This is a genomic window from Paenibacillus sp. 2003, from assembly GCF_031455635.1.
GTDB lineage: Bacteria > Bacillota > Bacilli > Paenibacillales > Paenibacillaceae > Paenibacillus > Paenibacillus amylolyticus_B.
In genome coordinates this window covers 1-115,343 of the sequence record NZ_JAVDTB010000006.1, presented here as the reverse complement: position 1 = coordinate 115,343, position 115,343 = coordinate 1, and the positions used below count along the sequence as shown (strand labels likewise).

97 protein-coding genes and 1 riboswitch (1 of these 98 running past the window's edge) are annotated in these 115,343 nt (G+C 48.0%); of the genes, 69 read left to right on the top strand and 28 right to left on the bottom strand.

The features are described from left to right. Nucleotides 1-1,354, top strand: the 3' portion of a protein-coding gene (locus tag J2X75_RS22205; protein WP_310340119.1) for a glycosyltransferase family 2 protein. 89 nt of this gene lie to the left of the window's left edge; only the last 1,354 of its 1,443 coding nucleotides appear in the window; its start codon lies off the left edge, out of view; its stop codon occupies nt 1,352-1,354. 53 nt (nt 1,355-1,407) lie between these two features. Next, entirely contained in the window at nt 1,408-2,538 is a 1,131-nt protein-coding gene (locus J2X75_RS22200) for a hypothetical protein (RefSeq protein ID WP_310340117.1), read from the top strand. 375 nt (nt 2,539-2,913) lie between these two features. Here the strand turns inward: J2X75_RS22200 and J2X75_RS22195 are convergent, their stop codons facing one another. Beyond that, nucleotides 2,914-3,486 carry a TetR/AcrR family transcriptional regulator gene (locus J2X75_RS22195; RefSeq protein ID WP_310340115.1) on the bottom strand — a complete coding sequence of 191 codons (573 nt, stop codon included), beginning with the start codon at nt 3,484-3,486 and terminating at the stop codon, nt 2,914-2,916. Next, nucleotides 3,483-4,214, bottom strand: a complete 732-nt coding sequence (locus tag J2X75_RS22190) for an MBL fold metallo-hydrolase (RefSeq protein ID WP_307540258.1) — start codon at nt 4,212-4,214, stop codon at nt 3,483-3,485. The genes J2X75_RS22195 and J2X75_RS22190 overlap by 4 nt, the downstream gene beginning before the upstream one ends. A gap of 431 nt (nt 4,215-4,645) precedes the next feature. On the opposite strand from J2X75_RS22190, the gene J2X75_RS22185 reads away from it, so the two are divergent. Both J2X75_RS22185 and J2X75_RS22180 read left to right on the top strand, forming a co-directional pair. Then, the gene (locus J2X75_RS22185; RefSeq protein ID WP_047840338.1) at nt 4,646-5,110 is read left to right on the top strand and encodes an RrF2 family transcriptional regulator; all 465 of its coding nucleotides are present in this window, start codon (nt 4,646-4,648) and stop codon (nt 5,108-5,110) included. A gap of 262 nt (nt 5,111-5,372) precedes the next feature. After that, nucleotides 5,373-5,999 (top strand): nitroreductase family protein, encoded by a 627-nt coding sequence (locus J2X75_RS22180; RefSeq protein WP_076215923.1) that lies wholly within the window; start codon nt 5,373-5,375, stop codon nt 5,997-5,999. 185 nt (nt 6,000-6,184) lie between these two features. Here J2X75_RS22180 and J2X75_RS22175 read toward each other — a convergent pair whose 3' ends face one another. Both J2X75_RS22175 and J2X75_RS22170 read right to left on the bottom strand, forming a co-directional pair. After that, complete coding sequence (locus J2X75_RS22175; protein ID WP_310340108.1) at nt 6,185-6,868, bottom strand: S-layer homology domain-containing protein; 684 nt, start codon at nt 6,866-6,868, stop codon at nt 6,185-6,187. A gap of 145 nt (nt 6,869-7,013) precedes the next feature. Then, nucleotides 7,014-7,874: an AraC family transcriptional regulator gene (locus J2X75_RS22170; protein WP_181155567.1), complete on the bottom strand. Its 861-nt coding sequence runs from the start codon at nt 7,872-7,874 to the stop codon at nt 7,014-7,016. Nucleotides 7,875-8,108: 234 nt separating this feature from the next. Between J2X75_RS22170 and J2X75_RS22165 the strand changes: the two genes are divergently transcribed. From J2X75_RS22165 to J2X75_RS22135, 7 genes are all read left to right on the top strand, one after another. After that, the gene (locus J2X75_RS22165) at nt 8,109-9,164 is read left to right on the top strand and encodes a lactonase family protein (protein ID WP_310340106.1); all 1,056 of its coding nucleotides are present in this window, start codon (nt 8,109-8,111) and stop codon (nt 9,162-9,164) included. 237 nt (nt 9,165-9,401) lie between these two features. Next, on the top strand, nt 9,402-10,799 hold the full coding sequence (locus J2X75_RS22160) for a helix-turn-helix domain-containing protein (RefSeq protein ID WP_310340104.1): 1,398 nt from the start codon (nt 9,402-9,404) through the stop codon (nt 10,797-10,799). Between the two features lie 264 nt (nt 10,800-11,063). After that, on the top strand, nt 11,064-12,941 hold the full coding sequence (locus J2X75_RS22155) for a rhamnogalacturonan lyase (protein ID WP_397384099.1): 1,878 nt from the start codon (nt 11,064-11,066) through the stop codon (nt 12,939-12,941). Nucleotides 12,942-13,371: 430 nt separating this feature from the next. After that, the gene (locus J2X75_RS22150; RefSeq protein WP_310340101.1) at nt 13,372-14,451 is read left to right on the top strand and encodes a sulfate ABC transporter substrate-binding protein; all 1,080 of its coding nucleotides are present in this window, start codon (nt 13,372-13,374) and stop codon (nt 14,449-14,451) included. Between the two features lie 87 nt (nt 14,452-14,538). Next, complete coding sequence (gene cysT, locus J2X75_RS22145; protein ID WP_145325621.1) at nt 14,539-15,375, top strand: sulfate ABC transporter permease subunit CysT; 837 nt, start codon at nt 14,539-14,541, stop codon at nt 15,373-15,375. A gap of 67 nt (nt 15,376-15,442) precedes the next feature. Beyond that, nucleotides 15,443-16,318, top strand: coding sequence for a sulfate ABC transporter permease subunit CysW (gene cysW, locus J2X75_RS22140; RefSeq protein ID WP_310340098.1), 876 nt, complete (start codon nt 15,443-15,445; stop codon nt 16,316-16,318). Between the two features lie 156 nt (nt 16,319-16,474). Further along, nucleotides 16,475-16,714, top strand: coding sequence for a YezD family protein (locus J2X75_RS22135; protein WP_036607453.1), 240 nt, complete (start codon nt 16,475-16,477; stop codon nt 16,712-16,714). A 99-nt stretch (nt 16,715-16,813) separates the two neighbouring features. Here J2X75_RS22135 and J2X75_RS22130 read toward each other — a convergent pair whose 3' ends face one another. Together J2X75_RS22130 and J2X75_RS22125 are read right to left on the bottom strand one after the other, a co-directional pair. Further along, nucleotides 16,814-18,352, bottom strand: coding sequence for an extracellular solute-binding protein (locus J2X75_RS22130; RefSeq protein ID WP_310340093.1), 1,539 nt, complete (start codon nt 18,350-18,352; stop codon nt 16,814-16,816). Between the two features lie 191 nt (nt 18,353-18,543). Further along, nucleotides 18,544-20,865 (bottom strand): AraC family transcriptional regulator, encoded by a 2,322-nt coding sequence (locus J2X75_RS22125; RefSeq protein ID WP_310340091.1) that lies wholly within the window; start codon nt 20,863-20,865, stop codon nt 18,544-18,546. A gap of 363 nt (nt 20,866-21,228) precedes the next feature. Between J2X75_RS22125 and J2X75_RS22120 the strand changes: the two genes are divergently transcribed. Next, on the top strand, nt 21,229-23,940 hold the full coding sequence (locus J2X75_RS22120) for an S-layer homology domain-containing protein (RefSeq protein ID WP_310340450.1): 2,712 nt from the start codon (nt 21,229-21,231) through the stop codon (nt 23,938-23,940). A 215-nt stretch (nt 23,941-24,155) separates the two neighbouring features. Here J2X75_RS22120 and J2X75_RS22115 read toward each other — a convergent pair whose 3' ends face one another. Next, the gene (locus J2X75_RS22115; RefSeq protein ID WP_310340089.1) at nt 24,156-25,043 is read right to left on the bottom strand and encodes a hypothetical protein; all 888 of its coding nucleotides are present in this window, start codon (nt 25,041-25,043) and stop codon (nt 24,156-24,158) included. A 111-nt stretch (nt 25,044-25,154) separates the two neighbouring features. Here J2X75_RS22115 and J2X75_RS22110 point away from each other — a divergent pair, with 111 nt between their 5' ends. The 10 genes from J2X75_RS22110 (at nt 25,155) to J2X75_RS22065 (ending at nt 37,308) form a co-directional block, all read left to right on the top strand. After that, nucleotides 25,155-25,568 carry a GNAT family N-acetyltransferase gene (locus tag J2X75_RS22110; RefSeq protein ID WP_150365358.1) on the top strand — a complete coding sequence of 138 codons (414 nt, stop codon included), beginning with the start codon at nt 25,155-25,157 and terminating at the stop codon, nt 25,566-25,568. A 158-nt stretch (nt 25,569-25,726) separates the two neighbouring features. After that, nucleotides 25,727-26,104, top strand: coding sequence for a ribbon-helix-helix domain-containing protein (locus J2X75_RS22105; RefSeq protein ID WP_047840324.1), 378 nt, complete (start codon nt 25,727-25,729; stop codon nt 26,102-26,104). Beyond that, nucleotides 26,094-27,365, top strand: a complete 1,272-nt coding sequence (locus J2X75_RS22100; protein ID WP_310340447.1) for an MFS transporter — start codon at nt 26,094-26,096, stop codon at nt 27,363-27,365. Before J2X75_RS22105 ends, J2X75_RS22100 begins: the two co-directional genes overlap by 11 nt. 186 nt (nt 27,366-27,551) lie before the next feature. After that, entirely contained in the window at nt 27,552-27,689 is a 138-nt protein-coding gene (locus tag J2X75_RS22095; protein WP_161799395.1) for a hypothetical protein, read from the top strand. 118 nt (nt 27,690-27,807) lie between these two features. Continuing rightward, the gene (locus tag J2X75_RS22090; RefSeq protein ID WP_310340084.1) at nt 27,808-30,552 is read left to right on the top strand and encodes a lanthionine synthetase LanC family protein; all 2,745 of its coding nucleotides are present in this window, start codon (nt 27,808-27,810) and stop codon (nt 30,550-30,552) included. After that, nucleotides 30,530-31,330, top strand: a complete 801-nt coding sequence (locus J2X75_RS22085) for a hypothetical protein (protein ID WP_310340082.1) — start codon at nt 30,530-30,532, stop codon at nt 31,328-31,330. The genes J2X75_RS22090 and J2X75_RS22085 overlap by 23 nt, the downstream gene beginning before the upstream one ends. After that, on the top strand, nt 31,327-32,793 hold the full coding sequence (locus J2X75_RS22080; protein WP_310340080.1) for a tetratricopeptide repeat protein: 1,467 nt from the start codon (nt 31,327-31,329) through the stop codon (nt 32,791-32,793). Before J2X75_RS22085 ends, J2X75_RS22080 begins: the two co-directional genes overlap by 4 nt. Continuing rightward, nucleotides 32,775-34,532, top strand: coding sequence for an alpha/beta hydrolase family protein (locus tag J2X75_RS22075; protein WP_310340078.1), 1,758 nt, complete (start codon nt 32,775-32,777; stop codon nt 34,530-34,532). Before J2X75_RS22080 ends, J2X75_RS22075 begins: the two co-directional genes overlap by 19 nt. Nucleotides 34,533-34,795: 263 nt before the next feature. Next, nucleotides 34,796-35,428 (top strand): NAD(P)-dependent oxidoreductase, encoded by a 633-nt coding sequence (locus J2X75_RS22070; protein WP_310340076.1) that lies wholly within the window; start codon nt 34,796-34,798, stop codon nt 35,426-35,428. A gap of 200 nt (nt 35,429-35,628) precedes the next feature. Continuing rightward, nucleotides 35,629-37,308, top strand: a complete 1,680-nt coding sequence (locus J2X75_RS22065) for an NAD(P)H-hydrate dehydratase (RefSeq protein ID WP_310340073.1) — start codon at nt 35,629-35,631, stop codon at nt 37,306-37,308. A 946-nt stretch (nt 37,309-38,254) separates the two neighbouring features. Here J2X75_RS22065 and J2X75_RS22060 read toward each other — a convergent pair. The 4 genes from J2X75_RS22060 to J2X75_RS22045 form a co-directional block, all read right to left on the bottom strand. Next, nucleotides 38,255-39,907: a methyl-accepting chemotaxis protein gene (locus J2X75_RS22060; protein WP_310340071.1), complete on the bottom strand. Its 1,653-nt coding sequence runs from the start codon at nt 39,905-39,907 to the stop codon at nt 38,255-38,257. Nucleotides 39,908-39,933: 26 nt separating this feature from the next. Beyond that, nucleotides 39,934-40,941: a BMP family lipoprotein gene (locus tag J2X75_RS22055; RefSeq protein ID WP_310340069.1), complete on the bottom strand. Its 1,008-nt coding sequence runs from the start codon at nt 40,939-40,941 to the stop codon at nt 39,934-39,936. Nucleotides 40,942-41,305: 364 nt separating this feature from the next. After that, complete coding sequence (locus J2X75_RS22050) at nt 41,306-42,916, bottom strand: gamma-glutamyltransferase family protein (RefSeq protein WP_310340067.1); 1,611 nt, start codon at nt 42,914-42,916, stop codon at nt 41,306-41,308. Nucleotides 42,917-43,041: 125 nt separating this feature from the next. Next, entirely contained in the window at nt 43,042-43,941 is a 900-nt protein-coding gene (locus tag J2X75_RS22045; RefSeq protein ID WP_150365377.1) for a glucose 1-dehydrogenase, read from the bottom strand. Nucleotides 43,942-44,096: 155 nt separating this feature from the next. On the opposite strand from J2X75_RS22045, the gene fosB reads away from it, so the two are divergent. Then, complete coding sequence (fosB, locus tag J2X75_RS22040; RefSeq protein WP_124117873.1) at nt 44,097-44,516, top strand: metallothiol transferase FosB; 420 nt, start codon at nt 44,097-44,099, stop codon at nt 44,514-44,516. A gap of 141 nt (nt 44,517-44,657) precedes the next feature. Further along, nucleotides 44,658-46,469: a S9 family peptidase gene (locus J2X75_RS22035; RefSeq protein ID WP_310340061.1), complete on the top strand. Its 1,812-nt coding sequence runs from the start codon at nt 44,658-44,660 to the stop codon at nt 46,467-46,469. Nucleotides 46,470-46,599: 130 nt separating this feature from the next. Here the strand turns inward: J2X75_RS22035 and J2X75_RS22030 are convergent, their stop codons facing one another. The 4 genes from J2X75_RS22030 to J2X75_RS22015 form a co-directional block, all read right to left on the bottom strand. After that, nucleotides 46,600-47,634 carry a phosphotransferase family protein gene (locus J2X75_RS22030; RefSeq protein ID WP_310340059.1) on the bottom strand — a complete coding sequence of 345 codons (1,035 nt, stop codon included), beginning with the start codon at nt 47,632-47,634 and terminating at the stop codon, nt 46,600-46,602. Nucleotides 47,635-47,655: 21 nt separating this feature from the next. Continuing rightward, nucleotides 47,656-48,630, bottom strand: coding sequence for an SMI1/KNR4 family protein (locus J2X75_RS22025; RefSeq protein ID WP_310340057.1), 975 nt, complete (start codon nt 48,628-48,630; stop codon nt 47,656-47,658). A 178-nt stretch (nt 48,631-48,808) separates the two neighbouring features. Continuing rightward, entirely contained in the window at nt 48,809-49,840 is a 1,032-nt protein-coding gene (locus J2X75_RS22020) for a ribonucleotide-diphosphate reductase subunit beta (RefSeq protein WP_062837278.1), read from the bottom strand. A 192-nt stretch (nt 49,841-50,032) separates the two neighbouring features. Further along, nucleotides 50,033-52,366, bottom strand: a complete 2,334-nt coding sequence (locus J2X75_RS22015) for a ribonucleoside-diphosphate reductase subunit alpha (RefSeq protein ID WP_124117865.1) — start codon at nt 52,364-52,366, stop codon at nt 50,033-50,035. Nucleotides 52,367-53,140: 774 nt separating this feature from the next. Between J2X75_RS22015 and J2X75_RS22010 the strand changes: the two genes are divergently transcribed. Next, nucleotides 53,141-53,467, top strand: coding sequence for an MTH1187 family thiamine-binding protein (locus J2X75_RS22010; RefSeq protein ID WP_124117863.1), 327 nt, complete (start codon nt 53,141-53,143; stop codon nt 53,465-53,467). A 95-nt stretch (nt 53,468-53,562) separates the two neighbouring features. Here J2X75_RS22010 and J2X75_RS22005 read toward each other — a convergent pair whose 3' ends face one another. Continuing rightward, the gene (locus J2X75_RS22005; RefSeq protein WP_310340053.1) at nt 53,563-54,687 is read right to left on the bottom strand and encodes a PsbP-related protein; all 1,125 of its coding nucleotides are present in this window, start codon (nt 54,685-54,687) and stop codon (nt 53,563-53,565) included. Between the two features lie 442 nt (nt 54,688-55,129). Here J2X75_RS22005 and J2X75_RS22000 point away from each other — a divergent pair, with 442 nt between their 5' ends. The 6 genes from J2X75_RS22000 (at nt 55,130) to J2X75_RS21975 (ending at nt 60,358) form a co-directional block, all read left to right on the top strand. Further along, the gene (locus J2X75_RS22000) at nt 55,130-55,234 is read left to right on the top strand and encodes a hypothetical protein (RefSeq protein ID WP_017690880.1); all 105 of its coding nucleotides are present in this window, start codon (nt 55,130-55,132) and stop codon (nt 55,232-55,234) included. 44 nt (nt 55,235-55,278) lie between these two features. Further along, complete coding sequence (locus tag J2X75_RS21995; protein ID WP_190945226.1) at nt 55,279-55,386, top strand: sporulation protein YjcZ; 108 nt, start codon at nt 55,279-55,281, stop codon at nt 55,384-55,386. A 262-nt stretch (nt 55,387-55,648) separates the two neighbouring features. Next, a complete protein-coding gene (locus J2X75_RS21990; protein WP_017690878.1) occupies nt 55,649-55,960 on the top strand; it encodes a hypothetical protein in 312 nt (103 codons plus the stop codon). A gap of 1,118 nt (nt 55,961-57,078) precedes the next feature. Further along, nucleotides 57,079-57,675, top strand: a complete 597-nt coding sequence (locus tag J2X75_RS21985) for an RNA polymerase sigma factor (RefSeq protein WP_307540185.1) — start codon at nt 57,079-57,081, stop codon at nt 57,673-57,675. Beyond that, nucleotides 57,672-58,655: an anti-sigma factor gene (locus tag J2X75_RS21980; RefSeq protein ID WP_310340048.1), complete on the top strand. Its 984-nt coding sequence runs from the start codon at nt 57,672-57,674 to the stop codon at nt 58,653-58,655. Before J2X75_RS21985 ends, J2X75_RS21980 begins: the two co-directional genes overlap by 4 nt. A 191-nt stretch (nt 58,656-58,846) precedes the next feature. Beyond that, a complete protein-coding gene (locus tag J2X75_RS21975) occupies nt 58,847-60,358 on the top strand; it encodes an HD domain-containing phosphohydrolase (protein WP_091038281.1) in 1,512 nt (503 codons plus the stop codon). A 4-nt stretch (nt 60,359-60,362) separates the two neighbouring features. On the opposite strand, the gene J2X75_RS21970 is transcribed toward J2X75_RS21975, so the two are convergent. Further along, nucleotides 60,363-61,016 carry a phosphatase PAP2 family protein gene (locus J2X75_RS21970; protein WP_310340044.1) on the bottom strand — a complete coding sequence of 218 codons (654 nt, stop codon included), beginning with the start codon at nt 61,014-61,016 and terminating at the stop codon, nt 60,363-60,365. 240 nt (nt 61,017-61,256) lie between these two features. Between J2X75_RS21970 and J2X75_RS21965 the strand changes: the two genes are divergently transcribed. From J2X75_RS21965 to J2X75_RS21950, 4 genes are all read left to right on the top strand, one after another. Next, nucleotides 61,257-62,672 (top strand): sensor histidine kinase, encoded by a 1,416-nt coding sequence (locus J2X75_RS21965; protein ID WP_310340042.1) that lies wholly within the window; start codon nt 61,257-61,259, stop codon nt 62,670-62,672. Nucleotides 62,673-62,880: 208 nt separating this feature from the next. Further along, the gene (locus J2X75_RS21960; RefSeq protein WP_310340040.1) at nt 62,881-64,038 is read left to right on the top strand and encodes an MFS transporter; all 1,158 of its coding nucleotides are present in this window, start codon (nt 62,881-62,883) and stop codon (nt 64,036-64,038) included. Between the two features lie 74 nt (nt 64,039-64,112). Then, complete coding sequence (locus J2X75_RS21955) at nt 64,113-64,769, top strand: oxidoreductase (protein ID WP_397384145.1); 657 nt, start codon at nt 64,113-64,115, stop codon at nt 64,767-64,769. Between the two features lie 148 nt (nt 64,770-64,917). Then, a complete protein-coding gene (locus tag J2X75_RS21950; RefSeq protein ID WP_310340037.1) occupies nt 64,918-65,292 on the top strand; it encodes a RidA family protein in 375 nt (124 codons plus the stop codon). A 101-nt stretch (nt 65,293-65,393) separates the two neighbouring features. On the opposite strand, the gene J2X75_RS21945 is transcribed toward J2X75_RS21950, so the two are convergent. Continuing rightward, nucleotides 65,394-66,152 (bottom strand): tryptophan-rich sensory protein, encoded by a 759-nt coding sequence (locus J2X75_RS21945; RefSeq protein ID WP_192135469.1) that lies wholly within the window; start codon nt 66,150-66,152, stop codon nt 65,394-65,396. A gap of 225 nt (nt 66,153-66,377) precedes the next feature. On the opposite strand from J2X75_RS21945, the gene J2X75_RS21940 reads away from it, so the two are divergent. Next, complete coding sequence (locus J2X75_RS21940; RefSeq protein WP_310340033.1) at nt 66,378-67,343, top strand: arsenic resistance protein; 966 nt, start codon at nt 66,378-66,380, stop codon at nt 67,341-67,343. Nucleotides 67,344-67,549: 206 nt separating this feature from the next. Here J2X75_RS21940 and J2X75_RS21935 read toward each other — a convergent pair whose 3' ends face one another. Both J2X75_RS21935 and J2X75_RS21930 read right to left on the bottom strand, forming a co-directional pair. Further along, nucleotides 67,550-69,178 (bottom strand): response regulator transcription factor, encoded by a 1,629-nt coding sequence (locus tag J2X75_RS21935; protein ID WP_310340031.1) that lies wholly within the window; start codon nt 69,176-69,178, stop codon nt 67,550-67,552. Nucleotides 69,179-69,183: 5 nt separating this feature from the next. After that, the gene (locus tag J2X75_RS21930) at nt 69,184-71,013 is read right to left on the bottom strand and encodes a cache domain-containing sensor histidine kinase (protein ID WP_310340029.1); all 1,830 of its coding nucleotides are present in this window, start codon (nt 71,011-71,013) and stop codon (nt 69,184-69,186) included. A gap of 143 nt (nt 71,014-71,156) precedes the next feature. On the opposite strand from J2X75_RS21930, the gene J2X75_RS21925 reads away from it, so the two are divergent. The 11 genes from J2X75_RS21925 to J2X75_RS21875 all read left to right on the top strand — a co-directional run bounded on the left by J2X75_RS21925 (nt 71,157) and on the right by J2X75_RS21875 (nt 86,299). After that, nucleotides 71,157-72,038 carry a carbohydrate ABC transporter permease gene (locus tag J2X75_RS21925; RefSeq protein WP_036607341.1) on the top strand — a complete coding sequence of 294 codons (882 nt, stop codon included), beginning with the start codon at nt 71,157-71,159 and terminating at the stop codon, nt 72,036-72,038. Beyond that, complete coding sequence (locus tag J2X75_RS21920) at nt 72,038-72,874, top strand: carbohydrate ABC transporter permease (protein WP_047840283.1); 837 nt, start codon at nt 72,038-72,040, stop codon at nt 72,872-72,874. Before J2X75_RS21925 ends, J2X75_RS21920 begins: the two co-directional genes overlap by 1 nt. Nucleotides 72,875-73,430: 556 nt before the next feature. Then, a complete protein-coding gene (locus tag J2X75_RS21915; RefSeq protein WP_310340024.1) occupies nt 73,431-74,729 on the top strand; it encodes an ABC transporter substrate-binding protein in 1,299 nt (432 codons plus the stop codon). Nucleotides 74,730-75,160: 431 nt separating this feature from the next. After that, on the top strand, nt 75,161-75,727 hold the full coding sequence (locus tag J2X75_RS21910; RefSeq protein ID WP_036607516.1) for a TetR/AcrR family transcriptional regulator: 567 nt from the start codon (nt 75,161-75,163) through the stop codon (nt 75,725-75,727). 60 nt (nt 75,728-75,787) lie between these two features. Further along, a complete protein-coding gene (locus tag J2X75_RS21905) occupies nt 75,788-77,779 on the top strand; it encodes an alpha/beta fold hydrolase (protein WP_310340022.1) in 1,992 nt (663 codons plus the stop codon). A gap of 95 nt (nt 77,780-77,874) precedes the next feature. Then, nucleotides 77,875-78,822 carry an aminopeptidase gene (locus J2X75_RS21900; RefSeq protein WP_307540159.1) on the top strand — a complete coding sequence of 316 codons (948 nt, stop codon included), beginning with the start codon at nt 77,875-77,877 and terminating at the stop codon, nt 78,820-78,822. Nucleotides 78,823-79,434: 612 nt separating this feature from the next. Beyond that, complete coding sequence (locus tag J2X75_RS21895) at nt 79,435-79,866, top strand: chemotaxis protein CheW (RefSeq protein WP_017690859.1); 432 nt, start codon at nt 79,435-79,437, stop codon at nt 79,864-79,866. A 366-nt stretch (nt 79,867-80,232) separates the two neighbouring features. Then, nucleotides 80,233-83,436, top strand: coding sequence for a DEAD/DEAH box helicase (locus J2X75_RS21890; RefSeq protein WP_310340018.1), 3,204 nt, complete (start codon nt 80,233-80,235; stop codon nt 83,434-83,436). Nucleotides 83,437-83,482: 46 nt separating this feature from the next. Next, the gene (locus J2X75_RS21885) at nt 83,483-84,295 is read left to right on the top strand and encodes a hypothetical protein (protein ID WP_310340014.1); all 813 of its coding nucleotides are present in this window, start codon (nt 83,483-83,485) and stop codon (nt 84,293-84,295) included. Nucleotides 84,296-84,695: 400 nt separating this feature from the next. After that, on the top strand, nt 84,696-85,664 hold the full coding sequence (locus tag J2X75_RS21880) for a M15 family metallopeptidase (protein ID WP_310340012.1): 969 nt from the start codon (nt 84,696-84,698) through the stop codon (nt 85,662-85,664). A 233-nt stretch (nt 85,665-85,897) separates the two neighbouring features. Then, nucleotides 85,898-86,299 (top strand): RidA family protein, encoded by a 402-nt coding sequence (locus J2X75_RS21875; protein ID WP_307540152.1) that lies wholly within the window; start codon nt 85,898-85,900, stop codon nt 86,297-86,299. A gap of 467 nt (nt 86,300-86,766) precedes the next feature. Here J2X75_RS21875 and J2X75_RS21870 read toward each other — a convergent pair whose 3' ends face one another. After that, nucleotides 86,767-87,837 carry a copper amine oxidase N-terminal domain-containing protein gene (locus J2X75_RS21870; RefSeq protein WP_310340007.1) on the bottom strand — a complete coding sequence of 357 codons (1,071 nt, stop codon included), beginning with the start codon at nt 87,835-87,837 and terminating at the stop codon, nt 86,767-86,769. 249 nt (nt 87,838-88,086) lie between these two features. Between J2X75_RS21870 and J2X75_RS21865 the strand changes: the two genes are divergently transcribed. Both J2X75_RS21865 and J2X75_RS21860 read left to right on the top strand, forming a co-directional pair. Continuing rightward, on the top strand, nt 88,087-88,563 hold the full coding sequence (locus J2X75_RS21865) for a GNAT family N-acetyltransferase (protein ID WP_310340005.1): 477 nt from the start codon (nt 88,087-88,089) through the stop codon (nt 88,561-88,563). A gap of 47 nt (nt 88,564-88,610) precedes the next feature. Further along, nucleotides 88,611-89,681, top strand: coding sequence for a Gfo/Idh/MocA family protein (locus tag J2X75_RS21860; protein ID WP_310340445.1), 1,071 nt, complete (start codon nt 88,611-88,613; stop codon nt 89,679-89,681). An 88-nt stretch (nt 89,682-89,769) separates the two neighbouring features. On the opposite strand, the gene J2X75_RS21855 is transcribed toward J2X75_RS21860, so the two are convergent. Both J2X75_RS21855 and J2X75_RS21850 read right to left on the bottom strand, forming a co-directional pair. After that, nucleotides 89,770-90,138 carry a hypothetical protein gene (locus J2X75_RS21855; RefSeq protein ID WP_124117824.1) on the bottom strand — a complete coding sequence of 123 codons (369 nt, stop codon included), beginning with the start codon at nt 90,136-90,138 and terminating at the stop codon, nt 89,770-89,772. A gap of 97 nt (nt 90,139-90,235) precedes the next feature. Continuing rightward, entirely contained in the window at nt 90,236-92,815 is a 2,580-nt protein-coding gene (locus J2X75_RS21850) for a UvrD-helicase domain-containing protein (protein ID WP_310340003.1), read from the bottom strand. A 349-nt stretch (nt 92,816-93,164) separates the two neighbouring features. Here J2X75_RS21850 and J2X75_RS21845 point away from each other — a divergent pair, with 349 nt between their 5' ends. Next, nucleotides 93,165-93,980 carry a zinc ribbon domain-containing protein gene (locus tag J2X75_RS21845; protein ID WP_076329699.1) on the top strand — a complete coding sequence of 272 codons (816 nt, stop codon included), beginning with the start codon at nt 93,165-93,167 and terminating at the stop codon, nt 93,978-93,980. Between the two features lie 73 nt (nt 93,981-94,053). Next, nucleotides 94,054-94,860, top strand: coding sequence for a TrmB family transcriptional regulator (locus J2X75_RS21840; protein ID WP_101315035.1), 807 nt, complete (start codon nt 94,054-94,056; stop codon nt 94,858-94,860). 269 nt (nt 94,861-95,129) lie between these two features. On the opposite strand, the gene J2X75_RS21835 is transcribed toward J2X75_RS21840, so the two are convergent. Then, nucleotides 95,130-95,783: an NUDIX hydrolase gene (locus tag J2X75_RS21835; protein ID WP_310339998.1), complete on the bottom strand. Its 654-nt coding sequence runs from the start codon at nt 95,781-95,783 to the stop codon at nt 95,130-95,132. A gap of 79 nt (nt 95,784-95,862) precedes the next feature. On the opposite strand from J2X75_RS21835, the gene J2X75_RS21830 reads away from it, so the two are divergent. Then, nucleotides 95,863-96,165 carry a hypothetical protein gene (locus J2X75_RS21830; RefSeq protein WP_017690846.1) on the top strand — a complete coding sequence of 101 codons (303 nt, stop codon included), beginning with the start codon at nt 95,863-95,865 and terminating at the stop codon, nt 96,163-96,165. Nucleotides 96,166-96,405: 240 nt separating this feature from the next. Here J2X75_RS21830 and mscL read toward each other — a convergent pair whose 3' ends face one another. Beyond that, nucleotides 96,406-96,900 (bottom strand): large conductance mechanosensitive channel protein MscL, encoded by a 495-nt coding sequence (gene mscL, locus J2X75_RS21825; protein ID WP_310339995.1) that lies wholly within the window; start codon nt 96,898-96,900, stop codon nt 96,406-96,408. Between the two features lie 272 nt (nt 96,901-97,172). Further along, nucleotides 97,173-97,272, top strand: a riboswitch (purine riboswitch). 298 nt (nt 97,273-97,570) lie between these two features. On the opposite strand from mscL, the gene J2X75_RS21820 reads away from it, so the two are divergent. Next, nucleotides 97,571-98,158 carry a xanthine phosphoribosyltransferase gene (locus tag J2X75_RS21820; RefSeq protein ID WP_036613196.1) on the top strand — a complete coding sequence of 196 codons (588 nt, stop codon included), beginning with the start codon at nt 97,571-97,573 and terminating at the stop codon, nt 98,156-98,158. 1 nt (nt 98,159) lies between these two features. Further along, the gene (locus J2X75_RS21815; protein ID WP_310339992.1) at nt 98,160-99,521 is read left to right on the top strand and encodes a nucleobase:cation symporter-2 family protein; all 1,362 of its coding nucleotides are present in this window, start codon (nt 98,160-98,162) and stop codon (nt 99,519-99,521) included. 281 nt (nt 99,522-99,802) lie between these two features. Here the strand turns inward: J2X75_RS21815 and J2X75_RS21810 are convergent, their stop codons facing one another. Both J2X75_RS21810 and J2X75_RS21805 read right to left on the bottom strand, forming a co-directional pair. Further along, entirely contained in the window at nt 99,803-100,141 is a 339-nt protein-coding gene (locus tag J2X75_RS21810) for a DUF4870 domain-containing protein (protein WP_062837331.1), read from the bottom strand. Between the two features lie 93 nt (nt 100,142-100,234). Then, a complete protein-coding gene (locus J2X75_RS21805) occupies nt 100,235-100,513 on the bottom strand; it encodes a transposase (protein WP_150364055.1) in 279 nt (92 codons plus the stop codon). A 399-nt stretch (nt 100,514-100,912) separates the two neighbouring features. Between J2X75_RS21805 and J2X75_RS21800 the strand changes: the two genes are divergently transcribed. From J2X75_RS21800 to J2X75_RS21760, 9 genes are all read left to right on the top strand, one after another. Further along, nucleotides 100,913-101,101, top strand: a complete 189-nt coding sequence (locus J2X75_RS21800; protein WP_017690840.1) for a hypothetical protein — start codon at nt 100,913-100,915, stop codon at nt 101,099-101,101. 133 nt (nt 101,102-101,234) lie between these two features. Continuing rightward, complete coding sequence (gene map / locus J2X75_RS21795; RefSeq protein WP_310339988.1) at nt 101,235-101,996, top strand: type I methionyl aminopeptidase; 762 nt, start codon at nt 101,235-101,237, stop codon at nt 101,994-101,996. Between the two features lie 565 nt (nt 101,997-102,561). Then, entirely contained in the window at nt 102,562-103,614 is a 1,053-nt protein-coding gene (gene coxB / locus J2X75_RS21790) for a cytochrome c oxidase subunit II (RefSeq protein WP_047840266.1), read from the top strand. Between the two features lie 71 nt (nt 103,615-103,685). After that, nucleotides 103,686-105,536 carry a cytochrome c oxidase subunit I gene (gene ctaD / locus J2X75_RS21785; RefSeq protein ID WP_371129104.1) on the top strand — a complete coding sequence of 617 codons (1,851 nt, stop codon included), beginning with the start codon at nt 103,686-103,688 and terminating at the stop codon, nt 105,534-105,536. Then, entirely contained in the window at nt 105,533-106,159 is a 627-nt protein-coding gene (locus J2X75_RS21780; RefSeq protein ID WP_047840264.1) for a cytochrome c oxidase subunit 3, read from the top strand. Before ctaD ends, J2X75_RS21780 begins: the two co-directional genes overlap by 4 nt. A gap of 3 nt (nt 106,160-106,162) precedes the next feature. Further along, nucleotides 106,163-106,483, top strand: coding sequence for a cytochrome C oxidase subunit IV family protein (locus J2X75_RS21775; RefSeq protein ID WP_036613178.1), 321 nt, complete (start codon nt 106,163-106,165; stop codon nt 106,481-106,483). Nucleotides 106,484-106,591: 108 nt separating this feature from the next. Next, nucleotides 106,592-107,515 (top strand): cytochrome c oxidase assembly factor CtaG, encoded by a 924-nt coding sequence (ctaG, locus tag J2X75_RS21770; protein WP_310339982.1) that lies wholly within the window; start codon nt 106,592-106,594, stop codon nt 107,513-107,515. Nucleotides 107,516-107,549: 34 nt separating this feature from the next. Continuing rightward, entirely contained in the window at nt 107,550-108,014 is a 465-nt protein-coding gene (locus tag J2X75_RS21765; protein WP_036613174.1) for a DUF420 domain-containing protein, read from the top strand. 141 nt (nt 108,015-108,155) lie between these two features. Next, nucleotides 108,156-108,527, top strand: coding sequence for a hypothetical protein (locus tag J2X75_RS21760; RefSeq protein ID WP_036613171.1), 372 nt, complete (start codon nt 108,156-108,158; stop codon nt 108,525-108,527). A gap of 110 nt (nt 108,528-108,637) precedes the next feature. Here the strand turns inward: J2X75_RS21760 and J2X75_RS21755 are convergent, their stop codons facing one another. Beyond that, entirely contained in the window at nt 108,638-108,805 is a 168-nt protein-coding gene (locus J2X75_RS21755) for a hypothetical protein (protein ID WP_310339977.1), read from the bottom strand. 291 nt (nt 108,806-109,096) lie between these two features. On the opposite strand from J2X75_RS21755, the gene J2X75_RS21750 reads away from it, so the two are divergent. The 6 genes from J2X75_RS21750 to J2X75_RS21725 all read left to right on the top strand — a co-directional run bounded on the left by J2X75_RS21750 (nt 109,097) and on the right by J2X75_RS21725 (nt 114,791). Then, a complete protein-coding gene (locus tag J2X75_RS21750; protein WP_310339974.1) occupies nt 109,097-109,810 on the top strand; it encodes a hypothetical protein in 714 nt (237 codons plus the stop codon). 89 nt (nt 109,811-109,899) lie between these two features. Further along, entirely contained in the window at nt 109,900-110,289 is a 390-nt protein-coding gene (locus J2X75_RS21745) for a GntR family transcriptional regulator (RefSeq protein ID WP_310340442.1), read from the top strand. Nucleotides 110,290-110,304: 15 nt separating this feature from the next. Next, nucleotides 110,305-111,201, top strand: a complete 897-nt coding sequence (locus J2X75_RS21740; RefSeq protein ID WP_310339972.1) for an ATP-binding cassette domain-containing protein — start codon at nt 110,305-110,307, stop codon at nt 111,199-111,201. Between the two features lie 20 nt (nt 111,202-111,221). Beyond that, entirely contained in the window at nt 111,222-112,124 is a 903-nt protein-coding gene (locus J2X75_RS21735) for an ABC transporter ATP-binding protein (protein WP_310340439.1), read from the top strand. After that, complete coding sequence (locus J2X75_RS21730; RefSeq protein ID WP_310339971.1) at nt 112,117-113,412, top strand: ABC transporter permease; 1,296 nt, start codon at nt 112,117-112,119, stop codon at nt 113,410-113,412. The genes J2X75_RS21735 and J2X75_RS21730 overlap by 8 nt, the downstream gene beginning before the upstream one ends. A 158-nt stretch (nt 113,413-113,570) precedes the next feature. After that, nucleotides 113,571-114,791 carry a TraB/GumN family protein gene (locus J2X75_RS21725; RefSeq protein WP_310339969.1) on the top strand — a complete coding sequence of 407 codons (1,221 nt, stop codon included), beginning with the start codon at nt 113,571-113,573 and terminating at the stop codon, nt 114,789-114,791. Nucleotides 114,792-115,343: the final 552 nt, after the last annotated feature.

Sequence of the window (115,343 nt, the reverse complement as noted above, 5' to 3'; positions counted from 1 at the left end):
GTGCAGTGTTCTGGTAGTTGCTGCCGCTCGCACATTGATTCGCCAGAGGGATCTGGACCCGCTGCAATATCATGAGATGTTGGACGAAGAACTGGCTCCGGCGGTATCCCTGCTTGTCCCGATGCGTAATAGCGAGGATACGATCGTACAGCGAATTAACTGTCTATTGGATATTCAATATGCACGCTATGAAGTTATTATCATTAATGATGGATCAGAGGATGCAACAATGCCGCGGTTAATGGAAACCTATGATCTGATGCCCATTCGGAGTAAAGTTCATTATTCGGGACTCGGCCAGGAGACGGCTCGGATTAAATGTGTCTACCAATCCAGGTTGCATCATCGTCTGATTGTGATCGACAAGGAATATGGAGGACGAATGGACTCCCTGAATGCAGGCCTGAATATCTCGCAATATCCTTATATCGCCTCTGTTGGACCCTGGACAGTTCTGGAACCGGATGCATTGGTGAAGATTATGAAACCCGTTATGGATGCTCTCCCAGGAGAAGAGGTCGTTGCTTGTAGTGGACGATTAGATCTCATGGCCCCCAGAAATACGGATCATACAGATTTAACGGAAAACAGCACAAGACTTACGGACAGTACGTTGTATGTAATGCAGACCATTGAATACGTGCGTGCTTTTTTGATTGGTGGTGTGGGACTTGTTCGTTACAATATTAATGTGCTTTTATTTACAGCCCAAGTATTCGGTGTATTCAAAAAGAACCGGGTGTTGGAAGTTGGGGGTTACAAGCGCGACGACCAGGTCGCTCACATGGAACTGGTGATGCGGTTACAGAAACATATGAAGCAGATCAAGGAACGTGGCCGTATTATATATATTCCCGATCCGATCTGCAGGGTAGAAGTACCCGGTACATGGCGTCAGCTGTGCAGACAGCGTATCGGTTGGCACATGCAGCTTGCAAGCAGTCTATGGACTCAGCGGAGCATGATCTTCAATCCAGCCTATGGCTGGATGGGGATGGTATCCATCCCGTATTTTATTCTGATCGAATTGTTGGGGCCTGTGATGGAACTGGGAGCGATTTTGCTGTTCATTGCAGGCATAGGGCTACAGTTGGTGGATATCAACCTATGCATCATTCTCGTTCTGCTGCTGACGCTCTATGGTTCACTGTTGTCCGCAGGTATGGTAATGTTCGAAGTATGGTGTTCACGCAAAGCGTACACGTCCAGAGCAGTGACGCGTCTGTTATTGTATGCTTGTTCGGAGACGTTCTGGTTCAGACCGCTGAACAATATATTCCGTATGTTTGGCATTTTGCAGGCTATGGGATTGAGGAAGGAAAAGGAGAAGGAGATCAGGAATGGATTGGGGTAATCTATCGGCAATCCTGGTAATACCTTGGAACAGAGCAAGGAGGAAGACGCTTCATGAAAAAAAATTACAGGCCAGCCACGATGTGGACGCTGGCTTGTTTTACAGTGGTATCGGTGGTGCTGGTTGTCCCCTGGATTATGTGGCAATCCCAGGCCCCTATTCCACTGAACATCATGATTATTGACAAGAGCAGACCGGACTTGTCCTATCAGGGGCACAAGGGGTTGGTCTGGCTTTTGAATCAACAGAAGATTGTACAGCACACAGGGGAATACTACTCGTATGAAGAGGATTATTACGGCTATGATCTTCAGGACGGGCTTCCACGAATGAAACAACTGCTGCCTGATGAGGTGACAGACACGGATCTGATCTATCTGACGGCGAATCGCAGTAGTCTGTCTGCACAGAAGAGTGAAGGGAAACAAGGCGGAATCTATGAAGGACTAACGATATATGATGTGCAGAAGATCCGCGAGGCTGCGTATAAAGGGGTAACGATTGTCGCCGAATACAGTGCATTGGCAAATACGGCTTCGAAGATGACCAAGGAGCAGCTGTATCCCATCTTGGGAGTGAACAGCAGTGGATGGCAAGGGAAATCGGTATCTAATCTGCAAAGTATAGAAGAAGTCCCCCGGTGGGTTCGGGCGAATTATGAGCAGCGGGAGAAGAAGAAATGGTCATATTCCGGAGCGGGTATGCTGCTGATACATATGGATGGACAAGTCATGGTACTGGAGAAAGGTCCGGATGTGAAGACAGGAAATGTACAAGTTGCATTCACACAGGAGGGCAGGGATTGGAGCGGTATAACCCAGGATATACATTACAATGGCTGGTTCGATATCATTTTGCCGCAACAGCAGGATTCCATATTGGCCTGGTATAAGACGGATTTGACGAAGGCAGGCGAGCAGAAGCTGGTGGGTGCAGGAATTCCCGCGGAATTTGCTGCACTTGTCCGATATGACGACTATAATCGGTCCTATTACATGGCAGGGTCCTTCGGAGAGATGAAGCATTATTCTTTCTGGCGCCGAATCAAAGGATGGGAGGTCGTCCGGTCCAAGCTTACGCCCGATCAGAAAGATATTCCGGACATGTTCTACTGGAAGGTGTACGTGCCCGTGATGAAGCATATTTTGAATGAAGTGCAGGATGGACGGCAGCAATGGCCATAGATAGGCTATCGAGAACCTTTCGATGGAAAGAGGGAAGCCTAAAGTCCATTCCACCTTTCGAGAGGAACGGGAGATGTACATAATAGAGAAGTGCGTCGTTGTGAGCGGTAAAAGTGTGATTGAGAGACAGGGTACCCGCATAATCAATGCAATTTGGAGCATGATTGCTCCGTATTTAGACTCCATAACACAATGTGTGTCTCGACGTGTACCGATATTGAATCATGATCTGAAGCAACGTACGTAGCACATTCTAACGAACTCAGCGCATCATATTTGGCCTAATTTGGTACGTGTTGGTCCAATGTAACGAATCACCGTAAAAAGGACTGCAGATCCTCTGCAGTCCTTTTTCATGATGCAATGTGTGCCTTACTAGTCCTGGTGAAGATGTCGGAGTCCGTGCAGGAAGGCGGATACGGTCAGACGCAGACTTTCGTCCGGATCAAAGTTCATGCCGAAGCCGCCTTGTGCCTCAATGGAGGCAAATCCATGGCAGAGGCTCCGCAAACCACGAACAGCGTGCAAGGCTTCTGCTTCGGTTAGCGGATAGGGCTGCAAGCTGTGCAGCAGTAACTCCAGGGTGGCTGTGCTGGCCGCGGCGAGCTGTGGCTCCTCGCGATCCGGGGCATGAAATGAGGCTTCGTACAGCCCGGGGTGCTCGCGGACGAAGCCAATGTATGCCGCAGCGATGGCCTGGATGGCATCGTCGCCTGTGCGGTCAGCCGTAGCCGCGGTTAATGCGCGGCTAAGCTGTTGTATGGACATCAGCGCCATTTCCTGGCGAAGCCCGGGAAGTCCGCTGATGTGGTTGTAGAGCGACGGCGAGCGCACATCCAGGCGCTGTGCCAACGCGGCCAGTGTCAGCGCCTGAAAGCCGTCGCTGTCAGCAAGCTGGGCGGCGGCGCTGAGCAGAGCGCCGCGATCCAGCCCTTGCCGGGGGCTCATAGTTGCCCCCCGGCAAGGCAGAACCGCTGCTGAGCATCAACGGTTGCCGCGCGCATGGCGGCCGCGGGCTGGCGCAGCATCCGTCCGTGGCCTACAGCCAGCACGGACGGTTCCAGCTCCGCCAGGCGCTTCGCGCTGGCCAGAGCCGCTTCGCGGTTCCACGTCGCCAGCGCGGGGAACGGGAAGAGCGGGCGCACGCGGCCGGATACGGCAAGGCCGCCTTGCAGCTGGTACGCGTCGCCAGCGATGAGCACGCGGCTGCGCGTATCCATGAAGGACATATGCCCCGGCGTATGTCCTGGTGAGGCAATGGCGACCAGTGAACCAATCTGGTCACCGTCATCCAGCAAGTGGTTTGGCTGGGTGTGCACCGCTTTGGGCTTGGGCACGCCGCCGCGTACCGGGGTTTGAGGCTCACCGGGAAGAAGGGAAGTATCACCCGCCAATAGCCGGGCATCCCGTCTGGAGATGAAGACTTCGGCTTGGGGCAGTGCCTCTTTGAGACCATCCAATGCACCAATATGGTCGCTATGAGCGTGAGTCAGAATGATCTTGGTAATGGGCTTTCCAAGGGACTGGGCAGTTGCCAAAATCCCCTTAAGACTGAACGGTATTCCGGCATCAATCAGGGTTAATCCATCTTCCTCTTCAACCAGGTATACGTTCACAGGGAAGAGTCTTGGAAAAAACGTAACTTGAACGACATCAAATTCTCGGGTAATACGCATCGTGAAACCCTCCTTAAAACTAATGGTATTAGTATAATAACTAATGGTATTAGTTTTAGCAATACCTGTTATTCATTTTATTCAAATAAAAAAAATTTTAAATAATGATGCACTTTACAAAAAAAGCGTTTTCAAATTGAAGATTACCGATTATAATAATCACGTAAGCCCTTTCATATGTCTATCTTATTGGAGCCCTTCGCGTAGCGAAAGGCTCACTTTTTTTGTTCTTTTTGGATTAAATTGAAGAGGGAATGTTAATCCTGGCTTAATTGTGTTGATGAGCTGTAAGTATTGGTATAACAGGAAAAATCACGTTTGATCTCCATGCTGGGTGAAAGTTGACAAACATAACTGTTATTCATATAATGACAGTTATACTTACCTTGGGTTGGAGTTCATCGGTGTTGTAAGCCGGGAAGGAGTAAGTTATGAACAGCGAATTTACCATAGCGGTGCATTGTCTTGTTTTTCTGTCGATGAGAGATGAGTGTATGGCCAATAGTGAAGATTTGTCCCAGAGTGTGGGTACACACCCGGCCAGAGTCCGTAAGGTACTTAGTGTTCTGCGCAAGCATGGTTACCTGACGACCAAGGAAGGTGCTCATGGTGGGTACTTGCTTAGCCGTCCAAGTGAAGAGATCAAGCTGGGAGAATTGTACAGACTGGTAGCTGGTGGTTCACTCGGTCCCAACTGGTGCTCAGGGGAGTCCGGTTCATCGTGCGTGGTATCTTCCAATATGCAGGATGTGATGGGGAACATTTATAACGGAGGCGAAGAGGCGCTCAGCGCTTATTTTGATCGTATATCCATTCAGGATGTGAAAGAACGCATAGGTCATGGGGAAACGTTGAACTTATCGCTGAAGGGATTATCTGCAAAGGAGAAGTCCTGACGGAGTCCACAGCGAATGTTCCTCCATGAATATGGTCTTGGTTTAGTCAGGCACGGTGGACAAGTTATGGCATTGGCGTGTGCTCCGGTGAAAGATCCATTGATGTTCTCAGGCGATTCCGGGCATAACGTGAACACAGATGGGGAGAGACCGTCTGCGCTGATGTTATTTTCGGAAGGCAAATCCTTGATAGAGTATAATTCAAGATCACCTTGCGAAAGTAAAGAAGTATAAACAATTTAGATTCTGGGGAGTGGAACACATGTCAGGCATTGAAAAAAATGAAACACTTCGCGTTATTAGCGAACGCCATGCTGTCAAAAAGTACGAAAAAGGGTTTGAATTGCCTGAAGCTGATCTCAATGCGATTCTGACAGCAGCTGCGGAAGCACCATCTTCATGGAACCTGCAACACTGGAGATTCCTCGTGATTGAATCCGAAGCAGACAAAGCGAAATTGCTGCCAGTTGCTTATGGTCAAAGTCAGATCGTGGAAAGTTCAGTTACGATTGCTGTTCTTGGAGATTTGGAAGCAAACCGTAACACCGTAATCTACGATCAAGCTGTTGAAGCAGGCGCACTGACTGCTGAGGTTCGTGACGCATTGGTTGGACAGATCAACGGTGCTTACCAAAGTCCGCAAATCGCTCGCGATGAAGCGATCCGCAATGCATCTTTTGCTTCCCAAAATATTATGCTTGCTGCACGCTCCCTGGGTTACGATACATGTCCAATCGGTGGATATAATCCACAAAAACTGATCGAAACATTCAACATTCCTGCACGATTTGTGCCAACGTTGTTGATTACTGTAGGTAAAGCTGCACAGCCAGCTCGCCCTTCAGGACGTTTGCCGTTGTCTGAGGTTGTTGTTAAAGGTTCTTTCTAAGTTAGAAAGTTAAATCTGATGATTTTGCATCAGTGATATAAGTATAATTCAAACAGCCGAACTTTCCTGTTGAGGGAAGGTGCGGCTGTTTGGCATATTGAGGTTGTATGGAAAAGTCCACTAACGATGACTCCAATCGAGCGGATTCACCACTCAAGTGAGTTCTTACTTCCACCATGAAAAGATTACTTCTCAGGTGTCTCGGGGATTTGTGGTGCATGGAACGATTCCATGTACTCGATTGCGTTATACATCATCACTGCTGCTTCGGCACGAGTAATCGTTTGTTTGGGATTGAAGTTGCCGTCGGCATCCAGTTCATTGATTTTGAGAACGAGTGAACGCTGAATGGCACCTTGATACGCAGGGGTAAGTTCCTGTTCGTCGGTAATGTCCACAGGTTTGATATTAATCATCGGCAGACCGCCTTTGGCCTCAATGCCTTGCATCAGGAACAGTGTGAATTGTTCACGAGTAAGCGGTTTGGAGGGATCGATATCCTGTGACATCTGAATGCCATTATATTGTGCGCGGATAAATGCATCACTGTACCATACGCCATCTTTTACTTGAGAGAAGTGGTCACTTGGTAGCGGCTGTTTGATAAAACGAATCGTGTCCAGATTCAGATTTAGTCCGTCCGCAATCAGTTGAATGCCCTGAGCGGTATTTAACTCCAGTTCGGGTTTGAACAAGCTGTCGCTCACGCCTTTGATGAATCCATCCTTATGGAGAGATTCGATTTTGTCTGCTCCTGCGATACCTTGAATATCCGTGAATTGGGCCTGCGCAGCGTTGATCGGGCCTGCACTTAGAGACAGCGTGAGCAGAGCTCCTGCAGTTAATGTAGCAAGTATATTTTTTTTCATGATAGGTTCGCCTCACTTTTCCAGGGATGATCCCTTTATATAAAAGTTATTTGCTCCTATAGACGACCCTTCTGTTCAAAAGGTTGCTGCAATTTTCCAACTGAATTCATAATCATTTAGAAAGGGCTAAGTGAAGGCACTGCCTCTAACCTTTGGATTTATTTCGATAATCTGTGGGTGAACGTCCCATCATTTTGCTGAACAGACGGGAGAAGTAGTACGGGTCTTTGAATCCAAGCTCGGAACTGATCTGCTTCACGGTCCAATCGGTAAAATCGAGATAGCGGCAGGAATGCTGGATCTTGAGCCGCAGGAAATAATCGATAGGCGAATGCCCGGTCGCTTGCTTGAACAACTGTGAGTAATGAGGGACAGACAGCCGGGCATGTGCCGCCAGTTCCTTGAGGGTGATTCCGTTCTCCAGGTGCTCCAGCATATATTGAACGGATTGTTCAGCCGCACGTTTGCTGCTCACGATCCCACCATCTGTTCCTGTCGTCTCGGGTCCATAAGCGAGCATACCAAGCATATAACCGATAATCTGGGATGCATATGTCATTGTCTGCATGGAGTAACCCGTCTCAAGTGCGCCGTAACATTCATGAAAAAGCTCAAGCCATTTTTGAGCCTTTGCCGGTGGCATGGTAGTAATATGATGAGTTAACAAGGGTTCTATGTAGGATAAAGCGTGTTCCCCGCGCAGATGAATCCAGAAGATGCTCCATGGTTCAGCTGCGTTGGCACCATACACATGAGGGACATATGCAGGTAATATAACGAGGTTTCCCGGGCTGACATCATATGTCTTGCTGCCATCCATCGTATACCAGCCTGTGCCTTGGACACAGTACATCAGAATGTGTGATTCACAACCATCGGGACGATCACGGTAATGATGCTCCGCTTCGTGAAAGTAACCGATATCGGTAACATATAATCCGGACGTGACCGGATAAGCTGCGGTTTCTTGCAGCAGGGAGTCCGGAAGAACAATGAGTTTTTGCATACGAAATCCGTCAGATTTACGCTGTAGGGGTGGTCTGTTGTTAGGTCTCATACTTTGTATTATGGTGAGAGGCGATAAGGGAGTCAATGACAGATATGAGGGCGCACACCGGGGTTGTTATCGATTTAGAAAGCCACGTTACAGGAAGTGAAGCAGTTGCCCGTGAATTGGGTAAGTACATATCAGTGGGAAAAATCAGAACAGTGAATATACAGGATAAGGGAGAGATTAGATATGGAACCAGTCACAACTCAGGAAACACTTTTCTATACAGGTACGTATGCGTCAGCGGATGAACCAGGAATATACCTATGTGCGTTGAATGCGGATACAGGAGAGATGCGAATCGTCAATCACATGGATGGTGTGGATAATCCGTCTTATCTGGCGCTATGCCCGGATGGAAATTGTCTGTATGTGGCGAGTGAGACGGACGAGGGAGAGGTGTTGGTCTATCGGAGAGATGCGGCAACGAGTGAGCTGCACCTGATGGATCGAAAACAGACCAGAGGGGCTTCTCCATGTTATGTGTCTGTCTCCACAGATGGTCAGTGGGTGTTCTCATCCAACTATAGCAGCGGCAGTGTCAATGTATTCCCGGTTGGCGATCAGGGGACGCTTGGTGAGATGAGTGCATGGGTAGAGCACACGGGAAGTGGAATCAACGAAGAACGCCAGGAAGGGCCGCATGCACACTCCATTCAGCCAGATCCGTCCGGACAGTATGCTGTCGTATGTGACCTCGGTCTGGATCAGATCATTGTGTATCGGTTGGAAGAGGGACGTTTGGTTACCCATCGTGAGATGGATCAGCCACCAGGCGCAGGGCCAAGGCATCTTGTGTTTCATCCCAACTCAAAGTGGGCATATGTAATTAACGAATTGAACAACACGGTTACGGCATTCCTATACGATGAGCGCAGAGGTGAGTTCACTACAGTGCAGCACATTTCCACACTTCCAGAAGGGCATAAAGGAGAGGGTACGGCTGCAGACATCCGTGTATCTCCATGTGGACGTTTCCTGTATGCATCCAATCGGGGAGATGACAGCATCGTACTCTATCATATTGACCAGGAGAGCGGTGAGTTGGAAGCCGTAGAGTGGACGTCCACGATTGGGCAGACACCACGTAACTTTAATATTTTGCCGGGTGGAATTCTAGTCCTGGCGAATCAGGACAGTAATAACCTCGTAGGTTTTCAGATCAGCGAAGAAGACGGACGTCTGACGCATAATGGATTCAAGCTGGAACTGCCTCGTCCGGTATGTATTGCTCCTGTGGTATAAAAGTTGTAATACGGTGAAGTGAACGTGGAATATTACATCTAAAAAGTGGTCTATAAGCTGTGAAATCATGGAGAAACACATGGTTTTACAGCTTTTTTTAGTCTTTTATGCGATTAACTTGAAAATAGTGGCAATTATCACATTTTTTTATTGACCATTGTTCGAACGTTCATTATGATCAGAATATATAGTGATTAAACCTAAAATCTGGATGTTGCACGAAGGGTGGTGCTTTCCTTGGAACCTGCAAATTCAATTCGGGAGCAATTAACCCAGTTTATCGATAAGAACAGCATGACGCTCTCCCGATTCTCGGAAGTATCGGGCATTAATACAGGCACAATTAGTCGTATTTTACATGGGAATCGTCCCATATCTGTGAGTCAGTTGATTGCGATATCATCAGGAATGGGCGTGGCAGCGGATCATTTTTTTGCCGACTATGTGGAAGAATGTTTTGCTTATTCCGTATCCATGCGGCGGATCAGACCGTTTATTCTCCGAAGTGCGGAGTTGAATCGGCTGGACTGCATTGAACAGATTCTTTATCGGCTACTGGACGACCTGGATTATGCGACAGAACTATTTGAGATGGCTGAACAATTATTTGAACAAAATCAGCAGTCTGCGGCGGCACTGTTATATAAGAGTGTGAGTGAGGTTGAGAAATATCAGCATTCCGAACGGCTTGCGATGTGTCAGTATCGATTGTTTCTAATTGGACAAGGAGAGAACCTGGAGGAAAATCTAAGGACAGCTATCTTGTTCGAGCCTTATGTTGACCGGCTGGATGAGGGATACCAACTGGACGCGCTGAAACATTTAATTCATGTGTTTATGGCAGTTCATAAATGGGATAAAGTAGATGGTTTAGCGCAAGAGATGTTCAAATTAGCGAAGATTTTCTATGAGTCTAAACACCTTTCTAAACGAAGGGAGCACTACCATGAGAATCACACCGAACGCCCACTCTATACTTATATTTTATATGCTTGGTTGATTCGATCCACAGTTTATGAGGAGTATGGAGATTATAACAAAGCTTTGGAGTTTGTATCGTTGTATGCATACGGACAGGACTGGTTACAGGAACAGGATGAAGAATCAGAGCGCATACAGCAACAATTTGGGGAATGGGCAACAGCTAATACCTATCTCTACCGAATGTTATCCGGAGAAAGGGAGATTGTTCACGAATACGCCGACTACATCTCGAAGTATCCTGATGAGATTTTTTTAGCTTTACGTTACATGATACAGGCAGCCAATCGGTTTGACTGGAACATTGATGACATTTTGGATCGCTTCTCCGAACATACGCCTTTACGTACCTACAAGACTGAGTTTGGAGATTATAATAAACGTATTATTAATGAAAGTTATGCGCGGTTTTTAAGTGATCTAGGGATGTACCAACTTAAGAGAAATCGTAATGATGCAATGAATCTTATTCTTGAAGGATTGCAAATGTCAGTTAAAATAAATAGTGATCGAAATATTATTACATGTATGACATTATTTGAGCAGTACAGAGATCAAGCTGATTCAGAAGCAAAACAGAAGTTCAAATCTTTATCAAGTGAGGTGCAACGGCTCAATGCGAAAAAAAACGTCTTTGTTGCTAACCATTTTTAGTGTTACAGTTACAATCTGTCCAATCATTCATGCCTTAATGGGCCACGGAGCAGGCGGAGTGTAAATTTATGAATTCATTCAAAAAAGTACGAAGTCGAAGGAGAAATCCTTCGGCTTTTTTAAGTATGAACCATTCAATTACTAAATTAGACCTATAGATGGAATTATATGTTTAATTTAAAATAAATGTATTAAAGCGCTTACACAAAAGATGGCGCTACAAGGGCAGCGGGCTTACCACTACAATTGGGGAGGCAATTGTTTATGGGGAATCGATCATCATTATGGAAGCGTACATTACGTACAGCGGGAGTATCACTACTGAGTTCCGCATTACTGGTCACTTCGCTTGGCTTTGGCAACACGCAAGTAACACATGCAGCGGGAGCAAGGCAGATGGAATATCTGGATCGCGGTGTGGTGGCTGTGAAGACCGGGACAGGTGTGTTTGTCAGTTGGCGGCTTCTGGGAATGGAAGGATCGAATGTATCGTTTAACGTATATCGAGATGGAACCAAGGTGAACGCTACGCCCATAACAAACAGCACCAACCTTCAGGATGCAAGCGGGACAAGCAGTTCCAAATATACGGTTCGCGCTGTAGTCAGTGGAACGGAGCAGGCTGCTTCAGCGGCAGCAAGCGTATGGGGCAATAACTATCTATCTGTACCGCTCAGTGTACCCGCAGGTGGGACAACGCCCGATGGAGTAGCCTACACCTACAGTGCCAACGATGCCAGTGCAGGTGACCTGGATGGTGATGGTGAGTATGAATTGATTGTGAAGTGGGACCCTTCCAACTCCAAGGATAACTCTCAGAGTGGTTATACCGGGGAAGTGTTTATCGATGCCTACAAATTAAACGGAACACGCCTCTGGCGAATTAGTCTGGGCAAAAATATCCGTGCCGGCGCTCACTATACCCAATTCATGGTGTACGATCTCGACGGTGATGGCAAAGCCGAAGTTGCGATGAAAACAGCCGATGGCACCAAGGATGGCACTGGCGTGATCATCGGGGATGCAAGCAAGGATTACCGCAATTCCAGTGGTTATGTGTTGTCTGGCCCCGAATTCCTGACGGTCTTCAATGGGCAGACTGGCAAAGCGCTCTCCACGGTGAACTACGAGCCGGCGCGCGGCAATGTGTCCGACTGGGGAGATAACTACGGCAATCGGGTGGACCGATTCCTTGCCGCCATTGCTTATCTCGATGGCGAGCGGCCAAGTCTGGTCATGGCTCGCGGGTATTATACGCGCAGTGTGCTCGTGGCGTATAACTGGCGGAATGGACAGCTGACCAAACAGTGGACGTTTGATTCCAATACCTCGGGCAATTCGGGTTATGCCGGGCAGGGCAATCATAATCTGAGTGTGGCGGACGTAGACGGAGATGGGAAGGATGAGATCGTTTATGGTGCCATGGCGGTGGATGACAACGGCAAAGGATTGTACACGACAGGACTTCATCATGGTGATGCCATGCATCTGAGTGATCTGGACCCGGACCGCCCTGGACTTGAGGTATTTCAGGTTCATGAGACACCGTCCAATGCCGGAGTGGAATTTCGTGATGCAGGTACAGGCCAGCTAATTTGGGGAGTCAAAACAACGAAGGATATTGGACGTGGCATGGCGGCAGATATCGATCCTAGATATAAAGGCGCCGAAGTATGGGCAGACGGCAGTCTGTACACAGCCAAAGGGCAGAAACTCGGGACAACCCTGCCTTCCTCCACGAATTTTGGAATCTGGTGGGATGGTGATTTGCTCCGTGAACTGCTGGACAGCAACCGAATCGACAAGTGGAATTATGCCAATAGCACAACGGTGAACCTGCTCACCGCATCCGGCGTTTCTTCCAACAACGGCACCAAGTCTACGCCGAATCTGCAGGCTGATCTGTTCGGGGACTGGAGAGAGGAAGTCGTGTGGCGGACCAATGACAGCTCAGCACTGCGGATCTATACCACAACAGCAGTTACGGACAAACGCATCTATACGCTGATGCATGACCCGGTGTACCGTCTTGGTGTCGCTTGGCAAAATGTAGCCTACAATCAGCCGCCCCACACCGGATTTTATCTGGGCGAAGGCATGAACCCACCACCGGTACCGAATATCCGGTATGCGGGCAGATGAGGAATGGACAAGGTGTGGCTGTCCAATTCCGTACATGTTTATCGTAGCCAGCGAAGCATAGGATTCGCTGAAGGGAACAACGGACGCTGGTTCGTTGTTCCTCTTTTTTTGCCAATAGCCCAGAAATACGGTAAAAATCGGAAAAAACGTTTGACAGGTATATAGACTGCCTTTATTATACGTATATAACTTACTAAACAGGTAGGAATAATAAAAATGACAACCTGAACAGAATAACGTTCTCACCGTATAGACGGAGGAACACCACAGCGCATCCTTTCCAGATGGAGCATGCACGGCCTTAAGCCGGCATGACTTTATGGGGAGAAGTGCGCGGGGGTTCCTCCGTCTTCTTGTTTTTACGGGGCGTTCGATCCTGTTCAGCCGGCCTGAGGTAGTCATGAAGATTGATATCGGGGGAGTGTTATTCATGAAAAAGAGAATTCATAAGGGTATCTTGGTTGGTCTGGCACTTGTGTTAACAGGAGTTCTGGCAGCATGCGGATCAGATAGCGGCGGGTCCAATACGGCAGGAACATCAGGGGGAGCAGAAGGCGGCACAGAAGGGGCTAAGGCCATTGAACTGCTGAATGTTTCCTACGATCCAACGCGGGAACTCTACGAGCAATATAACGAAGCGTTTGCGGCGCATTGGTTGAAAGAGAAAGGCCAGGAAGTAACCATCAAGCAATCCCATGGGGGATCGGGCAAACAGAGTCGTTCTGTTATTGACGGACTGGATGCAGACGTGGTGACACTGGCATTGGGATACGATATTGATGCGATTGAAGATAAAGGCTTGATTAACGAAGGTTGGCAGGACAAATACGAGCATAACAGCGCTCCGTATACCTCTACGATTGTATTCCTTGTACGTAAAGGCAATCCAAAAGGCATCAAGGACTGGGATGATCTGATCAAAGGCGATACCCAAGTCATTACCCCGAATCCCAAAACGTCCGGCGGGGCGCGCTGGAACTATCTGGCGGCATGGGGATATGCCCTTAAGCATAATAACAATGATGAAGAGAAGGCGAAGGAATTTGTTGGCGAATTGTTCAAACATGCGCCTGTACTGGATTCGGGTGCTCGTGGGTCTACGACAACGTTTGTTGAACGTGGCATTGGTGATGTGTTGCTTGCCTGGGAAAATGAAGCTTTCCTATCGGTAAAGGAGTTGGGTCCGGACAAATTCGATATTGTCGTGCCATCGGTTAGTATCTTGGCCGAACCACCGGTTGCAATTGTGGACAAAAATGCAGACAAAAAAGGAAGCCGCGACGTGGCGGATGCCTATCTGAAATATTTGTACAGTGAAGAAGGACAGACGATTGCCGCTGAAAATTATTACCGCCCAACGCTGGACAGCGTGGAGGAAAAATTCAAGGATCAGTTCCCGGCGCTTGAACTGTTCACGTTGAAAGATGTATTCGGCACATGGCGGGATACTCAGGCCAAACATTTTAATGACGGTGGTATATTCGACCAGATCTATGTTCCAGGCAGCTAAGGTTGCTCTGTTTAATGAACACCCGATCAATCGCGCTGTGAGCGGCCAACCAGCCCTACCGGCTGAAGGCAGAGAGGATGAACGTGCATGAGCAAGGTGATGGTGGCGCGGAGACGCACATTGCCGGGATTCGGATTAACGATGGGTTACAGTGTGCTCTACCTGAGCCTGGTTGTACTTATTCCACTGGCAGCGCTGTTGTTTAACTCAACAGGGCTGACATGGGCAACCATGATTGAGGTTGCGACCAATCCCAGGGTGCTCGCTTCCTTCCAGGTCAGCTTTCTGACCGCAGGTGCAGCGGCGCTGATTGATCTCGTGCTGGGGTTACTCCTGGCATGGGTGCTTGTTCGGTATGAATTCCCGGGCAAAAGGCTGTTTGATGCGGTCATTGATCTGCCATTTGCCTTGCCGACAGCGGTAGCGGGGGTTGCCCTTACGGCGATCTATGCCGGCAATGGCTGGATTGGGCAGTTTGTAGAGCCTTTGGGCATCAAGCTCGCCTATTCACAGGCCGGGATTACACTGGCGCTGATGTTTATCGGAATTCCGTTCGTGGTTCGTACGGTGCAACCGGTGTTGGAGGAGCTGGAGGCAGAGGTGGAAGAAGCGGCTGCCACACTGGGAGCAGGAAGATGGCGGATATTCCGCACGATTCTGCTGCCGGATCTGATCCCCCCGTTGTTAACGGGATTTGCTCTGGCTTTTGCCCGGGGTATTGGCGAATATGGTTCGGTTGTATTTATCTCAGGTAATATGCCGATGAAAACGGAGATTGCCCCCTTGTTGATCATGGCCAAGCTGGAGCAGTTCGATTATGCAGGCGCTACAGCTGTAGCTTTGCTGTTGCTTCTCGTTTCTTTCATCCTGCTGTTGATCATTAATTCCTTGCAGCGTTGGAGCCGGAAGGCGGGAAGGGCATGACAATGAAGCATGGTGGAATAAGGATATTAAACGAAGTCACTCACCCAAACCAAAGGAGGTGCAGCATATGGCGGGTTCTGTCCCACTAAGCTCTGTTCCACCCGTACGAGCTGGCCGTGGAACAAACCGTGCAACAACGGAAGCTCCATGGGTCAAATGGTTGTTGATTGGACTGGCAAGCCTGGTACTCATATGGCTGCTTATTTTACCACTGGCCATTGTGCTCATGGAGGCGTTGAAGCAGGGCTGGGGTGTGTACATCGCGGCTCTTACCGAGCCGGATGCCATGTCTGCACTGAAACTCACGTTATTGGTTGCGGCGATTACAGTGCCGCTGAATACGATATTTGGTGTGGTCGCTGCATGGGTCATTACCAAGTTCCAGTTCAAGGGCAAGGGACTCATGATCACCCTGATTGATCTTCCCTTTTCCATCTCGCCTGTGGTGGGCGGGTTGATTTTTGTATTGGTCTTTGGTTCGAATGGGTGGTTTGGGCCGTGGCTGTCCGAACATGATATCAAAATCATTTTTGCGCTGCCAGGCATTGTGATTGCAACGCTGTTTATTACCTTCCCGTTTGTAGCGAGGGAGTTGATTCCACTAATGGAGGACCAGGGAACCCGGGAAGAGGAAGCAGCGGTTACGCTAGGTGCTTCCGGGTGGCGAATCTTCTGGAGTGTAACCTTGCCCAACATCAAATGGGGGCTGCTATACGGCATTATTCTGTGTAATGCCCGTGCCATGGGCGAGTTCGGAGCCGTATCTGTGGTGTCCGGGCATATCCGCGGGGAGACCAATACGTTACCACTTCATGTCGAGATTTTGTATAACGAATATCAATTCTCGGCTTCGTTTGCCGTAGCGTCACTGCTCCTGATTCTGGCTCTCGCCACGTTGTTGCTCAAGAGCTGGCTTGGTCACAAAGCTGTTTCAGAAAAGTGACTATGAGAAGAAGAAAATACAGATTGACAGCTACTGGAAGCCCTGCTAATGTATAAACCAAGTATATAGGTTGGATAAGAATGATTTATAAATCCGTTGGATGACAGCGTACTTAGGAATATGGCGGGCAGTAGCCCGAGAAGAGGAGGCGGCTCTATGGCTAAGCCGTTAAAAGTGGATGAGGTATGGTTGGACCGAATTGCCGGACAGCTGAATGACATGGAGTTTGGTTCTTTGCATATCGTAGTGCACGAAGGTCAGATTGTGCAGATGGAGCGGACCGAACGCAAGCGTTTTGAAAACACGCCCTCAGGCAGCGCCTCCAAATCCGGAAGCACGGCACGAAGCAGTTCAGCCCGTTCACTACGTGGATCAAATGCGAGTGCGAAGGGATAGAGAGTGACGTGGCATGAGGGAATCAAGGATGGGTGCATAGGAACACAAATGTATACTTTTCAGAAACTCATGGGAAATGCATGTTCCAGATCTTCCTACCTATTGTGCACGACTTGTCTCCATATGCTCCTTATACCAATGATTCGCTTCAAGCAGCACCTGTTGCCCACCTGCATCCATGAATTCTTCCACAAAGGTATCGAAATACCCCACAGGCTGATCGCCAGTGATGATGGAGATGTACGCTCTGTCTCTCATGCGAATCAATTCAGATGAATATTGAATCAGGGCAGGGGTTGCAACCTCCAGGCGATTATAGATACCATTCTCCGTCAACCCTGCAGATGCAGCCCACTGTTCACGTTTATCCGAGGGTGTACCTGGAACCGTCATGCCGATACTTGAGCCGATCATATTAATATAATTCTCCATTCTGTTGTATGGGTAAAGTAAATAAAACGAATTTGAATCTTCAGCGCTCCAATTCCAGTGTTTTCCTGGAAGGCCATACTCCATTTTGATCTGCTCCACCGGATCGGGGTTGGCACTTACATAATCGAGTATCTCCAAAATTTTCTCCAGTTTTCCTGGCTCCTTCGCAGCCTCAGCGCCTATAGCAATAAAATTCATCAGCAGATTATTCCCTTTTGAACCGCTATGTCCATCAGGACCAATAACAGGAGAACCAAATACAACCTCTGCAGTTGCATTCTTCTGTAGCAACTCATTAACATTGAACGAGGCTCCCACTGGAGTTTCTTGGCCATTTTCATTAAGGACACTGTAGTCTCCCTCTTGATTCCAATGATAGTAGTTGCCCATCGAGGTCATCCCAATTTTTCCATTAATAAAAGCATGGGACAGATGTTTATATCCACCTTTATTCTCACCGGTTATAAACTCGGGGTCGATAACCCCGTCCCGATACCACTTTTGCATATAAACCAATGCTTTTTTCATCTCCGGCTCCAAAGCACCGATCACAAGTTGGTTGTTTTTTTCATTAAAATACAGTTGCTCGGTGAAAACGGACTGTCCAAAAGCGCCAAACACGACATTTAAGCCCTCTCTGGATAGGCCATACGTATCTTGTTTACCATTTCCGTCCGGATCATCTTTGGCAAAAGCATACATGACCGTTTCAAATTCATCTAATGTCTTGGGCACCTCCAGACCGAGCTGCTTAAGCCAGTCCTCTCGGTATACAACAGGGGTTCGATAGATGTTGGTCTGATTAATGGCCGGAATTCCATATAAGGAGCCGTTTATTTTTCCATACTCTAGGTAACGTGAATCATAATCGCGAATTCGCTGCACGATATTTGGCGCATATTGTTCAAGGACTTCCGGGGAGATTTCCGCTAAGACCCCTTGCATTTGATACTTAAGCAGATCATGCGGTTGTCTGATCCGGAACAGATCAGGTATTTTCCCTTGAGCAAGCTCCAGATCCAGCAGTTCCTCGTACCGCCTGTTCTCAAGGTTCCACACCTCCAGATCGACATCAAACCGATCTTCAATATATGCAATCATCTCTGCGTCTTCAGGAACAGGGATATTCTGATGCATGGTCCAGGATATCGTATACTGCGGTGCTGTCTCCTTCTCAGCGCTTGCTAGATGGTCCTGCTGTTGCACTTGTGCTATTTCTCTCCCTAAAAAGGTACATCCACTTGTGAATATGAGAAGGAGGAACATTGCGGAATATAGACATAGCTTTCTTGACAGGTTGAGGTTCATAGCAGCTCCTTTACTAATTTTAAATTCCATATAGTGATCGGAAGGTTGTTCTGTCATGGGAGTGTCCGTGTAAATATGCTTAATTGAACCTATATAGATCCCTGTTCGATTAGACTGCGCATGAAATTTTTCGGTGTACATCCATGAATCTCTTTGAACTTCTTAATGAAATAGGCAGGGGTACGGTAACCGACCGTACTTGCGATCTGCTCAACCGTAATTTCACGCTGTGTCATGAGTTCCCGTGCGCGTTCCATTCGCTGATTCGTAACATATTCGGAATAAACAATCCCGGTTTCTTCCTTGAAAAGTTTACTGAGATATTTAGGGCTGATGAATACTTGCTCTGAGACATGATCCAGCGTGAGATCGCCCGATAAGTGCTCGTGAATATAGGCTTTGACCGCCGAGATGGTATCCACACTTCGTACCTCACTTCGCTTCTCCATATGCATCACAAATTCGGTCACGAGATGAATCATCCATTCCGAATAGCGGTTGATATTGTAGAACAATGAAAATTGCTTGTACAGATTCAATGAACTCGCCTCGGCGGGTTGCAGGCGCACCTGATGAATACACTCAGCGTAAATAGATACCGTTTTTAATAATATGATCCGACTGTATTCGGCGGAATAGGGGCCTTCCTTTATTGTCGCGACCAATTCCTGAATGGCCTCAACTGTACCTTGCACATCCCGAGTCTGCAATTTCTTTTCAAAGTTTACGAGGTATGACTCCGGAATTTCCAAACTGCTGGCTTCCCTGTTCAGAAGATCAAGATTCTGAATGGCAGACTGCTCGGGAAAGAAGTAGCTGTATCGAATCAGGGTATTCGCCTGATGATAGCTTGTGTGAATCTTCGTAAAGTGTTCTACCCATCCGCCTAACGATAGTACAAATTCCAGACCAAATCTGCTGCTCGCCTCAGCGTGAATAAAGTCTACAATGTGATCAGAGAGAGGTTCTTCGGGTTGGTTGGTACAGATGATTACTGCTATTTTGTGATCCTGCAATTCCTCTGCCAGCAGTTGAGTTCCATCCATTTCTGCAATCTCCAGCTGCTGGATCATCGTATACAACGTATGCTGCAACTGTCGTGGCTGCAGATCCTTCCACTTCTCATTAACGGGGTCAATGACGATGCAGCAGAAGCGAGTGTAGGCCATCGAAATATGAATAGATTGCAGTTGCTCCGTAAGCTCCTCCGGTGTAAATCGATTATTTAACATATTAAGCATGATACTATGCTTAATCATCTTGTGATTGGCTTGGAGTGTTTCTTCAAGACTATCAACTTTATTGGACAGACTGTTAAACGTTGTATCGATGAACCGGTATTCATCCTGCTTTAAGCTGGCTGGGCTATCCATCCGGCTCTTGATGTTATTCATGATTCGTTTAAGAGGACTATAGTTGGCCCTGGTAAAGATGGACGACATCGCTATCCCAACCGCGACAGCCAACAAGCCGAGAAGAACCGAAATTTCTTTTAAGCTATCCAATTTATAATAGAAGCTTTCATTCGGTGTGGTTGTGTAGATTCTCCAAGCATTTCCTTTAAATTGATCTTGGGTAACGACATGAGAGTCATAGTTAAATACAGGTGTGAAGCTCTCATCTGAAGAATGAAAGGTGAGCAGCGACTGCGTCAGATTCTCCTCCGTGGAGCTGCCTATCAACGTTTTGTCCGCGGCAGATATGACGGTTCCGTCCTGATCGATGATTAATGTATTCGCATAGTCAGCAGGGAGCATATTTTTAATGATCTGACTGATCGCTGATTCTTTGATATCAATCGCAATCATGGCTTTGCTCTCTTGTCCAGACGATTGAAACGGGTAACTATGGACATAGGAAATTAGAGGACTCATGTTGCCCTGTTCTCGTGATTCGATATAAGCATCCTGAGGCACCATGCGAGTCTTCATCCATAAGGAGCTTTCTGGAGTCTCTTTCATCGCAGCAATCCAATCCGTCGTATGATCCATACTCGAAGGCGTGTCCTCATAGAGCAATAGCCCATATACAGATGAGACGATGAAGTGGTTCTTCGTATCGTACACATGAATAGCTTCAATGAGATCGGAATAATTTTGCACCATATTTTTGAGGGACTGTTCGATGTCCAGGATTTTGCTATGGTTTCCTTTTAAGCTATCTAAGTCGATACTTGCGGCGTTACCGAGTGCCAGGGACAGATAGACCTGATTCACCTTCTGGATCACAGAGCTCTCAATATAATTGACAGTGCTTTTCAGCGACAGCTGATTATTGATTCGAATTTCTTTGCTGTATTGATGGGAAAAGAAGAGGTATAGAATGGAGCCGAAAAGAAGCGCAATGACAAGAACGACAGCAAGGTAGGAAAGAACCATCTTGGATCTCACAGACTGAAATGGCTTATGCATTCTTTTTCCCCCTTCGTTTCTCGTGTCTAAACAACTTCATCATTATATAGCAGGCCGAGGACTAGAAATCATGTTGATCGAAATTTAACAAACTTCTTCTCCACATTTTACACTAATTTAATAAAGCGTTTACATAAAAGGATATTATAATTAACGAAAGTAGTATCTCCTCTGTTTTTTGAGGGCAGAAATCATCGGAACGTACGATTTTGATATAAAACGGAATTTGTTCTATAGATGCGAAACGCTCCCTAATGCTACAGTAACGGCAGATCAGACATCTGTATAGAGACTTTCTTACTTATTTGCAGATGCAGAAGCAAAAAAATAATTTACCATAATGGGAGCGTGTATTTGCAAGCCATGAGAAAACCACTTAAAAAGTCACTGGCATTACTTCTAATGTTGTCTATGGTAGGTCCGACATTTACAGAGAAGAGTTTTGCAGCCGATCAGAAGATTCAGTTCTCTGATATTAAGGGACACTGGGCGGAAGCAAATATTCAAGCATGGGGTGATGAAGGATTAATTCGAGGTTACCTGGATCGTTCATTCAAACCGAACACGTATATTACCAGAGCAGAATTTATGAATTTGGTAAACGGTGCTTTTGGATATTCCGGACAAGCTAAAATTACCTTTAACGATGTGTCTGAGAGTGCATGGTATTACGAAGCAATTTCTATTGCAAATGCAAATGGATATATAGATGGATACACCGATGGCACAATGAAGCCGCAAGATCCGATCACCCGTCAAGAAGCAGCTAAAGTGATTGCCGGTATTCTAAATTTGGAATTGAATGAAACAGCAGCAAATGTCTTTAGCGATTCATCGTCTATTGCAGCGTGGAGCAAGGGAGCTGTAGGTGGAGCGGCAGCAGCGAAAATTATCGCTGGTTATGCAGATGGAAGCTTCAAGCCGCTTAATTCCATTACTCGTGCCGAAGCCGTGTCAGCACTCGTTAAGGCGGTAGAAGCAGATGCGACTACGGCTGCCAAACCAGCTAAGCCAAAAGGAACGGCAGCCGTACTGAATGTTAATCCTCCAGCAGATGAAGCTCGGTTGTCCGCCGTGAAGGACGGGGCCAATGCTGGAGACGACACCTTGAAAAATATTGCGGAAACCAATCCGTTTATTGATATTTTGGACGGTTTTGATCAAGTATGGTCCATGAACCAAGCGGACTGGAGAGATGGAACGGCGGCAACCAAAATTGGAGCTGACGGAAAGAATGCAAAGTATGGAGATGGACCGTCCCCATATTATGACGGCTTTAAGAATGATCCAACCGTAGCCGTCGCTGATCAGAAAACATATGCAAATGAAGAGATCCGAAACAAAGCGACTTGGGAAGCCAATATCAGATATGTAGAAAAGGTCACGCAAAACCGCACGGGTGAAGAGGCTTTGGCAGCCTACTATGATGACCAAAGGGATAAGATTTACAGCGTGATGGAGGGCTTTGGTCCGTTGGCTAACACGTATGTAGATATCATCAAGCCAAAGACAAATGTTGAACGAACGGTGGACGAGATGAATGTGGTATTGACCGAAGAAACAGTGGAAGATGAAAGCCAAGGCATTGGAGATTGGGAAGCAAAGACGGAACTTTCAGACTTGGTCCATTTGGTTGATCTGGTTCGATTCAAAATTCCTGCCTCATCTAATCCCTCTAAATATTTCTACTCTTCCCCAAGACCGTGGAGAATGAATTCCAATGGAGAAGTGAAAGAAGTGGTTGACAGCAAAGGACTGCCTGTATGGGAAACCATGGGTGAAGGTGAGAAAAAAGAAGTACCTCTGGCTTCAGGCGGCACCAAATCAACCGGAGAAAAACATTACCAGCAATACGAAACCAACGTTAAGCTTATTCCTGCCTTAACTTATGTCAAACGAATCGCTGAGGATGGAAGAGGAAAAGATGGCGGATTTCCGAGCGGACATACAAGCGCAGCCTACTTATCCGTATTTCCTTTGGCATACGCTACGCCAGAACGATTCGCTGAATTGTTAACGAGAGCAGCTCAGCTGGGTGAGAATCGCATCGTAGCAGGGATGCACTCACCACTTGATGTTATAGGAGGAAGAATACAATCCACAGCCATGGCTGCATATGCACTTAATCAGGCTGATAACAGAGAAGTGTTAGAGAAAGGCTATGAGAATGTAGGAGAAGTATTTGGAGCTGCAGCCAAGGATAAAAATATGAGTCTGTATGAATATGCACACACCGTAACAGAGGATTACACGTTTAAGAGTGCTTACGATGAACACAAATGGGAAGATCATGATGCCAATAAAGCCTTCTATAGAGAAAAGATGACTTACGGTCTACCACAAACCGGAACCAAAGGTTTGGCTCCAGTTGTACCGCAAGGAGCAGAAGCCCTGTTAGAAACACGTCAACCGTATTTAACAGATGAGCAGCGCAGACAAGTATTGTACACAACATCCATTGACTCTGGGTATCCTGTACTGGATGAATCCAAGGGCTGGGGTAGAATTGATCTGGTCACGGCTGCGGATGGATACGGTGCATTCTTGAACAATGTAACCGTGGATATGGACGCTTCCAAAGGGCGCTTCAATGCACAAGACTGGTGGAGAAATGATATCACCGGTAGTGGAATGCTTACGAAAAAGGGAACAGGAACCCTTACATTGACAGGGAAAAATAGCTACACTGGCGGAACATTGCTGCAAGCAGGAACGCTGGTAGCCGAATCTGCAACTGCTTTTGGTACGGGTGATCTGTATGTAGAAAATGGAACAGTTGTCGTGGATGTCGACGGAGCACTCAACTTAAATAGAAACTTTACCATGGATAACGGTACGTTGGAATTGGTAGTGGCTGACAACAACAGTCAGTTGAATGTCGGCAGAAAGCTCTATATTGATGGAGGAAGCCTGAATCTGGACTTGTCCAATTATAAGATCGAAGGTTCCAAAGATATTACGTTAATCACGGCGAATGGAATTACAGGTGAATTCGACAGTGTAACGGCAGATGGTTATAACGTTACGGTCACATACGAAAAAGGTCGTATCATTGCACATGTTGTAGCCAAATAAGCGAAGTAATTATCCATGATATAAATTGAACTAAAAAATATTACACATGCCACTTCGATGACAGAATAAGCTTCCGATAATTCTTTGCAAGAAAAGATCATAAAAAAGGGCTGAAACTACAATGTAGTTTCAGCCCCTTTTTTACGTGGTAAGAGACATGCAGAATCTAGATGTTGAAAATTCACTCGAAGATGGTGATGGGCTGAATGCGTTAGTTATTCGTCGGTGTTGGTACCAGATGTACGACGTGTATTCTCTTCCAGCTCCGCAGAGACTTGCTTTGTTGGTTCCAAATCCGTATGCCCTGCATAAGGGCGATCACTGCGAGAGCGTGTTCCGGTCAGACTGAAGCCTGAAGTGAACAGGATTAATTGTAATCCCAGTGCGTAGGGCGCAGCAACAGGCCCAATCAGATGGAGCAAGGAGCAAAGCGCGATCAGCAAGGAGAGCAATTTGGTTACTGTACGTGGCCTATCCCGGCGTGGGCTGGCCCAGAGCAAATAGCCATATATTATGGTGATCATTAGGGAAATTGCGCGAATCCATGGCAAGATGTTGTCCCATGAGTCCACAGGGACGTCAAACATTTGCTGACGAAATACCAGATCTGTAACCAGAAACCCTGTGGCCGCCAGTGCGGCTGGTTCGGCTACGGGCCGAAGGATGGTCCAGACCGCTGTGCCCCAATGATCTGCATGAGTATCCCGGCTGAGTTCATCCGATAATACGGTGCATTCCCGTTCCAGTGCTCTGTGCATCAGTCCGATTCTGGCAGGATCATGATCCTTAGTACAGTCACGGATCTGGTCCTGTAGCTGAGGGGATAGGTAAGATGCGGCTTTGCAGGCTAACATTGCTGTGATCAGATCATTATGTTCGTGTTCCGATCGTTCATAATTCCGATTTTCCCGGATGGTAAGTTGTCCCAAGAGGGCTGTACTTATGTATAATGTATCTCGTATCCTTTGCATTCGCCTTTCGTGGCTGCGGCGAACTTCAGTGGCAGACCATATGTATATCCCCAGAAGCAAAGCCATGACTCCAAACAGCACAGCCACAGTGCCTGAGCGCGATGTTAGATCTTCAATCCAACGTTGAAACACACTTGTTCCTCCTTTGCACCAACTTCACGTATCATGAAACACGCTTCACGTAAGCTTTCTCTCACTATTACACAGGAAGTAGATGAATTCAAGCAGAAAGGGGCACAAATCATGGATCATGTGAGTATTGAACACACACCACCTGCAGCGGTGGAGTATCTTGCTTTACGGCAGATTTCGGGTCTTAGCCCGATGAGCAGAGAAGGGGCGGAGATTGGATTACCGAATAGCCTGTTTGCCGTATGTCTGCGTGAAGAGGATATGCTGATAGGCATGGGGCGAGTGATTGGAGATGGAGGTTGTTTCTTTCAGGTCGTCGATATTGCTGTACACCCGGATGTTCAGGGAATGGGGTATGGAAAACTGATCATGAGCGAGATTATGAATTATCTGCGTAAAGCAGTACCTGCCCGTGGTTTGGTCAGTCTGCTGGCGGATGTTCCGGCTGATCAACTTTATGCTCAATTTGGATTTGAATACACCAGCCCAAAATCGGAGGGTATGTGGTGGAGACAGGGAGACTAGTGAACTAGTTAAATAACCTATTCGGCGAACCTTTGGATAAATCCAAAGGTTTTTTGCTTTACAACCATTTATTTACAGGTATAATGTAAATTAAAACCAGTTTACGATTTACAAATTACGATATACGAGCGCGATCGTGAAGAATGGAGGAATTGAATATGTACAATGATCAGAAAGCTCAGTTTAACCAGATGGTGGAACGATCTGTGGAGCAGGCGAACAAAAACCTTTCAGGAGCCAAGGGAGTTGTTTCCGTCCGATTAAGTCAGGAAGAGATTGATATCATAGATCAGCTTGTATTTCTTGAATTAGCCAAAAACCGTTCTGATGCGACTGCAATGTTGATTAGGGAAGGCATACGAACCCATCAGACCTTATTGAACGAGATACGCGAGTATACGGCTGAACTGGAACGGGTAAAAGCCAAGATACAACAGACCATTCGAGATTCAGGTTTGGTTACGCGTCTGCATCGTATTAGTGATGATGAATCTGTTACGTACGAGGGAGAGGTGCGTGAAAAAGATGAAAAATGAAATTCGTGGCGACAGCTATCGGGCGGTTTTGCGCCTTCCTTCTTTTGTTGTGCTTCTTGTTGGTAGATTGATTTCTGGCGCAGGTCAGATTTTATTTTCTATGGCGACGATGTGGTATATCCTCCAATTAACGGAGTCGGCACTTGCTGCTGCGCTGATTCCGATGCTGCCGTACTTGATCTATGCATTTTTGGGCATTCCCTTGGCTACGATCAGTGATCGCCTGCCGAAAAAGCAGCTTTTGATCTGGACAGATATATTGCGTGCAGGCATAGCTTGCATATTGGCACTTTTGTTCATGACAGGAGCCATGCTTCCGTGGCATATTTACGCAGCCAATCTGCTCATTGCCATCCTTGGTTTTTTGTTCAATCCCGCAACCCAGACAGTCATCCCCGCTATTTTGCCAGAACCTACAAAACAATTAGCTCCAGCCAATGCACTACTGAACTCTTCCTCCAAAACGATTGAATTGCTTGGATACGCCTTGGGGGGAATATTGATCGCGCTCATCTCCGTTCAGTCCATCCTGTTCATCTATGCCGTTACATTTCTGCTATCCGCCATATCCATTTTCTTTATCCGCATCCCTGTAACCAAAGTCGTGAAACAAAAAGGAGTCTCCGGTTTTGTTAAAGATAGCATGCAGGGAATTACATTCCTGTTTTCCCGTAAAATTTTGGCGTGCTGCATTATCTTTGGAGCCATTATCAATTTTGCGGGGGCGCCACTGCACATTTTCACGCCGATTTTTGCCAATATGGTGCTGCAAGCCGGACCACAAGGCTACGGTCTGCTTCAGTCAGCCTTTGCCGCTGGCAGTATTGCAGGTTCTCTGCTCAGTGGTAAATATGCCAAACGACTCTCACTCGCTCACTGGTTTCTGATCAGTTATCTCATCTCAGGTACAAGTTTGCTGCTCATGCCGATGTTTCCTAACCTGTATATCGCGATTGCATGTTCATTTTTGTTGATGATGGGACTTGCTCTTGTGAATGTACCATTGGTTACTTCCATTCTTTTATCCACCCCGGAAGAAAAGAGAGGACGTGTCATGAACAGCATGGGTGTCTTGATGAGTGGCATTAGTAATCCGCTTGGTTTGTTACTGGGAGGGTGGTTCATTGAAACGTACAACCCTTCATGGGTGTACATGGGGATTGGTACATTTGTTATTTGTATGGGTATGGCAAGCCTGTTTGTCCGACCTTTCCGTGAAGAACGGAGCAAGCGTACCCGGCAACAAACGACCTCGATGTAGTCTGGATTCTGATGTCATATTGCGCCTCTTTTTAGTCCGAGGAAACAAGTAATTTGACATGATCAGGCGAAATAAATGGATTAAGTAAATAATTTATGTAAAATAATTCAATTAAAAAGAAGGAATATCAAATTTTATGTAGAATTTGGTTTATAAGAGGGGGAGACAAATGGGAGGTAATATATCATGGAAAACAAGGAAATTTTATCTGTACAGGATTTGATGGCACTAGAGGTTGAAGAGGATAACAACATGTTTGAGGAAACAAGCTTGTGTACAGTTTGCAGCTGGACTAGCTCACAAACAATCGTTGTTGAGAGCTAGGAACTTCTTTACACGCTCTATTCACTGAATCATTTGAAAGATAAGTCTTTGATTTTCGCGCATTACTAAAATAATTGTACCTCCCCCTCTTACTTTATTCAAAAAGGAGTGATTCTCATTGAAATTCGCAAGCGTAACGCCCAAGAAGGACGCCTTTGAGAACGCTTTGGAACATATAATTCGGGAACTTCCCCAATCCATCCAATGGTCGAATGACGGCCATTGGATTTGTTTTAGACCGGAAGAATTAAGGCTTCCCGCACAGGGCTGGAAAATTCATCTGTCTGTTATCCCTGTGGAAGGGGCTGAATTGCTGCGACGCACTGCACCTGTTCTCACAGAAAATGATGTGCAATGGAAAGTAGTGAGCAGCGGGCTGAAACTGATTGAAACATCTAACGGTTCCATACCTCTCCCTCAGACTGGGAAGTGTGTCACCATTTACGCACGAGACGAAGAGCAGTTCTTGAAATTACTTGAGCTCATGCATTCATGTACAAGCGATCTGAAAGGACCAGCTATTCCGACAGATCGGGCATACCTCGGTAGCCAGTGTGTATTTTATCGATATGGTGCATTCACTGATCGTTTCTACTATGACCGTTACTCGGGTGCAAAAGTGTATGCGATCCAGAATCCGGAAGGTAAGCTGGAGGAGGATCGAAGAACACCCGGCAGATATAAACCGGAGTGGGTGAATGAACCTGAGGAGTTACTGCGGATTCAAGCCACTGGGAAGGATCAGGCTGCTTCTCGTCACTCCGATTCCAATAACAATGAGTTTGGTATACGAAATATTCGTGTGAGACGTGTACTCAAGAAGTCCGGCAAGGGAGGAGTATTTCTCATCTCTGGCACATCGTACGAACAGGCTGTCATGAAAGAAGCGGTCCACCGCATGCGTGTAGACGGTAATGGGCGCTCTGCTCATGACTATCTGGATAATGAATATCACGTGCTTGATCTGATGAAAGATACGGGGGTTACCCCACGACCGCTTGATCTGTTCAGCACTGAAAATAACCGCTATCTGATCCTGGAGTATTTTGAAAGCATCAGCTTGCGTGAATATATCCATCGCAGACATGTAGCCGCAGATTACAACCGGGCGGATATGCATCGGATGGGTATACATATTCTCAATATGGTGCAGCAATGTCACGATAAAGGAATTGTGATCAATGATCTGACGCCCAACAATATTGTTGTGCTGACTGACGGAAGTGTACGCCTAATTGATCTTGAACTGGCTTATGTCAGAAGTGATGAGAGTAAGGCCGATCCATTGACCGGTCATACTCCGGGCTATGTGCCACGGGGACGTGAACACAGCAGGCGATCCAGTTATGCGGATGATCTGTATGCACTGGGAGGCGTCTTCTATTACATGGCTTCATCCATCGACCCCTATCTGAAATATCGGCAATCCCATCTGGAAGCTGCACAGGCTTATCTGGATCATCAGAGTAATACACAGCTTCGTGGCTTGGGAAGTCTGGGCATCGAGATCATGTCTGGCGGATATGTGGAGTTATCAGAAATTCGTGAAACACTGGTTGCATTGCTGGAGCAGCAAGAGGTCAATTCAGGAGGAAGCATGGATGTAATAGAGAAGGATGAATGCAATATGGAGCCAGAAGAAGTACTCCGTCAGGCAGAGCGTATGGTAAACACGCTGTACACTTCTCTTGATTTTAATAACCCCTTGCAACTGTTCCCGGAAAACAGCATGAGCAAGATGTTCCATCCGGCGAATTTCAACTTTGGCTGGACAGGGATGATCTTTGGTTTTAATCAGCTTGGACAGATTACACAAAACAGACAATACCATCAATATGCACGTGAAGTATTGGAATGGATTTTGACGAATCACCCTTACGTTCCAGATGAGACACCTGTAGCACTATACTTTGGATATGGCGCTGTTCCCTGGGCACTTGCAGAGACAGCTGAACGAATAAATGATCCATCGTTGCTTCGACGTGCTGAGGATCTGGCATTGGAAATCACCCGGCATGAGCCAGTGCAGACCAATATTAGTCATGGAGCGGCGGGGTTGGGATTGATGCTGCTTGAAATATACCGTATTGGCGGCCGCCCTGAACTACTGGTAAGAGCAGAGGAACTGGGAGTTTATATTTTGGAACAAGAAGAGCAGACAGATGAATCATTGAGTTTGTGGAAAGTGAAAGATAAATCGGACAAAAAAGGCCATTATTCCCTTGGATTCTCTCATGGCATCGCAGGCATCGGATATTATCTGCTTGCCTTGGCGGAGCGTACAGGAAAGGAAGTGTACTATTCTGCTGTGAAGCGAATTGTAGATACACTTGAACGTACGAGTCATGGAGGACAGAATGGCGTGAGCCTGTGGCCTGCATCCCCGGAAAAACCGGATACACTCTGGGTACATTGGTGTAATGGATCGGTGGGTATTGGTCGATTTTTGATGGCAGCGGCTGATATTTTACAAGATCCCCTCTGTACCAGACTTGGACTTCAAGCAGCGGATGCAGTGGCACAGGCAACGGTATTTGCTTCTTTTGGGCAGTGTCACGGAATTGCAGGCAATGGCGATTTTCTACTCTTGGCTAACCGCAAGTTCCCAGGCAGATATGAAACAAAACTAGCAGAGTATACACAGAGCTTGTATGTATTGCGAAGTGATCCACAGGAAGACATATGGATGTGGCCTCTGGAGGACATGGAGTCCTTCTCCCCGGATTATATGACCGGTTATATGGGGATCTATACGTTCCTGCTACGCCGTTTTTATCCGTCTGTTGCATCCGAACCGCTGGTTTATTCAGGTTTCGATTATAACAGGGAGGGGAAAGCGTATGATGCTAACATCCATATCTGATATCCTGCCACAATGCCAGCACGAATCGGGGAAGACGGGTGCTCGCTATTATGCAGTTGAACCTGGAAACGACGAAACCCTATCTTCGTTCATGATGATTGATCAGGGTGAGGGGCAGTATACATTGGATTTATGGAGTGAAGCACATTCCAATCTTTATTGGGAAGATCGAATGTCATCCATTTTGGATAAAATCACATGGTCCTCTCTATATGCAACTGCTCCTGCCTCATTTCCGTGGGAGAAGCTTGGATACCGGGCGGATATTCTTGCCCATCGGTATCGATTTTTCGGCAAGTTGAAGGACGTTCCCGTGCCGGCTATGCCTAATGAAGACGCAGTTTGGATGTCTGCGGAGGGGCAGGCGGATTCCCTTGCACACTTGCTCCAGGCCAGTGATCCTACCTGTCCAAGTTGGGAAGCTGCTCGTCAAGCTATCGGAGATATTTATCAGGGTGTATATGGCAAGTTGCTGAAAGGTTCCGGGCTTGTGGAACTGGGAGGAAGGAAGATCGGGGGCTGCCTGTTAAGCGATGAGTTTGGGAGTGTACTCCTTGCTCATATATTCACAATACCAGAAGCGAAACGTCAAGGTTGGGCCCGATGGCTTGCTGCATATGGTCTCCATCGGTGCAGTTCAGATCCGGATCAGTGGATTAAAGCTTCACTTGATGCAAACAACCGGGGCAGTTATCAATTGATGACGGCGCTGAATTTACAACAGGTGCCTGAGCTTATACACGTATGCCGAATCACGAAAGAGAGTGAACTTTCATGATGCCTGTCTCACTGGAAAGTACGGATTATCATGATCTGAGAAGTAAATGGTTTCGTGTGAGTCATGAACCTGGATTGTTTGTCGTTGAAGGGACATCAGATGCGGTGAAGCATGAAATTCACAAACTGAGAACGCATTGGCAGGATAAGGCTATACAAATTGCGGTTGGTGATCCGTATGCTACTCTCCCGCTGATCTATCAACTAAATCCATTTCAGCCAATAGATGATCTTGTGGCATGTAAAAATGCGTTATTGAGATTCCAAAGATCAGGGTGGACGCCTGGTAATCGAAAATGGGTTCTGGTTGAAGTATCTTCCTACCTTCACCCTGCAGATCTGGGAGCCATCCACTATATCCTGTATCGACAGAAATTAAGGGGAGTAAGTGTAGTGCTTTTTTTTCATCGATATCCAACCATGGCGAGTAATCCTGAGGACATCCCCAAACTTCCGGTATCTATTGTCAGGGATACGCCCGATCAGACCCGACGTTTGTTGGAAGAACAGCTACAAATGGTAAGCAAGGATAATGGAAAGGAAAAAGAGGCAGCGTTGGCGCTCTACAATAGGCTGGCCTGGGTTTTGTTGTCCAAATCGGCTGATCCGGCCCGCTACAGGTCCTGTTTTCATTTTTTCGACCATAATTCGTTATTTCAACGTTTGTCGGCGACACAGCAGGCAGTACTCTGGTTTGAGTTGGGTCAGCTGTTGACCAAAAACGGGAAGCAGTATACCGAAGCACGACACTGTTATTCGAAAGCTCGGGAAATCATTGTCCATGAAGAACTAACTGAAACGTATCGTACTGGGAAATGGGCTGCGCTTGATAATGGTGAAGCATTAATTGAGATGCAGGAGGGCAATGTAGAACGTGCAATTACGTTGGAGCAACAGGCGGGCCAGCGTATACGCCAGCTTCCTGATGGACCCGATCAGCGAGTTTTTCAGATTCAGACGTTACTAAACATTGCGGGCTTGCAGCTCCGAGCCGGTCACTATGCAGAGGCAGGTAAGACGTTGCTGGCTGCGGAGAAGTTATGTGTTGATGCGTACGCAGATTGGCTGGGGCATGTACTGCAATTAAAAATGGTATTACATCAACAGCTTGGTGAGCAGGAGCAGGAATATGAACTGTTGATTCAGTTGTTACGGATGAAGACAAACACGATCCATTCCAAACTGCTTGGTCGTGCGGTGGAAATCGCTGGTGCGCTGATTACTCAAGGGTTAGAGGAACGGGCATCCCGGGTGTACCGTCTATTGATGATGGGGCTGCCGGTTGCCAGTCTGCCACAGATCAGGTTGATTCGGGAAACATTAGGCAGACTGGGGACCGTTACGCCCCTAGATGCATACACGCAGGACCAGTATATTGATAAACTGGAATCGCGATTGGAGGGATGGGAGCAGTTAAAGTGCTGGAATGAAAGGAGGAAATCCGGTTGGGCTATCCATTCCTGACACGAATGAGTGTGAACAAGGAACGAACGAGTATGCTCTTGGGCTATGATGACAATACATGCGAATGGTGCAGTCTTGATGATACAGGCCGCATGGATAGCCGTCAGAGCCTTTCTGAACATGGGACAGGGTCAGATCAGCACACGCAGCATATTCAGTTTATGGGCAGGAACCGTGTTCTGGTGATTACACAGGAAAAGTCGGGGAAATGGCTTCATATATATGAGAATGAGAAGCAATTAATTCTGGTCCAGAGCCTATTAGTGAAGTTTCCATTTCCTGTGATGCAGGCCGCTTGGCAAGGGGAGCAATTAATTCTGCTATTTTCCATTAGACATCGTTCAGGAGCTGTCCGTATAGGTCTTTATGATCCAGAAAAGGATGAAGCGAGATGGGTTACTCCTGATCTGGATAATCCGCAATTTGTATTCTGGTCTGCGTCAACACGAGAGGTTGGTGTAAACGTTGGTGGATTGGGAAGAGTGTATTCATATTCCGAAGATATCCATCCATCATCCGAAATACCCTATACGGAGTATGCCTACCCTGTGATGGATAAGCAGGGGGATCTGATAGCCGTTTCTATTCCTGTGGAAGATGGCTTCCAGCCGGGATGGATTAGGCAGGGAGAAGATCGGGTGCATGAATGTTCAAGGGATAGACAACCCTTCTCTGAACTGATTAGAATGCAAATCGATCCACATCAACAGCTCGTCCTCTGTGAAGGGATAACCTCCGGCAGGTGGCAATATGTTCAATATACATTGGACAGAGAGAAGATGTTTGAGCTGTATGATTATCCGGGAATCTTGACACAGGCTGTCCTGAGCAAGGACAGACAGGGCTTGATCGGAAAATATGAATCTATCATACGTCCTCCGGTGCCGGGGATATACCGGTTTTCGGAGCAAACGCGTACGATTACCCGTTTCCCGGTTGAGCGAGATGAGAGAATTGGTAACCATCCTGAAGAGGAACCCGATGTAATCTATGGATGGGTTCGTTATGGGCATGACATGATTCCGTACATGGACATGCACCCAAAGGGCGCAGAACAGGTGGTCATCTATCTTCATGGTGGGCCTCATAATTGCCTGTTTGACAGCTTTAGTCCGGTCATCAGCGGATTATATCAAGCAGGAGTGCGGGTCATAGGGCTGAACTATCCCGGCAGTTCAGGGTTCGGCACGGATTACAGGATGCGCATTCAGAACGATTGGGGCGGCGTGGATGCAGATGTCATCCAGTTTATGCGGGAGCAGATGTTATCTTCCTATTCACACGTATCTCTCTATGGAGTGAGCTATGGGGCTTATCTTGCATTGCTGGTAGCAGGTAAAAGTCCGGCGTTATGGAGTACTGTGGTTGCCTGTGCACCGTTTACGGATCTGGAAGGACTGTACGCAGGCGGAGGAGCAAAGCTGAGATCATTCTTGGAAACTGAAATCGGTGAGCTTTTGCATGATCAATCTGCCCTGCGGGATCGAAGCCCAACAGCTTATGTATCCGGACTCAGTGAGGTGGATATTCAACTCATTCACGGTCAGGCTGATCAACTGTGTCCCGTAGAACAAACGGAGAGGTTATATCTGGACATCATGGAAAACAAGCAACTGTCTGGAGCTGTAGGCAGGATTGAGCTTCATATTGTACAGGATATGGCGCATGAGGCTTATTCGGAGCGAATCTGGGCGCAGAAGGCTGTTGACTTTCTAACATTCAGTAGAGTATCCACGTAAGATAAATACGTGATGTTGAAGCCGCAAATGCGGCTTTTTTGGCGATGTCTATGGTAATGATATGGAAAGGAAAAGCGGTTGGGGAAGTGTTGTTCGTGGTCTGGTGCATAGTTGGAGAGGTTAAGCGAATGAACATTAACGTTTACAAGATGTCACATCCGGTTTAAGATGGCGTGAGCCGTTTAAGGTATATAACAATAGGATTAAGTATTAAAATAACGGTAAGTTGATAAGATGATATCTACAGAAAAGAGGGAATTCATATGAAAGTAGCCATTTTTGGAGCAACCGGAGTGATTGGCAAGATGATACTGTGGGAGCTGATGGATCGTGGGCATGAAGTGACAGCGGTGGTACGTGACCCTTCGAAGATTGAGATGGTTCATGAGCGTTTGCGTGTAGAACAGGGAGATCTGCTTAACCCGGATCAGGTGGCTGATTTTGCAGCGGGTCAAGAAGTGGTTGTGAGTGCATATGGACCGAAGTTCGGTGGAGAAGAAGAGATGCTGGAAGTGACACGTTCGTTGATCGAGGGTGTGCGTCGGGCAAAAGCAGGACGTCTGGTTGTAGTTGGTGGAGCGGGAAGCTTGCTAACCGATTCCGGTGATATGCTGATGGATACGCCGGGATTCCCGGAAGAAGTCAAACCACTGGCGAAAGCACATGCAGATGCATATGAACTGATTGAAGCATCGGGCATTCACTGGACCTACATGAGCCCTGCTGCGACAATCACAACAGGACGTCGGACAGGCCAGTTCCGAGTTGGGATGAACCGTGTGATTACGGATGATATCGGGGAAAGCTCAATTTCTGTTGGTGATTTTGCAGCGGCTTTGGTGGACGAACTGGATGATCCGCAGTTTATTCAAGCGCGGTTTACGGTAGGTTATTAAGCGTAGACAGGCTTTGGAATGGATTTAATCTGAAGGTCTCGTACACGGGATCGATAGAGTTTTCGATGATGTATCGAGTGGATCGTGGTAACTGGATGAGGTAAGAGGAAAGATAGCGATACACATATAAGATGCAGAGTTTAGGTGCGAAGTTGTTGCTTTTAGGTATGAGATGAGCTTGTCACGGGGAGGGATGAACGTTGTTTATCGTAACCGCTGAACAGATGAGAGCTGTGGACGAGCATACCATTCATCAGCTCGGTATTCCGGCAGCAAGTCTAATGGAGAATGCAGGCCGCGCCATAGCCGAGGAAGTCATCAAGATGTGCCGGGAAGGGCAGGAAGCAGGCCGGCTTGTGGATTCAGGGCAGCTTGGTTATCACAGTAAGGCAGGTGCGAGGCGGGCACACACCGGGCCCGGCGATCGGCAGGGTTATGGTGGCGACATTCTCGCCGATCCGGCGCTGGTGATGGAGCGTCCGGGAGATCAGCAGTGGTACATGCTGATCGGCAAGGGCAATAATGGCGGCGATGGGCTGGTGGCCGCACGCCATTTGGTTGAAGCGGGGCTTGGCGTAACATTGGTCTACGCCGATGCCCCTGATGCACTGCGGGGCGAAGCCGCAGTGCAACGGGATGCCGCCGCGAAGCTTGGCATCCCTGCTCTTGTCCACGGGCGCGAAGCCGTGGACTTCAGCCGGTGCACAGGCATCGTGGATGCGTTGCTGGGCACCGGGTCGCGGGGGGCGCCGTGGGGAGCTTACGCGGCGCTGATTAAGGCGGCGAACGACAGCGGCAAGCCGGTCGTGTCCGCCGATGTGCCAAGCGGGCTGGACGCCGACACCGGAGAGGTGTACGAGCCCTGCATTCAAGCCCGGGTGACCGTATGTCTCGCGCTGCTTAAGCGCGGGCTGGTGCAGTACCCGGGCGCTTCTGCCGCGGGGCGCATTGTGGTGCGGGCCATCGGCATTCCCGCGCGGTTTGCGCCAGAGCATGGCCCCTCGGTCCGTCTGCTGACGGACGAGGTGCTGCGCAGTGCGCTGCGCGTGGATACAGGCCGCCTCCGGGCACCGGACGGCCACAAGGGCACCTACGGCCACGTATTGCTGGCCGCAGGAAGTCTGCCGATGAGCGGCGCTGGCCTGCTCTCGGCCAAGGCCGCGCTGCGCGCAGGCTGCGGGCTCGTCACATGGGCGCTGCCCGCGGCATTGCTGCCGCATGTCATCGGCACCGTGCCCGAGCTCATGCTCGCTGCCGCCGCCGATGGCGACAGCGGCGAATGGAACGCGGCTTCCGCGGGCGTCGTGCTGCGTCTCGCGGAAAGCCGCGACGTGCTCGCGACCGGCCCGGGCCTCGGCCGCTTCAAGGGCGACACAGACTGGCTGCGCCGTCTGTGGCAACAATCGGATCGTCCGCTCGTCATTGACGCGGACGCCCTCAACATGCTGGCAGACGCTGGCCCACATGGGCCTCGCGACTGGGGCCAGCGAAGTGCGGCCACAATCCTGACGCCGCACCCTGGCGAGATGGGCCGACTGCTGGGCATGTCGACCCAGGAAGTGCAGCGTGACCGCATTGGACACGCTGCAAAATACGCCCGCGAGCAGGGCGTGACCCTTGTGCTCAAAGGAGCACGAACGGTCATCGCAACGCCATCCGGCGAGGCGTACATCAACACCACCGGGCACGCCGGCATGGCGACTGGCGGTGCCGGAGACGTATTGACCGGCATCATCGCCGGTCTGCTTGCCCAAGGGCTCAGCGCGGAGCAAGCTGCCGCGTTCGGCGTATATCTCCACGGACAGGCCGCCGAACGAGCAGCATTGCTGCGCGGTGACCCGTCGTCCCTGCTGGCGGGAGACATCATCGACGCACTGTGAGGATGGGACAGGTATGGGACAAGCTCGCGGTTTTGGGTTACTGCCTATGACGATACATTTTCAAACTGCAAGTAATCCAACGAACCAGCGCACCAGCGCATCAAAAGTAGATGAGTGCACGTTGATCATTGTCCATTATTCAATGATCAGTACTCAATGCTCAATGCCCTAACGAACCTGATACACCCTATGCCACGGATTACATCGAGGAGCAAAAGTTAACGAATCTCACCCACGTTATTTCTGTGTATTTCAGAGAAAACACCTGAAAAACCGGACTAAATTAGGAAATAGAGTGCCTAAGATTCGTTAAATTTTATAATCTGCAATTAATGGCCCAATAAGGTCCACACGGTTCGTTAAACGTTTGGATCTGAATCGCTGATGCCTTGTTATCTATATAAGTTGAACTAAAGAATATTTACACTGGACACTCCGGTGACAGAACAACCTTCCGATCGCTGTTATCCCCAGTTTTTTATTCCTTTTATAAAGTGGGAAATCCGGGATAGCGTATGCTTCCGAAGCGGCTTTTTTTCAAAAAGCTTTTAGGTGATAGCGTATGCTTCCGAAGCGGCTTTTTTTCAAAAAGCTTTTAGGTGATAGCGTATGCTTCCGAACCAGCTTTCTTTCAAGAAGCTTTTAGGCGAAGCGTATGCTTCCGAACCAGCTTTCTTTCAGATAGCTTTTAGTTCCGCTTCTTCAGGTTCTTTCTGTCCTCTGTGTTTCGTGTAAATGTTTAGTTAGATGAAACAACGATTAGTTACTGAAAAGGGGAGCCCTGTCATGATTCATGACGGAGGCTCCCCTTTATTTATTTGTTTATTTGTTTGTATGTTCACGCTACCTGATCCTGGCTCGCCTATAACCTGCCCATAATCTGCATCTAACCTGCATCTAAACTAAATCTGAACTACGCCCAGCCCAAAATTTTCTGGCATCCTGCTTACAGCCGGAATCGCAGCAGTTCCTGATGCATCTCTGCACTGATATCACGTAATGACTTCACCTTGATACTTGCATCAGCGAAGGAACGTTGTTGTTCCGACGTGGAGGCGGTGATTTCTTCACTGCTGGCTGCCGACTGCTCGGTGATGGCACTGATATTTTCAATGGCTTGTTGCACCTGTGTACTGAGTTCATTGGAGTGTTGCATGTCCTCAGCAAGCTGGTGGATACCCGTACTAATGCGCTCCACACTTTCACGAATGGCAGAGAAGGATTCACGAGTCTGGCCAGTGGCTTGTTCCTGTTCGCCGAATAGCTGCATGCTCTGTGCTACAGAGTTCTTCACCTTGTCCATGGAGGTTGTGATCTCGCCCACAGCCGCATAGATATGTTTGACCGATTGCGCAGATTGTTCGGCGAGTTTGTTCACCTCGCCCGCAACAACAGCGAAGCCGCGTCCGGCTTCTCCAGCGCGAGCAGCCTCTATGGAGGCATTTAACGAGAGCATGGTCGTTTGTTTGGCAATCTCCGATACATACGCAGTCATCGTAGTGATTCGAACCGCGCTTTCTTCCAGTTCCCGCACCGTTTGTTCTACCTCTGACATCGCCATACGATTCACTTCGGCCAGCCGGAGTTGCTCCGCTACAGCCTTATTACCTTCCTCAACGGTAGTTAATACTTCACGACCATCGATCACCGATTGGGAGGTAGCCTCCAGATTACTATTGAAGGTAGACTGCATTTTGTCCACAACCATCACCGTTTCACTCAGATCCTCGGCAATCTTTTGACTACCAATCGAGAGTTCCTCCGTGGTGCGGGATACTTGCTGCACGATCGCTTGGGCTGTATCGTTGCCACGGTCAATATCTTGCGCCATCAGATCGACACGATGACCAGCTGCACCGATCGATTGAATAATGCCGCGAATATTATGGGTCATGATACCGAAGGAGCGACTCAGATCATCGAGTTCATCTTTGCCCCGAGCTTCCGGCAATTGTCCTGTCAGGTCACCGTCTGCAATTTGTCCCGCGGCGTTTTTGAGCGTACGAATACGCCGGGCGATCTGCCGTGAAGTATACATATTGAACAACATTACGGCGACGAGCAATATGATGGCTCCACCGAGAGCGACTTGCCACGTTTGCTGAATGTCATGTTCCAAATCGACGGTATGTTGATCATAACGATCCCGAGTCATCTCATCTAACGAATAGATATCATTCTGTATACCCCGAACCCGAGTGCTGTAACGTTTCGCTTCCGCACTGTTCATCGCGCTCATCGCTTCGGTGGCTCCCTGGTTTAGAGCTTGTAATTTGGTCTCGATGGACTGTATAAGTTGTAGCTGCTGATCCGTTTCCAGCAATCCGTCCGTAAGTTCTTGAATCATCGTTTGGCCTTCATCCAGCAAGCGGAGCACAGCGTCCTGATTCCCAGCTGTCATGGAGAACGAATAGACATCCAGCGCCTGCTGGGTCTGAATCTGATTGGCATTCAGTTCACTAACCTTGAGCATGGCTGGTACCAGATTTTGATTTTTGGCATTCATACCGAGTAATTGCATGATGATATAAGCAACCAGCGCAAGGCATAGGAGCAGCGAGATTAGAGCATTAAGTATCAGTTTTCCCTGTAGTTTCATGTGCGTACCTCCTTGTATCCGATGGGTTATTGATCAAGCGTAATTTTGATTTGACCGGAAGAGATCTTTGCCTTCAGATCTTCGAAGGTTTGCTGTTGTTCATCACTGAGCGTGATATTATGTAGTGCGGTCAGACCTACGGCGTTCTCCGCCAGCCCCTCCACGATTTCCTTTTGAGGGAAGGTATGATTGTTTTGAACAAACGTGTTAACGGCATTATAGATAGAGACATCCACATTTTTCAGCATGGACGTAAGAATGGCTTTCTCCGCCAAAAAGAATTGATCGGTATCTACACCGATGGCATATTTCCCTAATTTCTGAATCTCCGTCAGTGCGCCAACGCCTGTGAGACCGGCAGCAACGTAGATCACGTCAGCGCCCTTTTCCTGAATCATCTGTGCAGCCAGTTGTTCACCCAGATCGGCATCACCGAAGTCCCCTGCGTAGACAGCATCAACGGTTGCATCCGGCTTGACAGCCAGAACACCTTGTTTAAAACCCTGCTCGAAATTACGAAGGACCGGTATCTCTATTCCACCAAGGAAGCCAACATGATTTTCCGTTGAAGCCATAGCGGCAATAACACCTGCCAGATAACTTCCTTCTTCCGCCCGGAATGAAATGGAGGCGATGTTAGGCAGTTCGGACTGACTGTCAATCATGAGGAACTGTTGGTCAGGATATTTGGCTGCAACTTTCTCCATATCCGCTTGGACAGCATCACTCAGGCCGATAACCAGATCGAATTTGGCTTCCGCAAACTCTTCAAATGCAGCTTCGGCATTGTCGCCCGGTTCACGATAGTCAAAGACAATGCTTTTCTCATTTCTGGCCTGAACCAGTCCATCAAAAGCAGCATCATTAAAAGAACGGTCACCCAGACCCACTTCCGTAAGCACGATCCCAACCTTTGTTCTTGTGTCTGTTGCCGTTGTTGTATTATTGGCCGAACATGCCCCCAGGATCAGTACCGTCAGGATCATCATTAGGGTGAGACCTAGACCTGCGCGTCTGTTCTTGTTTGTTTTCATATGTGGTACCCTCATTTCTGTAGTCGCATTTTTCTGTTTTGCATGGTTCCTTAGCTCCAGGGAATGACGTGTAATGATGACACGTATGGTGAGGATTTCCCTTTATCTATATCGGTCAGAAAGACACTGTGATTTATGGTATGTAGTGAAAAGTTACGAAAAAATAAATACTTTTCATGAATTATACATTATTTTTACATTTCTCTGGTTGAAAGGGAGTATCAATAACTACAGTATGTTGTTTACTGACGTTAAAAGTCGGAAAAAGGCACAAGAGAGATGACATGAATCATCTCTCTTGTGCCAAAATCTCACCCTACACGAATGATAAGGTGATCATCCTATTATAAAAATTACGCGAGTTTTACCAAGCCGCAATCGAGCCATCCGCTCGGGTTTCCGTACCCCCGCATAATACGCCATTGTCCGGGTTGCGCCAGATGATCTGACCGCGTCCAAATTGGGATGGATCGAGTGCCACTTGAATATCATGTCCTTTGCGGGCGAGTGCCTGTGCAATGTGCTGCGGGAAACCCGGTTCCACGAGAATTGTTTTGCCCTTTGTCCACTGCCAGCGTGGAGAATCCAAGGCGGCCTGTGGGTTCAGGTGATAATCGATCGTATTCATGACCACCTGCACATGACCTTGCGGTTGCATGAAACCACCCATGACACCGAATGGCCCCACCGCTTCGCTGCCACGGGTGAGGAAGCCCGGAATGATCGTGTGATACGTTCGTTTGCCCGGCTCCAGGGCATTTGCATGATTCGGGTCCAGTGAGAAGTTGTGTCCACGATTCTGCAATGCAATGCCTGTCCCCGGAACAACGAGTCCGGACCCAAAGCCCATGTAGTTACTCTGGATAAAGGAAACCATATTGCCTTCACCATCGGCCGTAGCCAGATAGACTGTTCCGCTTGCACATGGATCACCTGCCTCAGGTGCTCGTGCGGTATCACCAATGAGTTTGCGCCGTTCTTTCGCGTAGGCCTCGGACAGCAGTTCCTCTACGGTCACACCCATTTTGCGTTCTTCAGTAATATATTTCTCCCCATCGGCAAACGCCAGCTTCATGGCTTCGAGCTGCTGATGATATGCCAGAACGGATTCTTTCTCGTCAAAATCATATCCCTTCAGCAGATTAAGCGCCGCGAGAGCAATCAGTCCTTGTCCATTCGGCGGGATCTCCCATACATCGTATCCGCGGTAGGAGACAGAGATGGGATCAACCCACTCGGGCTGGAATGCCGCCAGATCATCTTTGGTCAGATAACCACCATGCTCTGTCATAAAGGAATGAATGCGCTCTGCCAGTTCTCCTTCGTAAAAGTCTCGCGCTTCGCTCTCGCCAATCTGGCGTAAAGTCGCCGCATGATCCGGCGAGCGCCACATCTCTCCAACTGCGGGAACACGCCCGCCTGGAGCAAATGTCTCAAACCACGCACGCCCTGCCTCCGCATCACCCTGGCGTGCATAGATCTCGGCCGCCCTTGCCCAGTGGCGGGCCAGCCCAGGCGCAAGCGGGTAACCTTCCTCCGCGTAGCGGATGGCCGGTTCCAGCGCTTCCGCCAGCGTGAGCCGCCCGAAACGGCGGCTCAGCTCAGCCCAACCCGCCGGTGCGCCAGGCACCGTCACCGGAACAACCCCAAGCTTCGGCATCTCCGTGTAGCCTGCCGCTTGAAGCGCCTCAATGGATATGCCCTGAGGCGCAGGGCCGCTGGCATTCAGGCCATGCAGTTTGCCCTCGGTCCAGACGAGGGCAAAAGCATCGCCTCCAATGCCATTGGACGTTGGCTCCAGCACCGTGAGTGCTGCCGCAGTTGCAATGGCGGCATCGATGGCGTTGCCGCCTTTTTTCAATACATCCAGACCGGCTTGTGCAGCCAGTGGCTGTGACGTGGCGACCATGCCTTGTTTCGCATACACAGGTACGCGGTACGAGGGGTACGGTTGGTAGAGTGGATCGAAGTTCATCAGGTTGTTCAGCTCCTTGTCACAAGATGTCAGGTTCCGGTCTTCACCGGATCATACTCCTAACCCTCTTCGCAACCGGACAACCGATATCCTGCCACACCTGCCAAATCCAACCTGACACCAGCCTATGTCGTCACCATATCACCGCCATTGACATGAATGCATTCACCTGTGACGTAGGATGAATCACGGGAGGCGAGATAGACGTAAGCTGCCGCCAGTTCATATGGCTGACCAGCCCGACCCATAGGCGTCTCCGTTCCAAATACCTGTACATCCTCAGCGGAGAAACTGGCAGGGATGAGCGGTGTCCAGATAGGTCCCGGGGCGACGGAATTCACACGGATTCCCTGTGCAGCGAGCGATTGTGCGAGTACACGAGTCAGCGATACGACGGCTCCTTTGGTAGAAGAGTAGTCGATCAGTTGGGTATTGCCTTTATATGCTGTAATGGAAGCCGTATTGATAATGGAGGCACCTCTGCACAGATGCGGGAGAGCGGCCTGAATCAGAAAGAAATAGGCGAACACATTGGTCTGAAAGGTGTGATACAGTTGTTCTTCCGTAATATCAACGATGCTTGGCTGCACATACTGTACGCCGTGATTGTTGACCAGAATATCGATCTTCCCGTAGGTTTCCATGGTTGTGCGAATGACGGCTTCACAGTTTTTCTTTAAGCGGAGGTCAATCTCGATTAACAGACAGCGCTGCCCCAGTTCTTCGATCCGTTCACGAGTCCTTTCGGCATCTGTCCGTTCATATAGATAAGCAATGACGATATCCGCACCTTCCTTGGCAAAAGCGATGGCGGCCGCCCGGCCGATTCCACTGTCACCACCCGTAATAATGGCAACTTTACCTTGGAGTTTGCAGCTACCGATATAGGCAGGATCTTCACTGATCGGTTCAGGCACCATCAGAGTTTCCAGACCGGGTTGCTGGTCCTGATGCTGGGGTGGAAATGCCAGCTTTTGCTCCTTGCACACCGTTTTCTCACCATAAAAAGGATAAACAGGATTCATTCGCTTTACATCCTCCTCGAACGTTCATTGATACGGATAACCTATGCATTCGCCCAGAAGAATGTGCGAGAGGAGGAGGCGCAGCGGTTGTTTTTTGCGCAAAATATACCATAATAAGGATAGATCCTTAAATCGATGGAGGTGTCAGGAGCCACATGAATATTCAAGGAATTAATCATTTGTGCTTTTCCGTTTCCAATCTGGAGCGGTCCATTACCTTTTATGAGCAGGCTCTCGGTGCCCGAATTCAGGTGAAAGGACGCAAACTGGCTTATTTCGAGTTGGCCGGTCTGTGGATCGCCCTGAATCAGGAGGATGTTATTCGCAATTATACGGAACGAACCTATACTCATATTGCTTTTACTGTCAAAGAAGAAGAGTTCGACGAATCTGTGCAGCAACTTCGAGCAGCCGGAGCGGACATTCTTCCCGGAAGACCAAGAGATCCGCGGGATGCAGCTTCTGTATATTTCACCGATCCGGATGGACATCTGTTCGAACTGCATACAGGTACGATGAAGCAAAGGTTGGATTATTACCGTGAAGACAAAGCTCATATGACCTTTTATCCATGAGTCTGATGTGCAAATGGAGAAAATTCGAAAGTATTACTCACATATCTATTGTCTAAACAATGGCATTACCTATAATATGGACAAATGGTACCTTAATTTACCAATGTTAAATTGATTGGTTCAATTCCAAGGAGGTTTGTCATGATTCAGTTCCCCAAACCGGATGTTGAGCAATATTTCCAGACGTACCGTATTTCGCATTTTGCCGTATCGGCAGATGAGAAACGTTTGTTCATGGACAGCAATCTGAACGGTCAGCCGAATATTTGGGCAATGGATTTGCCTGGTGGATACCCGTATCCTTTAACGTACTTGAATCAGAGCAGTCAATTTATTAAAGCAGACCCACAAGGACGTCATCTTCTTACCGCGTTTGATCGGGATGGAGATGAGAACTATCATCTGTATGCACTTCCACCTGAGGGTGGTGTCCCACTGCCTGTGGTTCCGGCGGAACCAAATGATCGCTGTTATTACTCTGAGTTGTCCGAGGATGGACAACGTCTCTATTATGTTACCAGCGCGGGTAATCCAAATTATCTGAATTCACGCCGCATCGATTTGGAGACAGGGGAAGATGAACTGTTATACAGTGGAGAAGAGGTTACGAGCAGCCTGTTTGCAGTAAGTCCTGACGAGAAGAGTTATGTTATTTTAAAAATGTACTCCAATACGTATCAGACGGCGCATCTGTATCGTAACAATGAAGAAATGGTGATTCTGCCAGCTTCAGAACGTCATAGTCAGGTTTCCGATCTGATTTTTGCAGATGACAATCGTCTACTGTTCATTACCAATGATGACTCCGCATACGCCTATGTGGCTGAGTACCGTATCGATACCCGCAAATTCCGTTTATTGTGCAGAATCGAAGGGGAAGATGTGGAGTTCATCCGCTGGCATCAGGCTTCCGAGACCTTATATTTCTGGACACTTACAGGGCCGGAGAATCGTATGTACGTATTGGGCAAAAATGCCGATGAGCCTCGGCGCATAGAGATGCCGCTGGATACAATAGAACAGGTGAACGTGACGAAGGCTGGCAATGTGTATATCCTCGGACGTGGAGCGATCCAGCCGCATAACATTTATCGCAAAATGGCAGGTGCTGAGTCCTGGGAGCCGCTTACTGCCAATCGGGTAACCGGACTGGACCCAAGTGATCTCGTGTACCCTGAAGTTATTCGGTATAACTCCTACGACGGACTGGAGATCGAAGCTCTCTTGTTCAAAGCAAAGCCAGAGCAGGCCAATGGATACACTGTATTTTGGCCGCATGGCGGGCCGCAAGCATCCGAAGCGAAGTTTTTTCGACCGATGTTCCAGATGATGCTCGCTCAGGGCTATCATGTCTTTGCACCGAATTTCCGGGGCAGTACCGGATATGGTGCGGAGTTCGTCAAATTGGTTGAACGAGATTGGGGCGAAGGGCCAAGACTGGACTGTGTTGCCGGGATCAACTGGCTGTTTGATCAGGGAATTACCTCGCCAGAGCGGTTGTTTGTGGTAGGTGGAAGTTATGGGGGATACATGACCCTGTTATTGGCAGGCCGCCATCCGGAGCTGTTCCGGGCTGCGGTTGATATTTTTGGGCCAAGTAACCTGTTCACATTCCTGGAATCCGTACCGGAAGACTGGAAGCCGATGATGGACAACTGGCTGGGTGATCCGGTCCGTGACCGCGAACGCTTAACGAAGGATTCACCGATTACGTATCTCGATCAAATGGTTAACCCAATGCTGGTTATTCAGGGTGCTAATGATCCAAGGGTCGTGAAGGCCGAATCCGATCAGATCGTGGCTGCGCTCCAGTCCAAGGGACTTGAAGTGGAATACATCGTTCTGGATGATGAGGGTCATGGCTTCTCCAGAAAGACAAACGAGATTCTCGTGTACCGCCGGATGCTGGAGTTTTTGCAGAAACATCAGGAATCACCCGTCGCACAAGCTTAAGTTGAGAGATTCCATCATTGACTTAAATATATAGTGAAATGAGGAAAACCGCCAAAGATCAAGGATGATCTCTGGCGGTTTTATGCGTGCGCCCGCATGTTGGGCGGCATATATGGAACGATACATTCTACTAATCTAACAATGCGACAATCGAATCGATGGACTGCTGCGCCCACTGTGCAAAAGGCAGGTCGGCTGCCCACGTCACTTGTCCTGTCGCTTTGGCTTCCCCCCACCACAAGATACGTTGATAGAGCAGATGCATGCGGAGACGTGTGCGGAAGTGTTGGCATTTCTCCTCGTCTGCTGCACAGACCAGATCCCGGTAGCAGCGAAGGAACTGTGCGGCCAGTTCTGGTTGACCCTCACGAACATACCTGGTGGATATTTTGGTTAGGTCGGCCGTGCCGTCTCCGAAATAGGCGGTTGTAAAATCGAACAGACCACTAATCTGCCACCCTGGAGAACGGTCATTCGAATTTTGAATCAGAATATTCTCGACCTTGAAGTCTCCCATGACAAAACACGGAACAGCTTTGGACCGAAATGCCGGTTCAGCATTCTTGAATTGCTCGTCCACCCACTGAACATCTTCATCCGTAATCACCGAGTACTGTTCAGCATCATGTAACCAGTGACGAATGGTTCCGTATAACCAGTCCAGATAATCGCCTGCAAAGGAAACAATCTGCTGCGCTACAGGGTCATATTCCCCAGCATCAGGCACCTTCCAGCGGTGCAGTTCAGCCAAAGTATGGGCAAACATACAGGCAATCTCTTCCTGATCTTGTTGTGACAACGAAGCCTGGAATGCTGGATCATACAGGTGATTCCCGGGCAGGCGCGGCATTATGGCATAACTCCAGCCTAGCAGATGGGTATCTTCCTGTAATAAATATGGATCAGGGACAGGAATGGACGTATGTTTTGCCAGTTGTTCTACAAAGAACTTTTCTTCCTGTAACTGTCCTGCATATAAAGGATTGCCTTTCAGAATATACTCTCCACGGGAAGAGCGAATGAGCAGTGTCTGACCCATAACACCTTTGTCTGTTCGTCGATAATCTTCAAGGGTTCCCAGGTCAAGCTCATTCAGTGCATCCTGCAATGGAACTGCGGCCACTTCGCCAAGTTGATTGGAACCAAAATATATACGGGTTGTCATATGGCCGGACCCTCCTGGGTTTTAGTCCTCATTCTCTTCGTCAGACAGGTCATACGTATCCTCATCGACCAATCCACGGATGAAAGCTTCAAAATTTGGCGCAAGATATGTAATCTCATAATCATTTTCCTGATCTACATGAACTACACAGGGTTCACCTTCAGGGCCGCAGAAGCGATAATCCAGCATAACGACATCATGACCAGCGGATGGACAATCACAGATCACAATCCCCAGGTCGGGGTATCCCCAATCCTCGATCATGAACCGACTTCCCAGCTCACCAGCGAGTGCGTATATTTTATCGTGTCCAATTCCCATAATGCTTGAAATGGCAATGTGATCCTCAGCCCAGGAAGTCGCTTCTTTGGTTGGAAATACAGTGAGCGCAGGGATACCGCCGTTCTGCGTATTCATCAGATGAATATAGGAAGCGGGCAACTTGTAACCCAGTTCTTGCTCAATCGACACAATTTCTGCTTCGTCAAAGGGAGCCGATACATGGTTGTCCCGTGCATAATCACTCTGCTTCCAGAATGTCGCAGGATCATAAGTCCCTGAAGCAGCTCTTAGATGGTTCTGTGCCCCACTCTGCTCGAATGCGGCAAGCTCCTCTTCATGACGCCGGCGATCTCGACGCATCTTGTCCGCTTCGGGACGAATCTGACGAAGGAATTCCAAGGTAGATTCATCGTGCGGCATGAGTTCGTCCGCTCTCTCAAAAGCCAAAAGTGCTTGTTCATAGTTGGCGATATAACAGTAGGCGTACCCCAAGCGATATTGCCAGAGTGGATCGTTTACCCCTTGCTCCTTGACAGACAACAAATGTTGGATGGCTTCGCGATAGCGTGCGTCATTGTTATAGGCTCTTGCGAGTTGACCAATCAGATCATAATCCCGCTTTGAGACGGGGATTCGTTCAATACGTTCAATAATGAGACTGAATTGGTCCTGCTCATGCCACAAGTTGATTTGTTCCAGCAGTTCTTTTTCCATGATTAGGCCTCATTTCAGTAGGGGATGAGAATCTCTTCCAACTATTTTACAAGGTTCAGAGGTAAAAAAACACTCCCGCTTGCAGATAGCCATGAAGGCATTCTATCAAAGGGAGTGCTTTAATTTGTGTTTATTTATACCGGATATACTCAAATAGTAGATACTCGATCAGAAGATTTTACAAATCGTCAAATCCATTATCGTCGCCAACTTTACCGTAGTTACGGGATTTAGCTTCGAAGAAGTCTGTTTTGGTTGCATTCAATGCTTCATCGGAGAATGGTTTGATCCAAGGCATGCAGTTTACATCTACACCTTCATATGCTTTTTCCATACCCATCAGACGCAGACGTTTGTTGGCGATGTACTTGATATAATCTTCCAACTCGTTCAGGTCAATACCACGCACGTTACTGAGTGTGTAATGTGCCCAGTTGGTTTCAAGCTCAACAGCACGATGGATTGTTTTGTATACATAGTCCATGTTCTCAGGTGTGTTCAGTTCAGGGAAGTCTACCAGCAACTGTTTGTACACTTCAGCGAAGAAGTAACAGTGTTGGTTTTCATCCCGCTGGATATACGAGATCATCTGGCTGGTTGCCATCATTTTCTGGTCACGGGCCAGGTTGTAGAAGAAGGCAAACGTACTATAGAAGAAGATACCTTCGAGTACCAGATCGGCTACCATAGCCTGGAAGAACGTCTGTGGAGACGGCTCGTCCCGGAAGTTCTGATAGATATCAGCAATGAAACGGTTGCGGTCGAGCAGTACCGGATCATGTTTCCAGTATTCGAAAATTTCCTTTTGCTCCCGATCGGATACGATGGAAGACAGGACGTAGGAATACGATTGGTTATGAACAACTTCCTGTTGTCCGATAATGGCCGAGATCGCTTCGAGGGAAGAATCGGTAAAGTAACGTTTTACGTCACCCACAAACATCGTCTGCATGGAATCAAGTACCGCGAGCAGGGAGATGTTGATTTTAAATGTACGTTGCTCTTCCTCGTCCAGTTGAGCAAATTGGGAAGCATCTTTGGACATTGGAATTTCGTCTGCGATCCAGTGGTTGAGCAGCAGTACTTTGTACAATTTGTACATATGAGGCATGCGAATGTCATTCCAGTTCAGGATACCGGAGCATTCACCTTCAATAATACGGGTTGATTGGTTAGGGGCTTCGGTGTTGAAAATTTTCTGTACTTGCATAGTCCGTTCACTCCTTGAAATTTCATAATGTTCTGCCGACAGAACTTTGGGAAATCATCTATATCAACATCTTGCGATGCTGTGATCGTGTTTTAGGCAAAAAAGAACCAGGGCAACGCCATTTTGCAATCAAAACAGGATGCCCTGGTGGTCATCATGAATCTAGTTAATCTTCTCTATCATGGATAAAACTTAGCTTGCGCAAGAATCGCATTCTTCAATGGTTAATGCCCGGCTACGAACGTAATACGTCGATTTCATGCCGGCTCTCCAAGCGTGCAAGTGCAGTTCCAGGAATTCCGTTGCTTTGATATCCGGACGAACATACAGGTTGAAGCTCTGTCCTTGATCGACGTGGCGCTGACGGGCAGCAGCCATATTGATGGAAGCATGTTGATCGACCATGAATGCCGTTTTGTAATACCAGATCGTTTTTTCGGACAGATCAGGTGCCGGATTGGCAATCTTGTATGTTGTTTTCTCTTCATAAGACAACAGCTCATAGAGCGGGTCAATGCTGGCCGTAGAGCCGGCAATGATGGACGTGGAACCGTTTGGTGCAATGGCGAACATCCAGGCATTACGTACACCGTTTTGTCGTACTTCAGCTTGCAGTTCTTTCCACTGTTCGGTTGTTACGAACTCGCCTACGCGCTCACCTGACGTGTACTCGCGTTGGTCGAAGTAGTGACCACTTTCCCAATCGGAACCTTTGAATTTCGGATAATGTCCTTTTTCTTTGGACAGCTCCATGCTGGCTTTCACAAGCAGGTAGTTAATTTTTTCGTACAGATTATCGTTATACGTTACCGCTTCATCAGACTCCCAGCGAATGCCTTCGAGGGCAAGCAGATGGTGAAGTCCAAATGTTCCCAGACCGACTGCACGATATTGGCTGTTGGTGTATTGGGCTTGCAGCACTTCGATGTTGTTAATGTCGATAACATTGTCCAACATACGTACCTGAATCGGTACCAGACGCTCCAGTACATTGTGTGGCACGGCACGTGCCAAGTGAATAGAGTTCAGGTTGCAGACAACAAAGTCGCCAGGCACTTTGGAAATCACGATACGAGTTTGTCCATCCTTGGTTACGAGTTCTTCCTTTTCTACTACAGTGGCAGATTGGTTCTGCATGATCTCGGTACAAAGGTTGGAAGAGTAGACCATACCATGTGCACGGTTCGGGTTCGCACGGTTAACGGTATCCCGGTAGAACATGTAAGGTGTGCCTGTTTCGAGCTGGGACTTCATCACACGTTTCATAATATCAATCGCCTGAACGGTGATACGGGACAATAGCGGGTGGTTGACCGCTTCTTCGTATTTCTCACGGAACGCACCTGCACCAAAGGACTCATCATAGAAATCTTCCAGTCCGAGTGGACGACCGTTCTCGTCTTTCCAACCCATCACTTTCTTAGTTTCGTGCGGGCAGAACAAGCTCCATTCGCCACGGCTGGATACCCGCTCCATGAACAAGTCAGGCAGACAGATTCCGTGGAATACGTCATGAGCACGCATCCGCTCGTCACCGTTGTTCAGCTTCAGATCGAGGAACGCCAGAATGTCTTTGTGGAAGACATCCAGATATACGGCAATGGCACCTTTACGTGTACCAAGCTGGTCTACGCTGACCGCTGTATTGTTCAGTTGGCGAATCCAAGGGATTACACCGGAACTTGTGTTTTTGTGTCCACGGATATCCGATCCGCGTGCTCTTACTTTACCGAGGTAAACGCCGATGCCACCGCCCATTTTGCTCAGACGTGCTACATCTGTATTGGAATCGAAGATACCTTCAAGTGAGTCGTCCACGGTATCAATGAAGCAGCTTGAGAGCTGTCCAGCTACTTTTTTACCGGCATTGGACATCGTAGGTGTAGCTGCTGTCATATACATGTTGCTCATCGCCCAGTAAGCTTCCTTAACGAGATCCATACGTTTCTCAGCAGGCTCCTGATGCATCAGGTACATCGCGATAACCATGTAACGCTCTTGAGGCAACTCCATTACTTTTCCGTCAAAATCGTGAGCGAGGTAACGTTCTGCCAGTGTGAGCAAGCCGATGTAATCGAAGAGCAGATCGTTGCGGTAGTCAATGCATTCAGCAAGTTCGTCGATCTGTTCTTTGGTGTAACATTCCAGCAATTCTTCACGGTAGATGCCTTTTTTCACGAGATCTACAAGAAGCGGGTGGAATGCGCCATAAGGCTCGTCCGGATAAGACTTGTATCTGCGGTTGGTAGCCGCTTTTTTGTACAGGGAAGTGAGCAGGGAGCGTGCCGCTGCAAATTTCCAGTTAGGCTCCTCTTTGGTTACCAGTTCCAGTGCGCTCATCATAAAAGCGTTGCTGATTTCGTCTCCGGTAACTTCATCACGGCGGAGCTTGCTGTTTACCCCGCGTACCAGACGTTCCTTGTCGAGCATGTCCAGTCCTTCCAGAATACGGTCGGCATATACCGAGATGCGCATATCATCAAAGGCAAGCTGGCGGTTGTTCGGCTTGGTCACAACTTGTGGCATGAATATTCCTCGCTTTCGCATGTTTAAGAGATAAATTGGAGAAATTCTTTATATAAAGAATTGAGTGTCTTCTTACGGTGAGAAAAAGAAATAGGTTACGTTTTGCGGACTGAAACGGCGGTGACAAGTTCATGTCTTAAATCGCTCAACTTGAGGTGCACAAAGCAGCACAATGCAGAACATGCTCATATAAAAAGCATTCTCCCGCCTCGCGGCTGAAAATGCCCATGGATGTTCTGGCTTCCTTACTGTCTTAGAGGTTCAGGATATCGACAGAAAAGAGTGCTTATGTAAGCTTTTGTCTATATGCAGATGTGCCTGTAGTTTGAGGATACCGGATGCAGTCCAAACAGCCCCGTTAACCTCCGTGTCAACTCTGTTTCGAGAAAGCGATTTACACCTACAGGGACGTGCCTTTGGAGGTGATTTCATCCTGTTTTTCGCGAGATTGCAGAAGGTGACTATTAGAAGCGGAGAAATCCAGTGTTACTACATTTTGTAGCTGTCAACATACTGTAACCCAACATATTGTGTTTGTAAAGTGGGCAGAACCAGTAAAACGTAATTCCGAGTATACCATTTAACCCGGGAATCCGCAAAGGAAAAGGACTGGAAGATTTGAAGATTTATCAAAAAAAATTTTTGAACAATTTGAATGACGTCTTCACGTCAGTTTGAATTGTAATGTATTCAACTGGTAGAATAAAAATAGTCAAAAATGGACTAAAATCAGCGGCAGCGGTTGTTCACGGGGCCCAGAGGAGGCGGAGCAAAATGGCAATAGCAGAAGTGACTGTAATTCCAATCGGAACGGGTACAACGAGTCTAAGCAGTTATGTGGCGGACATGCAAAAGGTATTGGAACATCAACGGGGCATTACATTTCAGTTAACTTCCATGAGCACCATTATTGAGGGACCGCTTAACGAGATCTTTACAGCAATTGCGGCTCTGCATGAAGCGCCGTTTTTGTCAGGAGCTCAGCGTGTTTCCACATCCGTCAAAATTGACGACCGTCGTGATAAACCGGATGCCTCAAGTATACAGAAGTTACAATCGGTTCAGGATAAACTGACGTCACTTCAGGCAAGGCCCAATTAATTCCTAATGTAAATACTCTACATCCCTAAATCGAATGTCAAAAAGACCAGTCTTTTAAAGAGCTGGCCTTTTTGTATACTCATTTAACATTTTCATTAATCTGCAACTACCAATGAGGCTCCAATCAAAGTGGCGTTGGTGTAACCACCGCCAACATTTTCAAAAGAGAAGTTGGTAATTGGAGCACCGATAACAGTGGCATAATCACCATCAAGCAAATCTCCGGTCGTTGCAGGGTATAACGCTATAATATCGTTTCCGTTCTCATCCATGACATGAACGACAGAGAAAGTTGCTCCGAGAGAGCTATCTTCTTCAACGGAAATGACTTCCCCGTTAACTTGTACGAAAGTATTGTAATAGTTGGCTACATTTTTATTCAGATGACGGGTCGTTACATTGGAGTCAACGAGCCCCTGTACCTTTTTGGTTAGTTCTGCCGTAATGGCCGGGAATACATCGTTATGTTTACCAAAGAAATCATAAGATGCCTGCTCCATAAAGGCTGTGTCTACTGTAATGTAGGGAGTTAACTCATTAAAGAAATCCGCAGCTGATGCTGTGGCAGATGTATTTCCAGTCGTTGCAGTTGTTGCTGCTTGCTCCAGAGGAGCAGTAATGCTCAGGGAATCAAGGATATCTTTGATCTCATCCTGATTATAAGTATCCTTGGCGTAGGTTAACGTCATGGTATAGAGCTCTGTATTGGTCGGAATCAGATATTGGACAAGGACAACATCTGTACCCGAGGTGTGTTTATAGGCTCCTTCCAAGACACCAGCGCTATATTCTTTATAAGGCTTGTTCGTGTAGCTGGTTTTTGTATAATCGGAAATGCCGATGCTTGAACCGTTTTGTGTGTAATAATCAACTATATTATTAGCGTATTCTTCAGGATTGATTGAACCGGTTGAGCTGGCCTCAATCGTCAGATTAATATTATCTGCAAATGTGGCTGATGAAGATTGGTCTGAAAAAGCAGCTTTAATGGATGGAACATTCATTTGACTTGTATCTACGCTTTTCCAGGATTCGGGATATGCAAAAGAAAATCCTTCTCCACTATATGTAGTGTATTTCGTAGCTTTTGCTTCTGTTGAGACAGTTTCAGTTGCCTTGGTTGGTTCCGAAATTTTGCTATCGGCTATTGTGTTTGTTTCTGAATTACCACAAGCACTAAGCAATGTGGCTAATGCCAAAATCGTAATAAGTTTCTTCATTATGTCTAATTTCTCCTAATGTGCTTCCCATCGGTTGGGATTTTTTCTAAGGTCATCATTTCGTTTGTAATCTAGTTTAGGTGGTGGGCATAGAAACTCCTTTCTACTTTATTAGTAAAATAATAACATAAATAAAGATTTCAGTATTCATAATTACTAAAAAGGTAATTTATCTGTATTTAACAAGTTAGAAGCTAATAATATACGGTATTGGTATCCATTTTGAACGATAGTACATACATTTGATGGATATAACCGTGAGATTTAAGTATGACTTATATGTATTTGAACATAACTTTCAGACTTAAGAACTAACCCTTTATGTAGGTGCAATTAACGAATAGTCATGTGGAAAAAAACAGCCCATTTTCGACCTGAGCCCGGTCCCATGTGTGATTGGTGCATATAGTGAACTGTACCTCAAATCAAAGGAGGGGTTTACATGAGTGGAGTAGTAGGTGGATACGGCGGCGCATGGACATCGACTGGCGCGATTTTGGTTCTCTTTATCTTGTTGGTCATCATCTCTAAAGCGTTCCTGATCTAATAAACCGTTTGGACCCTAATATAATTGGTAAAGGAGGGTTCTACATGGGCAACGTAGTTGAAGGCGCAGGATACGGCGGCTGGACATCGACTGGAGCAATCCTGGTTCTGTTCATTCTTCTCGTAATCATCACTAAATCTTTCTGGGTATAATATGACGAGCTCTGCCGGGCAACCGGTGGGGTTTTTTTTCTAGAGGACAAGCATGGTGGAGAGCCAGGAAGATAAGATAGCGTGTGGTTGAACGGAAGAATTGGTGGAATTCAAGTAATGGAATGACGGCGTATGTTTGGAAATGGGGAAGGTACCTAATGGCTAAACGCCCATTTTGTCAAAATGAGGGCGATAGCCCGGTCCAGAGGTAGGCTGAATACATAGCTTAGGGGTGTAGGCAAATGTTAAGGAGGAATGAACAATGAGCGAAGTAAAACCGAATTCACCGAACGGACAGGGACACGTATACGGACATATGGGAGGTTATGAGCATATGCAAGGATACCAATACACAGGTCATGAAATGCATGGGTATGGATATGGTTGTGGAACAATGCCAATGGGATATGGCTATGGATACGGACACCATGCCAATCAGGCTCCAATGATGCACGGTTATCAACAGGGTTGTGGAGTATCCTATGGTCATGGCGGCGGAAGCTGGGGTTCCATGGGTACGATCCTCGTACTGTTCATCTTGCTGGTCATCATCTCCAAAACGATGTTTATCTAAGTAATTGTGAGTGCAAGGAGACTTTGCTGATCGTGGATCGTTATGATAGGTGCTCTAAATAAACTCCGAGTTTGAGTTCCATGTTGGGGCAAAACGTACCTATGATTCAGAAAGGGACAGCGTAGGATTTCATCCTGCGGTGTCCTTTTTTTATTAGAAGTGAAGGAGCGTTGGCATTACTTTCTTTAACGAATTCCACAGACGCTATTCCATGCATTTTTGCCATTTCACAAGTTTAACGAATCGTAGACACCTTATTTCCTCAATCTGGGCATGTTTGGAGCCTATATTCATGAAGTGACATGGATTAACGTGGCTGAGATTCGTTAGATTTTACATAGCACAGAAATCCTCAATAAAAGGTGTGCAGGATTCGTTAGCGTCTGGTGAACGTAAACATTTACTTTAAAATCTGGGGTTATTTGCAGAATTGGAGAAGTAAGGGAGTAAGGAATTAAGTATCTAGGAGTGCAGTCAGTGGGAGAATGGAAAAGTTTTAAAAGCAGAGCCGAATATATCTGGCTAGTCTGATAAGTGAAAGGAAGACTTTTCTCAATGAAGGAACGGTGTCCGATAGTCTGTGGATGATGCTGAAATGTGTATGTAGACATGGATAAACACCCGGAACCCAATTCCGGGTGCTTTGTGTATGTTTTCAATCTTCTCAAGAATAAGTGATATCCAAAACAACAAAAGCCCTACCTCTCTTTTGTCCTTGCGGCTCCGATGACCGCGCCAGTGTGAATGGGAACATCTTGTGAAACTCTGTACTACCGGGTTATTGTGATTCAGGTTCTTCAATCTTCATAGGTTAGTTGTGCTTAAAAATTCGCTGCGGTCGCAGCATGAAGAAAATATTCCGGGGTTTAAAGAAGACAGAAATCATATGAGGTTGTTAATACAACTTTTATAGTATACCACAGGTTGTAATTTTCTGCAATAAAAAGGAAAGCGCGACCAGAGCAACATGTATTCGGACTATTTTTATGTTAAAAAGTGAAAGGTTAGTTTGAAAAGATACAGAAAATTTTTCAGACTATTTCTTCACAGGGGTAATCCTCTTCAAAAGATTCTGCGTAGGTTATAATAAGAGGGAAGAAACAGAAAGGGGCCCTCGCATGACTGAATCGATGGAGGACAGCAGGTTAATGCGGCAGATCGCGGAACGTGATGCCTCCGCACTGGAGCTTTTATATGACCGTTATGAGCGAGCGGTGTATTCTTTTGCATACCGGATCGTTGGTGATCCCATGACGGCAGAAGAGACCGTTCAGGAACTTTTTATGCGGGTCTGGAATAATGCTGAACGTTACGATGCCTCACAGGGGAAGCTGACCACATGGATGTTTGCGATTACGCGTAACATTGCAGTGGACATGCTGAGGCGGAAATCAAAAGGGGCAGCGACTACTTCAGTTGAACACGAGACACTGGCGGCCTATGCCGATGAAGATACAAACACGGAAGAAGAAGTGCAGCGTAAATGGGAAGGTACCCGGATTAAAGAGGCGTTGTCCCAATTGAACGGTGATCAGCAACAAGTTATAGAATCGATTTATTATGCGGGATTAACCCAGCAGGAAGTATCCAGCCGATTCGGGATTCCGCTGGGTACAGTAAAGAGCCGTGTCAGGCTTGCCATGCGACAGCTCCAAAAGTTGCTGGCCGATGCTGAATTGCATCCGGACGCGGGAAAGGAGGGCATACATCCATGATAGAACGACATGAGGAGTGGTCTGATCTGGCACCGATGTATGTGCTGGGCGGACTGGAAGCAGAGGAAGTGGCGGCGTTTGAAGCGCATATGGCAACTTGCGAACCTTGCCGCCAGGAGGTAAGGGAATTGCAGGAAGTGACTGGCTTCCTGCCACTTGCGGCGGAACCTGTAGCACCGCCGCCAGGCATGCGAGCACGTGTGCTGGGCAACGTGCTCGGATATGAGCAGGAGAGCGCCGAGGCGAAGCCAGCGGCTGCTCCTGCAGAGCCTGAAGCACCCGTGGTGCTTCAGGAGGATCTTGCGCCGCAGCACGAACGTGCGGCGCAGCCCGGGCCAGGCTTGCCGCCGGCAACGGCGGTGCCTGCGGCCCGGGTGGAAGAGGCTGCCCAGGCACAGCCATGGCAGCCACAAGCACGCGCGCGTGCGCGCAGCAGCAGCGCCTGGCGCATAGCCAGTGCTGGCCTTGCGGCCGCGGCACTGTTGCTGGGCGTGTACACGGCGCAGCTGCAGAGCAAGATCGACTCGCTGACGCAGCAAGCGGCGGGCTCGTCGGCTACGCAAGAGCAGCTGGTGCAGGCACAGGCGCAGAATGCGCAGCTGCAGGAGCAGCTGGCATCAACTCTGGAACCTGCACAGGGCATGCAGACTGGCGAGGCAGTGAAGCTGAATCCTGCAACGCAGGACATTGTAGCTCAGGGTCTCGCAACCATCGTTATTGACAGCAAAGGCACTCACCTGGTTGTGCAGGCTGAGAACCTGCCGAACCTGGAGGGCAACGAGGCCTTTCAGGTCTGGTTGATCAAAGGAGATACCCCTCAGAATGCGGGTACTTTCCTTAGTCGCGACGGAACGGGAGCGGTATACTACACATTGGATTCGGCCAACGACTATGATACGGTTGCCATCACGCTTGAACCGGATGCAATGGGAGATGAGCCGCGCGGTACGATGATTCTGGCTGCCAAGATTAAAGGATAAATATAGGACATATCACCAAAGGCTGCTCCGTCGTGGAGCAGCCTTTTTGTGTTCTCCAGTTCTGGTGCCCACCCATTGGATTTTATTAATTTTTTTAGTCGAAGCAACCGATAAACAAATAGAAGGCAATACCCTTAATCTCCCTGTGTCTCAAGGGAGAACTGGTTGCACATAGAGAGTGAGGGGTTCAGTTGGAAGCATACCGTTCATTTATCTTTCGCCTGATACGCAATTATCTGATCGGTTCACTGGCAGCTGTTTTTGTTGTCGGTACAGTAGTTATGGTATCTACTCTGCAAATACCCAATATTCAATTTGTTCGACTCATCTTCATTGTACTGATTTCACTCTTGTTCATGCTGGTTGCTGAATTAATTACGCTGTGGGTGCAGCTTGGCCCCATAAGACAATTTTTCACTTCCGAGCATCATGAGAGAGACGAATTAAACCACATGTATGAGAAAATTCACCGTTTCCCGGGACAGACCATATATCGGATCATGGGTCCGCACATGCTTGGCTTCTCACTTCCGGCAGCCGGATTAACAATATGGATGATATCCACAGGGTGGCTTGAATTCCCTTACTTGTATATTGTCGTGGCCGCTGCGTGTGCCTTTCTGATTGCCATCATGCATGCGCTGATTGAGTATTACCTAACGGTGCGGGCGATTAGACCCTTGTTACTTGAGATTCGACATCGAGGCAAAGTCCAATACGGGATGGAACCTTCACTGGGAGGGCGCATCCTGGTATCGATCCAGCGTAAATTTCAGCTAAGTACGGCACTGATTGGCTTATTTCCTCTTTTTCTATTTTTCCTGGCTACATATATCAGACTTCAGTATATGGACAGTGAATTTGCGAAAGAGTACATACTGTGGGGAATTCTCATCGTTGTTCTGGGCGCGGGGTTTGCGCTGGTGGGAAGCTGGCTGTTGATTCGTGATGTTCGTGATCCAGTTGCTGAACTGACACATGAGATGAACCGAATTCAGGGGGGAGATCTTGGCAGACGAGCTCCGGATCTATATGCGGATGAGTTTTCGGCACTGATCTCCGGCTTTAATATGATGATTAACCGGCTGGAGATGAGACAGGAACGCAATCGACAGTTATTACAAAGTTATTTTTCTACACTGGCTGCTGCTTTAGACGCCCGAGATAAGTACACGGCAGGACATTCCATGCGTGTGGCAGAGTATTCGCTGATGATTGGCAAGTTAAGCGGAATGAATGAGGAACAGGCGGATTTATTGTACAAATCAGCCCTGCTTCATGATATCGGGAAAATCGGCATACCTGATGAGGTACTGCTGAAGGATGGAAAACTAAGCGATGAAGAATTTGCGATTATTCGTACACATCCCGTGCAGGGAGAGAGTATTTTGTTGCAAATAGAGCCTATTGATGCCATGGCCGACTTTCTGCCAGGTGTACGATCTCACCATGAGAGATATGATGGCAAAGGATACCCGGATGGGATGGCTGGTGATGATATTCCCCTTTTTGGCCGCATCATTGCGGTAGCGGATGCCTTTGATGCCATGACGTCTGATCGACCATATCGGAATGGGATGAGTCACGAGAAAGCGCTAACGATTTTGGAAGAAGGAAAAGGGACCCAATGGGACCCCTATTTTGCAGGTTTGTTTATTGATGAATGGAGACGACAACAGCATCTTCAGAAACCATCGAAGTGAGGGATCAGTTGATCCCCTCTGTCCACTTCGATTCTTTTCTGCGTCTCCGGTGTAGAGCGAGGCCTGTTATGATGGTGAGAACGCATTCGCCGAGTATGACTGCACCCAAGGCGTCATAGATCACATGTTGTTTGATCATTAGCGTGGATACGATAATGGTTGCTGCCCCGGCGGCCACCAGAATCTTGACGGGTTTGCGGATGCTTGGAACCGAGAGAACGGCACGCATAACCAGATAAGAGTGAAGAGAATGAATACTTGGAAAACAATTATAAGGGCGATCCTGGCTATAGAGCCATCCGAGAACAGATGCTCCCAGGCCTGTACCCGTCAGTTCCGGGCGCGGTACCATGGTCTGAAAGTTGAAGTAGATCAGATAACATATCCAGACACAGATATTCATGGATAACAAGACACGGTAATACGTCAGGCGATCCTTGGCACACAGGTAAGCGAGCACACCGAATACAAACGGGTACCAGCCCAAATATGGAATGGACATGCCAGGCACGTAGGGAATGATCCGGTCGAGCGGCGAATCAAGTACTACGAACCCGCGTTCCGGACTGTTAAGAATATCATAGAACAGCCCCATGACGGCCAAAGACAGCATCAAACTCAATGACAGCCAATAGGATTTGCTTTTTAACAATTGCACAACATCTTTCTCCTTTCATTCATGCTCCCTAGGAGCATGAGCCCAGCAAATAACTAATTCAAATTTAAACAACAATATATTCTACTACGACCAGCGCACAAATTGAATCCTGATTTGTGTATTTTTGTGTATTTTTTTGACGAAGAAGGAATGCCGAAGTTTCAATGGGCATGATATGATAGAGACACATACGGACGAAGGCACTTTAGCCAGTAAAGTCGGTACAACAGGAGTGAGTGAATGCAATTTTCGAAAATGTTCGTATTGAATATGGGGATGCTTATTACCATTGCATATCTTGCTAGTGTGTTCTATAAATATGTCGTAATACGTACCTCTTCTCGAGTGAAGCAGATCAGTTCAGTGCTTGTCCTTATATTTGCAGGTTGGATCAGTACGGTTTTTGGGTTCCAACTCACCGATGAAGTGGTCTTTGATCTTCGTTATGTTACTTTAATTGTTGCCGTTCTAACGTATAGACAACCCTATAGCGTAATCATCGTGGGTATTGGAATTGGGCTGACGAGGCTGACTTTTGGCATCACGGATGCTACATTGGCGGCAGTACTTAACATGTCTATTTTGGGCGTCATATGTGCGGGTCTGAATATATGGATGAGACGCAGCAACTACAGGCTGATTATTAAAGGAATCCTTGTTACAGTTATCGTCAATGTGGTCAATAGTGTAAACATTGCTATCGTTGGTGTGATCCCGGCTACATACTTCTTTTCACATATTATGCCTTATACACTTCCTACAGGCATTTTGCTGAGCCTTATTTTTGCATTTATTTTACGTGATTTTCAGAATGAACAGAATCGAATTTTGCTGATCCAGAGTACAAACCGGCTATTGTCTGTGCAAAAGGAAGAGTTACAGAAAGCCCAGATTGTACTGGAGGATCGTGCGAAACAATTGATGATTGCCTCACAGTACAAATCGGAATTTCTCGCCAATATGTCCCATGAACTGCGTACACCACTGAACAGTGTCATTAACTTTGCCCAGATGATCAGCGAGAATGCCGACACGATGGATCAGGAGGATATTGTACGTTTTGCCAATATGATCGACCACTCCGGGCAGGAACTGCTCACGCTCATTAACGATATTCTGGATCTTTCCAAAGTAGAAGCGGGGCGGCTGGATATTGTACTGGAGGATATCAGTGTCGCACAACTTACAGAAGATGCCATGAGCCACTTTCAGCTCGTTGCCGAGAAAAAAGGAATTCAGTTGGTTCTGGACAAAAAACAGGGACTGCCCGAGACGCTATGGTCTGATCCCCAGCGGGTTCAACAGATTTTGCGGAATCTGATGTCCAATGCCATCAAATTCACTCACCGAGGGAAGGTCACGCTGACCGTAAGCACCAAGCAGATTAAGAATACAGGTATTCAGAATCGATGGCTTATTTTCTCCGTTCAGGACACAGGCATTGGCATTTCGGAGGACAAACATCATTCCATATTCGAAGCATTTCAGCAGGCTGACGGGTCGATTAGTCGAAAATTTGGCGGTACCGGACTTGGCCTGTCGATCAGTCGGGATTTAGCGAGATTACTGGGGGGATCGATTGAACTTGAGAGCACTGAAGGTAAAGGAAGCACCTTCCATCTCTATCTCCCGTTGGACCGTGAAAAAATCAGTTGACAACCTTCGCGCCGTGAGTAGAATTTGGGATGACAACTAGCATCGACCGGCTTTTGAGACCCGGTCTAAGGAGTGTATCCCCATACAGAAGACGGTCAACGTTAACCCTCCCCCGTTAGCAAGCAAACCACGGCGCAAGGGTTCGACACAACGCACGAATTTATCGATTGCAACATGGGAGGGTGTACCGGCAATTATTTTACAGACCTTGCTGGGAGGCCCGTTTTTAACCGGATTTCTGCTGTACCTTGGGGCCGGGTCGAGACATATCGGCTTTGTGCTCGCGATTACCACGTTCGTGAACATTGCCCAGATCGGAGCAGCTTACTGGATGCAGCGTATTCGCAGCCGTAAACGCATGCTGCTTCTATTCGTGGGCACACATCGTATCTTGTGGAGTGCAACGGGACTGATTCCGTTTATATTCCCCAAAGAGTGGTGGGTAAGTGTATATATTGGCGTGTATACGGTTGCCTTTATATCAAATACCATCGGCGGTATGATCTGGACTTCACTAATTGGCGATATCGTACCTGCCAAGGTGAGAGGGCGTTATTTTGGAATTCGAAATACGATTCTGAATGCTCTTGGAAGCGTATGCTTATTCGCAGGCGGTATTGTTTTGGACCGTTACCCCGGAGAAATGGGCTTTCTAATCCTGTTTATTCCGGTGTGGATCTGTGCCATTGCCAATACAGTCATCTATTTTTTCTATCCGGACGTTCCCTTTGAACGTTCTACCGAAAAGGCTTTCTGGCGCATGTTCATCAAGCCGTTCCAGGATCGTTCTTTCTTGAAAGCAACGCTGTTCCTGGCTGTCTGGTTATTGATCCAGACCTTGATTGTTCCGCTCTATTCCTATGTTATGTTGGATCTATTGAACATTAATTATCAGACTGTATCCCTGATCACGGTAGTCCAGACACTGGTTATGATGGCTGGTTTCTATGTCTGGGGCAATCTGAATGCCAGATTCAGCAACAAAACCCTCCTATTTTGGACATTGCCAGTCATTGCACTCTCCTGTTTGTCGTGGGGTTTAATGTCGTTCATGCCCGTATTGATCGCACTATTTCTATCTCATATCTTCCTTGGGATCGGTGTAGGTGGATTCAACCAGCTGGCATTTAACTTTACCATTGGAGACACACCCAAAAGTGAAAGACCGATGTTTGTCGCGGTGTATTCGGCTCTGACCGGAGTAACTTCGTTTCTTGGGCCGTTGTTGGGTGGCTGGTTGTATGAAAAAATGGAAACCTGGTCCGATGCGCTCGCCTGGATCTCAGCCTATGGATTTCAGGTGGGGGTTGGTGTCGTGATGCTGATTCTTACATTTACCCTTGGACGTCGTGTACTGTTAAAATAGAAAAGATATCGCATAACTTAATAAAACGATGGCGAAGTGGAGGGATGTAATTGAATCGTCTCGAACGGAAAGCCATGGTGATTGGAGCCACGGGGCTTGTAGGCGAATTACTGGTTCATCATCTGCTGGAGCACTCAGCATACAGCTTGGTTCGCGTTCTGGTTAGACGTCCGCTTGAGCTGCAACATCCCAAACTGGAACAACATGTGGTGGACTGGGAACAGCTGGCGAGAAACAACCACTTATTCGACGGAATCGATGACCTGTACTGTTGTTTGGGTACAACGATCAAAAAAGCAGGCAGTCAGGACAATTTCCGTCAGGTAGATTATCATTACCCGGTTCTTGCAGCTACTATTGCGAAGCAACATGGTGTATCACAGATGCTGGTGATCTCCTCCATGGGAGCGAGTGCAGGTTCCCGGGTCTTTTACAGTCGGACCAAAGGGGAAATGGAGGATGCATTGTCCGATATCGGTTTTCCGTCATTGCATATCTTCCGCCCTTCCTTAATTCTGGGAGATCGAAACGAGAAGCGGTTAGGTGAGCAGATGGCTGCCCATGCCATGAAGTTTCTGGATCGCTGGATGAAAGGCAGAGCGGACAAATACCGGGCGGTCCACGCCGCAACCATTGCACAGGCCATGACAAATATTGCGCTGGTGCAAGCCAAGGGAAACCATGTGTATTCGAATGAAGTCATTCATGTCCTTGGTGTGGACGGGGGCTAAGAAACCTTTGAACGAGCTGTTTACTTCATGTGGCTAGTGAGGAGCGTTTCTCGCTTGAGGCAGATCGTGTTATAATAGGCAACAAAAATGAGTTCGAACCCTGACTCCATGCGGCAGCAGGATAACGAACATGAAGGAGAACTCGTCCATGAAAAAACCAATCTCTACCGATCAGGCGCCAGGCGCCATTGGTCCATACAGTCAAGCCGTTGATGCAGGCGATTTCATCTACACTTCCGGACAGCTTGGCCTGAATCCTCAAACGGGAGAATTCGGTGCAGATGTACAAGAGCAGACACGTCTGTCTTTGAGCAATGTGAAGGCTATCCTTGAAGCAGCAGGTACAAGTATGGATAAAATCGTGAAAACGACGGTGTTCCTGAAAGACATGAACGACTTCGTTCCTGTGAATGAAGTGTATAGCACGTTCTTCCAACAGCCGTATCCTGCACGCAGTGCTGTGGAAGTTGCTCGTTTGCCAAAAGATGCACTGGTGGAGATTGAAGTTATTGCCCTGAAATAGGACAACCTTCATTCGCTGCGTTAAACATAAAAAGCCGATTTCAGGTCAAATGACCAGAATCGGCTTTTTGCTTTATGTTTTTGCGTTAGGATGGAAGTCGCTCAATCGCGATCCTGATTACGGGCGAAGAACAGCCAAATCGCGTAGATTGCCAGTACGATCGCAATGATGATTGCCGTATAATATACGGAAGTGACATCCTTTTGTTTAAGTGCAATGGCGATATAAGCCCATGTGAATACCAGTGGATATACACTGTCCCGATAACGGAAACTAACGAGTACAGCCAGCACCATACCCACAATCAGCATAATGATCGTCCAGGTCGGTTCGCTGAGACCAAAACCATCCCAGCCGATTTTATATAACAATACAGCTGTATTGACGATCGTTGCCACGCTAACCCATCCCAGATAGATGCTGAATGGCAGCTTCACAAGCCAGATCTCAGCAGTGGTCGGCACAGTAATGGTACGTGTTTTTACATACAGCATGATCAGGCACAACAGAAGCAGTACAATAATCAGTAAAGCGAGACCGGTCTGCAAGTTTTGAAAAGCAAAAATCCAGGCTACGTTAAAGGCACAGCTTGCCAGGAACCAATACCCGAGACGGGTGATGGAGTCCCTTTTCCACGAAGCAGGCACGAACTGATAGATCACAAAGCCTGCAAGCAGCAAGTAGATCAGACCCCATATAGCGAAGGCATAGCCAGAAGGTGTGAGTAGCACAGGATACATATCCGATACTTCTTTATTGGTCTTGCCTCCGATCGGCAGAGCGTTGGAGAGGTAGTTCACGATAATTACAGCGATAAAACCAATGGCGTTTAACCACTTGTACGGATTGTTACGTGACATTGTGTTTCCTCCTTGGTTTAACGAATGAATGAACCACGGGTCAGTCTACAATGAATATACCCAGTTCTTGCACATTCTAATAACAGCCGCAAAAAATTCACAAGTTGATCTTGCAGATTCTTGTGCTCTGCCGCTACGTTGGAACGGTACTCTGTCCCAATGTACGCGAAACGAAGCAGAAATATGTCCATGCCCATGATGTCCCACTAGAAGAGGAGGAAGAGAATGCTCACAAGAGAAACGATGGAGCAACAGCAAACCTGGTTCTATGTAGTTGCATTGTTTTTAGGAGCAGCGATAGGGCTGAGTAATCCGGTATGGGGAAATGCCTTACACTACACCGTGTCCCCGGTTCTTGCCGTTCTGTTATACAGCATGTTTGTACAGATTCCCTTTCTACAGTTAAAAGAATCTTGGTCCAACCTTCGATTTATAGGGGCGCTACTGGTGGCTAATTTTATCGTAGTACCTGTAGTTGTATGGTTGCTTACACTTGTCTTTCCGCAATCACCAGGCGTTCTGATCGGAGTCTATCTGGTACTGTTAACACCCTGTATTGATTACGTCATTGTGTTCACACAACTCGGCAGGGGCAATGAAAAACTGATGCTCGCCGCAACACCTCTTTTATTTGTTATACAAATGATCCTGTTACCGTTTTATTTATGGCTATTGATGGGTACCGAGGTGGCACAGATCATGCAGGTAGGGCCGTTTGTGGAGGCTTTTCTGTTCCTGATCGTTATTCCACTGTTGCTTGCTGTCGTTACACAGGTTCTCTCAAGAGGTAAAGTGAGCGGGGAGCGGGTCATGAATGCAACGGCATGGCTCCCGGTTCCGATGATGGCACTCGCGCTGATCGTGGTTGTCGCTTCCCAGATTAACAAAGTCTACAATGATATGGTGATCATCGTTAACGTGATCCCGATCTATGTTGCTTTTCTAATCATTATGCCTTGGATATCTCGGCTTATTGCTACTTGGTTTGGATTGAATCCTGGCGCAGGACGAGCGTTGATTTTCAGTTCAGCCACACGGAATTCGCTGGTCGTTCTGCCACTTGCGCTGGCACTCCCGCCAGAATGGGCAACCATAGCTGCGGCTGTTATTGTTACACAGACGATGGTGGAGCTTGCAGGGGAGCTAATCTACATTCGACTTGTACCTGCGGTAATTTTACGAGATCGGTGAGCGTTCTTACTTATCGGAAGATCATGTTCTACCTGGATATTATACTTGTACCGTTCGTCATCGTATCCTATCTGAGAAAGAAACGAGCCCAAAATTCGTCTTGATCTATGCTATTCTTTGTAAAATTAAAATTAAAAAGAGTACTCCCGATAGGCCATGCCGGGGAGTACTCTTTTTAATTCAAATAAATTCTGAACAGGTACTCTTTAAGTACCGGCCTCCAATAATGTTTTACGATATTCCGCTGGTGTGATGCCCTCCATTTTTTTGAACACTTTGCTGAAATACTTTTCGTCCTGGAATCCAACCATCTCCGAGATTTTGGCGACTCGCAGGGAAGGGTTTTGGAGTAACAGCTTGGCGTTGTTGATCCGCAGTTTGCCCAGATATTCCGACCAGTTCAGACCAAATTGCTGTTTGAATTTGCGTGAAATATACTCCCGGCTCAGATAGAAACGCGCGGCAATCTGCTGTAAGGATAGGTCCTCCTGATAATGGGCGTCCATATAACGTGCAATCTCACTCATGGGATCAGGATTGGCTTGGTGATGAGCGGTGAGCGCCTTTCCTGCGGCAAGCAGTCGTTGTTCCAATAATGAACGAAGCAGGGGGAAGGATAACAGTCCTTCAGCGTCCAAAGGTAACTCGGCAAAGGGAATAGACTGTTCCTCCGTCACTTCTTCCTCTTTGAATGACGAACCTGCCGTAACATCAAGCCAGCGGCTCAGCATCCATTCCAGCTCCTCGATCCATTGCTGGATCTGCTCAGCACTGACAACCTCGAGATCAGTAATCGGGTCAAGCCACTCGGCGACCGCAGCAGATACACTGGAAGCCCGGCAACTCATGGCTGCCATACGCAGGGGTTCTTCATGGGCGGTTAAACGCCTGATTTTATTCCCATTTGATGATTCCACTGAGGCATGGATTCGCTGTTTAATTTGCACAGCATTGCGTCGCCACAACCTTGAACTTGCTTCCAGATAGGCCGCTGAGATTCCGCCAGGGTAGGACTCACAGGTGGAGATGCCAAAATGAAGCCGGCGCTGAATCGTCTGCTCCAATCCATGATTGACCTTGTCCAGAATATGTTCCAATGAAGTGGATGGACCCCAATGCAGCAGAACAATCTCGTCCGGTTGATCCAACTGGCGAAACATTACGCCTTCGTCTGGTGTGGATAACATCTCGGCACAGATATTGAGTACCGAGAACACAAGCAGGTCGGGTTGACTACGGTATTTTGCCAGACAATCTGCATCCAGATGGGACAGGCTGGTGACAGCGACACTACAGACAGGGATTAGACAGGGGAGATTTAATTCATCCTGCAATCGCTGCATGTGTGATGGGCTGCTGCCTCTTCCGACGGCAAGTTCGGTGAGCAGACGATCCTGGTAGTGAGGGCGCATTCGATTAACAACAATGGATTGCCTAGTGGATTGTATCCGAATGGCGTCTTCCTCTTCCCAAGCTGTAACGGCCTTTAATAGAGATGCATTCAGCTCATCTGCTTCCACGGGTTTCAGGAGGTAGTCCATACCACCATGCCTAATTGCATGCCTCACGAGTTCAAAATCGTCATATCCGCTGATAACCAGCACTTTGCTGTGTGGGACATGAGCTGATATCCATTCAAGCAATGCCATACCGTCCTTGCCCGGCATACGCATGTCACTGAGTATGATTTGAGGTTGATGTGCCGTGATGGCGGCGATGGCTTCATCCCCGTCTGCTGCTTCAAGTAATGTATCAATGCCAAACTCTTCCCAATGACCAAGCAACCTTATGGCATCGCGGACATGTTTTTCATCATCTACAAGCAGTGCCTTCATGTTGTTCACTCTCCCGCGTATAGTATAACCGTAATCTTCACACCATTGGGTTCCCGATTGTTGATCTCAAGCCTGGCTGAGTGACCGGGATGTGAGTTCAATTGAAGTCGGCGTATTACATTTCGTAGACCGATGGATTCAGACTCGTCGGATTCTTGTGTGGATAACCCGGTTGTTGTATGACTTTGATGTAGCCATCCGCGGATCTCCAGTAATTTATCTTCAGGTATGGAGGGGCCGTTATTATTCAGTTCTATTTCAATCCAATGATCATTGATCCGGCGGCTGGATAGGGATATGTGACCTTTGCCAGGCTGAATATCCGCTCCATGTTTGAAATAGTTCTCAATTAAAGGTTGTAACGTCATTCTTGGCATTTCGACAGACAGGGTATCTTCGGCAAAATCCAAATCCACCTCAAGGCGGTCACCAAACCGCTCCTGCTGCAGTTCCAGATATAATCGGGCATGCTCCGCCTCTTCGCGTAAGGTCACGCAGGTCTGATCCCGCATGCTGTAGCGCAGCATTTTGGACAGGCTAGAGAGTAGTATATACGCCCGTTGTCCCTGCTGTTGAAGGGCAAGTGTACCGATCGATTGCAGTGTGTTATATAGAAAATGCGGATGAATCTGCGCTTGCAACGCTTTGAGCTGATTGGTCTTATTGGCGATCTCGAGTCGATATTCCCGCAAAATAAGATTATTTACCGTATCCATCATATCCCGGAAATGACGAGCGAGCACCCCGAATTCATCTCGGCTGGATAGATGGATATCCACATGCAGACGCCCGGCTTGAATTTGGTTCATATACCGCATGAGTTGCTTGAGCGGACCTGTGATTCGGATGGAGATAAACAAGGTTGCAATAATGACTAATACAAGTGCTGCAATGGCAATCATTGCGTTATTCCACGTGAGTGTGGTTGCTCTGGCATATAACGTCTCATTCGGGATCTGTTTGACGATGGTCCAGTCAGCGTACGTGCTGCCAAGTTGCTGATATACATACATGGAACGATCCTGTTCAAAATGCCCTGCGACATTCTGGGCTGTTCCTGCGCTAGATCGCGCGATATTCAGTTCACTAGCCGTTTCCTCTCGTAGTGCATCCGTATGATTGACCTCGGAACGACCTTGGTAGATGATCTGATTCTGACCATCCACAACATAGATCTGTTCCTTAGCCGGATCATACAGCCTGCCACAGATTGCTGCAATGGTATTCATATTCAGATCAATGGCGAGTACACCCAGACGCTCGGTGGACGGAATATCCTTGATCACCCGATGCAGGGTAATGACCGTTCTGGCAGGGTCATCGGGGGAGGCAGCCTTGAATCCGTACGTGTGACTCATATGGGCCGATTCCATCCAGATATCCGGGCTGTCACCGCCTGTTTTTCCATGAAGCGAGCCGGAATAGGCCTGTTTGCGTTCCTCCCGCTTCGGAAAGGGGTTCGTAATTAAGGTGGATTGATTGGCGGCAAAAGAGTGCAAATACAGCTGGAATACATCCGGCACAGCCGCGCGTATCGTCTGCAAAGTGGTGTACACCTCGGCAACCGCACGATAATCACCAGGAATTTTTGCCAAGTTACGCAGAAAGTTCGGGTCGTTATACACAGCGAGTGACGCTCTGGCCACGTTATCCACATAGTTGTTGAGATTGGTGGACGCTTGGTAGATCAGGCGTTTGTTCTCTTCAACAGCCTGTTCCCGCAGGGCTGTCTTGGTCTGGATAAACGTCATGCTGATCGATGCGAGCAGTGGAAGTGTGGTAGCAATGAGCATAAAGGCAATCAATTTGGTGCGTATACTGTAGTATTTGGACATCGGAACACCCCTTCTGGTTGCAGGTTAAGAGAGGACAATATTTTACCCCCAACTGTTCACACGGGTCGGTGTTTCCCTCGGCGATAATGGGGTTTAATAGAAAAAGAGACCAATTTCATCCATCTATAGAAGGGGAGAACGATATGAAGCATCGCAAATCTTCACAGCTGTTACAGCAGCTTGTGTTCGTGGGTCCCTCCATCGTGTTTTTTATTCTCATCATCGTGGTCCCTTTCCTGCTTGGCATGGTGTATTCCTTCACGGATTGGAACGGGGTATCCGAGAACATTAATTGGGTAGGGTTTGACAACTTCGTGCATGTTTTTGCGAATGATCCCAAGTTCCAAACGGCGTTTTGGTTTACGGTGCGCTTCACCGTGGTTGGTGTAGTATTGACCAATGTGATCGGCTTTTTCCTAGCGTATTTCCTGACCAAACCGCTTAAGACGAGAAACATTCTGCGTACGATCTTTTTTATGCCGAACGTGATCGGTGGGTTGTTGCTCGGCTTTATCTGGCAGTTCATATTTGTGAAAGGGTTTTCAGCAGTAGGCGATGTAACCGGCTGGTCCTTCTTCAACCTTCCTTGGTTGGGAGACGAACCAACCGCCTTCTGGGGAATCGTGATTGTGTTTGTATGGCAGACCGCAGGATATCTGATGGTCATCTACATCTCATCTCTGACAAATGTATCCCCTGATCTGCTGGAAGCTGCCGAGATTGATGGCGCAAGTCGCTGGCAGGTACTGCGGAGCATCATTCTTCCGCTCATTATGCCGGGTGTAACGATCTGTCTGTTCCTGGCGATCTCCTGGTCGTTCAAAATGTTCGATCTCAATCTGTCGCTAACCAAAGGTGGACCGTTCGGATCGACAGAGTCGGTTGCACTTAATATTTACAATGAAGCCTTTGTGAATAACAGATATGGCATCGGAACCGCCAAAGCACTCGTGTTCTTCGTAATCGTTGCCATCATCACCATGATTCAGGTACGTCTGACGAAGAGCAAGGAGGTAGAAGCCTAATGGAGACGACGAAAAATTACCGCTTCAGTACCATTGTAACCGAGATTGTCATGGTACTCCTTGGACTTTTATTTCTGGTTCCGTTTTACTTCCTGTTTGTGAATTCGGTCAAAACCTTCGGTGACCTGCTCACCAATTCGGCTGCATGGCCGGAAGTATTTCAGTGGGGCAACTATGCGAACGCCTGGGAGAAAATTAACTTCCCATCCGCGCTGATGAACTCGCTTATCGTTACCGTGGTCAGCAATCTGTTGCTTGTGCTGATCAGTTCCATGGCCGCGTACCGAATGGTTCGCAGCGATACCCGGTTCAACCGTATTTTGTTCGGCATGTTCATTGCCGCCATGGTGATTCCGTTCCAGTCTATCATGATTCCACTCGTTACTGTAACCAGTAATCTGGGATTGATCGACAGCCTTGGCGGCCTCATTATCTGTTATCTCGGTTTCGGGGCACCGATGTCTGTCTTCCTGTTCCACGGATTCGTAAAATCCGTCCCGCTGGAGATTGAGGAAGCGGCTCGTGTGGATGGAAGCTCTGCCTACGGGGTGTTCTTCCGGATCGTATTTCCACTCATGAAACCTATGTATGTAACCGTCATCATTCTGAACACACTCTGGATTTGGAATGATTATCTGCTTCCATCCCTGATCCTGCAAAGCTCCAACCTGCGTACGATCCCGATTGCGACCTTTGCACTCTTCGGACAATATACGAAGCAATGGGATCTGGCCTTGCCAGCACTTGTGCTCGGCATCATGCCGATCATTATCTTCTTCCTGCTGATGCAGAAGTATATCATTCAGGGGATTACGGCTGGATCAGTTAAAGGGTGAGTGCGAGGGAAGGGTCGCTGGCGGGATCAAGTTGCGCTTTCGGTCGCTGTTGCTCCTCGGTGGCCTGAATGGATTAGGGCAAGGAAGCCACCGAGTATCAAAGGCGAACGCTCCGCTCCTGCAACGCATTCTTGATCCCTTTGCTCCCACCTCGCACGGAGGTGTGCAAAGGGGAGTCATGCCCGCATAGCTTGGGCATGACTCCTGGCGAAAAGAGCAATAAAGAGAAATGACCAAGAAAGAAGCTTGTATAGCCAGAAATTTCTTCTGCAGAGTGAAGTGATGGTATGGGCCCTGTCCAAAGCGCTAACGAATCCATCGCATCTTAATAGGTGGATAATCAAGGAATACAAATTTTAACGAACCTCAGTAACGTTATTCGGGTGTAAAGCGGCGTCTGAGCCTTAAAATTCGACCAAATCGACGAAATAACGTGCGCTCGGTTCGTTAGAATGAAAACACGCTTCAAGGGAAGGTTATTCTGTCATCGGAGTGCCAGTGTAAATATTCATTAGTGGAACTGTTATACTGAAACTACTATAGGGAGAGTGTATGTATGAAAAGAATGACAAAGTTGACGTTGCTTATGCTGATTGCTTTTTCGGTAATGCTCGCGGGTTGTGGCAATGGAGATAAGAGTGGCAGTCCGGTCAACACGGATGCTCAAGGTGGTGGTGAGGCTGCTGCTGGAGATAAAACCATTAAAATATTCCAATTCAAAGTCGAAATTGCGGAAGCGCTCAATCGTCTCAAAGCGGAATATGAATCCTCCCATCCAGGCGTCAAACTTGACATTCAGACTGTAGGTGGCGGCAGTGACTACGGTGCTGCATTGAAAGCCAAGTTTGCCGCTGGCGAACAACCGGACATTTTCAACGTAGGTGGTTATCGCGAATTGGATACATGGCTTGAATATCTGGAAGATCTGTCTGGAGAATCATGGGCCAAGGATGCGCTCGAAGTAGCCAAAGAGCCAATGACCAAAGACGGCAAACTCTACGGACAGCCGCTCGCATTGGAGGGTTATGGTTTCATTTATAACAAAGACCTCTTCCAAAAAGCAGGTATTACCGAAATTCCAACGACACTGGAACAATTGGATCAAGCTGCACAGAAACTTCAGGCCGCAGGCATTATCCCATTCTCTAACGGGTATCAGGAGTGGTGGGTGCTGGGCAATCATAATGTAAACGTGGCATTTGCAAATCAGGCAGATCCGGTGAAATTCATCCAAGGACTCAACGAAAGTACGGAGAAAATTCCTGGCAACCAAGTGTTCGCCGACTGGATCAACTTGCTCGACTTAACGTTGAAATACAGCAACAAAAACCCTCTGACAACCGACTACAATACGCAAGTTACGTTGTTTGCGAGTGGAGAAGCAGCGATGATGCAACAAGGAAACTGGACTCAAGTACAGATCGATGGAATTGATCCGGATCTGAATCTGGGTATCCTGCCAATGCCAATTAATAATGAACCAAATGACAAATTGTTTGTCGGTGTGCCGAACTATTGGGTTGTGAACAAGAACTCTCAAGTGAAACCGGAAGCAAAAGAGTTTTTGGAATGGCTCGTAACTTCGGATATCGGGAAACAATACATGACAAAAGAATTCAAATTCATCCCGGCATTCAGTTCCATCACGGCATCCGAAGAGGATCTGGGTGACCTCGCCACAGAGATCATGAAGTATAGCCAGGAAAATAAAACACTCAGCTGGAACTTCAACCGTTTCCCTGAAGGGGTTCCACAAGAGTATGGCAGCACCATTCAGGCTTACGTTGCAGGCAAATCGGATAAAGCCGGATTGCTCGATGCATTGCAACAGAACTGGGATAGTCTGAAAAAATAATCCGGATCATGGACGGTATCCACAGGTTACCAAAAACTGTTCAGAAATTTTCGGATAGAAAAGTTAGTCTATCGAATATATAAGATAATTGAAACAGGCCAACCAGAAATTTTATTCTGGTTGGTCTGTTTTGGTTTTTCCGAGGAGCCAATAGCGCACTGAAAAGTTCAAAGTTAGTAATATCCCTGAAATGTGGATAACCCCAAAGCAGTTTAACGATCCCATGACGTATTTAACACAGAGTTTATACTATATGTGGACATCCTGTGTGTATAACCCTCTAAATGTGGACAAGTAAGGAGTAGATGGAGTGGGAGGTCCTCATTTGTTAACAGAAATACTTGTTTTCAACTAACTAGTACTGTATAGTTCTAAATATGACAAATCAAAAAATGAACACGGGACCCGCCAAATCCAAGAGTTCCAATCCGGTGAACCGGACCAAGGCAGTTGAAGTGGCGGCACAATTATTTCTGCGTCAGGGGTACAGCTACGTCAGCATGGATGAAGTCGTGCGAGTGAGTGGGGTATCCAAGTCGAATATTTATTATCATTTTAAAAACAAGGAGGAACTGCTCCAGGCCGTGGTACAATACTGGATTGCCCAGTATGAGTCGGAGCTGTATCTGCTGCTCAGTCAGCGTGAGCGAGGAGTGGAGGAGCGTATATACTCATTCATGGCATTACTGTCGGCAGGCATTGAGGGCCGAAATTACGAAGGGAGCTGTCCTTTTGTTACGTTATATATGCAGACGCCGGACAGTGCACCCCAAGTGAAGGAAAGCATATCCAGATTCTTTCGTGAGCTTAGACCTATGGTGGAGAAGTTGTTTCAGCAAGGTTTGGATCGCGGTGAATTTCGCAAAGAAATCGAACCGGGACCGGCTGCGTTGTTGTTTATTGCAGCACTGGAAGGTTCACTAATCCTAGCGGGAACTGCCCGCGATGTTGGGATTATAGAACAATCGGCACGTACGTTTTGTCAGATGCTTCGTTAATCGAAGCTCTTTTTTTGAATATAACTAGTACTATATAGTACTAAAGGGAGCCGTAATAGAATGATTGTACATACTAACCGTGTATCCAATGAGGAAAACGCAGCAGCACATTCAACAAACATGAATCAGGTAATGAGCAAGTCTGATATTGCAGACACGACCATTTTTATGACAGGAAGTACAGGTTTTATCGGCAAAGAAACGGTCAAACAACTCACGCAGGGAGACGTACAATTGCTCTTGTTGGTTCGTTCGGAACAGCGAGCCAGAACTGTGCTGAAGGCTTATGGAGTGAAGGATTTCGACCGGATTACCTTTATTACAGGTGATTTGTCCAAGTCGGGTCTTGGACTTACCGCGGCGGACCGGGAGCGTGCTCTTGAAGCAAATGTGATCATTCATGCGGGTGGAACGATGGACGTCACTTTGGAACGAAAAGTAGCTGAGCAGATATTCATGAACGGGGCCAGAGAACTGGCACAGCTAGCACAGGAAATCCACTGTACTCATGGATTGAGACACTTTATCCACGTTGTTGGTTATATGAGTCCTTATGGAGAGCGGAATGAACAGGGGGATTATCTAAAGGTTGAGCATGTGGATAACAATGAAAGTGCATATGAAGAGATGAAGTTTCATGCCGATCTGCATATTCGCGAGCATGCAGAACAGCATCACTATCCCTTATCCGTTGTAAATCCGAGTACAGTGGTTGGGCCACGTCCCACCGGTGAAACCGAGCAAACGGGTGGGATTGGACTGCTCATTCAGGCGATTCAGAAAGGACTTATGCCAGTAGTGCCGGGAGGTTCATCCTATTGGTTACCGCTTGTGGAGAATGACATTGTTGCACAGACGCTTGTTTTTCTATCCAGGGAAGCTGCTCCAGTCGGAGGAACTTATCCATTATTGGCGCGGAGGGAAGACAGTCCCAATATGAAGGAACTGCTGCAACTCTTGGCACAGCAATTGGACGTACCCAAGCCCAAAGGGGCTGTGCCACTACCATGGATTCAATGGATCATGAGATCAGGTGGTTCACGCATCAGTGGTGTTCCAGCGGAGTCGGTTGCTTTTATTACCAACAGGTCATTCCCGGTTGAAGAGACGGAGGCACTGTTCACACGTATGGGGCAAAACTGGCCGGACATCCGGGAACAGCTTCCGCTGGTTACAGCCGATCTGGACTATCGTCTGCGGTATACGCCGTTACCTGAGGGTTTTCCGACAGATTATACTCGGTCACGGAGCGGAAATATGGTTATGCTTGGTTGGGAGGGTGAGGGAGAGCCTTGGATTATTGTACATGGTTTGCTTCAATCTGCGGATGAGATGTTACCTTTGGGACAACAGCTTAGGGAACGGACCGGGAACCCGGTATGGTTAATCGATCTCGCTGGATTTGGACGGTCTCCTGTACATCAGGGAGATGAAGCGTTTGAAGGTCAGGTGGATGCACTGCTTACGGCTCTTGGTGAGTTTGAGGGTCCGGTGAAGCTGGTTGGTCATTCAATAGGGGCTGCTATTGCAGCTGCGGCACAGATGCGTAGCGGGCGGACAGACATTCGGTTAGGTTTGCTTCAGCCAGTTGCCAACAATTCGAATCCGAATGTGCTAAGAGGGATTTCCCGTTTGCCAAGAGGGGTGATGCGCTCCCTGCTGCGTGGCAGATCGGAGAAAAGTTGGATTCAAATGTTCAGTTCATTTAGCGGCGTAGGCGACAGCAGTGTTATGGCCGATACCATGGGCAAGAGAATACGCTCCAGTCTCCAGTCCCCTCGCATCGCAGGAGCGCATGCAGACTTGTTGCGCTGGATCCACTCGGGTCAGAGGAAAGGCGCCAGATCAACGTTGTGGGCGAAAATGGAAAGTCAGCATTATGCCAAGAATGTATTAGTTGTATGGGCCAATCAAGACCGGGAATATTACTTTCCCCAGGATATGAACTCACAGGTCAAACGGATAGATGTACCCTATGGACATTACTTTCCGACGTTTCAGTATAAGGAAACAGCTGCAATCCTCACTGAATGGGCAGATACCTTGAGGTGAGTTGAGGTTTGGATATGCAGGAATCCCGTACCAATTGTCGAAAGGGTCAAGTCGAGTTACGAAGAGGATTAACCAAAGATAGGAGAGATGAATGTATGAGTCAGCAACGTGTGGAAATCAGTAAAAATGTGCTAACCGAATGTCTCGGACTGCGCAGCGGAGAGAATCTGGTAGTTGTCGCAGACGATATGAAACGGGATTTGGCTGAATCCATCTATGAGGCAGGCAAAGCACTTGGTGCAGAGTCGGTCCTGTTAATCATGAAGGAACGCAGCAGATCTGGAGAGGAGCCGCCTGCGCCGATTGCAGAGGCCATGATTCGAGCAGATGTAGCCGTGTGTGTAACGCGATATTCATTAACACATACCCAGGCACGCAAAAAAGCCGCTGCCTCTGGTACCCGAGTGGCAACAATGCCCGGCATGACAGAGGATATGTTTGTGAACGGAGCCATTACAGCTGAATATTCGCAAGTAAAGGCGTTGACCGAGAAGGTAACGGCTCTATTAACCGCAGGTCGCCATGTGCGAATAGAGAAGCAGGGCCATAGTCTTTCCTTTTCCATTGAAGATCGTAACGGTGTACCAAGCACAGGTATGTATTTGAACCCTGGTGAATCGGGTAACTTGCCGTCAGGAGAAGCCTATATTGCTCCCGTCGAGGGCAAGGGCGAGGGCAGTATTATTGTAGATGGTTCCGTTGCTGGAATTGGGGCACTCCGTGAACCCATGCTATTGACCGTTAGTGAAGGACGGTTGGTGTCAGCTGAAGGACCAGATGGGGCTCAATTACTGGAAACGCTTGGTGAGGGCGATGGTCGTTTTCTCGGCGAATTCGGGATCGGTACCAATAACAAGGCACGAATCACGGGTGTGGTGCTGGAAGATGAGAAGGTGTACGGCACAATTCATGTGGCCTTTGGCAGCAATAACACATTTGGTGGAACGATTGCCGCGGGTGTTCATATTGATGCAGTTGTACAAAAGCCGGACGTGTACATCGATGACAAGCTGATCATGCGTCAGGGTGAATTGGTCGAATAACTACAGCGAAGGAAATTGGGCATGTCCACAACGTGTCCACAGTAATGGATAACTGAAGCGGAAATTCAGATTTTACGTCAGATTTACAAACAAATACACAACATGTCCACATTAAATTAATGAATATCCACATGAAACGCCAAAGATATCCACAGCATGTGTGCAATATGTGCACAACTTATCCACAAATCAGGTATAACTCGTGTTTTCATCCGATAAAACAGTCGTTTTGGAGTAATAAAACAAGTTATCCACAGGAATATCGCTTTTTTATTCCAAGTATTTGAAAACATAGAAACAGATCCATAATATATGGGGATAAAAAAGACCGAAAATCGGCATAAAGCTGATCTTTGGTCTTTTTTTGAATATCATTTTTCAATCCAATGTCAGGTTACTTACGCTCAATACTAAAACGACTGACTTCCACCACCCTCCACAATAGGGCAAATGAGCAGAGCGGAGACAGCAACCGTAATGCAACGTCTGTTGAAGTTGGCAAAATTGTTCTGAAGCCTAAACATTTGATCAAAAATAACCGATACACCAAAGTAACATCTAATGAGACGAAAGTAGTCTGATTATACGGAATGAGAGGGTATGGGGATAACTATGGACGAGGGAATGCAATATATTAATTTTTCGGTAGGAGACCAGATCTTTGCACTACGAATTGATGAAGTTCATGAGATCATCAGAATGGTGCAGGTGACAACGGTCCCGTTTGGAAGCCCGGAGATCAGAGGCTTTGCTTCGCTGTACGGTAAGGTCGTTTCGGTTGTGAGTCTTCGTGTATTGTTAGGCATGCCGGACCAGGAGGATACTTCTTCTACACGTATTATTGTGGTGCCTTACAAAGGTGGATTTGTACCGCTGATCGTAGATATGGTCGATTCTGTCGTAAGTTACGATCGTTTCGAGGAACCTGCTGAGGAACACCGCCGTTTCATGCTTGGCGTTTTTGACAAAATCGGGTTCTGTGAAGATCATCGTGCAGGCATTTTGAACCTGGATGTATTACTGGGCAGCTTGATCAGATCATAGTAGTATAACGATCCGTAATTCTTTCAATATTCAGTATTATCCTTCGGTTTACCCAAATGTTCCTCATCCGCTTTTCGGGAGAAGGGACATTTTTTTGTGCAACTAGGGCGTGTCTGAAAACTCCGAAGGAAGCAGATTTTGCCGAATTTTCGTTCCAAGCAAGAAAGTTTTCCGCAGGCGTGCCGGGGCACGTCAAGGGAAAGTGACGCAGCAGGGGGCGAAAAGGGGGTAAAAGATGCACTTCAGCGAGTTTGAGACAAGCCCTAACCCTCGAAATAACCACTTTTTATGGGCAAAGGTTTTTAAATCCGGTCATTTTCGTATATGATGGAGAGTAACAATGCGAAGGGATGACGGGAGACTTTAATGATGCAATCGCTGTATGGAGTATGGCTTGGTGACGTATTTTTTTGTTTTTCCGGTGAAACATCGGAACCGCGTGTGGATGCATGGAGCCACGTGGTAAGAAGGTTGAATTTTGGCGACGGGGGTCGTCTGTTTCAGCCTGCCGCTCTGCGTCTTGCGGAGCTGCGCTGGCCGAATCCGCTGAGGAACACGGCTGAAGCCAAGAACACGAAGCGGCGTCAGCTGCTGGGGCGCACATTGGAAGGATTGGCAGTCTCGCCTAAGGATGCCTTCAGGTTGCTGCTTCAATGGGATGACCGTTTGCTAAATGCAGCCGGAATTCAGGTTGGAGAAGAGATGCGTTACTGGATCAAAGCAGCGCAGTTCACACAGGAGCTGCTGTTGCGGGGAGCGATTGCTCCATCGGCTGAATTCGCAGCAAAGACCGGAGCACGGCGACGGACCGGGCAAGAGACATTAACAGGCGTATGGCGGCCACGCTTGCAGCAGGAGGAGGACATCGAACGCTTCCGCGATCTTGCTGAAGCGATGCCTCCGATTGGATTGGCTGCTCCTGGAGCTTATGCTTCATTGGAACCGGAAACGCGTGAAGAAGCAGGGGCTGCGGTATTATTTTCATTCATGAGTGGCATGATTCATGCTGTAGTGACAAGTGAACTGGAGGGTATGGACAGTGAACTGTCCCGTTACCGCACCCCATATCGACGCGGATCTTCGCCAGTAGCCGAACTCTGGTGGAACAGTCTGATCTCGATGTTCCGTCCTGTGACTGTGCAAGGGCCGACGGACGATATGACAGCGTTTATTCATACGCTGCAAGAAGTTGGTGGAACGTCAATGCCAATCGTGGGAGCAGAAGAGATGGCACCTGCTGAAGGCCAATTGAAGCTGGTGCTCCGCTTGGAGCCTCCACTGGGCGAACATGAAACGATCTGGGGAATCAGCTTTTGGGTGGACAGTGAGCAGGAACCAAGCCTGAGGTTGCCTGCACGGACTATCTGGGCACATCCAGAGCGAGATCTGGACCGAGGGAAGGTGTTGTATACCTCGGCGGCAGAGCAATTATTGATGGCACTCGGGCAAGCAGCAGAAATGGCACCTGAACTGGAGACGGCGCTGCTTACCGCTCGTCCGGAGGAAATTAAGCTGGAGCAGCAGGGTTTCTTTGAATTTCTCACGCATGCGGTTCCACGTTTGCAGAAGGCAGGGATAACCGTTCTCATGCCTTCAAGGTGGAGTCGTGCCGGGAAACGTCGTGCGGGACTACGTCTGCAGATGTTGAATCGGGGAACAGAGCGTTTGCCTGGAGCCACATCGGCACTGGGCATGGAACAATTGGTTGCTTTCAAAGCAGAGCCTATGCTGGATGGTAAACCGGTCACGGCGGAGGAACTGGCAGCACTGGCTGAATCCACAGTTCCGTATGTCATGTTCCGTGGTGAATGGATTGAAGTGGATACAAAAGAGATTCGCCAAGTCCTGCGTTATATGAAAAAAGAAGAAGAACAATATATGCCTCTCTCCGAATGGCTGCATCTGGCAGCGGATGAAGGGGAGGATTCCGCATGGAAGGGCCTCTCCGTCTTTGGTGCCGAATCTGATGGGATGCTTGCTTTCCTGCTCGATGGACAGGTGCTTCGCAGCATTGAGCCTCGTCAGGTTCCGGCAGAATTGCATGGTGAACTAAGACCTTACCAGGAACGAGGTTTCCAATGGTTATCCGCGATGCGTGATCTGGGCTTTGGCGTATGTCTAGCGGATGATATGGGACTTGGGAAGACCATTCAGGTCATTACCTGTCTGCTGGATCGCAAACACGAAGAACGCCAGGCGGCTGAAGGGGAAGCACGTGAGTATGAAATGCTGGATGGATCCGATGATTCTTTCCCGGCGGATCAGCATACGAATGGGCAGCCTGATCATTTGCCTGCACTTATTGTGTGTCCTACCTCGTTGCTTGGAAACTGGCAGCGTGAACTGAAGCGGTTTGCCCCGGATCTGTCGCTATATATTCATCATGGCGGACAACGGTTGCACGGGAATGAGTTTCAGGCTGAAGCACAGACGCACGACATTGTACTGACAACCTATCATTTGGCAGGCAGAGATGGCCCGGATCTGGCTTCATTGCACTGGTCCACCATTGTGCTGGATGAGGCACAATATATTAAGAACTACCGTACCAAGCAAGCGCAAAGTGTGATGCGTTTGTCTACACTTCATCGTATTGCGATGACGGGAACACCTGTAGAGAACCGACTGAGCGAACTTTGGTCGATTTTCCAGTTTCTCAATCCGGGGTATTTGGGAACAGCTTCATCGTTCCGCCAGCGGTATACGGGACTGGGGCCATCCGAAGAAAATGCAGCATCCTTGCGTGAGCTTCATCGACTGGTATCTCCATTCATGCTGCGCAGGCTGAAAAGTGATCCGGATATTCGCAAGGATCTGCCAGAGAAGCTTGAACTGAAATCCTATTGTTCTCTGACGCCAGAGCAGACGGTGTTGTACCAACGTGTGGTGGATGATCTGATGGGTGGTCTGGACGGCAGAAATGGCATTGCCCGGAAGGGGATTGTTCTGTCCTCCCTGACCAAGCTCAAGCAGATCTGTGATCATCCGGTGCTGGCGGACAGCAATCGGAAAGACCACGGCAAGGCTGAGGCATCCGGTAAGATGGAACGATTGCTTGAACTGCTGGACGCCATCCGTGATAACGGGGAATCTGCCCTGATCTTCACGCAGTATGTTGCCATGGGAGATTTGTTGGTGTCGAGGTTGAAACAGCGATATGAAGAAGAGCCTTATTTCCTGCACGGTGGTGTGTCGAAGGCGCAAAGGGATGAGATGGTGGAGACTTTCCAAAAAGGCGAGGGGCCGTCCATGTTTGTTCTATCTCTTCGTGCCGGAGGTGTGGGTCTGAATCTGACACGGGCGAGTCATGTCGTTCACTATGATCGGTGGTGGAATCCCGCGGTTGAGAATCAGGCGACGGACCGTGTATTCCGAATCGGACAGAATCGCAACGTGCAGGTGCATAAGTTGATCTGTCAGGGAACACTGGAGGAACGGATTGATGAGCTGATCGAAAGCAAGAAGGCTCTCTCCGAGCAGGTCGTTGGTTCGGGTGAGAACTGGCTGACTGAGATGTCGGATGATGAGCTGCGTGGTCTGATCTCTCTTCAGGGTGAGACTTGGCTGTGACCTTGAACATTCAGAGGAATATAGATGTTGAGAAAGGGGGATTATTGTGAGCGAAAAATGGAAGATCGAGCTGCATATGTCCCCCGGTGGATGGACAGCAGAAGTAAATACAGCGGCGGAAGCGGACCAGGAAGTTTCCGTTTCCGCTTCCGCTGCTGAGAGCACGACCGGATCAGCCGCAGGCATGTTCACGGTCACGGGAACGCCGGCGCGACTGAGCGAAGCCCAGCGCGAGGCTGTGCTGGCTCAGCTGCGCGAGCGCCCGCTGACGCTGTACGCCTTGCTGCGCGGCGGCCCGGCGTCCGAGGAGCTCGCGGGGCTGCTGCCGGCTGCGCAAGCGCACGAGGGCTCGCCAGGCGCAGCCACGGCCAGCGCGTCCGTGGCGTGCACCTGCGGTCGCCCAGGCTGCGCGCATGCCGCGGCCGCTGAGGGCGCCGTAGCCGCGCGCCTCGCGGCCGAGCCGCTGCTGCAGCTGGCGCATGCCGGCCTGCCGCGCGAAGCACTTCTCGCCGGCGTGCTGGGGGCATGGGCGGAGGAACTCGCCCATGATCCCAGCGGCCCCGGCCGCGCAGCGGAAACGGCTGGCCGCCCGCAAGTGCGGGGCGGCGAAGGCGGCGCGGCCGTCGGCGAGTGGATCGCCGAGGCCGCCGCGGACGGCGCCATGCACCAGCCGGGGCCGGGCTTTGGCGCCGTTGAGGTGCGCCTTACGCGGCCGGGCAAGCCGCCGGCCTTGCCTGAGCTGACGGCGCTGCTGCCGGGCGTGCCGGCCACCGCAGGGCTGGATTTGATCCGCGAGCGTGTAGCCGCGCGGATGTGGCAGGCTGTCCAGAAGAAGACGGACAGCCCGGCAACCAAATGATGCACCCATCAGAGCGGGGGAGATCTCAGATCACCCTGCTTGTTTTTTTTTGCAGCATGTTGCATTATTCGATTTAATTCATTTCCCAGTACAAGATGAATTTTGTCTTTATCCAACAATGCCATTAGTAAAGTGCATCTCGGTATAATCACTTGTTTGCGTATTGGATATATGAAGGCATATTCCCATTTCACTTTTATTGTGTACAGCACGGGGATGTTGCTCTAAAAGTCCAAAAAACGATCATACAGGCTGTACAGCCCGTATATGTTCATTCGGATCTCTTCTAAAAGACGTCTTTACCGGTGGAGCTTCGCTCCCAATTAAGGTATACTGTCGCAGGGAACACTGCACGCAGACAACTATATAACATTTATATTATTGCGATAGGAGTTTTTACATGAAATCAACTACAGGAAGACAGCGCCGCATCGTGGTTATGCTGTCCTCATTGATGATATGCGGGGCACTGCTTACCGCTTGCCAGAATGGCACAGAGGAGAGCCAGGATCCGAATGGAGCAGGTAACACACAACAAGAGTCAGACAGCACAACGGTTCATTTTACGGAGGATAAAGGAACGGATGGCGACAATGCTGGCGGGGATGACACATCATCTTCTGGCAACAGAGGTGAAGGCACGAATAGCGAGTCTGGGAATGCTTCAGCGGGCGAAGGGCAGGGCTCTTCGGACAATGGGAATGGTGCGACAGCGGAAGATCCATTGCTGGAGAAACGCAGTATCAGCGCACTGCAAACGACGATTGATGCACAATCCGTGGTGACCAATGCCGAGTCTATGACCGTCATTGTGAACAAGCAACGGAGTCTGCCTGACGGGTACGAGCCGAACGATCTGGTAGAGCCGAATGTACCGTTCTCCTTCGACGAACCACACGAGAAGCGGCATATGCGCAAGGAAGCAGCGGAGGCACTGGAGAAGTTGTTTGCAGGTGCAAAAGCGGATGGCATTGAGCTTCGTGCGGTGTCCGGTTATCGTTCATATCAGCGACAGGTATCCATCTATAACAATAATGTCAAAACCAAAGGTCAAGAATACACGGATCGCGTGAGCTCTGTTCCAGGCCGAAGCGAACATCAGACCGGTCTTGCCATTGATGTATCCAGCCCGAGTGTGGGCAATGTGTTGGAAGAGGTATTTGGCACATCGAAGGAAGGCCAGTGGTTGGCTGAACACGCTGCAGAATACGGATATGTCATCCGTTATCTGCAAGGTGAAGAAGATACCACAGGGTACGTCTATGAGCCTTGGCATATCCGGTACATCGGTACAGATTTGGCACCGGATGTGGCGAAGAGTGGGTTAACTCTGGAAGAATACTTCGATGAGGCTAATATCAAGTTGTAATTTAATGTTTCATCCTTAAAGAAAAAGAAAAGTACTAATTCTCATAAATCCCCGAATGAACCGTCCTTGATCTAACCAATGGGCAATCATTCAGGGGATTTTTTTTCTGTGCAATAATGTTAATGGAGTTAAGATAGAATTAAACTTCATTCCATTGTCTGAGATGATGGGGGACTGATATAATTCATGTTTAATCTGAAGAGACAAATACAACCAAAGCGAGGGACGAGAGAATGAGCAGACAGCAGGTTTTTACCGGCTCCCCATGGGAACCGTTGGTGGGATATTGCCGTGCTATCCGGGTAGGGAACCGAATTGAAGTGGCGGGTACAACCGCGATGCAAGATGGTGTAGTTGTTGGGGCAGGTGATCCGTATGCACAGACAAGGTTCGTTTTGCAGACGATCGAGAATGCACTGAAAGAACTGGGGGCTGACATGTCGCATGTGGTGAGAACCCGGATGTTTGTGACCGATATCTCCAGATGGGAGGAAGTTGGCAAGGCACACGGTGAATTTTTTGGACAGATCCAGCCTGTAGCCACCATGGTTGAAGTTAGCGCACTCATTGATCCCTTGTTGATGGTTGAGATTGAAGTGGAAGCGATCGTTGAAGATGAAACCCGAGCCGGTTGATTCTGACGGTGAGATTCCTTAGATTTCGGCGGGTGCCTCAAATCCTTGAATAAGACGCCCAAGATTCGTTAGCGTTAACACCGCTTGCTCTTACATTCAGTATGCAACGTATTTCGTATGCAGCGCACATCGCACGTGTCTGCTCCGGACAAGTTTCAGGTACGCTTCGCTTTGGAGCAAGTTTGAAGACACGATCTAAAAAACTAAAAACCAACAAACCCAAAAAAATAACCTTACCGTGCTTGTCAGAAGACAAGCGGATAAGGTTATTTTGAATTGACTTCGCCGCCTGGCCGCACGGCTGAGCTCTTGATGCGCCAAACTCATGACCCCGCGCGCCAGGAGCTACATGCGGATGGCTGGTCATTATGATGCTCCACACACTCATGACCCCGCGCTAAGCGATGCAAATGGTCGTCTGCAACAACATATAACATGTGTTTCAGCCAGTCGCATTTCTAATCGATTTATTTCGCTTCCGGTTGTGCTGCTGGTGTTTCAACAACCACTTTCCATGCCGTTCCGATTGGAGGCAAACTGCGAGTTAGCATAGGGCTGTAAAAACCGATCACTTTAGTTCCTTTAGTCAGTTCTTCGGCCTTTACTGTTTCGCCTTCGTGATTCACGAGCAGCGTATCTTTAGCGATATTCAGCACGACATGGTCAGGAGCGGTTTCAGTTAATCGTGTACCTGTGATCTCAATCTGTGAGATGCTGCCTTCAGCTGTTGTTACATTTTCAATTGTACCCGCTGTCCCCAGTACCTCTTTAGGTTGTGCCTCAGATGCTGTAGCCGCATCCAGTACAGTGACTGTATAGGTAGGCGTTTGTGGTGGCAGACTGCGGGTAGTGATCAGGGAATGCTCAGCTTCCACGTTCATGCCGATGGCCAGATCAGTCAGTGCAATCTCTTTTCCCTCAACGGAGATGAATTTTGTCTCATCGCTCAGATTGAGCACAATGCCATCCAACCCTGCACCGCCAATCTGGATGGACTTATATTTATCCTGGTTCGAAATTCTGGTAATGACACCACGTTCAGTAACCGTCTTCACGTCCTCTTCACTGGAGATCGTCACCTGATTTCCTGTTGTGTTCACTTGTCCATGCAGTGCTTTCTCAGCAAAAGAAACCGGTACGTACAATTTGCCGCCTGTGATTTCGGGCGCTGTACCCAGCGTGAGCAGCATTTTATTCACGGAATATTGATCCTTGCCTGTGATTACCTGTGTCCAGAGAGCACCTCGCGTCAGCTCTGCGGTTTTATTTTCTTTATGCCATTTCAGTTCAATACCCAGTGCTTCGGTAAGATCACGCAGTGGAATCATGGCTACTTTGCCATCCTTGTTCCAATAACCATCGGAGATGGATGCACCATTCACGGATACGTTTACTGCATCAGCTGCGTTACTATCTGCTGAAAAGGATGTTTGATGGACTGGTTGTGTGTTGTCCAGTGTTGCTGCATAAGCGGCTCCACCACCCAATGCCATGGATAGGGCCATCAGCGCACTTACTTTTTTCATGTTGTTATTCATCAATATTCATCCCTTCTAATCTTTGTAATGTCGCGGTAAAATCTTCCTTAGGGCCACGCTTCAAGTTAATAGACGGGACATATCGTCTCAGTGTTGCAGTTGGCACGCAATGAATCTAAGCGGTATGTTAGTTAAGATTTGAAATATCGCTTGTATTGCAGGTTATCCGCAGCAGGATCAGGTTAATTTCAGGTAGGTGGCCAAACCGTTGTCCTATTTCACATTCAAGTACGAGGAGGAACCGATTAGATGAGTGATATGTTAGTAGCGCTCTATCGTTTACCGGAGCAAGAGAGTGGACTGAGAGAACTGGAGGAATCTTCCATTGTGATTCGAAGAGCCATTGCCCCAGAGAAACAGCTTGTACTGGATTGGGTGAGGTCACATTTTAGCCAGGCTTGGGTGGATGAATGTGAGGTCGCTTTTGCACGTCAGCCCGTGTCCTGTTATATTGCCGTTGAGCATGGAAAAATGATCGGATTTGCCTGTTACGAAGCGACATGCAGGAACTTCTTTGGACCGACAGGCGTGAGCCAAGATGCACGGGGCAAAGGTGTAGGCACAGCCCTGTTACTGGCCTGTATGCATGCGATGAAGGCGGATGGGTACGGATATGCGATTATCGGATCAGCGGGACCTGTGGATTTCTATGCCCGGACGCTGGGTGCCGTGAAGATCGAAAATTCAACGCCGGGTATTTACGAAGGCATGCTGCGGGCAGACTAGACGATAATGATGTGTTGGAAGTTGTGTAAAAGGAAGGGAGGACGATGATGAGCACGAAACAAATGTTACACATCGGAATGATCGGTACAGGATCAATATCGGATCTTCATATGAGGTGTTACGCCAAAAATGAGGATGCCGTCATCTATGCCATCTGTGATCTGAACGAAGAGCGGGCTAAGGCTGCGGCACAGAAGTACGATGCCCAATCGGTGTATACCGATTATCGGGAGATGCTGGAGGACCCGCATGTGGATGCTGTCAGCATCTGTACCTGGAACAATACACACGCCGAATTTGCCATTGCTGCACTGGAGGCAGGCAAGCATGTGTTGCTGGAGAAACCGGTGGCAACCAATGTGGAAGATGCACTGCGGATTGAAGAGGCGGTGAAGAAGAGCGGACGTACCTTTATCGTTGGATTTGTGCGTCGGTATGACAACAATATGCAGATGATGCGCAGATTCATTGATGCCGGGGAGTTTGGTGAACTGTATTATGCCAAAGCTTCCATTCTGCGCCGACACGGTAATCCAGGCGGCTGGTTCGCTGACAAAAGCCGGTCCGGCGGAGGTCCTCTGATTGATCTGGGCGTACATATTATCGACCAATGCTGGTATCTGATGGGCAGGCCGAAACCTGTTTCGGTCAGTGGTAATACGTATCGGAAGCTGGGCAATCGTGCCCATATCGAACATCTTTCTTTTTACAAAGCAGCCGACTACAGCGCAGCTGTGAATGACGTGGAAGATATGGCGAATGCACTCATTCGGTTTGAAAACGGGGCTTCGCTGGCGGTGGATGTGAGCTTTACCCTTCATGCACGCGGAGATGAGTCTTCTGTGAAATTATACGGCGAGCGTGGTGGGTTCGAACTGGAGCCGGAGACACTGATCGTCACGGAGAAAAATAATACCATCCTGAATATTGAACCCCAGACGGACAACACGGGTCTCCATATTCATAGTGCATTCCAGAACCAGATTGACCACTTTGTGGATTGTTGTCTGAACGGTACAGAGCCGATCAGCCCAATTGCAGATGGGGTGGCTTCCACACGCATGCTGTGCGGAATCTACGAATCGGCTGACAAAGGACAGGAGATTCGTCTGGATTGAGTTGATTTTACATGACAGTTGTCCTTCATATAACAAAAGCATGCGTCTTCCGCGTGATTTGCGGTTACGCATGCTTTTTGGCATCAGGTCATTTGTTCAGTGGTGAATTCTCGTATCCAGGGTCATCATAATCCGTATCCTGCAGCCTTGGAAGCACGTTCATGCTCTCAATTGCCTGCCGGGTATCCGGCGTGCCATGGTCATACAGAAAGGTATACAGCAAGGTCATGCCATCCGAAAATTGCTCTGTTGCCTCATCGTGGTCTGCTGATTTGTAGGGTACCGGCGCCCGTTGCAATGTATAGGCATCGTCATCCTCCAGCACCTTCATCAGGTCTTTTAATCGGCCCAACTGTTCGTCATCCACCAACACCTCAAAGGGTGTAGATTCGTTCTTGGTTTGCTCAATAAGATTATGAGTTACCGATACATACAGATGTTGTTTGCCGTCCTGCATAATCCAACCCCCATTCTGAAATGGAAAAAAGACGCTTCTACTGTTAATAAACAGCAAAAAGCGCCCTGAAACGAGCTATAACGGTATCCTGTTTCGTTTATTTCCCAAATCTCCCCGTTACGGGCACCTGGCGGGTACCGGCCTCCATCGATCCTGAACACAGGGGACAGGCGGGAGGGCCTGATGATACCTTCTTGGTTGCTTTTGAAGGCACTGCCGGCTTCTGTCTTAGCCACGCTTTACAGGTGGATGAACTGCACTTCCAGACCGCAACGGTCTCCGTACGCTCAGCATTACCTGAACCTGAAGTGTGCGAATGTGAACTTGAGGAATTCGCAGCTGTCGGACTCACACCCGTGGTGCTGAATGCCTTATGGTTGCGAATCTCCCCACTACCACGCCGTTCACCGAGGCGATCCTCATCACGTTCGTTGTGGACCTCAAAGTCTCGACGGTCACTGTGGCTGATGGCACGACGCTGTGCCACATCCCGACCTTCGGAACGGGCACCCGAGCCCGAGCGGGCATACTGTCCATTACCTTTACCATATGAAGTCTGACCGCTCGTCCGGCTCTCCTCACGAGGTTTACGTTTGTCCGGAACTTCCATGCCGAAGGCTTCAAGCAGGAAGCGGGACACATCCGCTGGTTTTCCGTGATGGCTCGCCGGTGAAGTGACATACAAGTACTGCTTGGCCCGTGTGATGGCAACGTAGGCGAGCCTGCGTTCTTCCTCCAGCGCCATGTCCAGTTCGGCGTCTGTCTGCTGCATAGCAAGCGCGGCTTTCTGATCCTCAGGGATATCCTGGCGCAGTGCTGTACTGTGAGGTACAATGCCTTCACTGGCTCCAATCCAGTACACACAAGGGAACTCCAGTCCTTTGGCCCGGTGGATCGTCATCAGCTGTACTGCGTCACTGTCCTGTGCGCGGCGCAGAGATTCCATCTCACGGTGTCTGCGGGAGAGTTCATCCGCGAATTGGATGAACTCTTCCACGGTTTCGAATTTTTTGACGGCAGCTTCAAATTCATCCAGGGTTTCCAGCATCGTTTCCTTATAATGGGTGAAGATGCTGGGATCACCACTTTCCATATACTTGTCGTAGAACTGCCTGCGCATCTCCTGAATGGCGATGATGGGTTTTAGTTTGTGCAGTGATTTGATCAGCTTGATGCGTTCTTTGACCTGTTCCTGCTGGAACGGTTTCAGCTTGTCCCATTTCACCAGATGAATGAGCGGATATTTCTTCGCCTGTTGTTGTTCACAGCGCTGAATCCACTCGAGCCCTGCATCCCGTGATACATAGAGCGGTCCCAGCGCACTTGGGAGAGCATCCATGGCACGTGGATCAAGAGACAGACGCAAATGATCCATCAGGGGTCTGATGAGAGACTGGTCATAGAACACCGGAGAAGCACCATGCTGTACAAAAGGTACATCTTTCAACACAAGCTGCTCAAATACAGCCCGGCTGCTGCTTGCTGTCCGGTGAAGAATCGCAATATCACGATAGGTGTGCTGCCCTTCTTCAACCTGTTGACACAGCTGGTTTACAACCCACGCCGCTTCTTCCTCTGCATTGGAAGGTGTAGCGAAGCGAGGCGCATCTCCACGGTTTCCGGCAGCACGCAGCCGTTTGTCACGTCTGCGTTTATTGCGGGCGACCAGTTCACTTCCGAGTCCCAGAATACGTGCATCACTACGATAATTGATATCCAGCGTCACAATGCGTGCACCGGGGTATACTTTATCGAATTCCAAAATCGATTCCTGGCGTGCGCCATTAAAGGTATAGATCGTCTGGTCATCGTCTCCCACAACCATCAGATTGCGGTGGGCGGAAGCCAGTTTTTGCACAATCTCATATTGCAGATGATTGGTATCCTGGAACTCATCCACCATAATGTACTGAAAACGCTTCTGAAGCGGCCCCAGGACAGCAGGGTCACGAAGCAGAGCGGCAGCGCGCAGTAAAATATCGTCAAAGTCCATTTTGCCCCGCTCCTGCTTCCAGGCTTCGTAACCAAGTAGAACACGCTTGGCATCGCGTTCTTCCTGCGATTTTTCAGGCAGATCAGTTGTTTCCGATCCTTGCATCTTCCATGCGGACAGCATGGCCAGCAGACTTTCAGGCTGGAAGGCTTCACTCATGCCATTTTGGCGAAGAAGCATCTTCAGCACCGTATGCTGAGCCCGCGACTCACCAAAGATCTCTTCCTGCACACCGTAATGACGCAGTAATGTCAGCGCAAAAGAGTGAAAGGTGCGAGCCTGTACGGCTCTCGCGGCTGCCGGGCGTATACCTGGCAATGCGGCGATCCGGTCTTTCATCTCGGTGGCGGCTTTGTTCGTGAACGTCACCAGCAGGATACTGCCTGCATGTACGCCACTGACCTCTATGAGGTAGCCGGCTCTTGCGGCCAGTACAGTTGTTTTGCCACAACCGGCTCCGGCGAGCGTCAGGATCGGTCCTCTGCCGTGACGGACTGCCGAGATTTGTGGTGCGTTTAACTTGATACCTGCCTCTTCCAGAGAGCGAAAATAAAAGGCATCCTGTTGCTCATTACCCACGAGTTGCCGACTGGTCTCCAGCGGAGCAGACGGGGACTGGGGCAGGGACGCCGCCGGGGTAACCCCGAGCGGACGGGGGTAGAACGTTGAGTTCGGACTTAACATGTTTCATCCACCTCTGTATGCATTCAGGGATAGGACTATCCCGGCTAAAAGTAAACCATTTGCCCTTTTCACAATCACATTGTAAATTGGTATGATAGAGTTAGTCGCCTAATCAGGCGGTTAAGTATGGTCAAAGCTTCATTATACCCGAACATATGGTCTTGACGAAAGCCCCCGATTTCATCCAGTATCGGTATAAAACGGGCACCTGCACGAGATTACGCAACTTTTTGGCATGATATCGTATAAGTTATATGCCTGAGCATTTTGCATGAAGGATGTAATATGCTAATTTACTACTAAATAGAAATGATAATATTGGTTTTGACGGGACAGAGGAGGAATGGTCATGAAACTGCTTCAGCGCATCAAAGACGGAGCGAACAAAGCAACAGAGCGTGCCCAACACGCCGTTGAGATTGGGAAATTGAACAACCAGATTGTGGGCTTGCAACAGGAACAGGAAGTCCATTTTACAGATATGGGTCGCATCTTCTATGAGGGTTATCGGGCACAGGATATGACGCGTGCGGAAAAAGAAATGGTGGATCTGTCGCAGCTCTGCGACGAATTGCAGGACGAGATTGATGGTCTGCGCAACAAGATTGCACAACTTAAGAACGAACGGTTGTGCGAGTGTGGACACGTCGCTTCCCTGGATGCCAACTTCTGCCCTAAATGCGGACGCAAGTTGGGTGAACTCAAGACAGCAGCGCCTAAAGTAGGAGCAGCAGGAGTCGCAGGAGCCACCACAGCCGCGAGACAGGAGGCAGCTGTAACTCAGACCCAAACTCCGGAGCCGGACTTCTACGATGCGCCACCAGAATTGGAACTGGAGGAAGATGAGCCGTATCACACAGTCATTCCGTCCATAGCCGATCTGGAGACAGAATCGGAATATAACAGTACGGAATTTACCCAGGAAGAAAAGGAAGCGTTCGATGCAGAGTGGGAACGCCGCAGAGATGAAGAGATGCAACGGGAACGCGAGCGTCAGCAGGAACTGGACGAACGCATCCGCTACTGGAAAGAAAATAACCCGATTGTGAACACGGTGGACGTACAGACCGAAGTGTCACGCGAAATGGTGAATTGTCAGATTTGTGCAGCCGAGCTGCCCAAAGGTTCGAAGTGGTGCCCGCGCTGTGGTGCTGAACAGATCTGATCTGATGCAGTAGAAGCACTGCCGCATCAGTGTGAGGCAGTGCGGGTTGCTGACAGCATGGGGGGACGGGAATATGGACCAACTGCTGCATCATTTGCGTCATCTCGGGTTTACCGAGATGGAATCTAAAATTATGGTGGAACTCGCCCGTCAGGGATCAGCCTCAGGATATGAGGTTGCGAAGCGGCTGGGCGTGTCCCGTTCCAATGTATATGCGACCCTGCAACGGCTGGAACAGCGTGGGTTCTTGCGGTGTAGTCCGGGGGAGCCGGCGAAGTATAGTGTGCTGAAGCCGGAGGAGATGACACGTATGATCTCCGATCAAATGCGTACCTCGCTGGATTATGTTCAGAGCAGCATGCCCAAGAGTGAACCGGAAAAGCCTGTCTTCTATAACGTCGAAGGGGACAAAAATGTGTTTGAGAATCTGAGCCGTGAATTGGCCGAGGCTCAGCATGAGATTGTTGTAGACGTCTGGCGTGAAGAGGCAGAGCTGCTGCGTAATGACTTACAGCAGGCTGAAGCTCGGGGTGTGCGGCTGTTATGGTCGTGTGATGGTGGTGAAGGCATGCTGGATCAGCCTGTCCCTTGGCCAGGTTTGCCTATGTATGGTACAGGTAATGGTCGGAAATTTTCCCTGGTGGTCGATCGCCGCTGGTGCATGCTGGGCATGCGCGGGGAATCATGCGCCACACAGGCAGTGGTGACGGAGCATCCGGTAATGACCGGACTGCTGCTGAATCATTTTGCTCAAGAGCTGGTGTTGTACGAACTGGAACAGGATATGGGTGAGGAACTGGAATCCCGCTACGGGCATCGGTACGAAGAACTCTCTGCGCGTTATTGGTCTTCTCCTTCAGGAGAGGGTGACCAGAGCTAGACAGATCGGCGACTAATTCACCTCTGATGGAGTGAACATGCCAGCACAAACGTACCTATCTTGATGAAACGGATACGTGTGTACATAAAGCAGGCGCTGCCCGAAGGCAGACGCCTGTTTGTGCTGGTTTGAGATATGACAGTGATGTTCGTCACAGCATCTGTTCCCAGTCAAGTCGATAGTAAAGGTATGAAGTTATGCTATTTTTGAGAAAATGAAGCTATGAACATTCGATTGAACTGGATCGGGTTGAACAGGATCCTACATGATCACTCTTTGGGCACGTGATATAGAGCTTCGAGCACATCCGTATAATAAGCTGTACCATGGGGTACAAATTCCGTTGCCCGAATCTCGCGAACGATACGTTCCGGTTCATCAGCTACATGATCACTAGACGGGTGAGTCTGAACTCCGGTAGCTTGAATGACGTCGATCTCATTACGAAACAAAGCGAGTAGATCATCCAGCGGCACTTCATACAGGCTATCCACCTCGCTGGGCTGCAGAACGTAGGCTTCGAGCGGCTGGTTCAGACATAATCCATAGACCGCGCTGAATTCCCGATCTATGAATGGGACACCACGCACCTCTCCTTGGAGCTGCTGTGTAGCCGTGAGTAGATAGGTTAGTGCCTCGAATGGAGTATTCACACCCAGTTCTTCCTCCAGCTCACGACTGGCGTCTTGCAGTTGTTCACCTGCGGTAAGATGGCCTGCTGCTGTAATGTCGTAACATCCGGGAAAGGTATCCTTAATATCACGCCGCCGCTGAAAAAGAACCCGTCGTTGCTCGCTTTTGTCACGCACAATCCAGCAGTGGAATGAACGGTGCCAATATCCTTTGGCATGGACCTCGCTGCGTAGTGAAGTGCCGATCCAATTTTGCTGATCGTCATAAATGTCGAAACGTTCTGGGGTCATGATACGTATCTCCTTATATAGCAGATTTTAAAGTTCAAAATTTCACAAAGTATGTTTTAAACGAAAGGGGAACGATCGTATGGAATGCATTGTACACTTTCAGGTGATTTATCCGCAACCTCAGGAACGTAAAAGTCTTAGAGGACTTATATTTGTAGGGCAAGGTCAGGAACCGGCTAACAGTCAGTTAAGCAGCATGTTTAAGGATATGGGATTTAATGTACGTTTGGAAGATGAAGCCCAGTTGTTATTCAAGCCAGTGGATGCTTCGGCAAACTTTGAATATATTCGCGTGACAGAGCTTGATACTGGGGAAGAAGTTTACAAGGAAGATAAAGATCTGAAGTCGATCCTGGAGCATTTGCTGCCGCGCCGTTTCTAGTTCATGAGCATGGCTGCAAATGACATTCATGGGGGAGCACGTGTAACACATGTATGTTAGGCACAAAAAAGGCCCCACCTTTACGGTGGAACCTTCAAACCTTTAAGCTACGCAACCATTGTTAATGAAGCCCATATGGCTTGCTTTTCATACATACACCCTAGCAAGTAAGAGGTTGTCCCCCGCATCAGGATTTATATCCGTAATTGAACTCGGTGCGTCTTTATACGTTCATTGTGATTATGCTAGAGCGCCGGTTCCTTCTGCTTCCAGTTCTGAAGTACAGTGCGAGCAGCGGGTAGCTGCGGCTGGAATTTCAGATAGGCAATACTTGCAAGCCTTGGTCGTTTTTTGCGGCTCGGGCTTTTTGTGTTCTTTGCTTTTGAGATAGTTGATACCCTTCACAAGCATGAAGATACAGAACGCAACGATAAGAAAATCAATCATGACGTTGATGAACTGACCATAAGCGATTACGGTAGCCCCAGCTTCGTTGGCTTGAGCGAGTGTGGTGATTTCCTGCCCGCTGGCGGTTTTCATATCCCAATCCAGATTGAAAATCTTCTGGCTGAAATCAACCCCTCCCAGCAGTTTTCCAACCGGGGGCATGATGATATCATTCACAAGAGATGTGACGATTTTACCAAAAGCAGCCCCAATAATAACACCGACCGCCAGATCGATGACGTTGCCGCGGACGGCAAATTCCTTGAATTCTTTAAGTACGCCTTTCATGTCTGCATATCTCCTTTGATCATTTCAATTCATAATGTAGGCCGCGTTTCCATCCATTCTCCGTTCGGATCCGCGCTTCCGTTCTCATATTGTACATAAAAAATTGATTCCTATCACCCCCTGTTTGCAAATTAAGACAAGTTTCCGCAACTTCCATGAAAATACTTCTTTATTTCACGCCGCCGATTCGGTATACTTCTAACATTGTCAGTTATGTTTAACCATGTACATTCAGGTTCGCGATCATACATTGTAACGAATCATGGAGCCAAAAAATTAAATATGCCGTTACTCGTATATGTGCAGGAATAGGCCTGCATGTCTCTACCCGATCACCGGAATGATCGGACTACGGGAAAGATGTTGCAATGTTTTGTATGGTTGGCATGAGATCATTCTCAGGCAGTTTGACTGAAGAACAGGTTCAAGTGGCTTTTATCTGTTTCCGATTACACTGTTTGAAGTTTCTCACAACAGGATTGAACTCCTGTCATTCTGTCCATCCAACACACTTGCAGCATCCATGCGGCTTGTCCATATACGTACAAGTCCGTCTTTCCCGTCTCCGGTTATTCCGCAGCGTGTGAAAAGGCGGGCTTTTTGCTTTTTTACCATGCGATTGGAAGAGCGTGTGAGCTTCTGCGGAGGGCATTCAGGGGGAAGAATTACAATGCAATTGTTAAAAGATAAGGTAAGACAGGAAGGTATCGTCCTGTCCGAACAAGTACTTAAAGTGGATTCATTCCTGAACCACCAGATGGACCCGGTTCTGATGAAGGAAGTGGGCAAGGAATTCATTCGCCGCTTTGAAGGAGAGAATATAACACGTGTGCTGACGATTGAGTCGTCAGGGATTGCACCAGGTATCATGACTGCGTTGGAGCTGAACGTGCCGCTGATCTTTGCACGGAAGCAGAAGTCGCTCACACTGACGGAAGACATTCTGGTGGAGAAGGTCTACTCCTTCACGAAGCAGGAGACGAATGAAATCACCGTTGCCAAGAAATTCATGAAGCCTGGTGATCGCGTGCTGATCATTGATGATTTTCTGGCGAATGGTGAAGCAGCATTTGGTCTGGCTCGTATTGTGGAGCAGGTTGGAGCAGAAGTGGTGGGTATCGGTATTGTTATTGAAAAAGCATTCCAGCCGGGAGGTCGCTTGCTGAAAGAAGCAGGATACCGTGTGGAATCGCTGGTTCGCATCGGGGCACTGTCGGATGGACAGGTTACATTTGCGGACGAGGAGGGCACGAATTAATATGGCACGCGAACGTATTTTTCAGCGTCATCGGCATCCAATCAAAACTTTCTCACTCGGACTACAGCACGTGCTTGCGATGTATGCAGGAGCCGTCGTTGTCCCATTGATCGTTAGTAACGCATTAGGTTTTACACAGGAACAGCTAACCTATCTTATTGCCATTGACCTGCTTGCATGTGGTGTGGCTACATTGCTTCAGGTATGGGGAAATAAATATTTCGGCGTAGGGCTGCCTGTTATGCTCGGTTGTGCATTCCAGGCCGTGTCTCCGATGATCCTAATCGGGATGAACAGTGGAGTATCTGCCATTTACGGAGCGATAATTGCCTCAGGGCTGTTCGTATTGATCTTCTCCGGAATCTTTGGGAAGCTTATTCGGCTCTTTCCGCCAGTGGTTACGGGTTCGGTGGTTACGATCATTGGTTTAACCTTGATTCCGGTTGCTTTCCACGATCTGGGCGGCGGTCAGGGGTCAGAAGATTTTGGCAGCGGAGTGAACTTGTTACTCGGTTTCGGCGTGCTGCTCTTTATCATTTTAATGACTCGATTCACAACAGGTTTTATCCGTTCCATCTCGGTACTGATTGGTCTGCTCGTAGGTACGGTGGCAGCAGGGTTCATGGGTGAGGTTAATTTTGCACCTATTCGCGATGCAAGTTGGTTCCATGTTGTTCAGCCGTTTTACTTCGGCAGACCGACGTTTGAGATTGTACCTATTCTGACGATGATTCTGGTGGCAATTGTCAGCGTGGCCGAGTCCACAGGTGTATTTATGGCTCTGGGCAAAATCCTGGACAAGGACCTGTCGTCCAAGGATCTGGCGCGCGGTTATCGCGCAGAGGGTCTAGCCATTATGTTAGGTGGTATTTTCAACTCGTTCCCGTATACAACGTATTCGCAAAATGTAGGACTGGTACAGATGACACGTGTGAAGACACGTGATGTCATTGTGGTGGCTGGTGGAATCCTGGTGGTCATTGGATTTGTACCAAAAATTGCAGCCCTCGCACAGCTCGTTCCAGGGGCAGTACTTGGCGGAGCCATGGTGGCCTTGTTCGGTATGGTGGTATCATCCGGTATCCGAATAATCGGTAGTCAGGTTGATCTGAATCGTCATGAAAATCTGTTTGTCATTGCTTGTTCAGTTGGCATGGGGCTGGGAGTTACCGTTGTGCCTGAGTTGTTTGCTGGTGCACCGGACTGGGCTCAGATTATGCTCGGTAACGGCATCATTGCAGGTAGCTTCACGGCGATCTTCATGAACCTGCTGTTCAACGGTCTGGGTACCAAGGAAACGGCTGCCAAGATGGCTGAACAACAGGCAGATGCCATCCTTGGAGAAACAGGCAAGTCGGCTTAATAGCCGAAACAAACCTATAATCCAGCATGATTGTTATGTTAACGGTTTGGAATTTAACCTTAACAAGATGAACATTTAAGCAGGTTGATCCATCGTGATATACAGCATGAATGGTTTATGACATACATCATTTATACTGTGAATGTTCAACCACATGAACAAGTCACCTTTACATGCGAAACAACGAATATATGTTGAGGCCGGATATATAATAAAAAGACGATCCACAACCCATTTTAAAGGGGATGGATCGTCTTTTTTTGGATCATGTCTTCCTAAAGTTACAGATGACGCATCTGTTTCTCTGCAAAATCGCCAACCCAAGGCAGCTTTAGCCATTTCCCCTGCAGGCTGGTGACCACCATAATGAGCCAGACCACCACACCGAGCAGGGATAACAGCGATGCCACCAGTGGCCCAAACAACGGAAGAAAAGCCGATAATACATGCCCAACCATAATGATGCCAAAGACGGTTACGGATTGCAGTGCATGAAATAACACAAACCGACTCCGTTTCTCCACCGCGAGAAAGACAATGCCACCTACAAAGGTAAATAGATAACACAGCATACCGGCAATATTTTCATCCAGACCGCTAGACGATTTCATGGGGGACATCCGGTCCAGCCTCCTTTAACCTTTTTTATTAGGCTATGAAGGAGGTGGACAGAACTGAACCGGTGAATTTATCTAGCTACAAAACAAACAATATTATCTTCCGCCCTCAATCTGTCTGCGAGGGTTTGTGATCTTGCCCATTTTATCTGTATCGTTTTCTTTGGGAACCAAACGTTCATCAGTACGTCCATCATGGTGATTATCAAAAGCATACTCCGTCAGCTTCCATTCTGACTTGCCGAGAACGGGATCTGCGGGGAAGTGTTGCCCGCGATGCAGATGTTCCTCACGTCCGGCTTCGTTAATATATACTCCGTCGACTTCCACCTTTTCATGTGAAAGGGGCAGCATATCCTGTTCTTTACGTTCCATGAAACGGCGCCTCCTTTTAGATACCATTAATTTAACTGTATGGGTTGTCCGTGATAATATCCCCCGAATAGTTCAGTGTTATGCTGGATATATTAATTCCGTATAGAATGGCGGCATTCCTACATATGATTCGGAATTAAACTTTTTGGGCATGAAAACCGTTATATTTATTAGAGGAAATCGTCAAGTCGTAAGATACTTCCGAATATGCTACAATAAGATTATGATTCATTCCGAATCATATCGGGTATTTATAGTGTCAGGTACTTGCTTTCTAGCGAGGTTCCCGACCTAAAGCTTGCTTTAAGCCGCGCACACAACTTCATGGATGGCATTTAAGACTTATTCGGCATTCTCTAAACGGAGCATTCACTTTCAACGTTTTGGGAGGGAATTACAATGGCAACGAAAGGTCACAATGAGGTCAAAGAAAGTTTGAGGGAAATGACTCGGATTTTCCGTCCTAAAGATCCAAAAAAATTCGTGAAGGAGTACGTGAGAAAATACCGGATTACGGGTGGATACGAGGAAGAATTGACTTCTGTGGTTGAGCATGAGCTTGTCAAGATGGATTCTTCCGTGTCCTGAAACAACACACAACTCTGATTATACTGTTCCGATAATGAATAGAACCGTCTCCCGGGCGATAAGCTCCGGCAGGCGGTTTTTTTTGCGTTCCTGCTGCATATATATGGGAGTACACCTACAGCGGGAAGGATGAATGCATGTGGACCCTATTTTGAAAACCAAAGAAGAGATTGGCTACATGCGGGAAGCTGGACGAATTTTGCAAAGTTGTCACCAGCATATTGAGCAGTGGATGATCCCCGGTATCACGACAGCAGCGATTAATGAGCGGGTGGAGGAGTTTCTGGCAGCACGAGGAGCCACACCGGAGCAAAAAGGGTATAAAGGATATCCGTACGCGACGTGTGCCTCTGTTAATGAAGTGGTCTGCCACGGATTTCCGGGGGAAGAGGAGCTGACGAGTGGGGATGTAGTAACCATCGATATGGTGGTGAACAAAGACGGCTGGCTTGCTGACTCGGCCTGGACATATGGAATTGGTGAAACAAGCAGATCCATTCGCAAGCTGATGAGACGCACGGAGAAGGCACTTGAGCGGGCGATTGCCCAGGCAGTTCCAGGAAATACACTCGGAGATATTGGAAGTGCCATTGAACGAACAGCCAGACTGTATCGGTACGGGATCGTGAAGCCTCTCATCGGTCATGGGATTGGTCAATATATTCATGAACCCCCAAATGTTCTGCCTTATGGCAAACGCAGAACGGGCACGATGCTCACAGAGGGCATGGTTATTACGATTGAACCAATCTTTACAAAGGGCAGTTCCGGGGCCGTTGTGTGGGATGAAGATGGATGGACGGTAAGGACGGTAGATGGCAGCTGGGGGGTCCAGTATGAGCATACGGTTGCGATTACTGGGAATGGCCCCTTGATTCTGACCGATGGCACGTGAGATGAAGTCAATGAAGAAGAGGACTTGAGTTGAACTTTCTCCCAAATGCTCCATGCTGTTTTGAGCTTGAAGATGGCGGTATGGAGCGATAGGCATGTCTTCTGAAGGGATATGGAAGAGGTTTTCCATAAATTCTGATCTTTCTTTTGCATAATAGCACATGTTTTCAATGTGAGAAAAATCACCAATAAATCGAGTTTTATCACCGAAATTTGGCAAAAATTTTCAAATGTAGAGTGTAATACTTTTAACTGAAATCGTTTGCAAATCAAGTTGTAGAGCGGTTTTTTACATAAAGTGAACAATTTGTGAACATGTGTCCAAAGATTGACAAAATCATACCCTCAACTTATATTTAATAAGTGATTGAAGCATATAGAATGAATTGGAAGAATGCGCAGACATGCCCTGAGCAGGAAATCACGGGAGTACTGGAAGCGTTATTTTTGTAAGCGTTCTGTATGATGAAGAGGATTATGCGTATCGTGCTGAAACGTACCTTTTGTTGCCTTTCTACCGAACGACAACGGTAATCTACGAAAACGTAAAAAAGTGGGGTAGATCAATGATGAAACAGTGGCAGGTTGCAAAGCGAATTCTCCCCTTGCTGGCGGTGTTCTCTTTGCTGCTATCCGCATGCGGGCGGGAAGACTTGTCGGTAATGAAACCTCAGGGTCCTGTAGCGCAAGGCCAATATGATCTGATGAAGTTATCCATCGCGATTATGATCGTGGTGCTCATCATTGTATTTGCCATAGCGGCCTATGTTCTGATCCGGTTTCGTAGACGAGCCGGGCAGACTGAGATGCCCGAACAGGTTGAAGGTAATTTCAAGCTGGAAGTAATATGGACAGCCATTCCGTTATTGCTGGTTATTGTTCTGGCAGTACCGACGGTCCAAACGATTTTTGCCCAAGGCGAAGATCTGTCCAATGACAAAAACGCACTTAAGGTCCAAGTCACCTCACATCAGTACTGGTGGGAATTCACTTATCCTCAATATGACGTAACCACCGCTCAAGATCTCATCATCCCGACCGGAACAAAAATCGCATTCGAATTAAAAACCGCTGACGTGCTTCACTCCTTCTGGGTGCCGTCACTTGCGGGCAAAATGGACACAAACCCGGATGGAACACTTAACAAGTTCAGTTTCTCTGCACCGAATGAAGGCGTTTACCGCGGTAAATGTGCCGAGTTATGTGGCCGATCGCATGCTTTCATGGAGTTTAAGGTAAAAGCAGTGAGTCAGGAATCATTTGACAGATGGGTGAACCAGATGAAAGCACCCGCAGTCCTTCCTGAAGACACTCAATTGGCCGAAAAGTTCAAAACAAACTGCCTTTCTTGCCACGCTGTTGGTGATCAAGGTGGACCGGTTGCACCTAACCTGACGGGAATCGGCGGCAAGGAATCTGTCGCAGGCATTTTGCTGAATTCTCGCGAGGGACAGGAAGAAGGTAGTCCGGTACTGGATAACATGAAAGAATGGCTCCATGATCCACAATCCGTGAAGCCGGGCAATACCATGCCGAATCCCAAGGATCTTGGGTTGACGGATGAAGAAATCGACGGAATTGCCGAATATCTGGCCAACTACAAATTGGACTATGAATAGAACAGCAAGGACGAAGAAGGGGGTACACAACCTTGGCTCATGCGCATAGCGTCAAGAGGTACAGGGGCTTGATGGATTGGATCACCACCGTCGATCACAAAAAAATCGCCATTCTTTATTTGGTTGCGGGTGGATTTTTCTTTGGAATCGGCGGCATTGAAGCCATTTTGATTCGGATTCAACTGATGAAGCCTATGAATGATTTTGTATCGGCACAGGTCTTCAACGAATTGATTACAATGCATGGAACAACGATGATTTTCCTTGGTGTCATGCCACTTATTTTTGCCATTATGAATGCTGTCGTGCCTTTGCAGATCGGGGCACGGGACGTTGCTTTCCCGTTTCTTAACGCACTTGGTTTCTGGACGTTCCTGTTTGGTGGATTGTTGCTGAACCTGAGCTGGGTTATGGGCGGAGCACCGGATGCAGGCTGGACCTCATATACGCCGCTTTCGGGCAGTGAGTACAGTGGAACGCATGGTGTGGATTTCTACACCATCGGCCTTCAGATCGCGGGTCTGGGAACGCTCATCGGGGGCATTAACTTTCTCGCAACGATTATTACAATGCGTGCTCCAGGCATGTCCTACATGCGGATGCCGATGTTTACATGGACGACATTTATTACATCTGCCATTATCCTTTTTGCTTTTCCTGCCATCACGGTGGGGCTTGTACTTTTGACGTTTGACCGTATACTGGGAGCAAATTTCTTCGATGTAGCAGGTGGCGGTAACCCGGTACTTTGGCAGCACATCTTCTGGATCTTCGGGCACCCGGAAGTATACATTCTGATTTTGCCGGCATTTGGTATTATCTCGGAGGTTATTCCGACCTTCTCGCGTAAACGGTTGTTCGGATACAGCTCCATGGTATTTGCCACCATCCTGATTGCCTTCCTGGGCTTCATGGTATGGGCGCATCACATGTTTACAACAGGTCTGGGTAATGTAGCCAACGCGCTTTTCTCCATCTCCACGATGTTGATTGCCGTACCTACCGGGATCAAAATCTTTAACTGGCTCTTTACGATGTGGGGTGGACAGATCCGCTTTACCGCCGCAAACCTGTTCGCAGTTGGATTTGTTCCAACCTTCGTTATGGGTGGTGTTACAGGCGTCATGCTGGCATCTGCTCCGGCAGACTTCCAGTTCCATGATACGTACTTTGTTGTAGCCCACTTCCACTACGTTATTGTAGGGGGGCTCGTACTTGGATTGTTCTCGGGACTGCATTACTGGTGGCCGAAGATGTTCGGACGTATTCTCAGCGAAACACTGGGCAAATGGACGTTCTGGACATTTATGATCGGTTTCCAATTAACGTTCTTTGTACAGCATTTCCTCGGTCTGATGGGGATGCAGCGCCGGATCGTTACATACTTGCCGAATCAGGACTTTGACCTGCTCAATCTGGTCAGCTCCGTCGGTGCGTTTCTAATGGGTGTTGGGGTTATCATGTTCCTCGTGAACATCGTAATCACAATGAGAAAACCGGCTGGCGCGCCAAACGATCCGTGGGAAGACGGCCGTACACTGGAATGGTCTATTCCATCTCCGCCGCCTGAATATAACTTCAAGCAGACGCCGCTGGTACGCGGAATTGATGCATATTGGAAGGAAAAAATGGCAGGACATACGGAGATGACACCGGCAGAACCTGTAGGTTCGATTCATATGCCTTCAGCAACGCCGTTGCCGTTTGTAATGTCAGTAGGTATCTTTATCGCCGGACTTGGCCTGATGTTCAGCAAGGATGAATTTGGTAATGCATTTATGAATGTCATTTTTAACAATTATATTGTAGTTATTATTGGTCTCGTAATCACATTTGGCGCAATGGCACTTCGTTCACTTTATGATGATCATGGCTGGCATATTGAACCGGAGGATCAGGATGAGAAGGGGGCTAGAACATGACAACCTCACATGCCGAACCGGTGAACGACAAATTGCCGCATGAACCGGAGAAAGCAACGCTGGAAGGCCGTAACAAGCTTATCGCCTTCTGGTTGTTCCTTGGCGGCGAGACGGTACTGTTCGGTACACTCTTTGCTACCTTCCTGGCTCTTCGTGGCCAAACCAATGATGGACCTACGGCGAATGAACTGTTCCACTTGCCACTTGTGGCCGCTGCAACGTTCATTCTCCTGGTCAGTAGTTTGACAAGTGTATTTGCGATTCAGGCCATGCATAAGGGCAAGCGAGATGCACTGGCGTTGTGGCTTGGCATCACGGTAGTACTGGGTATGGGATTTCTCGCCCTGGAAATTTACGAGTTTTACGAGTATGTGAAACATAAAGAGTTTGGCATGACCACGAGTGCATTCAGTTCAGCATTCTATACACTGGTCGGGTTCCACGGAGCTCACGTTGCTTTTGGTATTGTGTGGATCGGAATCATTATCGGTCAGCTGTTCAAAAAAGGATTGACGGTCGTAACCGCACCTAAAGTATACGTCTCCGCAATGTACTGGCACTTTATTGACGTGGTCTGGGTGTTCATCTTTACGGTCGTGTACCTGCTCGGAAAGGTGGGGTAGCACATGTCGGCACAGGATAAGACAGATCAACAGCCTGTGAAACACCGTCACCGGACGGAAGGGCCACAGAAACACGTCGTGGTGTTTATCTTCTCCATTATTCTCACGCTGATTGCGTTTGCGGCTGCTTCTGCCGGAGGGGTCAACACAACCTTTATCATTATTATTTTGCTCGTCATGGCTATTCTTCAAGTATTCGTTCAGTTGGGTTATTGGATGCACTTAAAGGACAAAGGGCACTTGATGCCGATTCTGTTCATGGCCTTTGGCTTTTTCGTAGCCTTTACGTGCATCATTATGGCACTCTATTGGGTCTGGTGGTAAAAGAGATGGCGGCGGCGCATTGCTGCCGTCTTTTCCCCTTTTTGGCGAATGAATCTTCACAAAGTAATGAAGGTAACAACCAAATCAGGTCACGGGGAGGTTTCCCGTATGCTCGGGTTGCAATATTTTAGCTTTAACGACTTATGGAGTCCGCTTATATTGGCTGTATTTCTGATCATTGCTGCGGCTTATCTGGTGCTTGTGGGACCGTTAAGCGAACAAATAAAGGATGCAGAACCTGCGAGTGCTGCACAGAAAATCATGTTTATTACAGGGCTGTTTGTCCTGTATCTGGCTCAAGCTGGACCATTTAATCTGCTTGGTCACGTGATGTTTAGTTTCCACATGGTGAGCATGGCGTTCTCCTATCTGGTAGCCCCGCCGCTGATGATGAAAGGCTTGCCGATCTGGGTATGGCGCAGAATCGTACGCTGGTTGCCTACACGACAGCTATCGTTCCTGGCTCATCCGATCGTTGCGGCAGTGCTCTTTAACGGGCTGTTCTCGCTGTATCACCTACCGATTGTACATGATTACGTCATGCTGAATTTTACCGTTCACCGGTTGTATTATATTGCATTGTTCATCACCTCGATGCTCATGTGGTGGACATTGCTGAATCCGTTGCCAGAAGGCAGACAAGCATCGGGGTTATCCAAGATCGGTTTTATTTTTCTGAATATGGTACTGCTTACGCCTGCGTGTGGATTGATTATTTTTGCGGCCGAGCCGTTGTATCAGACGTACAGCAACCCGGCCGTATGGGCTGAAGCAATGCGGTATTGTGTGTCTGGAGATTCTACGGCGTTACTTCGCTCATTCGGTGGGCCTGCGTTCTTCAACTTTCTGTCTTCCGCGAAGGAAGATCAGCAGGTCGGTGGCATTGTAATGAAGTTTATTCAGGAAGGAATCTTTGCCTCCATGCTGGCTTATGTCTTTTTCCAATGGTATCGGAAAGAGAAGCAGGAAGAAGATGATGACTCGTATCCTGCAGGGGGCGCAGGGGGGCCGCTCAATCCGGCTGCCAAATAATGAAGTAATGTTCTGACAAGAGGGGGAACACACGATGGATATGTATTTTTGGCTACCAACGATCAGTACTTCTTTCATTGTGATTAGTGCAGTACTGGTGGGGATTGGATGGGTACTGATTATTCGGGGTAAACGTGAGGCTCATCAGTCCGCCATGGTAGCAGGTGCGATTGCAGCTCTAATCTTCTTTGTGATCTATATGTCTCGTACAGTGTTCGTGGGCAATACAGCTTGGGGCGGGGACCCGGATCTGGAGATCTTTTATCGGATATTTCTGATCTTTCATATTATCCTCGCTACCGTGGCAGCGATATTCGGCATCTCCACACTGGTGCTGGGGTTCAAAAAGAAGTTTGGAACACATCGCCGCTGGGGCAAGTTCACGTCCATGATCTGGTTCGGATCAGCGCTAACAGGTGTTGTTGTGTATGTTCTTCTATATCTCTTATATCCTGGTGGTCATACACGTCCGGTATGGGAAGTTATCCTCGGCGTATAAAGTATAGATACAACCTCCTACTACTCGGGCGTGCGTCACTATAACCTTCTGAAAATATGAAAATGGACGAATCTAGTAGATGATTCGTCCACTCTTCCTCTCTCATTCATTCATAGAATGAGTTTGAGAGGGGGAAACAAAATGAAAAAAACAGTCAATGTCAGTCAAACGTATCCACGTCTTACCGTGTATTCAGAAGAGAACTACAGAGGGAGAAGCCGCATCTATCGTGGCAATACGGGGCTCCGCAACCTGGACAATATTTTGGATGGGGTGGAGAGCCTGCGCTTTTTCTCAACAAGTTCCAATGCAACACTGGTTGTGTTTACACGTCCTAACTTCCAAGGTGGATTCCGGGTCTTCCGTGGCAACACCAACTTGAGAGATTTGGATGATCTGATCCGTGGCAATGATGTGGAATCCCTGATCTCCACCAATCAACGGTTAACGCTGGCTCAGATTCGCGCAATCCGCAGGGATCGCAGTCTGCCTAGTGGTTACAACCTCGTTTAATCGTAAGACCTCTTCTGTAAACAGGTGCTAGAGAACGGCAAAGGGCTGTACCCGAATTGTGTTTACACAATAATGGGTACAGCCCTTCTTTTGTGATTGGGGAATGATGTTTAATCCCCGCCACCCCCACTGTCTCCGCCGCCACTATCCCCACTGCTGTCGTTGCTGCTACCACTATCGCTGTTGTGATGAGAATGTGTACCTGATGAAGAATCCGAATCATGATGTTTGTGATCCGGTGTGTGTCTGGAATGTCGATCGTAGGAGTCATCTCCCATAATGACCGGATATCCCGAAGCAGAGTCGGTATAACCGTTGTTACGGCGGATGCGGTGTCTGCCTTAATCCGATCTCTACCAGTCAATCCATAGCTGTAACCTTCCTTTCTTTGATTCATTACTATAATTTATTTTAACGTAAATTCGTACTGTGACCCATCCCGTCTTCCTGATTCAGGAAAATTAGGGGTTGACGGGATGGGAATTGGGTCTATATACTGTGTATATTGATATATACAGTAATCACAGTAAGCAACATGAGTGAATGACAGGTGAAAGGCAGGCATGCATATGAACGAATGGAAGCAGGCGTGGTGGTTGACCCGCAGCCAGATGAGTAAGGATAAGCTCCAATGGCTATGGTCTGCAATATTCATGATATACACTGGCGGCATGAGCGGTGTGATGTTAGTAGGACAACAACAGACAGATTTCATTAATCCAGTAGTGGATTCCTTCTTTTTGATTATGTTGCCATTTCAAGGATTTATGTTCTGCAGGCGCTCCTTCCGTTACATACATGAGGATTCTTATACGCAGATGCTGGCCTACTATCGTAGAATTCCCATCCCTGAACAAGTGGTGATGTGGTCCAGGCTACAGCAGTCTCTGATGGCGTTTACGTACAATGGAATCTTTTTCTACGGATCGTTATACGTGGTTAACCTTCATGCCGAAGGATTCCGATGGGATCAGTATCTGGCATTTAGCCTTACCTGTACAGGTTATGGCCTTTTGGTAACAGGATTTTATATTTACGGAGAGTTTCTGAACAGTGGCAAGAAATACTTGCTTCTCAGTACACTTTTTATACCAGTCGCCATTGGCATATCCATACTGATTCGAATGTCAGGCAGTTACGGATTGCGGATTGTAATGGATGGAAGTAAATCATGGGGGCTGCTTTCCCCGATCATGTGGATTTCTCTGGTGGCTGGCATAGCGGGATTATGGCTGTCTAGTCGTTTTACGCTGAAGAAGCTGGTTCATCGGGATTTGAATTAAAATGAGAATTGAGCTTATGTACGAATACAGGATGAAACCGGCACGGTCAGGTAACAGACTGGAGTGTACCGGAGGGCGAGGTGCAAGATGTGAAAATACCCATTCAAATTAATGAAAATAGCGCTGAACCTTTATACCACCAAATTGAAAATCAGTTAAGATCGTTGATAATTACGGGTCAGTTGGGGGAGGGAACACATTTGCCGTCCATTCGTGAGTTCGCCGGAGCACTGAATTGCAGTGTTATTACGGTTAGACGGGTCTATCAGGATCTGGAGAATGAAGGCTTGCTTCGTACGAAGCAGGGGACAGGTACATTTGTGGCCCAGGTAGAAGCCGGCGACAGAGAAAATTATAGATTAAAGGCTGCACAGGAAGCGATGCAGGCAGCGGTGCAGTCCGGGAAATCGGTAGGCTGTACGAAAGAAGAGATGGAGAGCCTGTTCCGGGAAGTCCTGAAGGCTATTTACGTAAAGTAAGGGAGTGATTCATACGTGGAACCCATAGCAATCCAGTTGAACGGCGTATCCAAAATGCGAAAACGCAGAGTTATTGGCCCAATTGATCTGACCATCCCCGAAGGGTATATAGTCGCTATTCTCGGTCACAACGGTTCAGGCAAAAGCACCCTTCTTAACATGTTACAGCAAGTGGTGCTGCCAGATGCTGGGCAGATTATATGGTTTGGTCAGGAACATGAGGGGCCACTTCCCATTGAACTGAGACAACAGATTGGTTTTGTAGCAGATAACGCTGGTTCAGAAGAGAACCGGATAACAGCACAGGAAGCAGCCCATTTCCGGGCGTACTGGTACCCACGTTGGGATATGAAGTTGTTCGACCAACTGATTCAGGATATGGAAGTACCTATTGATGTGAAGCTGAACAAGATGTCCAAGGGAGAAAGGCGAAAATTTGAGATTGCAGCTGCAATTGCAGCTCGCCCAAGACTATTGCTTTTGGATGAGCCTTCATCAGGACTGGACCCCTTTGCCTGGAAAGTGATGGTTGAGCAGTTCCGTACCTTCATGGCGGGGGGAGACACCACGATTCTGATTGCCACACATATTGCAGACGAAGTCAAAAGGCTTGCGGATTACATCGTATTGATGCACCGTGGTCAGTCACTGGGGATGGCCGAGAAAGATATGGTGCTCGATCAGTGGAAAGAAGTCTGGTATGAAGGAGATTTAAGGCCAGAAAGTATTCCTGGTGTTGTGGAATCTTCTTTGGAAGAGGGAGGTCTGGTTCGCGTAATTACAACCCGGGTCAGCGAGGCGCAGGAGAGGCTGGAGCTGTCCAATAACCGGGTATTGAAAATCCGTAACTTGGAATTGGATGAAGTGCTGGCATTCTGGATTGCCGGGTATGCACCCGTACAGTGGAAATAACCGAAGGGAGACGATAAATGATGAACCGATTGGAATTGGAGCAAGTCGTCAAGCAATATGCAGACAAAACAGCTGTTAATGGAGTCACGCTCAATGTAAAAGAGGGGGAGATTTACGGACTGCTCGGAGCCAATGGTGCAGGTAAAACGACAACAATGCGTATGGTGCTTGGACTGATTCACCCTGACGGAGGGAATATCCTGTACAACGGCAAGCCCTATAATACGGAGCTGCAACAGATTATGGGTTATCTTCCGGAAGAGCGCGGATTGTACCCGAAGGTGAAAGTCAGCGAACAGATTAATTACCTGGCACGACTTCGTGGCATGAATGGTAAGGACGCAGATCAGAGTCTCAAGTACTGGCTGAATCGGTTTGAGGTACCTGAGTATTACGATAAGAAGATCGAGGAGTTATCCAAAGGTAATCAGCAGAAAATGGGCTTTATCGCAGCCGTAGTGCATAGACCGCAGATTCTCATTCTGGATGAAGCGTTCAGTGGACTGGATCCTGTGAACGTGGAATTACTCAAGTCCACCGTCAAAGAATTGCGTGACGAAGGCACGGCCATTCTGTTCTCAACACACCGTATGGAGCACGTTGAAGAGTTGTGTCGTCAGATCACCATTCTGCATCGTTCCAACACGGTGGTTCAAGGAGAGATCAAGGAGATCAAGAGCCGATATCCGCGTGAACAGGTATTCCTGGGTACGATTGGTAGTGTGGAAGGACTCGAACAGTTGTCTGGTGTGAAGAAAGTCGAGCGGAATGAGCGTGGGTACCTGATACATATTAGTCAGGTGGAAGCGGCTCAAGAGATTCTGAGAACAGCCATGACTCAGACGACAGTGGAACACTTTGAACTGAAGGAACCAACGCTTAACCAAATCTTTATTCGTGAGGTAGGTGAGTCGAATGAATAAAATGGGAACGATTACGGGTTTTACATTCAAAAACAAAGTTAAAACGAAATCATTCATGGTAACGACCATTGTACTTGCACTTTTAATTTCAATCGGACTCAATGTTCCGTATTTCATTACCTTATTCAACGGGGGTCCCATTGGCGGAGCTTCCAGCAGCAATCCTGTAAATATCGGTCTTCTGAGTACAGGACAGCCTGAAGTTTCGGAGAAACTGGAGAGCTTCTCTGCGGCTCAAGGAGATCAGGCCTATCGATTCATTGCCAGTGGTGACAAAAATGAGGCTGCTCTTGCGGCGGATGTGGAAGCAGGACTTACCGATGGTTATCTGAAGTTTGAAGCTGTTTCCGGGCAAGAGTTCCCGCAGCCCATTCTATATTCAGCAGAAGACGTATCACCTCAGATCATTGCATCCATTGAAGCAGCGTTGCAGAGTGTGAAGCTGGATGTGGTTGTGAAGGATGTACTCACAGCGGAGCAGAAGGAACTGATTACAACACCTGTGAAGCTCACCGAGCAAAGTTTGAGTACGGATGAGAGCGGAGCAGGTACTGAGTCTGAAGGTGCAATGAGCCCGATTAACTATATTGTGGTGTACTTGCTGATCATCCTGCTGTTTACCTCGACGATGATGACAGGTAACATGATTGCCTCCGAGATCACAGCTGAGAAGAGCTCACGTATTATGGAGATTCTGATTACAAGTGTATCACCGCTCAGTCAGATGTTTGGTAAAATCATCGGGATCTTCATGGTAGGTATGCTGCAAATTGGAATCTTCGGAGCAGTGGTTGCCGGAAATATCTTACTACCGCATAACCGTGCAGTTTTAGGTGATTTCAATATGAATCTGAGTGATGTGAATATTGCGGTTATTGTGTATGGACTCATATTCTACATTCTGGGCTACTTCCTGTATGCCGTGTTGTTCGCTGCCATTGGATCAATGGTAAGCCGTACGGAAGAACTCGGTCAGGCTGTTCTGCCGATTACGATGTTGTCGCTCGTTTCCTTCTATATTGCGATCTTCAGTATTTCTACACCGAACATTCTGTTGTTGAAAATCGCAAGCTTCATTCCATTCACGTCGCCGACTGCGATTCTGGTTCGAATCGGCGCAGGAGTTGCGCCAACTTGGGAGATTCTAACGTCCTTAGCGATTCTCATTGTATCCATTATCGTTTTCGGATGGCTTGCAGCCAAAATCTATCGCACAGGTGTGTTGATGTACGGTAAACGCCCAACCTTTAAGGAATTGTTTAAAGCGATGAAGGCTTATAAGATCTAGGTTGAGTGTTTGAAGGGGAGGAGAGGATGAGGGATTGGATAAAGTGCTGCTCCGTTTTGGAGTGGCACCAATTCCCATCTTTAACCGTAGTATCTAAGTATGTCTATTCTATTAAAAATTGGATTGGCAACTATATTCAATAAAGGAGAATACATAATATGAAGAATTGGAAACGCACGCTATTATCTCTTACAATCTCGGTAGGTTTGCTCGCATCTGCGGTACCGGCAATGGCAGCTTCTCAGGGAACTTCCGTAAAGGTCAATGATCATGCGGTGAAATATGCTACAGGAGCGCCGATCCTGGAAAAAGGCACAACACTGGTTCCGCTGCGCACTACGCTGGATGCCATGGACGTGAAGCTAACAACTGCGACAGATGATACGATCACGGCTGTAGTAGATGGCAAAACGATTACACTCAAAAGCAAGCTTACACGGATCAACGGTGTAACGTATGCGCCAATCCGCATCGTTGGTGATGCAGCGGGTTATGAAGTACGCTGGGATGCTGCAACGCGCACAGTACTGTTGGTATCCAAGGGCGGAGCAAGCGAAACTGCTCAAACCGGTGGACGCGGCTTTATGTGGGAAGTTGAAAGCAATGGCAACACGGTCTATCTGGTAGGGTCCATGCATATTGCTGATGAGAGCTTCTATCCATTACGTCCGGAGTTTGAAGAAGCCTTTGCGGAAGCTGACTATCTCGGGGTGGAGATTGATATTAGCAAAGCCGCTGATGAAGAGCAGCAAAAGCTGGTTCTAAGTCTGGGTTCGTATCAAGATGGAACAACACTGAAAGATCACATTTCCAGTGAAACGTATACTAAGCTGGGTGATGTATTGAAGAAAAATGGTCTGGAGTCTAACGCTTTGGATGCATTTAAGCCTTGGGTAGTGGAAAGCACACTCACAAGTTTGAAGTCCACAACGGCTGGATACGAATCGTCAGCAGGAGTGGATCTGTATTTCATCCAGAAAGCGATCGAGCGCAAACTTCCAGTTATTGAGTTGGAGAGTTATCAATCTCAACTTGGCATGTTTAACGACTTCTCCAAAGAAACACAAGAGGAAACACTGAAAGCGACAATCGAAAACTTCGACGTGTTGGATAACAGTGTGAAAGAAATGGCTGAGATGTGGAAAACGGGTAATGACGAGCAACTACTTGAACTGACAAACAGCTTCTCCACTAATGAGGAATATAACAAAGCAATGCTGGTTGATCGTAACATTGGTATGGCGGACAAAATCGATGGTTACTTGAAAAACGGCAAAGGCGAGGAGTATTTCATTGTTGTTGGTGCGGCACACTACCTGGGTGATCACGGTATCGTGAAATTGCTTGAAGATAAAGGATATAAAGTAGAACGTAAGTAAATATAGATAGATTACTATAGAAGGTAACCCATTCGTCTCGAATAAGAGAGTTGAGAGGGTTACCTTCTTACTATATAGAAGAAAGACAGATTAGATAGTGAAGATCAAGTGCATGATAACACAATTGAACATATGATTACATTGTAGATTCAAGGTCCTTAATAGGGTTAGATTGTAGAATTAATATTTTTGGAAAATAACTCTTTACAAGTACGTGTGCTGCATGGTATATTCTATTTCCGGCCAAAAAACACGAGAAACACGGTGCGGCAAGCGAATGAAATAAGCTTCGAAAGAAACTTAAAAAAAGAGCTTGCAAAGTTGGTTCGGACATGATATTATATAAGAGTTGCTGAAGAGAATGACATTCAGTAACAAAACAAGTTTGATCTTTGAAAACTGAACAACGAGTGAGTAAACATTCTGCTTGCAGAATGAACGCAAAAGTTTGAGACAGGCCTTGGCTTGAATCGACTGGAGCACAAATGAGATTTTTAATCTCGTCAGATTCAAAATGAGCTTATCGCTCTTTTCAATACTTTATTGGAGAGT

Coding starts and splice junctions, on each gene's coding strand:
- J2X75_RS22200 (WP_310340117.1), top strand. CDS start 1,408: ATGAAAAAAAATTACAGGCCAGCCACGATGTGGACGCTGGCTTGTTTT.
- J2X75_RS22195 (WP_310340115.1), bottom strand. CDS start 3,486: ATGAGCCCCCGGCAAGGGCTGGATCGCGGCGCTCTGCTCAGCGCCGCC.
- J2X75_RS22190 (WP_307540258.1), bottom strand. CDS start 4,214: ATGCGTATTACCCGAGAATTTGATGTCGTTCAAGTTACGTTTTTTCCA.
- J2X75_RS22185 (WP_047840338.1), top strand. CDS start 4,646: ATGAACAGCGAATTTACCATAGCGGTGCATTGTCTTGTTTTTCTGTCG.
- J2X75_RS22180 (WP_076215923.1), top strand. CDS start 5,373: ATGTCAGGCATTGAAAAAAATGAAACACTTCGCGTTATTAGCGAACGC.
- J2X75_RS22175 (WP_310340108.1), bottom strand. CDS start 6,868: ATGAAAAAAAATATACTTGCTACATTAACTGCAGGAGCTCTGCTCACG.
- J2X75_RS22170 (WP_181155567.1), bottom strand. CDS start 7,874: ATGCAAAAACTCATTGTTCTTCCGGACTCCCTGCTGCAAGAAACCGCA.
- J2X75_RS22165 (WP_310340106.1), top strand. CDS start 8,109: ATGGAACCAGTCACAACTCAGGAAACACTTTTCTATACAGGTACGTAT.
- J2X75_RS22155 (WP_397384099.1), top strand. CDS start 11,064: ATGGGGAATCGATCATCATTATGGAAGCGTACATTACGTACAGCGGGA.
- J2X75_RS22150 (WP_310340101.1), top strand. CDS start 13,372: ATGAAAAAGAGAATTCATAAGGGTATCTTGGTTGGTCTGGCACTTGTG.
- cysT (WP_145325621.1), top strand. CDS start 14,539: ATGAGCAAGGTGATGGTGGCGCGGAGACGCACATTGCCGGGATTCGGA.
- cysW (WP_310340098.1), top strand. CDS start 15,443: ATGGCGGGTTCTGTCCCACTAAGCTCTGTTCCACCCGTACGAGCTGGC.
- J2X75_RS22135 (WP_036607453.1), top strand. CDS start 16,475: ATGGCTAAGCCGTTAAAAGTGGATGAGGTATGGTTGGACCGAATTGCC.
- J2X75_RS22125 (WP_310340091.1), bottom strand. CDS start 20,865: ATGCATAAGCCATTTCAGTCTGTGAGATCCAAGATGGTTCTTTCCTAC.
- J2X75_RS22120 (WP_310340450.1), top strand. CDS start 21,229: ATGAGAAAACCACTTAAAAAGTCACTGGCATTACTTCTAATGTTGTCT.
- J2X75_RS22110 (WP_150365358.1), top strand. CDS start 25,155: ATGGATCATGTGAGTATTGAACACACACCACCTGCAGCGGTGGAGTAT.
- J2X75_RS22105 (WP_047840324.1), top strand. CDS start 25,727: ATGTACAATGATCAGAAAGCTCAGTTTAACCAGATGGTGGAACGATCT.
- J2X75_RS22100 (WP_310340447.1), top strand. CDS start 26,094: ATGAAAAATGAAATTCGTGGCGACAGCTATCGGGCGGTTTTGCGCCTT.
- J2X75_RS22095 (WP_161799395.1), top strand. CDS start 27,552: ATGGAAAACAAGGAAATTTTATCTGTACAGGATTTGATGGCACTAGAG.
- J2X75_RS22085 (WP_310340082.1), top strand. CDS start 30,530: ATGATGCTAACATCCATATCTGATATCCTGCCACAATGCCAGCACGAA.
- J2X75_RS22080 (WP_310340080.1), top strand. CDS start 31,327: ATGATGCCTGTCTCACTGGAAAGTACGGATTATCATGATCTGAGAAGT.
- J2X75_RS22070 (WP_310340076.1), top strand. CDS start 34,796: ATGAAAGTAGCCATTTTTGGAGCAACCGGAGTGATTGGCAAGATGATA.
- J2X75_RS22060 (WP_310340071.1), bottom strand. CDS start 39,907: ATGAAACTACAGGGAAAACTGATACTTAATGCTCTAATCTCGCTGCTC.
- J2X75_RS22055 (WP_310340069.1), bottom strand. CDS start 40,941: ATGAAAACAAACAAGAACAGACGCGCAGGTCTAGGTCTCACCCTAATG.
- J2X75_RS22050 (WP_310340067.1), bottom strand. CDS start 42,916: ATGAACTTCGATCCACTCTACCAACCGTACCCCTCGTACCGCGTACCT.
- J2X75_RS22045 (WP_150365377.1), bottom strand. CDS start 43,941: ATGAATCCTGTTTATCCTTTTTATGGTGAGAAAACGGTGTGCAAGGAG.
- fosB (WP_124117873.1), top strand. CDS start 44,097: ATGAATATTCAAGGAATTAATCATTTGTGCTTTTCCGTTTCCAATCTG.
- J2X75_RS22035 (WP_310340061.1), top strand. CDS start 44,658: ATGATTCAGTTCCCCAAACCGGATGTTGAGCAATATTTCCAGACGTAC.
- J2X75_RS22030 (WP_310340059.1), bottom strand. CDS start 47,634: ATGACAACCCGTATATATTTTGGTTCCAATCAACTTGGCGAAGTGGCC.
- J2X75_RS22025 (WP_310340057.1), bottom strand. CDS start 48,630: ATGGAAAAAGAACTGCTGGAACAAATCAACTTGTGGCATGAGCAGGAC.
- J2X75_RS22020 (WP_062837278.1), bottom strand. CDS start 49,840: ATGCAAGTACAGAAAATTTTCAACACCGAAGCCCCTAACCAATCAACC.
- J2X75_RS22015 (WP_124117865.1), bottom strand. CDS start 52,366: ATGCCACAAGTTGTGACCAAGCCGAACAACCGCCAGCTTGCCTTTGAT.
- J2X75_RS22010 (WP_124117863.1), top strand. CDS start 53,141: ATGGCAATAGCAGAAGTGACTGTAATTCCAATCGGAACGGGTACAACG.
- J2X75_RS22005 (WP_310340053.1), bottom strand. CDS start 54,687: ATGAAGAAACTTATTACGATTTTGGCATTAGCCACATTGCTTAGTGCT.
- J2X75_RS22000 (WP_017690880.1), top strand. CDS start 55,130: ATGAGTGGAGTAGTAGGTGGATACGGCGGCGCATGGACATCGACTGGC.
- J2X75_RS21995 (WP_190945226.1), top strand. CDS start 55,279: ATGGGCAACGTAGTTGAAGGCGCAGGATACGGCGGCTGGACATCGACT.
- J2X75_RS21990 (WP_017690878.1), top strand. CDS start 55,649: ATGAGCGAAGTAAAACCGAATTCACCGAACGGACAGGGACACGTATAC.
- J2X75_RS21985 (WP_307540185.1), top strand. CDS start 57,079: ATGACTGAATCGATGGAGGACAGCAGGTTAATGCGGCAGATCGCGGAA.
- J2X75_RS21980 (WP_310340048.1), top strand. CDS start 57,672: ATGATAGAACGACATGAGGAGTGGTCTGATCTGGCACCGATGTATGTG.
- J2X75_RS21965 (WP_310340042.1), top strand. CDS start 61,257: ATGCAATTTTCGAAAATGTTCGTATTGAATATGGGGATGCTTATTACC.
- J2X75_RS21955 (WP_397384145.1), top strand. CDS start 64,113: ATGGTGATTGGAGCCACGGGGCTTGTAGGCGAATTACTGGTTCATCAT.
- J2X75_RS21950 (WP_310340037.1), top strand. CDS start 64,918: ATGAAAAAACCAATCTCTACCGATCAGGCGCCAGGCGCCATTGGTCCA.
- J2X75_RS21945 (WP_192135469.1), bottom strand. CDS start 66,152: ATGTCACGTAACAATCCGTACAAGTGGTTAAACGCCATTGGTTTTATC.
- J2X75_RS21940 (WP_310340033.1), top strand. CDS start 66,378: ATGCTCACAAGAGAAACGATGGAGCAACAGCAAACCTGGTTCTATGTA.
- J2X75_RS21935 (WP_310340031.1), bottom strand. CDS start 69,178: ATGAAGGCACTGCTTGTAGATGATGAAAAACATGTCCGCGATGCCATA.
- J2X75_RS21930 (WP_310340029.1), bottom strand. CDS start 71,013: ATGTCCAAATACTACAGTATACGCACCAAATTGATTGCCTTTATGCTC.
- J2X75_RS21925 (WP_036607341.1), top strand. CDS start 71,157: ATGAAGCATCGCAAATCTTCACAGCTGTTACAGCAGCTTGTGTTCGTG.
- J2X75_RS21920 (WP_047840283.1), top strand. CDS start 72,038: ATGGAGACGACGAAAAATTACCGCTTCAGTACCATTGTAACCGAGATT.
- J2X75_RS21915 (WP_310340024.1), top strand. CDS start 73,431: ATGAAAAGAATGACAAAGTTGACGTTGCTTATGCTGATTGCTTTTTCG.
- J2X75_RS21905 (WP_310340022.1), top strand. CDS start 75,788: ATGATTGTACATACTAACCGTGTATCCAATGAGGAAAACGCAGCAGCA.
- J2X75_RS21900 (WP_307540159.1), top strand. CDS start 77,875: ATGAGTCAGCAACGTGTGGAAATCAGTAAAAATGTGCTAACCGAATGT.
- J2X75_RS21895 (WP_017690859.1), top strand. CDS start 79,435: ATGGACGAGGGAATGCAATATATTAATTTTTCGGTAGGAGACCAGATC.
- J2X75_RS21890 (WP_310340018.1), top strand. CDS start 80,233: ATGATGCAATCGCTGTATGGAGTATGGCTTGGTGACGTATTTTTTTGT.
- J2X75_RS21880 (WP_310340012.1), top strand. CDS start 84,696: ATGAAATCAACTACAGGAAGACAGCGCCGCATCGTGGTTATGCTGTCC.
- J2X75_RS21875 (WP_307540152.1), top strand. CDS start 85,898: ATGAGCAGACAGCAGGTTTTTACCGGCTCCCCATGGGAACCGTTGGTG.
- J2X75_RS21870 (WP_310340007.1), bottom strand. CDS start 87,837: ATGAATAACAACATGAAAAAAGTAAGTGCGCTGATGGCCCTATCCATG.
- J2X75_RS21865 (WP_310340005.1), top strand. CDS start 88,087: ATGAGTGATATGTTAGTAGCGCTCTATCGTTTACCGGAGCAAGAGAGT.
- J2X75_RS21860 (WP_310340445.1), top strand. CDS start 88,611: ATGAGCACGAAACAAATGTTACACATCGGAATGATCGGTACAGGATCA.
- J2X75_RS21855 (WP_124117824.1), bottom strand. CDS start 90,138: ATGCAGGACGGCAAACAACATCTGTATGTATCGGTAACTCATAATCTT.
- J2X75_RS21850 (WP_310340003.1), bottom strand. CDS start 92,815: ATGTTAAGTCCGAACTCAACGTTCTACCCCCGTCCGCTCGGGGTTACC.
- J2X75_RS21845 (WP_076329699.1), top strand. CDS start 93,165: ATGAAACTGCTTCAGCGCATCAAAGACGGAGCGAACAAAGCAACAGAG.
- J2X75_RS21840 (WP_101315035.1), top strand. CDS start 94,054: ATGGACCAACTGCTGCATCATTTGCGTCATCTCGGGTTTACCGAGATG.
- J2X75_RS21835 (WP_310339998.1), bottom strand. CDS start 95,783: ATGACCCCAGAACGTTTCGACATTTATGACGATCAGCAAAATTGGATC.
- J2X75_RS21830 (WP_017690846.1), top strand. CDS start 95,863: ATGGAATGCATTGTACACTTTCAGGTGATTTATCCGCAACCTCAGGAA.
- mscL (WP_310339995.1), bottom strand. CDS start 96,900: ATGAAAGGCGTACTTAAAGAATTCAAGGAATTTGCCGTCCGCGGCAAC.
- J2X75_RS21820 (WP_036613196.1), top strand. CDS start 97,571: ATGCAATTGTTAAAAGATAAGGTAAGACAGGAAGGTATCGTCCTGTCC.
- J2X75_RS21815 (WP_310339992.1), top strand. CDS start 98,160: ATGGCACGCGAACGTATTTTTCAGCGTCATCGGCATCCAATCAAAACT.
- J2X75_RS21810 (WP_062837331.1), bottom strand. CDS start 100,141: ATGTCCCCCATGAAATCGTCTAGCGGTCTGGATGAAAATATTGCCGGT.
- J2X75_RS21805 (WP_150364055.1), bottom strand. CDS start 100,513: ATGGAACGTAAAGAACAGGATATGCTGCCCCTTTCACATGAAAAGGTG.
- J2X75_RS21800 (WP_017690840.1), top strand. CDS start 100,913: ATGGCAACGAAAGGTCACAATGAGGTCAAAGAAAGTTTGAGGGAAATG.
- map (WP_310339988.1), top strand. CDS start 101,235: ATGCATGTGGACCCTATTTTGAAAACCAAAGAAGAGATTGGCTACATG.
- coxB (WP_047840266.1), top strand. CDS start 102,562: ATGATGAAACAGTGGCAGGTTGCAAAGCGAATTCTCCCCTTGCTGGCG.
- ctaD (WP_371129104.1), top strand. CDS start 103,686: ATGGATTGGATCACCACCGTCGATCACAAAAAAATCGCCATTCTTTAT.
- J2X75_RS21780 (WP_047840264.1), top strand. CDS start 105,533: ATGACAACCTCACATGCCGAACCGGTGAACGACAAATTGCCGCATGAA.
- J2X75_RS21775 (WP_036613178.1), top strand. CDS start 106,163: ATGTCGGCACAGGATAAGACAGATCAACAGCCTGTGAAACACCGTCAC.
- ctaG (WP_310339982.1), top strand. CDS start 106,592: ATGCTCGGGTTGCAATATTTTAGCTTTAACGACTTATGGAGTCCGCTT.
- J2X75_RS21765 (WP_036613174.1), top strand. CDS start 107,550: ATGGATATGTATTTTTGGCTACCAACGATCAGTACTTCTTTCATTGTG.
- J2X75_RS21760 (WP_036613171.1), top strand. CDS start 108,156: ATGAAAAAAACAGTCAATGTCAGTCAAACGTATCCACGTCTTACCGTG.
- J2X75_RS21755 (WP_310339977.1), bottom strand. CDS start 108,805: ATGGGAGATGACTCCTACGATCGACATTCCAGACACACACCGGATCAC.
- J2X75_RS21750 (WP_310339974.1), top strand. CDS start 109,097: ATGAACGAATGGAAGCAGGCGTGGTGGTTGACCCGCAGCCAGATGAGT.
- J2X75_RS21735 (WP_310340439.1), top strand. CDS start 111,222: ATGAACCGATTGGAATTGGAGCAAGTCGTCAAGCAATATGCAGACAAA.
- J2X75_RS21730 (WP_310339971.1), top strand. CDS start 112,117: ATGAATAAAATGGGAACGATTACGGGTTTTACATTCAAAAACAAAGTT.
- J2X75_RS21725 (WP_310339969.1), top strand. CDS start 113,571: ATGAAGAATTGGAAACGCACGCTATTATCTCTTACAATCTCGGTAGGT.